This is a genomic window from Pseudomonas sp. P9_31 (assembly GCF_034008235.1).
Classification (GTDB): domain Bacteria; phylum Pseudomonadota; class Gammaproteobacteria; order Pseudomonadales; family Pseudomonadaceae; genus Aquipseudomonas.
Window position 1 is genome coordinate 6,247,215 of record NZ_CP125375.1, and the last position, 115,343, is coordinate 6,362,557.

Genomic DNA, 115,343 nt, shown 5'->3' on the forward strand with positions numbered 1-115,343 from the left:
AGGTCACACGTTCGCCGCACACGCGGCGTCACACGGGCATTATGCCGAATGTGCATAGGCTAGTGTTTAACAGCATTGGCTCAAAATTCTCCACACGCCTAGCATTTGCCGTGTTCCGGCACAGACCGGGTCCATATCGAGATGATTTCTATCATGTCCTCCGCTGCATCTTTCCGCACAGAAAAAGACCTGCTTGGCGTACTCGAAGTACCTGCTCAAGCGTATTACGGCATCCAGACCCTGCGAGCGGTGAACAACTTCCGTCTCTCCGGTGTTCCGATTTCGCATTACCCGAAACTGGTTGTTGGTCTGGCGATGGTCAAGCAGGCCGCCGCTGACGCCAACCGCGAGCTGGGTCACCTGAGCGAAGCCAAGCACGCTGCCATCAGCGAAGCCTGTGCCCGATTGATCCGCGGCGATTTCCACGAAGAATTCGTGGTGGACATGATTCAAGGCGGCGCTGGCACTTCGACCAACATGAATGCCAACGAAGTCATCGCCAACATCGCGCTGGAGGCCATGGGCCACAGCAAGGGCGAATACAAGTACCTGCACCCGAACAACGACGTGAACATGGCGCAGTCGACCAACGACGCCTACCCGACCGCGATCCGTCTGGGTCTGCTACTGGGTCACGACGCTCTGCTGGCCAGCCTCGACAGCCTGATCCAGTCGTTTGCCGCCAAAGGTGAAGAATTCAGCCACGTTCTGAAGATGGGTCGTACCCAGCTGCAAGACGCCGTGCCGATGACCCTGGGCCAGGAATTCCGCGCCTTCGCCACCACCCTGAGCGAAGACCTGGCGCGCCTGAAGACACTGGCGCCTGAGCTGCTGACCGAAGTGAACCTGGGCGGCACCGCGATCGGTACCGGCATCAACGCCGACCCGCGTTACCAGGCCCTGGCCGTTCAGCGTCTGGCCCTGATCAGCGGTCAACCGCTGGTGCCGGCTGCCGACCTGATCGAAGCCACCTCCGACATGGGCGCTTTCGTGCTGTTCTCCGGCATGCTCAAGCGCACCGCGGTCAAGCTGTCGAAGATCTGCAACGACCTGCGCCTGCTGTCCAGCGGCCCACGCACCGGCATCAACGAAATCAACCTGCCAGCGCGTCAGCCAGGCAGCTCGATCATGCCAGGCAAGGTCAACCCGGTAATTCCGGAAGCCGTTAACCAGGTAGCGTTCCAGATCATCGGCAACGACCTGGCCCTGACCATCGCGGCCGAAGGCGGCCAGCTGCAACTGAACGTGATGGAACCGCTGATCGCGTTCAAGATCTTCGACTCGATCCGCCTGCTGCAACGCGCCATGGACATGCTGCGCGAACACTGCATCGTCGGCATCACCGCCAACGAAGAGCGCTGCCGTGAACTGGTCGAGCACTCGATCGGCCTGGTCACCGCGCTGAACCCGTACATCGGCTATGAAAACGCCACCCGCATTGCCCGTGTCGCCCTCGAAAGCGGCCGCGGTGTGCTGGAACTGGTGCGCGAAGAACGCTTGCTCGACGAAGAAATGCTCGCCGACATCCTGCGCCCGGAAAACATGATTGCTCCGCGTCTGGTGCCTTTGAAGGCTTAACCGAACGCAGGCTCTTTTGAAGAGCACGCTCACCAGGTCGAGGGACTAGACACCTCTCACCTTTTGAGGGCTTGGGGATTTGTTCCCTCAAGCCCTTTTTTTTCAACACTTTTGCGGATTTTACGAACATGTTGAATGTTTCCGGTTCCGCCAAGATCGCAGCCTTCGACAGCTCCTACAGGGTCTGATATACCCCCGTAGAGGCTGTCGAAGGCTGCGATTTTTTGATCTTGCAGCCCTCTCGTTTCGTCGCTCGCACCACAACCGTGCAGACGGAAGGCACACTCCTATGTATAGTGCCGGCCCTCTTCGCTTGAGCGGTCGTCGGTAACGAGACCCAAACACATGCGAAACCCGAACTAATAAAACCCGCGATATGGAACGGGGACGAACCTTCGACCCACCTGGTGTGCCACGCACAATCGGGTGTAAAGCGATGTGTCGGACCATCCAGCATTCGCACACACAAAAAATAGCGAGGAATAATCCATGCTCGAAGTCATCAACGACTTCCTCTCAGGGAAAGTACTGATCGTGCTCATTGTCGGGCTCGGTAGCTACTTCACGATCCGCTCGCGTTTCGTTCAGTTCCGTCATTTCTTTCATATGTTCGCGGTGTTCCGTGACAGCCTGCGCAGCAGCGCCGGTCAGCTCAGCTCGTTCCAGGCCCTGATGCTCAGCCTTGCCGGCCGCGTCGGTGCGGGCAACATTGCTGGCGTCGGCATCGCTGTGACCCTCGGTGGCCCTGGTGCGGTGTTCTGGATGTGGGTGACCGCGCTGGTCGGCATGTCCAGCAGCTTCTTCGAATGCTCCCTCGGCCAGCTCTACAAGCGCTGCGACTCCGAAGGCCAGTTCCGTGGCGGCCCGTCCTTTTACATTCAGCACGGCCTGCAGAAACGCTGGCTGGGCATGATCATGGCCTTCCTGCTGCTGATCACCTTCGGCTTCGCCTTCAACGGCCTGCAAGCCCATGCCGTGACCCACTCGCTGAACAATGCCTTCGGCCTCGACACCACGTACACCGGGCTGGGCCTGGCGGTATTGCTGGGTCTGGTGTTCATCGGCGGTATCAAGCGGATTGCCAAGGTCGCTGACCTGCTGGTGCCGGTGAAAACCCTGGTGTACATCGGCGTGACCATCTACGTGATCGTGCTGCAGTTCGACCACGTTCCGGGCATGTTGATGACCATCGTCAAAAGCGCTTTCGGTCTGGACCAGGCGTTCGGTGGTCTGATCGGCAGCGCCATCGTCATGGGCGTGAAGCGCGGCGTGTTCGCCAACGAAGCGGGCCTGGGCAGTGCGCCGAACGTGGCCGCTGTGGCCTCGGTCGAGCACCCGGTCTCGCAAGGCGTGGTTCAGGCGTTCAGCGTGTTCCTCGACACCTTCGTGATCTGCACCTGCACCGCGTTGCTGATCCTGCTGTCGGGCTTCTACACCCCAGGCTTCGAAGGCGACGGCATTGCCCTGACTCAGAACTCCCTGGCCGCCGTGGTCGGTGACTGGGGCCGGATGTTCATCTCCGTGGCCTTGGCATTGTTCGTGTTCACCTCGATCCTCTACAACTACTACCTGGGCGAGAGCAACCTGCGTTTCATGATCGGCGAAAACCGCAAGGTGCTGATCGGCTACCGCGCACTGGTACTGGTATTGATCTTCTGGGGTGCCATCGAGAACCTGAGCACGGTGTTCGCGTTCGCCGACATCACCATGACCCTGCTGGCGTTCGTGAACCTGATCGCGCTGTTCCTGCTGTTCAAGGTTGGCATGCGCATCCTGCGTGACTACGACGACCAGCGTGCCGCCGGTATCAAGACCCCGGTGTTCGATTCGAGCAAATTCCCGGATCTGGACCTGGACCTGAAAGCCTGGCCAGCCAATCCGCCAGCTGCTGCGCCTCAGGCACAGCCTCAGCCGGAAGGCGTGACCGCAGCGCAACGCTGATCGGTAAAAACCGGGCGTATCCCCTGCGCCCGGCGTGACACAGCGTTCGGTCGGCGTCATGCTCGACCCTACGCTGTGGCAGCTAGATGAGGCTGCCGTTCAGGGTTCAAGCCTGCAAGACCGCATCGCGGCCATTCGCGAGCAAGCCCGCTCCCACAGTTTTCGGAGACCCCCATGAATTCCTCGACTTTTCCTGCTGCCCAGCACGTCATGGTGCTCTACACCGGTGGCACCATCGGTATGCAAGCCAGTGCCCACGGCCTGGCTCCGGCGTCCGGTTTCGAAGCGCGGATGCGCGACTACCTGCACGGCCAGCCTGAGCTGGTGGTGCCGCAGTGGCGCTTTCGCGAGATGTCGCCGCTGATCGACAGCGCCAACATGACACCGGCGTACTGGCAGCAACTGCGTGAAGCGGTGGTCGACGCCGTCGATGTCCAGGGCTGCGACAGCGTGTTGATCCTGCATGGCACCGACACCCTGGCCTACAGCGCCGCGGCCATGAGCTTTCAATTGCTCGGCCTGCATGCCCGCGTGGTGTTCACCGGCTCGATGTTACCGGCCGGTGTGACCGACAGCGATGCCTGGGAAAACCTCAGCGGTGCGTTGGTTGCCCTTGGTCAAGGCCTGGCGCCGGGGGTTCATCTGTACTTCCACGGCGAGCTGCTCGACCCGACTCGTTGCGCGAAGGTTCGCAGTTTCGGTCGTCATCCGTTCAAGCGGCTGGAGCGCCAGGGCGGCGGTGTGAAGGCGACTTCCGTGCCGGCGCAGCTGAACTACAACCAACCCAATCAACTGGCGAAAGTCGCGGTACTGCCACTGTTCCCCGGCATCGGCGCCGAGCAGCTCGATGGCCTGCTCAACAGCGGTATTCAGGGTCTGGTGCTGGAATGTTATGGCAGCGGTACCGGGCCAAGCGACAACCCCGAGTTTCTCGCCAGCCTGGAACGGGCGCGAGACAAAGGTGTGGTGGTGGTCGCGGTCACGCAATGCCATGAAGGTGGAGTGCATCTCGACGTGTACGAGGCCGGTAGCCGCTTGCGTGATGCCGGTGTGTTGTCCGGTGGCGGCATGACCCGCGAGGCGGCGCTCGGCAAGTTGCGTGCGCTGCTGGGTGCGGGGCTTGAAACTGCTGAAGTTCGGCGGCTGGCTGAACTCGACCTGTGCGGCGAACTGAGCTGACACAAAGCGGCCCTGTGGGAGCGAGCCTGCTCGCGATAGCGATTGATTATTCAACATTGATATCGACTAGCTTGCCGCCATCGCGAGCAGGCTCGCTCCCACAAGGTGATTGCGCTCGGCACATAACTTGCTCCCGTTCCAGCATCTCGACGCTGGAACACTCCATGCTCCACTCCCATCTCACCACCCTCAACGCCGTTTCCCTGGTGCTTAACACCTTCAAGGCCGAAGGCCTATCCAGCGAGGCGTTATTGGCCGGCAGCGGCATCAGCGCGGCGGATCTGAGCCGGGCGGACACGCGAATCACCACCAATCAAGAGATGCTGGTTTGCGCCAACGCCGTCGCGTCGCCGCTCAGGCACTCCTCGATCAAGGCCACAAAAAGGTCGCGATCCTCGATGTCGATTACCACCACGGCAACGGCACCCAATCGATTTTCTACGAGCGCAGCGATGTGCTGTTCACCTCGATCCATGGCCATCCGGAAGCCGAGTTTCCGTTCTTCCTCGGCTACGAAGACGAACACGGTGAAGGCGCAGGCGAAGGGTTCAACTTCAACTACCCTTTGCCCGCCGGTTCAGGCTGGGACCGTTGGAGCGGCCCGAACCTGTACCCGACGGAAACGGCGATGAGCACGCTTTACACCCTGCAACCGCTGCCTCGCGATGCCGAACGGGCGCGGACCCGGGCCTGGACCAAGATCAAGTCCGGGACCTGATGCGCACGCCGTCGCTCACGCCGGGCTCCAGACCTCTTTGAGCCTCGCCAGTGCCGATTCGATCGCCGCCTCCGGCACTGCGGCGAACCCCAGGACCAGCCCCGCTCGCTGGTCCTCGGGAAGCGTCGTGTCTGGCAGCCAATAACTGCTCAGTCCATTGACCTCCACCCCGACGCTGGTGGCTTGTTCGATCAATTCGCGCTCACGGGCCACGCTGTCGACACGTACCGTCAGGTGCAAACCGGCCGCCACACTGGGCAGCTTACCGACGCCCGGGATATCCACAGGCCAACCATTGAGCAAGACGTTACGCCGACTCAACGCAGCACGGCGCATACGCCGGATGTGTCGCTGGAAATGCCCGGCCGCCATGAACTCAGCCATTACCGCTTGAGTGCTGACTTCCGAATGCCGCACGTCCACCGCACGACGCTGGGAGAAAGCCTCAACCAACCCGGGCGGCAACACCAGATAACCCAGTCTTAACGCCGGGAATGCGACCTTTCCGAAGGTTCCGACATACAGCACTCGCCCCTGCCGATCCAGTGCAGCCAACGGCGCCAGCGGTGCGCCGCTGTAACGGTATTCGCCATCGTAGTCATCCTCGACGATCCAGCCTTGGGTGCGTTCGGCCCAGGCCAATAATTCAAGGCGTCGCGCCAGACTCATGACCACTCCGGTCGGGTACTGATGCGACGGCGTGACGTAAGCCAATCGACAATCGCTGAGTCCCGCCAATTCGGTGCAGTCAATGCCCTCACTGTCCACCGCTACCCCGTGCAATCGCGCGCCAGCTACAGCGAACGCATGACCCGCCGCTCGATACCCCGGATTTTCAATGCCCACCCCGTCGCCAGGCTCCACCAGCAACTGTGCACAAAGGCTAATCCCCTGTTGTGCGCCACTGGTGATCACTATTTGCTCAGCCGAGCACTGCATGCCGCGCGAACTGCGCAAATAAGCAGCAATCAGCCCGCGCAAGCGCTCATCGCCTGCCGGATCGCCATAACACAGTTGCTGTAAATCCGGCTTACGCCAGAAAGCCGCGCTCAGCTTGGCCCAGACCTCGAAAGGAAACAGATCGAACGCCGGCACACCGACCCTGAATGCGCGCGGTGGACCACCCGGCGGCACGGCCAAATGATTCTTTTCAACGCGCCCCAAAGCGCCGCTGTGGATAACTTTACTGGATGAAACCACAGGCAAATCCAGCCAATTTGTGGATAAGGCTGTGGGTAAGCCTGTTGAAAACCCTGTGGATACTTTTGTGGATAATTTTTTCACCGGCCACGCGGCTTGAGGCAATTGCGCGACGTAAGTCCCGTCGCCCACACGCCCTTCGATGAAGCCTTCAGCGTAAAGCTGATCGTAGGCCCGGACCACGCTGTTGCGGGAGATCGATAACGCCGCCGCCAGATCGCGACTGGCTGGCAGACGTGTGCCGCTGGCCAATCGTCCGTCGAGCACGCGTACCCGCAGCGCTTGATAGAGCTGACGGCTCAGGCCCTGACGGCGATCGAGTTCGATACCGGCCGGGTTGAACGACGAGGGAAGCGGCGTATTCGACATGAAAATGGACCTATGAAATTGGTCATTAATGGCTCTTACAACAGACCATTAGCCTGCCTAGGATGAAGGCATTCGCCAAGGAAATTTTTCCTGTACCTGCCACTTTGACGCGTTAAGGAATGAACATGAGTCAGATCGACATCCGCCAGGTCACCGCCGACGATCACGCTGCCTGGCTGCCGTTGTGGCAAGCCTACTTGCGGTTCTACAACACCGAATTGCCCGACGCAGTCACCCAGAGCACCTGGCAGCGCCTGCTCGACTCGAGCGAACCGACCCACGGGGCGCTGGCCTGGGCCGATGGCAAAGCGGTGGGCATGGTGCATTTCATCTACCACCGCTCGAACTGGAGCATCGAAAACTCCTGCTACCTGCAAGACTTGCTGGTGACGCCCGAAACCCGCGGCACCGGTGTCGGTCGGCAACTGATTGAATTCGTCTACACCATGGCCAAGGCCGACGGGTGCTGCGAGGTCCATTGGCTGACCCATGAAACCAACGCCACCGCGATCCAGCTCTATGAGCGCATCGCCGAACGGCCTGGCTTCATCCAGTTTTGCAAAGCCCTTTAAGGTTCAAGGAGAGCAGCATGTCGACTTCACTCGCGGACTGGAAAGGTGTTCCGCCACCCTCGGTTCAACTGATCGAAGGGCGTTTCATCCGCCTGGAAAAACTTGACCCGGCGCGTCACGCCGACGGTTTGTGGAAAGCCCTCGAAGGCCCGGGCTCAGATCCGAAACTCTGGGACTATTTGCCCTATGGTCCTTTCCCGGAGCGTAGCGCGTTCAACGATTGGCTGAACAACCACGCGGCCAACAGTGACCCGTATTTCTTCACGGTGATCGACCGCGCCAGCGGCGACGTGCAAGGCATCCTCAGCCTGATGTCGATTGTCCCTTCCCAGGGCCGCATCGAAATCGGCCATGTGACCTTCGGCGCGCCGATGCAACGTTCACCAAAAAGTACCGAGGCGGTTTACCTACTGGCCAGGGAATCCTTTGCCTTGGGTTATCGGCGCCTGGAATGGAAGTGCAACAACGGCAACGCTCGCTCCAAGTATGCGGCGGAGCGGTTGGGGTTCAGTTTTGAAGGGGTGTTCCGTCAGCACATGGTGGTCAAGGGGCAGAACCGTGATACGGCGTGGTATTCGATTCTGGATTCGGAATGGCCAGCGATTGGCGCGGGGTTCGAGCGGTGGCTGTCCGATGAGAACCAGACGGAATCGGGGCAGGTGAAAACTCTGGTTGAGTGCCGCCAGTAATCTTCGGCGCCCGGACGGACGCTATCGCGAGCAGGCTCGCTCCCACATCGGATCGTTGTCGAGCACAATATACGTGTTCACTGAAGATCTATTGTGGGAGCGAGCCTGCTCGCGATTGGTGTCACGCCAATTTCTGGGCGAGCACCGCAATATGCTCCGGCCCGATCCCGCAGCACCCGCCCAAATGGCTGGCCCCGCGCTTGCGCCAGTCGGCTGCCCACTGCAGATAACCCGGCGGGTCGAGATCCTCGCGCAACGGGTCCAGGCCGTCATTGGCCGTGGCCTCTTTTGGCTGCGGCGGGAAGGCATTGGCGTACGCGCCGATGTGAATCTTCACCCCCAAGCGTTCGAAGGTTTCCCGCGCCGCATCAATCGCCGCGCCGATCACCTCTGGCTGGCTGCAGTTGAACAGCAAGGTCTCGACACCCAACTCAGCCGCCACCACGGCGGCCTCAGCCACGGGTTCACCGGAACGCAATCGCGGCACTTCGTCGGTGTCTTCATCCTTCAAGGTAAACGACAACCAGAACGGCTTGCCGTCCTTCGGCAGACCCGCATGGATCGCCCGCGCCTCGATGATCGAACTCTGGGTTTCGGCCAGCCACAGGTCGACATGAGGCGCCAGTCCATTGACCAGGGGCGCCAGCAATTCAGTTACGCGAGCAGCGTCGAACAGGTCCGGACGATAGGAGCCGAACAAGGGTGGCAATGAACCGGCCACACGCACCGGTTTACCCGCCGCATCGACCGCACGACGGGCCAGTTCACCGGCCAACGCCGCAAGCGCCTGCCCCTCAGCGGCAAAACGCTCTTCGCCAATATGGAACGGCACCACTGCGTAACTGTTGCTGGTGATCACGTTGGCACCGCTTTCAATATAAGCCGCGTGCACCGCCTCTACGGCTTGCGGCGCCTCGCTCAGGGCCAGTGCCGACCACTCGGGCTGCTTGAACGGCGCCCCTCGGCGTTGCAGCTCCCGACCCATGCCGCCATCCAGAATTACCGTGCTGCCTGCGCCCATATGCTTTTCACTCATAAGCTTATGAAAATAACTCACTATCGGAGTCGTTCTTATAACTATTTAATACGCACCATCAGGTTAATAACAACCTCTTTTTTCAGGGATCAACTGTGAAATTTCAACCGCTGCTGGCCCTGGGCCTGACGATTCTAGCTGCCTCCACCCAAGCCTTGGCGGGTGTCACCCTGGATCGCATCGAGCAAAAGAAAGAATTGGTGGGTGTGTTGATGGAAAGCTATCCGCCCTTCTCGTTTCTCAACGACAAAAACCAGCTCGACGGTTTCGACGTCGACGTGGCCAAGGCCGTGGCGGACAAGCTGGGGGTCAAGCTGCGCCTTGAAACGCCGTCCTGGGATGTGATCGCCGCCGGTCGCTGGAGCGGGCGTTATGACATCTGCATCTGCTCCATGACCCCGAGCAAGGCTCGCGCCGAAGTCTTCGATTTTCCGGTCGAGTACTACGCTTCCCCTGCCGTGATCGTGGTCAATGCCAAAGACGACAGCATCCACAGCGCCAAGGACCTGAGCGGCAAAAAAGTCGGCCTCACCAGCGCCTCCAGCTATGAAAGCTACCTGAACAAAAACCTGGTGATCGAAGGCGCTGAAGATACCCAATTGCAGTACCCCTTCGAGAACGTGCAAATCGCCCCGTATGACACCGACAACGTGGCATTCCAGGATTTGGGCCTGGGCGCCGGCGTGCGTCTGGACGCTATTCTCACCAATCTGGTGACCGCGCAACCGCGCCTGAACGAAGACAAACGCTTCAAGCTCGCCGGTGAGCCGTTATACTCGGAGCCAAACTCGGTGGCCATCGAAAAGGGCGACGCCCAGTGGGACGCCAAAGTACGTGATGTGTTTGCCCAGTTGAAACAGGACGGCACCTTGAGCAAGCTATCGCAAAAATGGATCGGCGCCGACATCAGTAAATGACTTCTTTCCCCAAACCACCTCAGCCACCGCAACCGGTGGCTGAGTCGTTGTTGCAACGGATTTTCGGTTTCCGCACGCGGTTGTACCTGACCTGGGCGGCGATGTTCGGCTTGTTCGCGAGTTTCTTCCTGAGCTTCGACCTGAAGTTCTCGATCATTCTCGACAAACTGCCAAACCTGATCGGCTTGCACCTGGCGCCCAACGGCTTTCTGCAAGGCGCGGCGCTGACGTTGTTCTTGTGCCTGTGCTCGATTGTGGCGTCGTCGCTGCTGGGCTTCATCACCGCCCTGGCCCGACTGTCGAAAAGTGCCGTAGCGTTCGGCATCGCAAGCTTCTATGCCTCGTTCTTTCGCGGCACACCGCTGCTGATCCAGATTCTGCTGATCTACCTCGGCCTGCCGCAACTCGGCGTCGTGCCGGGCGCCATCGCCGCCGGCATCATCGCTCTGTCGCTGAACTACGGCGCCTACCTGAGCGAAATCTTCCGCGCCGGCATCCTCGGCGTCCCCCACGGCCAACGCGAAGCGTCGCTGGCCCTGGGCATGCGCGAAACCGTGATCTTCTGGCGCGTCACCCTGCCCCAGGCCATGCGCACCATCATCCCGCCCACCACCAACCAGTTCATCTCCATGCTCAAGGACTCGTCACTGATCTCGGTGATGGGGGTTTGGGAAGTGATGTTCCTGGCGCAGTCGTATGGGCGCTCGAGCTATCGCTATATCGAAATGCTGACAACGGCGGCGATTATTTATTGGCTGATGTCGATTGGCTTGGAGCTGATTCAGGCGCGGATGGAGCGGCATTACGGGAAGGCGTATTTGAGCCGTAGCCAGGTTTAAAGCAAAAAGATCGCAGCCTTCGGCAGCTCCTACTTCGGGTCGACGTACACCCAAGGAGCTGCCGAGGGCTGCGATCTTTTGTTCTTTCACGTGCGGTAGATGCGCTTTGTTACGGCACGATAGCCCCCATGTCTTGATTCGCTGTAAGAAAAAGCGTCCAGCACGAATGGCTAAAAACAGCCGCCCTCCAGCGGCCGGCAATTTTCGACACATCCTTCTGACACCCCCCGCAAGCCCGCCGGAAGCGACTGACATCGGCACCTATAGCCTCCCTTTTAGAGTTTGGCCTCCTGTCAAAAGAGGCTGTACTCGATGCCCGTTCAACAAAAATACCGACCACAACACCTTGTCCTGGCCATTGCACTTGCCGTTGGTTGTGCAGAGTTCTCCCTGGCCCAGCAACTGGAGCCTCAAGTCGATGCCGACGCAAAGCCCACCAAAACCCGAAAAAAAACCGCCAAGCCTGTAGCCCCCACTGGCAGTGTGCTTGAAGAGGCCACCAGCGATCTGGCATTCATGACGCCGCAGGCTTCCTATAGTGACACTCAAGTGGCGCTGACCCGCAACGACGTGCCGCTCGAGACGGTTGCCACCTCTGACAGCGGGCAGGCCCTGGCCCGCAGTGTGGACACCCCCAAAACCGTGATCGCCAACCCCGCCGTCAGCGCGCTGGTGGTCAGCGACAAGGCCAATGCCTCCGTCGCCATTGAACAATTGGCCGCCGGTAGCAACGCCAACCTCGCAAAAGCCACTTTAAGCAGTGTCAGCCCCGTCAGTGCCAGCATGCTCTCAGCCATGCGCCAGCTGACTAACGGCACGGGCACTTTCTCCGACAAAACTCCACGCCTTGCCGCTGACAGTGAGAGCCGCAGCCGCGTCTGGCTTCAGGCATTGGGCAATGGCGGCAAAGTCGAGAGTGATTTCGCCAGCACTCTGAAACATTCCACCCAAGGCCTCGTTCTGGGCGCCGACTGGCGGCTCGACGAGCAATGGCAAGTCGGGGTGATAGGCGGAAAATCACAGACGAAACTCGATGCCCGGCAATTCGACGGCGATCTCGACAGTTGGCACCTGGGGGCTTATGCGATGCGCCAGGACGGCCCATTGGCGCTGCGTCTCGGTGCTACCTACGCCAGCCATGAAGGCAGCAGCAAACGTCGGGTCGCATTCAACGGATTCAACGACCGCCTCAAAGGCAGCTATGACGCCAACACCCAGCAGGCCTTCGCCGAAGCGGGCTTCAATCTGGGCCGCAACAAGGTGATGGTCGAGCCATTCGCCAGCGTCGGTTATCAACGCTACCAGCGTAACAACCACACCGAAAAAGGTGGGGATGCTGCGCTGAAAGTCTATGGGCAGACCCAGGACAACTTCAGCAGCACCTTCGGCCTGCGCGCGGCAAAGCTGAACACATTGGACAACGGCATGCGACTGACACCGCGATTCAGCGCCGGCTGGAAACACATCTACGGCGAGCTCGACAGCGAAACGCGCCAACAGCTGGCCAAGGGCGGGAAACGTTTCGACATCGCCGGGGCAGCGTTTGATCGCGACAGCCTGTCGCTTGATGCCGGGCTCGACCTGGGGCTCTCGGCCAACCACACGCTGGGTGTGGGCGTCACTGGGGAGATTGGCACTGACAGCCGCAGTCATGGCGTGATGGGACAATGGCGGATAGCGTTCTGATGAACTCGCCTCCCCCTCACTGATTCAGCACAGCACCTTGTGGGAGCGGGCTTGCTCGCGAATGCGGAGTGTCAGTCAATATGGATGCTGAACGTCACACCGTTTTCGCGAGCAAGCCCGCTCCCACATTGGATCTGCGGAGCCTCACCAAAGTGGCCGGGCGAAAAAAAAGGGGAGCACATGCCCCCCCGAGGTTTAAAGCGGTATATCGAGGCTGTTAACTCAGCCTTCGATCTCGATCAGGATCTCGCCCGGGTTCACCCGGTCGCCCTTGACCACGTGAATAGCGGTGACTTTGCCGGCGATGGCCGATTGGACTTCGGTTTCCATCTTCATCGCTTCGGTGATCAGCACGGCTTGGCCGGCTTTCACGGTGTCGCCTTCCTTGACCAGCACATCGACGATGTTGCCTGGCATGGTGGTGCTGACGTGGCCCGGTGCAGTGGCTTGCTTGCGCTTGCTGCTGCCGCCGCTGACGAATTCGTTGAGCGGTTCGAACACCACTTCTTCCGGCATGCCGTCGATGGACAGGTAGAAGTGGCGCTTGCCTTCCGCTTTGACGCCCACACCGGTGATGTCGACGCGGTAGGTTTCACCGTGAACGTCGATGACGAACTCGGTCGGCACGCCTTCGCCACCCGCCGAAGTCACGCCGCCGGCTTCCGGAATCGGTAGCAGCACTTCTGGGGCCAGGGTGCCGGCAGCACGTTCTTCGAGGAACTTGCGGCCGATGTCCGGGAACATGGCGTAGGTCAGCACGTCTTCTTCAGACTTGGCCACGGCGCCGATTTCGGCACGCAGCTTGGTCATTTCCGGTTTGAGCAGATCGGCTGGACGGACGTCGATCACCTCTTCGCTGCCAATGGCTTGGCGACGCAGCTTTTCATTCACCGTACCCGGCGCCTTGCCGTAGCCGCCTTGCAGGTAGAGCTTCACCTCGTTGGTGATGGTCTTGTAGCGCTCGCCAGCCAGCACATTGAAGAACGCCTGGGTGCCGACGATTTGCGAGGTCGGGGTCACCAGCGGCGGGAAGCCGAGGTCTTCACGAACGCGAGGGATCTCCGCCAGCACTTCGCTCATGCGGTTCAGGGCGCCCTGCTCTTTCAACTGGTTGGCCAGGTTGGAAATCATCCCGCCCGGAACCTGGTTGACTTGAACGCGAGTGTCGACGGCAGTGAATTCGCTTTCGAACTGGTGGTACTTCTTGCGCACGGCGTAGAAGTACAGGCCGATCTCTTGCAGCAGCTCCAGGTTCAAACCCGTGTCGAACTCGCTGCCTTTAAGGGCGGCGACCATCGATTCGGTGCCCGGGTGGCTGGTGCCCCAGGCGAAGCTGGAGATCGCGGTGTCGATATGGTCGGCGCCGTTTTCGATGGCCTTGAGTTGGCACATTGCAGCCAGGCCAGCGGTGTCATGGGAATGGATGAACACCGGCAGCGATTGCTCGGCTTTCAGCGCCTTGACCAGCTCGCCAGTGGCGTATGGGGTCAGCAGGCCAGCCATGTCCTTGATCGCCACCGAGTCGCAACCCATGGCTTCCATTTGCTTGGCTTGCGCCACGAAAGCCTCGATGGTGTGTACCGGGCTGGTGGTGTAAGCGATGGTGCCTTGGGCGTGTTTACCGGCAGCTTTCACCGCTTCGATGGCCACCCGCAGGTTACGCACGTCGTTCATCGCATCGAAAATGCGGAACACGTCGATGCCGTTGACCGCAGCCTTGGCGACGAAGGCTTTGACCACGTCGTCGCTGTAGTGGCGGTAGCCCAGCAGGTTCTGGCCACGCAGGAGCATTTGCAGACGCGTGTTAGGCAAAGCCGCGCGCAGTTGGCGCAGACGCTCCCACGGGTCTTCTTTCAGGAAGCGTACGCAGGCGTCGAAGGTCGCGCCGCCCCAGCATTCCAGCGACCAGTAGCCGACTTTGTCGAGCTTGTCGCAGATCGGCAGCATGTCTTCGGTGCGCATGCGGGTGGCGAGCAGCGATTGGTGGGCGTCGCGCAGGATTGTGTCGGTAACGTGGATTTGCTTGCTCATTGTTCTTTTCCTCACAGGCCTGCGTGGGCGGCGATGGCGGCGGCGATGGCCAGGGCCAGCTCTTCGGGTTTGCGCTTGATCGAGTAGTTGGTCAGTTCAGGGTGGCTTTCAACGAAGCTGGTGTTGAACTGGCCGCTACGAAATTCCGGATTACGCAGGATTTCCTGGTAGTACGCGGCGGTGGTCTTGACCCCTTGCAGACGCATGTCGTCCAGAGCTCGCAAGCCACGGTCCATCGCCTCTTCCCAGGTCAGCGCCCAGACCACCAGTTTCAGGCACATGGAATCGTAGAACGGTGGAATGGTGTAACCGGTATAGATCGCCGTATCGGTGCGCACACCAGGACCACCGGGTGCGTAGTAACGGGTGATCTTGCCGAAGCTCGGCAGGAAGTTGTTTTTCGGGTCTTCGGCGTTGATCCGGAATTGCAACGCGAAACCGCGGTGCTGGATGTCTTCCTGTTTCACCGAGAGCGGCAGGCCGGAGGCGATGCGGATCTGCTCGCGCACGATGTCGATGCCGGTGATTTCTTCGGTGATGGTGTGTTCCACCTGCACCCGGGTGTTCATCTCCATGAAGTACACCTCGCCCTCGGCGAGCAGGAACTCCACGGTGCCGGCGTTCTCGTAACCCACGGCCTTGGCCGCACGCACCGACAGGTCGCCGATGTAGGCACGCTGCTCCGGGGTCAGTTGCGGGCTCGGAGCAATCTCGATCAGCTTCTGGTTGCGACGCTGGATCGAGCAGTCACGCTCGAACAGGTGCACGACGTTACCGAAGCTGTCACCGAGGATCTGCGCTTCGATGTGTTTCGGATTGACGATGCATTTTTCCAGGAACACTTCCGCCGAACCGAACGCCTTGGTGGCTTCGGAAATCACTCGCGGAAAGGCTTGTTCGAGTTCTTCGCGGCTGTTGCAACGACGAATACCGCGGCCGCCGCCACCGGACGTGGCCTTGAGCATCACCGGGTAACCGATGCGGTCGCCTTCGCTCAGGGCTTCTTCGATGCCCGACACGTTGCCTTCGGTACCTGGGGTGACCGGTACGCCAGCCTTGATCATGCTGCGGCGCGCTTCGGTCTTGTCGCCCATGCGGCGAATCACTTCAGCCGATGGACCAATGAATTTGATCCCGCGTTCAGCACAGATGTCCGCCAGCTCGGCATTTTCCGAAAGGAAGCCGTAGCCGGGGTGCAACGCATCGCAACCGGTTTCCACGGCCAGGTTCACCAGCTTGCGCGGGTTCAGGTAACCGGCCAGTGGCTCGGCACCGATGCTGTGGGCCTCGTCCGCACGCTTCACATGCAAGGCATGACGGTCGGCGTCGGAATAGATCGCGACCGAGCGGATGCCCATCTCGGCGCAAGCGCGCACGATTCGTACGGCAATCTCACCACGGTTGGCGATCAGGATTTTTTTTATCACTTGGAGGTTCCCTTGAGCCGGTGGTACCCACGACCTGTCAAACCAGGTCGACGCGTGACCAAATGTTTCAATTCAGTCGCAGCTCCACACTAGCCTTCGCAAGGGATTAACAAAAATGAATAATTATTGGGTCATGCATAAGCAAAGACTTATAGTTGAGGCATCAGCCTTCGCTCAGGATTTATAGAAAATGCGTAAGTCATTGATGCGTATGACATTGCGTCAATTGCAAATCTTCAATGAGGTGTGCGACCTAAGGTCCTACAGCCGCGCAGCTGATGAAATGTCTCTCACACAACCTGCCGTGAGCCTACAGATTCGTCAGCTCGAAGAGCTGATCGGCCAACCCTTGTTCGATTACGTCGGCAAAAAACTCTACATGACCGAGGCGGCCGAAGCACTCCAGCGCGCCAGCCGGGACATTTTCGGGCGCCTGGAAAACCTCGATATGCAGCTGTCGGACATGCAAGGCTCATTGCAGGGCCAACTGAAACTGGCGGTGGAATCCAGCGCCAAGTATTTCGTACCGCACCTGTTTGCGGCCTTCAAGCGCCAGCACCCGGAGGTGAATCTGCAACTGACGGTGGTCAACCGTGGGCAAGTGATCCGGCGCCTCTCCGACAACCGCGACGACCTGGTGATCATGTCCATGGTGCCGCAGGACATGGGGCTGGAGTTCTTGCCATTTCTCAACAACCCGATTGTCGCCGTAGCACCGCCGGATCATCCGCTGTGCCACATGGGCCCACTGCGCTTGCAGGATCTGGAGCCCTACACGCTGCTATTACGCGAATCCGGCTCCGGTACGCGACTGGCCTGCGAAGAGTATTTCAAAGAAAAGCGCGTGCACTTCAACCAGACCCAGGAGGTCTCATCGGCCGAAGCCCAGCGTGAATGTGTGCTCGCGGGTCTGGGCTTGGCGCTGTTGACGCGCCATGCCCTGAACCTTGAGTTGGCAACGGGCGGACTGATCGAGTTGCCGGTAGAAGAACTGCCGCTGTTCCGTAGCTGGTGCCTGGTGCAAGCCAAAGCCAAACGGCTGTCACCCGTGGCGCACGCATTCCTTGCGTTTATCCGCAGCGAGCGTATGCAAATCAGCGCCCTGGTTGAGCGTTTCGACGGGAAGTTGCGGGAGCTGCCTGCCAGTAATTGAGTTCCAGACCGTCAGGAAATTCGCCGATTTCGGCCAGAAGCTGGCGGCGTTCGCAGCGATCTTCGATCGCGCGACGAAATTCCATGCGGCGCTGGTCTTCTTGCTGACGACGGGTTTTGACAGCGCTGTTGCGTTCTTCGTAGGGCTGGGCCATTTCGAGTCTCCCAAGGCGAGTACGGGAGTTTCAAGATAGGCGCGAGGGATGACGGTTTGGCGGCGGGAGGGTTACAGAGGTGTGAACATTGGCAGATGACAGGGGTGTTTTTGAGGGCGCCTTCCGGGTAAGCCCTCTCCCACAGGGGCCGGAGGTGTTCGCTCATTCTGTGCAACACAGCCGATCCTTGTGGGAGCGGGCTTGCCCGCGAAAAGGTCGGAACGACCTTCCGACTATTTCACGCCAAACGACGAATCAATCGTCGAGGGCTTTTACTGACTTGGGCGACAGTCGCAAGCTGCGAAGGCTGCGCTTGACGCTTTTCAGGTGATTGACCAGGCTCGGACCGCGGGCCATGGCGACGCCCATCGCCAGCACATCGATCACCACCAGATGGGCGATACGCGACGTCAGCGGCGTGTAGATTTCGGTGTCTTCGTGCACATCGATCGCCAGGTTGACGGTCGACAACTCGGCCAACGGTGTCTGGCTCGGGCACAGGGTGATCAGCGAGGCACCGCTTTCGCGCACCAGGTTGGCCGTGATCAACAGATCTTTGGAACGCCCCGACTGAGAAATACAGATCGCCACGTCGGTTGGCTTCAGGGTGACCGCCGACATCGCCTGCATGTGCGGGTCGGAATACGCCGCGGCGGTCAGCAGCAAACGGAAGAACTTGTGCTGGGCATCCGCCGCTACCGCACCGGAGGCACCGAAGCCGTAGAACTCGACACGCTGGGCCTGGGACATCGCCGTCACGGCTTTCTGCAACGCCACCGGATCGAGTTTCTCGCGAACCTCCATCAGCGTATGCAGGGTGGTGTCGAAGATTTTCAGGCTGTAATCGGCAACCGAATCGTCTTCATGGATCGCGAACTGCCCGAAACTCGCGCCGGCCGCCAGGCTCTGCGCCAGTTTCAGTTTCAAATCCTGAAACCCGGAGCAACCGATGGCGCGGCAAAACCGCACGATGGTCGGCTCGCTGATGCCCACACTGTGGGCCAGGTCGGCCATGGAACTGTGCATCACCGCCGCAGGGTCAAGCAGCACGTGGTCGGCGACCTTGAGCTCCGACTTGCGTAACAGGTGGCGTGACTGGGCGATGTGTTGCAGCAGATTCAAAGGGGCGGACTCTTTGTTATTGGCAGGTGCCGGGGATGTAGCACGCTTGTAGTTATACTACATGAATTGGCTTTTTGCCTGCTCAATGCGTAACAAGATCCCGCCAATTCAGACACGCGCGCTGCATGTAGCCCTACGGCCGAGGTCTGCGCGAACCCGTGTCGTGGAAGCTGCTGACAAGCCCGCACCTCTCCCCCTCCCTCTCTCCCTCTCTCCCGAGCCCCCGAGCCCAATGCTGGCCAGGCACGCGACGCACAATTTTACAAATGCAATATATATGTACCGTATTTAACGCCACTTTAGGCACGAGAATCCAAGAGATTAAACATAACAAACACTCCATAAGGATTTTCAATGCCATCAAAGTTTCTAGCATCATATACGTCGCTGCTCCTCTTTACTTTATCTCTCGAAACTTTAGCAGAGGAATACTATTGGCATATTCAACCCGAGGCCTATGATTGGGCAGAACCTCAGAAGAAGCATTCCTCCCCAGAACTGGCATGCCGGTCGCTTCATAAAGATACTGAATATGGAGAGTATGAGTATAACACTGCGACACCAACCTCCCTTGAAAACCAATGGACATGTAATTTTCTTTATGGCCCTGATCCAGATGAAGACATAATCCCACTTTCCATTCATAGATACGGAAACTCATGCGCACAAAATAAAATATTCAATCCTCTGAATGGACAATGCGAAACACAAGGCACTGACAAAAACATCTGCGTCTCACAAACAGTTGGAAATCCGATCAACTTTACGACCGGGTATAAAATCCAATCAGAACAAGACCTCCCCCCTTCGACAACAGCAGCCAAAAACAAATTAAATTTTATAAAACACTATAACAGCGCCAGTGGACTTTGGACCCATTCCTATTCCGACAGAATATTTATTGATGACAACAAAATAACATTAGCCCATGCAAACGGCGAAAGATCTTTTTTTGACAAAAAAGAAGCTACTTATGTAGCTAGATATCCTGCAACAGGGACAATATCGAAAAACTCAAGTATTTGGATTTTCTTATCAGGCGATAACAGCACGGCTAAATTTGACTCAACGGGAAGATTGCTTGAGTTCGAAAATCGCGACATAAAGTACTCAATCATCTACACCGACAACCACATCAAAATTACCGATAGAAATGGAAATATCCTGGAACTTACCGAGGACATAAAAAAACAACCACTAAAGGTTATAACGAAAAACACAGAGATCATTTACTACTACAACAAATACAAACAATTAATCTCAATGACTAGCGTATTCCAAGGAAGCTCTCAAACCAAAAAATATCTATATGAGGACAATAATGACAGCAGACTTCTGACAGGAATTATCGATGAGCGAGGAATACGCTACGCCACCTGGAAATATGACCCTCATGGCCGCGCCATCTCAAGCGAGCACGCACAAGGTGCTGAGAAAACGACTATCCAATACCATTCTGACGATACAACCACTGTATCCAATGCGTTGGGCAAAAGCACAACCTATAAGTTTGGCTACTTTCAAGGCATCAAACACATCACTTCGATTATCGGCGAGCCGACCGCTAATTGTCCAAAAAGTAATTCGACACTTACTTACGACGAGCGCGGTTTTCTGGCCTCGCAAACTGATAACAAAGGAATTACCACGCTTTACACCCATAATGATCGTGGCCTAGAAACTTCACGCATTGACGCAAGTGGAACGGCTGAATCAAGAACCATTACTACAGAGTGGCACACCACACTGCCACTTCCCTTGCGTATCACACAACCAAACCGGTCAATTCAATACACCTATGACGCTGAAGGACGAAAACTCAGCCAGACAATTAAAACACATTGATTCAGAAGGATCTGAGCATGAATACACTGTTATTAAGAGTAGGCCTTCTGGCGTTTGCAATCGGCGGCACTCTCATTACCGTCCCACTCTGGCAAGCCCCAGAGCGCGGATGGTCATTCACTTACAATGCCACTGGTTTTCTCGAATCTTCGGATGGGCCAAGAACCGATGTAAGCGATATCACCCGCTACGAATATGATTCAAATAGCAACCTGATGCGTATTATTAACGCACTTGGGCATACCATCGAGATGTCAAACTACGATTACATAGGGAATCCTCAGACGATTGTTGATCCCAATGGCGTTGTAACCTCACTGACTTATATGCCTCAAGGATGGTTATCGTCTGTCAGCGTAGGAGACAGCACAACACAATTCGATTACAACGCTACCGGGGACATAACCAGACTGACCCAAGGCGATGGTAGCTGGCTTGCTTACACTTGGGACGACGCAAGACGATTAGTTCGAATTACGAACAACCTAACGGAGCAAGCGGAACTTGAACTCGATCCAATGGGTAACCAAACAGTAGTACGCTTGAAGGATAATGCGGGAGAGCTAACGAAACAGCATCGATGGGTGTATGACGAACTGGGGCGGTTACTTGATTCGGTAGGAGCTAGTGGCCAAGCGAGTCATCTGCAATACGACCTTAATGGCAATCCCATAACTACCGTCACCCCTCGCGACTCTAGCTATAGCAGCGCCTACGACCCGCTCAATCGTTTGATAAAGAGCACCGATCCATTAAACGGCACCTCTCAGTTTGAGTACGACGCTCAGGACAACCTCACCCACGTCCGCGACGCACGCGGAGTGAGTACCCAATACCACTTCGATGGCTTGGGTAACCTGACTCAGCTAGACAGTCCCGATAGCGGCACCAGCAAATACAAATACGACGCAGCCGGCAACATCACAGAAAAAACGGATGCTCGAGGGGTAGTCACCTCCTTTGCGTACGATGCTCTCAATCGATTGATTAGTCGTCGCTATCCGGCAAACCCAACGCTTGATGTTCGTTTCTACTACGACTCGATTACCAAGGGCAACAAAGGTATCGGCCGACTGACAGCAGTGGAAGACATAAATGGCGTCCTGAGTTACACCTACGACGCGCAAGGCAACCGCACAGACCAACTGCATACACCGAGAACGGATGGAGCAACCCAGCTGGAAAAACTGGGTTTTGGATACGATGGAGCAAATCGACTCAGTCGGATCGACTACCCGACCGGGTTCAGCATTCACTACCTCCGCAACTCCGCTGGGCAGGTCAGCCAAGTGCAAATCCGGCGTGACGCAGGTGAACCGACTACTTTCGTCCGCGACATTGCCTATCTACCTTTCGGTCCACTCAAAAGCCTGGCCTGGAACAATGGGACTACGCTTCAACGTACCTACGATCTGGACTATCGGCTAACTGCACAAACCGTCGCTGGCTGGAGTAATACCTATGCCTACGATGCCATCGGAAACATCACCAAAGTACAAAGCAACTCGGTCGGTGAATTGAATTACAGCTATGACCCGCTCGATCGCCTGACAGAAGAAGCAAATGCCACCCGACACCAAACCTTCACTTATGACGCGGTGGGTAACCGCACCAACAAAACTCTCACTCCTCAGGTCGACGGCAAGGTGCAAGACAGTGCAGTCACGACCTACCAGTATGGCGCCAGTAACAATCGCTTGATCCAGATTGACGACCATTTGGTGAGCACCGATGCGGCAGGCAATCTAATCAAAGACCGCGTCAATCGCCAATTCTCATACGACCAACAGAATCGCCTGAGCAGCGTGAAGATTGATGGGATGATCCGGGCTCAGTTTCGCTACAACGCTCTAGGTCAACGCACCCAGAAAATTACCCCACAAGGCGTTACAAAATTTCTCTATGGACCTGATGGTCAACTGCTAGGCGAAACGATGTTCAATAGCGAAGGCAAGAAGCTCGAAAGTCAATACTATTTCTGGCTTGATGGCCTGCCATTGGGCGGTGTGAGTATTAATTATGATTCGGCAGGTGCATTGACTAATAGCAATCCATTCTACATTCATAGCGACCACCTCAACACACCCCGCATCGTAACGAACGCCGTTCAGGAAATTGTATGGGAATGGAAATCTGACGCTTTTGGTTTGGAGAAAACCAGTGGTTATTTGACTCTAAACCTCCGTTTCCCCGGTCAGTACTACGATGCTGAAACTGGGTTGCACTACAATTACTTCAGAAATTATGACCCGGAGATAGGACGCTATTTGGAGAGCGACCCAACTGGGCTAAAGGGCGGAATGAATACATATGGGTATGTGAACGGTAATCCGTTGAAATTTGTTGATCCGTTTGGATTGGAATCTGTGTTTGAATGGTCTTCAAAAGCCGAGAACATCGCGAAAAGAAGCGAGCTACCGGGAGAATATAACGGACCTCAGGACGCTTACAGACACTGTGTCGCATCGTGCATGATTGCAGCATCAAACTGGGGAGAATCAACAAGCAGACTTGCCGGGTGGGCACATGAAGTATCGAATTTCGGACAAAACAAATACGAAAGGGCTATGGATGACTGGAACAACCAAGCTGGATTATGTGCAGCCAAAGATAGCAAAAGTCCTGATGACTGCCCAAAAAGCTGTATGACTCTTCTTGAGAACAATGCCCTGATTATGGAGGCAACGTCGCATGGCGCATATTATTAAACATATAAATTCAAAACTAACAACCACCTCAACAATCTTATTTTTGGTCTGTTTCTTCGCTGTCATAGCAGCAAAATATTACTATCCCGCAGACGTGGACCAAATTTGCCAAAAAGAATCGCCATTGCTAGTAAACAATATTCACAGTTGCAGCCTCACTCAACAGATAGTGAGCAACCTTGAGATTGAAGGTTACACTCCCGTTCTCTTAGAGAACTCCAAGCAAAGCAGAGGCCCATTTAAAGCAAGATTTGACTATCAAATATTTGAAATAAATAACTATAAAATCAGTGGAGATCCTAGCGGTGGGATCGCTCAGTTTCGATTCATTAACGGCCGTTTATCTTCAATAGTTTACACACCTAAAAAGCCAGAATCCGTATTCGAGCTATATCCGGAAAATAGAACGAACGCAATAAGCATCCAGCACTCACCTAATTACCAAGGACTGAAGTACATATCATGGTCAAACAACCAGCTTGAATCATACATTTCATGGTGGATTAGACGATTTGCTTAGCAAATCCTCTCCTGCTGAGTCAGCACTCTATCTGCTGACTCAGCAAAGCTCTCATTCAGCATCTTGCTCACGTAATAACCAGCCTAAGCCGTCTGCATCAACCGGCCGACTGATCAGATAGCCCTGCACCTCATCGCAACCTTCGGCGCGCAGAAACTCCAGTTGCTCCTGACGTTCGACGCCTTCGGCCACCACTTTCAACGACAAGCCATGCGCCATGGCGATGATTGCGCGGGTGATCGCCGCGTCTTCACTGCTCTCCCCCAGACCACGGATAAACGCCTGATCGATCTTCACGTAGTCCACGGGAATGCGTTTGAGGTAGCTCAGAGACGAATAACCGGTACCAAAGTCGTCGATCGCCAGTTTTACCCCTAGGTCACGCAACTGCTGGAAGGTCGCAATGATGTGCTCGACACTATCCAGCAACTGGCTTTCAGTGAGTTCCAGCTCGAGGTAGTGCGGCGCCAGACCTGTTTCCTCCAGCACCTGGCGCACCAGACTGACCAGTTTTCCCTGACGCAGCTGATGCACCGACAGGTTGACCGACACCCGAATCGGCTCCAGCCCCTGACGCTGCCACTCGCACGCTTGCCAACAGGCTTGACGCAAAACGAACTCACCGATGGCGCCGATCAGCCCGGTTTCCTCGGCCAGACCGATGAAATCCCCCGGTGGCACCTGGCCCAGGGTCGGGTGATTCCAGCGTACCAACGCCTCGGCGGCATTCAGCCGGCCGGTGGCGAGGCAGAGTTTGGGTTGATAAAACACCTTAAGCTGCTTTTCTTCGATGGCTTTGCGCAGCTGGTTCTCGAGCTGCAAACGCTCGAGCGTGCTGGCTTGCAAGCTATCGGTATAGAACTGGAAATTATTGCCGCCCAAGTGTTTGGCATGCTGCATGGCCATGTTCGACTGACTGACCAGCGCGGAAATCTCCCGTGCGGTGTCCGGCAACAGGCTGATGCCCATCGACACGCTCACCACCAATTCATGACCCTCGACGGTGATTGGCAATCGCAGCTTGGTCGACAAGCGGGTCGCCACCCGTGCCAGGCTCGACAGGCTGCCGTAGGCATCGAACAGCACTGCAAATTCATCGCCGGACAATCGGGCAATGGTGTCTGCTTCTGGCAGCGCATTGACCAACCGTCGGGCCATTTTCTGTAACAACTCATCGGCAATTTCATGGCCGAGGCTATCGTTGAGCAGCTTGAAACGGTCCAGATTGATGTGCAGTAACGCCAGACTGCGACGACCGCCCTGGCGCCCCCGTTGATGAGCCTCGTGCAGCCGTTCGCGGAATAACGAACGGTTGGCCAGCCCCGTGAGTTCATCGTAATGGGCGAGGTAGCGCATACGTTCTTCTGACTCACGCCGAGCGGACAGATCGGCGAAGAAACCGACGATATGACTCACATTTCCCCGCGTATCGCGCACGGCATTCAGTTGCAGCCATTGCGGATACAATTCGCCATTCTTGCGGGTTTCGACCAGCTCGCCCTGCCAGCTGCCCTGCTGTTCCAGCGCCTGACGAATTGCCGCGTAATGCCTCCGAGCGTCGCGACTGCACGGCAACTCGACCACGTTGCGCCCGAGCATGTCTTCGATGTCGTAACCCGTCACCCGACTGAAGGCCTGATTGACGGCAATCAACGCGTAATTCGGGTCCAAAATCACAATGCCTTCGCTGGCGGCCTCGAACACCGTCGCCGCCAGTTGGCGCTGTTCTTCCAGGCCCTTGCTGGCGCTGATATCGCGGCGGGTGCCGACCATGCGGATCACTCGGCCGTTTTCGCTTCGCTCGACCGCTCGACCCCGGTCCTCGATCCAGACCCAATGGCCATCGCCATGTCGCACCCGGTACTCGATCTGATAATCCTCGGTGCGGCCCTTCAAATGCTCGACCAGCGCCCGCCTCAGCGATGGCAAGTCGTCGGGGTGCAGCCTCGGTTTGAGGTGGCGGAGCATCGCCGTCACGTATTCCGGTTCCAGCCCGAACAACTCCTGGAGCTGGGTGTGATGGACTTCGTCAGTCTGCAGGTTCCAGTCCCACAACCCGAGTTCGCTCGCCTTCAACGCTAGCGCCAGCCGTGCCTCGCTCTTGCTCAAGGCCTGGTTGGCCGCGTCCAGCTCCAGGCTGCGTTGGGCGACTCGGTTTTCGAGGTCGACCTGGGTTTCGCGCAATTCGTCTTCGGCACGGCGGCGCTGGTCGATTTCCTTGGCCAGCTCGTGGTTGAGCTGGTCGCTGCGACTTTGGGCCTGCTGCAAGTGCTCGATCAGTGCCTGATTTTGAAAGCGTCGCAGCAACCCCTGATCGATCAGGCGATTGACCTGCCAGGCGACCACGCTCAATGAGCCCAGCAAAATCAGCCCGAACCAGCCCCAGCCCTGCTCCTGTTCATCGCCGCCCCAGAACAGATAGCCGATGGCCGGCAACAGACAGGGCAAGGTAAAGGACAGAAAAGCCGGCAGGCTGACGGCATAAGCGACACTGGCCGAGAGGGCTGCGGCGCCGATCAGGCCGAACACCCAGGCCTGCTGCATGAAATTATCAACGGGCACCAACGCGATGCCGGCACCGGCCAGGGTCAGGCCGGTCATGGCCGAACCGAGCAGGAACATACGACGCCAGATCGGATGGGCCTGACGGTTGGGAATCGCCGAATCGAAGGCCGCGACCTGAATCACTCGCAATGCCACCAGCGACAACAACCAGATCAGCCAGACGCTGACCACGAAGTAACGCTGCGGGCTCCAGAGCAACCCGGCACACACCAGACCGTTGATCAGCATGAACAGCGTCGGCAATAGCGAGCCCTGGTACAGCAGACGCGTGCGTTCGACCGCCATCTCCATGGCGTATTGTTTGCGGATAACCCGGGGCTCCACAGAGGGGCCCGACAGGTCGGAGCTGAGGGTCATAGGCAATGTTCTTGTTCTTATAGTGAGCATGTGAGCTCGAGTTGTGAACGGAGCATACACAAGCAAATGCCCGGACCAAACTGGTCCAGGTCATAAATATAGACAAAAATATCGGCCGCCCACGCCTGCAGCCAGTGACCGACCGGTCGTCATCGGTGCTTCTTTCATCGGCTAATGCAAAGCTCGGTTTGCCCGGTGTGACGGCGCACCCTAGAATGCCCCGATGCGCGATGATCTCTCCCTTCTGCTGAACTCCCTCAACGATGCCCAACGCCAGGCCGTAGCTGCCTCCGTGGGTCGTCAGTTGGTCCTGGCCGGTGCTGGCTCCGGTAAAACCCGAGTGCTGGTGCACCGTATCGCCTGGTTAATCCAGGTCGAGAACGCCTCGCCCCACTCCATTCTGTCGGTGACCTTCACCAACAAGGCCGCTGCCGAGATGCGTCATCGCATCGAGCAGCTGATGGGTATCAACCCGGCCGGCATGTGGGTCGGCACCTTCCACGGCCTAGCGCACCGCTTGCTGCGGGCGCACTGGCAGGAAGCCGGGCTGAGCCAGACCTTCCAGATTCTCGACAGCGACGACCAGCAACGGCTGGTCAAGCGGGTGATCCGCGAACTGGGCCTGGACGAGCAACGCTGGCCGGCCCGTCAGGCCCAGTGGTTCATCAACGGGCAGAAAGACGAAGGTCTGCGTCCGCAACATATTCAAGCCAGCGGCGATCTGTTCCTGGCGACCATGCGCAGCATTTATGAAGCCTACGAGGCCGCGTGCCTGCGCGCCGGCGTCATCGACTTCTCCGAACTGCTGCTACGCGCCCTCGATCTGTGGCGCGACCACCCGGGCCTGCTCGCCCATTATCAGAAGCGCTTCCGGCACATTCTGGTGGACGAGTTCCAGGACACCAACGCCGTGCAGTACGCCTGGTTGCGTCTGCTGGCCAAGGGCGGCGACAGCCTGATGGTGGTCGGTGACGACGATCAGTCGATCTACGGCTGGCGCGGCGCGAAAATCGAGAACATTTATCAGTATTCCGACGACTTCCCGGATGCCCAGATCATTCGTCTGGAGCAGAACTACCGCTCCACCGCCGGGATTCTCAAGGCCGCCAACGCCCTGATCGCCAACAACACCGGGCGCATGGGCAAAGAGTTGTGGACCGATGGCGGCGAAGGCGAAGCAATCAATCTATACGCCGCGTTCAACGAACACGATGAAGCACGCTACGTGGTTGAAACCATTGAAAGCGCGCTGAAAACCGGCTTGGCCCGCAGCGATATCGCGATTTTGTACCGCTCCAACGCCCAATCACGCGTTTTGGAAGAAGCCTTGCTGCGCGAGCGCATTCCGTACCGCATCTATGGCGGTCAGCGCTTCTTCGAACGGGCAGAAATCAAGAACGCCATGGCGTACCTGCGATTGCTGGAAGGCCGTGGCAACGATGCGGCCCTGGAGCGGGTGATCAACGTTCCGGCCCGTGGCATCGGCGAGAAAACCGTCGAAGCCATCCGCGATCATGCGCGCCACAGCGAGGTGTCGATGTGGGAAGCCATGCGTCAGCTGGTGGCCAATAAAGGCCTGACTGGCCGCGCTGCCGGCGCTCTTGGGGCGTTTATGGAGCTGATCGAGAACCTTGCCGCCAAGTGCCTGGAAATGCCGCTGCACCTGATGACCCAGACCGTCATCGAGCAGTCGGGACTGATCGCCTACCACCAGGCGGAAAAAGGCGAGAAAGGCCAGGCCCGTGTAGAAAACCTTGAGGAGCTGGTCAGCGCCGCGCGCAACTTCGAAAACCCGGAAGAGGACGAAGAGCAGTCGCCATTGGCGGCGTTCCTCGGTCACGCCTCCCTGGAGGCCGGAGATACCCAGGCCGACGAGCACGAAGACAGCATCCAGTTGATGACCCTGCACAGCGCCAAGGGCCTGGAATTCCCTTACGTGTTCCTGGTGGGCATGGAAGAAGGCCTGTTTCCGCACAAGATGAGCCTGGAAGAACCCGGCCGTCTTGAAGAGGAACGCCGCCTGGCCTACGTCGGTATCACCCGGGCGATGCAGAATCTGGTGCTGACTTATGCTGAAACCAGACGCCTGTATGGCAGCGAGACCTACAACAAGGTGTCGCGTTTCGTACGTGAAGTGCCGAAAGGCCTGATCCAGGAAGTGCGGCTGTCCAACAGCGTCAGTCGTCCGTTCGGTGGCGGCCAGCAGCAGAGCTCCAGCAGCCTGTTCGGCGGCAGCGAGATCCCGGACACCGGGTTCAGCCTCGGCCAGACGGTGCGGCACTCGGTGTTCGGCGACGGTGTGATCCTGAATTTCGAAGGCGCCGGCGCTCAGGCGCGGGTGCAGGTGAACTTCAGCGAAGGCAGCAAGTGGTTGATGCTGGGTTACGCCAAGCTGGAAGCCGTTTAAAGGCGACCGTCAGGGCGCATTTCTGTGGGAGCGAGCCTGCTCGCGATGAACGATGACGCGGTGTTTCTGTTGTTCCGCGGTGCGACTATCGCGAGCAGGCTCGCTCCCACGGTTTGATCGCGTAGTGGCGCTGGTCGCTTTTCCTACAGAACTCATCCACTCGTCCTACAGACCAAAGTTAACAGGCCTCATTGCGCTGACTGAACCTGAACACAACCTGTCAGGCAAAAGCCCGAAACACTCTGCCGCTAGCCAGTAACACTTCAGCTGTGCAACATGGCGCGCGTGCCATCCACAAATGGGAATTCCCTTTATGAAACGTTTTCTTAGCATCGCCATGGCGTTGTGCATCGGCCTGACGATGAGCCTGGACGCCAACGCCAAGCGCTTTGGTGGCGGCAAGAGCTCCGGCGCTGCGCCGACTCACCAGACCAGCCAAATGGCCCCTTCTTCTCCTGGCGTGGGCGGTGCAGCCGCCACTGCCGGTGCTGCTGGCGCTGCCGCCAAAGCCGGCGGTGCTTCGCGCTGGCTCGGCCCTCTGGCCGGTATCGCAGCCGGTGGCCTGCTGGCCTCCATGTTCATGGGCGGCGGCTTCCAGGGCATGCAGATCTTCGACATCCTGATCATGGCGGTCATCGCCTTCCTGGTCTTCCGCTTTATCGCCGCTCGTCGTCGCAAGCAGCAGGAGCACCTGGCTCCGGCCGGCGCGCCGATGCAACGTGAAGTGTTCGAGCAGAAACCAGCCATGGGGTCGATCTTCGGCGGTTCGGCTGCACCTGCTGCCGCGCGCCCTGCGATCAATGCGCCAGCCTGGTTCAACGAAGAGCGCTTCGTCGAAGCCGCCCGCAACCACTTCCAGTCCCTGCAGCAGCACTGGGACGCCAACGAAATGGACAAGATCGCCGAGTTCGTGACCCCGCAACTGCTGGAGTTCCTCAAGCGTGAACGTGCCGATCTGGGCGACGGTTTCCAGTCGACTTACATCGATAACCTTCAGGTACAACTGGACGGCGTTGATGACCGTGCGGACAAGACCATCGCCACCCTGACCTTCAGCGGCGTGTCGAAAACCTCGCGTTTCGACCAGGGCGAAGTGTTCAGCGAAAGCTGGAACATGGAACGTCCACAGGGCGAAAACCAGCCTTGGCTGGTGGCCGGTATCCGCCAGAACGGCTGATCACTTCCCGCGTTTCAACTGTTGTAATAAAACCCCGGCCTCGGCCGGGGTTTTCTATTTCGCGGTTGCATCTATAGCGAGCTACTGTATAAACCGCCCCAACTAAACCGCGCCATCAAGCAAGAGGATCCCGGACGTGGAAGAAATCATCGAACAACTGCGTGAAGCCAACGAACCGGTACCGGTCCCCTTGGAGTTGCCAGACGAAGATCAGATTGTGGAAATCGAAGAGCAACTGTTCATCGACATCCCGTTTGTCTTCAGAGAGTTCCTGCTGACCGTCAGCGACGTGGTCTACGGCAGCCTGGAGCCGGTGACCGTCACCGACCCGCAATCCCACACCTACCTGCCGGACGTTGCCGCCAACGCCTGGGATGCTGGCGTCGATCGCAGCATGATTCCGATCTGCCAGGACGGTGACAATTACTACCTGGTCGAAGAAGATGGCACCGTGGTGCTGTGGTTGGCCGAAGAAGAGCTGATCGCCGAAGAAACCTGGGAATCGGTGTGGCACTGGGCGCGGGACGTCTGGCTGGAAAGCTGATCCGCCCTAACCCCGACTTTGTAGCAGCTGGCGCAGCCTGCGTTCGGCTGCGAAGCAGTCGTAAACCCTGACACTCGGTTAACCTGAATCACCTCAGCGCCTGACTTGCGGCTGCTACGCAGCCGAACGCAGCCTTCGGCAGCAGCTACAGACGCGCAACGTCAGTGGCCTGATGCATCCTTGTGATTGTCCAGGGTTTCCAGCAAGGCCACCTGCATCCGTGTATGCACACGGATGAACCAACGCCAGAGCAGTGCCACCACGGCGGCCGCGACTACGACGATCAGCACCAGCAACTTGTTGGTCGGCAGAATACTGGCCGACAAGGCTGCCAGCAGCAGGAAAATCACCAATAGCGAGAGGATCGGGATCACTTCGGCGATCACCCGACGCACTCGCTGAGTGTGGCGGCCGGCCATCTCGGGCTTCACCCCCATCTCTGCCAGCAGCATCGACAGCGCCTTGAGTTTGCGATAGGCGGCGATCAGGAACGGCAATGACAGCAGCAACGCCCCACCCCAGATCAACGCCTTCTGCCAGCTCGGATCGCTGATCCAGCCCTGCAGGTAAACGGACATGCGCTCGGCGAAGAAGGCGCCCGATAAAAAGATCGCAACCACCAGCGCCAGATTGACCCCTACCTGCAACAGAATCCGTCGAATCATCGATGCCAACAGCGCGCCCTCACCTTGAGGCTGGATGCTGCGCAGCCATTCGCCATACATCCCCAGCACACGGCCCAGACGCTGCGGCATCACCACGGCAAGCTTGAGCGACAGCGGATCGGCTGCGCGGATCAGATACGGCGTCAGCAGCGTGGTGATCACCGAGACGGCCACAGCCACCGGATAGAGAAAGTTGCTGGTGACCTGCAGCGTCATGCCCAACGCCGCGATGATGAAAGAAAATTCGCCAATCTGGGAAAGCCCCATCCCCACGCGCAGTGAGGTGCGTCCGTCATTGCCGGCGATAAACGCGCCAAGACCGCAGGACAGCATCTTGCCCAACACCACGGCCACAGTGATTACCGCAATCGGCCAGGCGTATTGCAGCAGGATCATTGGGTCGAGCATCAGGCCGATGGCGACGAAGAAGATGGCACTGAACAGGTCGCGAACCGGCTCGATCAACTGCTCGATTTTCAGCAGTTGCCGCGATTCGGCCATGATCGCGCCGATCAGGAACGCGCCGAGGACCATGCTGTATTCAAGTCTGACCACCAGCAGGCAAAAGCCGAAACACAGGCCCAGCACGGTGATCAGCAACATCTCGTTGCTTTCGAATTTCGCCACATAGGCCAGTAGTCGCGGCACCAGCAGAATACCGATGACCAGTGCGACAATCATGAACAGTGAAAGCTTGCCGACCGTGGAAAAGACCTCGCCGGAACTGACTGTGCCGCTGACCGCGATGCTCGACAGCAAGGCGATGATGCCGATGCCAAGGATGTCTTCGACGATCAGTACGCCGAAGATCAGCTGTGCAAAACGCTCGTTCTTCATCTTCAGGTCGTTGAGCGCCTTGACGATGATGGTGGTCGAGGAAATCGCCAGGATCGCGCCGAGGAACAGCGAGTCCATGGTACTCCAGTCGAACCAGCGGCCGATTTCGTAGCCGATCCAGATCATCAGCACGATTTCCAGAAAGGCCGCGATAAACGCCGTGGCGCCGACCTTGAACAGCTTTCGCAGGCTGAACTCCAGCCCCAGGCAGAACATCAGGAAAATCACCCCGAGCTCGGCGAGGGTCTTGATGGTTTCTTCGTCGTGGATCAGGCCGAAGGGCGGCGTGTGCGGGCCGATGATGAAACCGGCGACGATATAACCGAGCACCACCGGTTGTTTGAGACGATGAAAGAGCACGGTCACCACACCCGCGATCAACATGATCACTGCCAGATCCTGAATGAAACTGATGGCATGCACGGTGTGGGGCTCCTTGGGGTGGGCTTTTGAAGGGTAACACCGCGACTTCCGGCGGGAAGACGGTGCAATATATGGAAACAGATCGATTCGGGCGTGACGGCGGCGGCCCGCCCGGCGTCCCGATAACGTTGGTTTGAAAAACACCGACCAGGCACCCGCAGAGGTGTAACCCCGAAACCCTGCCTTGAACCCGTGAGTACGTTATGGAACCCGGAAACGCCCAGCTGTCGATGACGGTATTGATGACCCCCGACATGGCCAACTTCTCTGGCAATGTCCACGGCGGCACCTTGCTCAAATACCTCGATGAAGTGGCCTACGCCTGCGCCAGCCGGTATGCCGGCCGCTACGTGGTGACCCTGTCGGTGGATCAGGTGATCTTCCGCGAACCGATTCACGTCGGCGAACTGGTGACCTTTCTGGCCTCGGTCAACTACACCGGCAATACCTCGATGGAGGTCGGCATCAAGGTCGTGACCGAGAACATCCGCGAGCGCTCGGTGCGCCACACCAACAGCTGCTTCTTCACCATGGTCGCGGTGGATGACCAGCGCAAACCGGCCGCCGTCCCGCCGCTGCAACCGCAGCACAGCGAAGACAAGCGTCGGTACATGCAGGCCCAGCAGCGTCGGCAGATTCGTCAGGAACTGGAAAAGCGCTATCAGGAAATCAAGGGCGACGCCTGAGCTATTCCGTCAGTTTGATGGTGTTCATGAGATCGTCTTCGCGAGCAAGCCCGCTCCCACTCTGGTTCTCTGTCGTACACAAAATATGTGTGCACTGAAGATTTATTTTGGGAGCGGGCTTGCTCGCGAATGGGGCCAACGCGGATCAGAGGCTGATCGCAGTCGCCTCGAACCGCACCCGGGGATGGGCGATCCGGTCCTGCGCCCGCACCAGTTCCAGCTCATAGCTGGCGCAAGCCTGGGTTTCCAGCAGCACTTCATGCACCGCCGCTGCGGTGAATTCAAAGGCACTCACCAGACTGTCACCCAGCAGCACGCGCGCCAGGAACAGCCCGGAAGTCAGATCCCCAACGCCCACCGGCTGACGCGGAAACGCCAGCAGCGGCCGACGCAAGTGCCAGCTGCCTTCAGCGGTCACCAGTAACATCTCGAAGCCATCCGCCAGTTTGCCGGGATAGTCGAGATGCTTGACCAGCACCGCCTTCGGACCGCGCGCCAATAGCGCCCGCGCCATGGCCAGGCAATCGAACAACGACTGCGCCTTGCGCCCCGAGAAGCTGTTCAGCTCCAGCTGGTTCGGGCACATGAAGTCGGCCATCGCCGCCGCCTCTTCCAGCAGAAAATCGCTGACTTCGGCTGGAACGCTGCACCCCTTCTCTGGATGGCCCATCACCGGATCGCAGAGGTATAAGGCTTGGGGATTGATCGATTTGATTCGCTCCACCCCCACCAGAATCGCCCGGCCCTGGGCCGCGCTGCCGAGGTAGCCGGACAACACGGCGTCGCAGTTGCCCAATTCGCCAATCGCCGCAATCCCTTCCACCAGTTCCGGAATCTGATGCGGGGACAACACTTCCCCGGCCCACTGGCCATATTGCGTGTGGTTGGAGAACTGCACGGTATTGAGCGGCCAGACGTTCACCCCGACCCGCTGCATCGGGAAAACCGCGGCGCTGTTGCCAGCGTGGCCGAACACCACGTGGGACTGGATGGCGAGCAGATGGGGCGTACGTTTCATGCGGTGAGTTTTCCGTAAACCGATTGAAATTCGAGCCGCGCAGTATGCGACTAAACGCAGCCTGTACGACAGACCAGAGACGCAGTTAAGCTGGCACTATATTGTTGGAGCACCCTGTTGATGCTGACCCTCGGAAATATCTTCGTGCTGATGCTGCTCGCCACCGGTGGCGCGTGGCTGTGGCACAACCACGGCTTGCGCGAACGCGCCCTGGAGCGGGTTCAGCAGCATTGCGCCAAGCTACGGATCGAGTTGCTGGACGGCAACGTAGCCTTGAAAAAGATCGCATTCATTAAAGATGCCAACGGCCGTCGGCGCCTGGCCCGTGTGTATGACTTTGAGTTCACCGTGACCGGCGAAACCCGCCACACCGGCACCATCACCCAGTTCGGCGCCCATAGCGCACAGATCGAGCTCGCGCCCTACCCGATGCCGTTCGACGATACACCGCCGGTGGTCGATGTCGCGAAGCCCAGAGCCGAGGTAATTGAACTGAGCCAGTGGCGGCAAGAACACACCAAGTGGCGTCCATAAATCAAAAGATCGCAGCCTTCGGCAGCTCCTACATTGAGTTTGCGTACACCCTGCAGGAGCTGCCGAAGGCTGCGATCTTTTGATCTTCAACCCGACCGGCAGGCGGCCAGATCTCTTTGCAGCACTTCAACAACCTGCTGCTCACTGAAAATCAGCTCTATACGCGAATCCTGTCGCCATTCGCTGGGCTGCCAATCCAGTAACGAGTTATCCAACGCATTCGCCGACACCCAACCCTCGGCGCTGTGGATAACCAGCTTCGCCCGCCGCCATTCAAGGCGCTCAAGCCACTTTCCGATCAGTACCGCATCGAATGTCTGACTCGGATGCCAACGCCAACCAACGCTCCAGCCACCCTCCTGCGCCTGGCTCAAGCAAATCGGCAGCGCAGGGTCAGTCCAGATGGCCGGCATCTGCGCCAATCCCCTGGGCACGATAAAGTTATCCACAGCTGCAATCGCCTGAGCCTCCAGCCCCGGTAACTCGCTTAACGGCAGGACAGCTTGCTGCGTCCAGTACAAAGGACGCGCCGGCAACTGCTCGGAGATTCGCTGGCGATCACCCTCATTGAGGTGTTCTGCCTTGTTCAGCAACAGCAACCCGGCACTGTCCAGCGCTTGCTGTTGCGCCGCAGGTAGCTGTTTGCCGGCCGCGAGCGCCTGGGCGTCCAACACCAACACGCAAGGCTGAACAGCCAGGACGCCTTGCCACGGCGCCTCACTCAATTGCCGGAGCAACTGTGCCGGATGCCCCAGCCCGGAGGGCTCAATGAACAGTCGATCCGGTCGCGCCTTGCGCAGCAACCGCCCGAGGCCGATCTGAAACGGTGCACCATTGACGCAACACAAACAGCCCCCGGCCACTTCCCCCAGTGCGATACCATCGGCGTCCTGAGTCAACAGCGCGGCGTCCAGACCGATCTGGCCGAACTCGTTGATCAACACCGCCCAGCGCTCACCCGCGGGCCGCTGCGCCAACAGGTGCTTGATCAGGCTGGTCTTGCCGGCACCCAGCGGGCCGGCAATGACGTGGGTCGGAATGTTCTGCAACATGGTCGAGGTTTTCTGAGGAGGTAAAGGATGCGGTTGATGGGATGGTCGTTGCTTCTGGCGCTCACATCGGGCGAAGCGCTGGCCCAGGCCTGCGTGGTGCACAGTACGGCTGAGCGGCTCGACGTGAAGGTTTGCCAGCAAAACCGTAACATCCCGGAAAAACTGTTCGCCGACGGATTCTGCAAGCCGAACCTTCCCGGACAGAAAGTCGAGGTGCAGTACGTCGACCAATGCCCCACGGGCGCATTCGGGGTGTGCAACAACGCTCAAGTCGACAATATGCCTTACCGGCAGGATATTCACTATTACGGCGTGGCTACCGACGCGGCGTATTTGAAGCCGTTTTGCGAAGCCCAGAGCCAGGGAACCTGGCTCAAACCTTGAGCGGTTAGTTCAACCAGTCGAGGGTCAGGATCAAACGGCGCTCGCCCGGTGGCGGCTGCGGTGAGCGGTGGATCAGACCGAAGCCTTCGTTGCCGTGCCACTTCTCTCCTTTGAGCAGCGCCACTTCGCCACTGGCGATCTGCTGGATCAGCGAATCGTCCTGCGGTTCGGCGTCAGGTTTGCCTAATTGCCGGCGATCCATCGCCCCTTCTTTCAGCCACTGGCTGCCAATACCTGCGTAGGTGGTAATCAACCGCACCGGCACATGATCGACGTGGAAACGCGGGCACATGGCTTTGTCCAGAACCCGCAGGCGCAGGCCGATGTGCTGGGCGCCCAATAGGCAGGCGAAAGCGCTGACCAGCCAGGAAACATCGGCGATGAAGCCCTCATAGCCTTCGAGGTCGCTGAAACCTGAGGCTAAACCGTGGAGATTGGGTTCGGCGTCATCACTGAGTAATTCCAGGGACAGCGACTCGGCCAGCGGTTCGTTCAGGGACAACAGCAAGCGACCGAAATCGGCAATGTGTGCCGGCAGTTGGCGTTGCCAGAGGGCGAGGTTTACGCCGTCGTCCAGAATCCCGGTCAGCGCTTTGGGCGTATCACCTTGAACCTGACGAATGACCGATCGCCGCTTCAGACTGGGCGCCAACATCAGGCAGCCGCCTCTTCATGCCAAGGGCCGAACGGATCAGGCAGCAACCGCCAGCCCTCGACACCCAAGGCCATTTCAGCATCCGTCAGCAGACAGTTATCGAGTTCAGCGGTGAGTTGCGCAAAGTCGATGTTCTGGCCGATAAACACCAGTTCCTGACGGCAATCGCCGGTGGCGGCCGTCCAGTTTTCCATGATCCCGGCGGTGCTTTCTTCGTCTTGCGGCCACTGGTTTTTCGGCACGAAACGCCACCAGCGCCCGGCAAAGCCGTGGCGCATCAAGCCGCCGGCCTGGGACCAGCTGCCGGCATCCATGTGTTTGCTGGCCAGCCAGAAAAAGCCCTTGGAACGCAGCAGTTTGCCGTTCACCCACGGACGGTCAATGAAGCTGAAGAAGCGCTGCGGATGAAACGGTCGCCGCGCCCGATAAGCCGTGGAGGCGATACCGTATTCCTCGGTTTCCGGCACGTATTCACCGCGCAATGCCTGTAACCATCCTGGCGCCTGAGCGGCCTTTTCGAAGTCGAAGCGGCCGGTGTTGAGGATTTTCCTGAGCGGCACTTCGCCCATGACCATCGGAATGATTTCCGCTTGGGCATTGAGCCGTTCAAGGATCGCGATCAACTCCTGGCGTTCGCTGCTGCTGATCAAATCGATCTTGCTGATCAGGATCACGTCGGCGAACTCGATTTGCTCGATCAACAGATCGGTGATCGAGCGATCGTCCTCCTCGCCCAGGGTTTCGCCACGGGAAGCGAGGCTTTCGGCGGCCTGATAGTCGAGCAGGAAGTTCATGCCGTCGACCACGGTGACCATGGTGTCGAGCCGCGCAATGTCGGCCAGGCTCTGCCCTGCTTCATCGCGAAACGTGAAGGTTTCCGCCACGGGAAGCGGCTCTGAGATGCCCGTGGATTCGATCAAGAGGTAATCGAAACGACCGTCCTTGGCGAGTTTGCTGACCTCTTCGAGCAAATCTTCCCTCAAGGTGCAGCAAATGCAGCCATTGCTCATTTCCACGAGTTTTTCTTCGGCACGGTTCAGACTGACATCACGCTGAACTTCACTGCCATCGATATTGATCTCGCTCATGTCGTTGACGATCACCGCGACCCGCAAATTATCGCGATTACGTAGTACGTAATTAAGCAGTGTACTTTTTCCGGCGCCGAGAAAGCCCGAAAGGACGGTCACGGGGAGACGATTGGGCATCGGGTATTCCTCACAGGGATGCCCGGTCGCAATGCCGAGCTTAATTTATGTTATAGTATAACAGTGTAATCTAGCCACTCCCCTCTTGCTCACCAAGACAGAGGGCACGATGCTTTAACCCGTCCGCCCCTTGAGAAATGCCATGGGAAACGCCCTGAGACTCTCGCTGTTGAGCCTTTCGCTACTGATCGCGGTCGATGCCTGGGGACAAATCCCCAGCCTGGCCAAATGCACCCGCAGCGCCAATCTGCTGGCCTGCGTGGATGCCGACGGCAATGCCTACAGCGTTAACACCTTCGGTAGCACGATCTACTTGCGCGGCTTTGAAGTGGCCGGTAAACGCTATTGGGCGCAAACCAATAGCCGTTACGGGCAACTGACGTTCTTTACCGGCATCGCGTCCGATGGCGAAGCGTGGGTCGGCTACAACCGCCGGGTTGGCTGGACAACCATCAATCGGTTCTCCAGCTCCGGCGGCAGCAGTGGCAAGTTCACGTGTAGCCGGATGACCGGCTGCTAGGCCTGCGTTTTTTTCTGTTCCTGCTGCCAGGCGATGTAGCTGTTCATCGGTGGGTTCTTCTGAAAATAGCGCTGCAAACCTTCGAACAAACCATCTGCCACGGCTTGCTGATGGCGGGCAGTCACCAGTCGCTGACTGTCGCGGGCGTTTGAGATGAAGCCGGTCTCCACCAGAATCGACGGCACATCCGGCGACTTCAATACAGCGAATCCCGCTTGTTCCACGCGCTTCTGATGCAGCGTGGTGATGCCCTCCAGGCTGCCAAGCACCGTGCTGCCCAACTGCAAACTGGCGGCGATGGTGGCGTTCATCGACATGTCGAGAATCACCCCGGCGAGCATCGGATCCTTGTCCTTGAGATTGAGCAAGCTGGTGGCGCCCAACAGGTCCGCACCGTTCTCCCGTTGCGCCATGAAGCGCGCCGTGGCCGAGGTCGCGCCGCCTTCGGACAGGCAGTACACCGACGCACCTGAAGCGGTGAGACGCGGCGCCGCGTCCGCATGAACCGAGATGAACATGTCGGCATTGTGCTTGCGGGCGATCTCCACCCGTTTGCGTAGCGGGACGAAGAAGTCGTCGTTGCGCACCAGTTTCACGTCGAAGCCCTTCTCGCGCTTCAGCCGCTTGGCCAGCAATTGGGCGATCGAGAGCACCACGTCTTTTTCCCGCTCACCTTTGGCACCGACCGCGCCCGGGTCTTTGCCGCCATGACCAGGGTCGACCACCACGACGATGTCGCGCTTGGGGTGAGCCTTGTCGGTGACGGGTTCGCGTTTCTCCGCTGGCGCCGCTGCGATCTGTAGCGGCGTAGCAGTCTTCAGATCGAGCACCAATCGATGCCCCTGCCCATCCTGTGGCGGCAGCAGGAAACTGTTGAGTTGCACCGGGCCGCTGAGGTCGAGGACGATCCGCGTATCGCCCTGGCCGAAATGTCCGGAACGGATCGCGCGAATCACCGTGTTGCTGAGCACCAACTGACTGAAGTCGCCACTTAGGTTGGCGCCACTCAGATCGATGATCAGCCGCTCTGGAGCACTCAGGGAAAACGTCTTGTACTGCACCGGCCCGCTCAGATCGAACACCAGTCGCAGCTTGTCGTCGGAACGCCACAGTCGGGCATTGCGAATTTGCGTGGCCGACGCACCAAAGGGTAAAGCGAAGGCCGCGCTGGCCAGAATCAGGTTGAGCAAGTGACGTCTATGCATGATGAAAGCTCGTTCACGAAAAAGGCATCGTCGATTTTATTGTTATAATATAACATGCCAAATCAACTCCCACGATGGACCTGCTCATGAATGCGCTGACTCTGCCGGATATCGCCGCGCAGGCCTCACGCCAAGCCCTGCCACTCGATTGGGTGGGCATGTGCGGCATTGCTCTTCCTGTTTTATTCGATGGCCAGCGACTGAGCGCAAAGGCCGACGCCGGCGTTAGCCTCGACGATGGAGAGGCGCGCGGCATCCATATGTCGCGGCTTTATCTGGCGCTGGAAGTGCTTGAGCAGGAACACCTTTCACCCGCGTTGTTGCGGCGAGTCTTGCAGAATTTTCTCGAGAGCCATGAAGGACTTTCCCGCAACGCTTACCTGAAAATTCACACCGAACTATTGCTCAAAAGACCCGCGCTCATCAGTCCGCTAGCCGGTTGGAAGACTTATCCGGTGAGCATCGAAGCCAGTTTGAAAAACGCGATGTTCCACGTGGAACTAAAAATCGACGTTCCTTATTCCTCAACCTGCCCGTGCTCAGCAGCACTTTCGAGGCAGTTGATTCAGCAGCAATTCGTTGATGACTTCGCCAATCAACCATTGCAACACGCTGACGTTCTGGCTTGGCTCGGCTCCACGAAAGGCATCGTCGCGACGCCGCATAGCCAACGCAGCAACGCGCAATTGCAGCTGCGTCTGCACGACTATCTGGATGACCTGCCGCTGATCGCCGCGATCAACGACGCGGAAGCGGCCCTCGGCACCGCTGTGCAAACCGCCGTGAAACGCGCCGACGAACAAGCTTTCGCCCTCGCCAACGGTCAGAACCTGATGTTCTGCGAAGACGCCGCCCGACGCTTGAATCTGGCCCTGAAACGCTCCCCGGGCATCAACGCCTTTCATGTGCGAGTCGTTCACGCCGAAAGTCTTCATGCCCACGATGCTGTCGCTGAAAGTCGCTGGAATTGGGAGGCCGCATGATCCGATGCCAAGCCTTGCGCTGGGGCGCACCCGGTCAACCGCTCACTCCACCGGTGGATATCGAATTACCCAAGGGCAGCCTGACCGCTGTCATCGGTGCCAACGGCTCGGGTAAAAGCAGCCTGCTGAAAGTCATCGCCGGGCTGCAAAAACCACTGACCGGAAAAGTCATCATTGATGTTCCACGCAAAGGCGGCCTTTCGTTTCTGCCTCAGCAACAACACCTGGACCGGCAATTCCCCATCAGTCTGCAAGAGTTGGTGGCTGCAGGTTTCTGGGGCTGCAAACAAGCTCCGGAGATTCGCAGCCAGCGCCTCAAATCCGCGCTGGAAGACTGGTGTCTGACAGGCCTGGAACATCGCCCATTGATGGCCCTCTCCGGAGGCGAATTGCAGCGCGCCCTGCTCGCCCGGCTAAGCCTCGCCGAAGCGCCCTTGCTGCTGCTCGACGAACCCCACGCCGCCCTCGACGAGCTTGGTCAGGCGCTGCTCTGGAAACACATCCACGGCTGGCATGCCGACGGCCGAACCCTGGTCGTGGTGTGTCATGACCTGGCCGCCGTGCGCCAACACATCCCACAAGCCCTATCGATCAAAAGCAGCGGCTGCGTCCTCGGCCCCAGCACCGATCTGATTCGCCAACAACACCAGACGCAGGTGGCCTGATGATCGCTGCCGCTCAACTTTGGCAACCGTTCCACGAGTTCGTGTTCATGCGCCGGGCACTGCTCGGTGGCCTTGTTCTGGCCTGCAGCACCGCCCCGCTTGGGGTGTTTCTGATCCTGCGGCGCATGAGCCTGATCGGCGACGCGGTGGCTCACGGCATCTTGCCAGGTGCCGCATTGGGCTTCTGGCTCGCCGGATTGAGCCTGCCCGCGCTGACCATCGGCGGCCTCGGCGCCGGCCTGAGCATGGCCGGACTGGCCGCCTGGATCACCCGCCGTACTGGCCTGCGGGAAGACGCCAGCCTGGCCGCGATCTACCCGATATCGCTGGCTAGCGGCGTGTTGATCCTCGGCATCGCCGGCAAGCGGCTGGACCTGTTGCACCTGCTGTTTGGCTCGGCGCTGGCGGTAGATGGTCCGACGTTGACCGGCATGCTTTGGGTCTCGGGTTTCAGCCTGATCGCCATGCTCCTCATCTACAAACCATTGTTGCTGGACACCCTCGACCCGCTCTTTCTACAAACCGTCAGCCGCCTCGGGCCACTGGCTCACGGGGTATTTCTGACCCTGGTGGTGCTGAACCTGGTGATTGGCTTCCAGGCCATCGGCGCGCTGATGGTGGTCGGCTTGATGATGTTGCCGGCCGCCGCTTCTCGCTTCTGGAGTCGCCGCTTGCCGGTACTGATGGGCATCGCTGCGCTGCTCGGCTGTCTCTCGGTCTGGTTCGGATTATTGCTGTCGTTCTACTACTCGCTGCCCAGCGGCCCGGCGATCGTGCTGGTGGCTGGTGGTTTGTATCTGCTGTCCGTGGTGTTCGGTCCGGTGCACGGTTTGCTGCGCCGCCCGCCTTTGCTCACATCCCAATGAGGTGTTACCCGATGCGCGCTTTACTCGTGCTGTTCAGTTTGATGCTGTCGATGTCGTTGTCTGCCGCGGAAAAACTCCAGGTAGTCACCAGCTTCAGCATCCTCGCCGACATGACTCATCAGGTTGGCGGCGATCATATTCAGATCACCAACATGGTCGGCCCGGACGCCGATGCCCACACCTACGAGCCGACTCCAGACGATGCAAAGGCATTGCTCAAGGCCAGACTGATCATCAAGAACGGACTGGGTTTCGAGCCATGGCTGGACCGTCTGGTGACCAGCACCGAGACCAAAGCTCCGGTAATCAGCGCCAGCCATGGTGTTATTCCGCGCTCGCTGGATGAAGATGGCGAAACCATCCCGGACCCACACGCCTGGCACAACCTGGCGAACACCGAGTTGTACATCAGCAACATCACCAAAGCACTGATCGCCGCCGACCCTGCCAATAAAGCCGACTACGAACACAACAGCCAGGTCTACCTGAAAAAGATCTACGCCCTGCTCGCCGAGGCCAAAGCCAAGCTGGGTTCGCTGCCGCCGGGTAATCGCAAAATCGTGACCTCCCATGACGCCTTCGGCTATCTCGGTCAGGCTTACGGCATCGACTTCATGGCGCCTCAAGGCTTGTCCACAGAACGCGAACCTTCGGCCGCCGAGGTCGCTGCGCTGATCACTCAGATCCGTCAGGCCAAGGTCAAAGCGGTGTTCATGGAGAACATCAAAGACGCACGCCTGCTCAAGCAAATCGCGGATGAAAGCGGCGCGCATATCGGCGGCACGTTGTACTCCGATGCCCTCGCAGCAACCGGCCCGGCCAGCACCTTCACCGGGCTGTTCGAATACAACCTCAACACCTTGTACGACGCGTTGAGCAAGCCATGATCCGCAAGAATCCCTCAGGCGATCTGCCGTTGATTGCGGAGTCCGCGTATGTAGATAAAACCGCAATCATCTGCGGCAAAGTGGTGATTGGCGAGAACGTCTTCGTCGGCCCCTACGCGGTGATTCGCGCCGACGAAGTGGATGACTCGGGCGAGATGGAGCCGATCGCCATCGGCGCCAATTCGAACATCCAGGATGGCGTGGTGATCCATTCCAAGTCTGGCGCGGCGGTGACCATCGGCGAGTACAGCTCCATCGCCCACCGCTCCATCGTCCATGGCCCCTGCACCGTCGGCAATCGCGTGTTCATCGGTTTCAACAGCGTGCTGTTCAACTGCGCGGTAGGTGACGGCTGCGTGGTGCGGCACAACTCTGTGGTCGATGGTCGCGACTTGCCTGAAGCCTTCTACGTGCCCTCCACCACGCGCATCGGTCCCAACACTGACCTGTCGCAGTTCCCACCGGTGAGCGTCAGCGCCTCGGAGTTTTCCGAAGACGTGGCACGCACCAACGTTGATTTAGTCCGTGGCTACAAAGCTCTTCAGAACGAGTTCTGACCATGAGCAGCGTGCTGATTCGCAACGCCCGGCTGGTGAACGAAGGTCGAGAATTCGATGGCGATTTATTGGTGAACCACGGACGTATCGTCAAGATCGCCAGCAGCATCGAAGGTGAAACGGCCGCCGTGGAAATCGACGCCGCTGGCCAATGGCTGCTGCCGGGCATGATCGATGACCAAGTGCATTTCCGTGACCCCGGAGCACCGGACAAGGGCAGCTTTCATAGCGAATCTCGAGCGGCGGTGGCCGGCGGCATCACCAGTTTCATGGACATGCCCAACACCTCCCCGGCCACCCTGACCCTCGCCGCACTGGCCGACAAGAAGCGCCGAGGTTTGTCTGCACCACGATCGTATCGGGGCAAATTGCCTGGCACGCCAATCGTCTATATGACAGCTGTCAGGGATTACCCCTGCGGTTCATGCGCTAACGCACGTTTAGATACCGTATCTGTTGGTGGTGGGGAAGAAGGAAAAAGACGGGGGGGTTGTCAGTATGCGCAGCTGCAGTGGAGAGGATTTTGGGGCGCAAGGAATTGAGGCGGTGTGTGAATTGTTGAATCCGCCAAAGACTGAAAGTGCCTGAGCGGACACCTTCGCGGGCAAGCCTCGTTCCTACGGGTCATCAACATTCCGAAGGAACGGAGGCTTGCCCGCGAAGCCTTTAGGCCCTTGGCTTCACAGTCCCGCAATCCTGACCCAACCACACAGCACGAGTATCGAGGCTACCCTTCTGCTGAATGCCGGTGGCGTTGAAGGTGCCGTTGACCTTGGTGGTGAACTCACGATCGCTGAGGAACGTGGCGACACCCGCACCTTGCGCTTTCGGACAACTGAAACGGAATTTCCACTGGTTGCCGGTACGCTCGGTGATTTCCTGCTTGCAGCCCGATTGTGGGTCCGTCAATGGAATGTTGTCGCTCTTCACCTGCTCAGGAGTCAGGCAGGACCGAATCCCTTTGCCGCCCATGGTGATGCCCTGCTTCTCCAGCTGCGCGCGCTGTTCAGGGGTCATCTGACTCTGTATCTGGCCGAGAATCAGTTGAAGATCGGGCAGGTTCTGGTCATCGACCTTCATGTTGCTTGAGGTCAATTCCCATAAACCCGGTTGCAGCATTTGCGCCTGAGCGGCCACAGGAAGTGCCAAACCAAGCGCCATGGCCAAACCCAGCAGACGAACGTTCATCGAGTAACTCCTGATCATTAGTGGCCGTTAGACGTCAGCCACGGGCTTCGGTTCATGGGCCAATTAAATAGCGACATTCTGCCCGGAACATGGTCTGTTAAGCATTGAATCTTCAGGAGCAAGGCTGCCCCATGGATTATTTCGGACCGCATGTTTTCGGTTATCTGATCGCACTGTTGCACACACTGGGCTTGATCGCCGCCATCCATGCCGTATTGACCGTTCGGACCGCCCAAGGCTCGATCGCCTGGGCTCTGTCACTGCTGTTCATTCCCTACCTCACGCTTATCCCTTATCTGGTCTTCGGCCGCAGTACCTTCGATGGCTATATCAAGGCGCGGCGGCAAGCCAACGAGGAAATGCGCAAGGCCATCTCCGAACTGAACTGGCGCCCCTGGGTAGAAGAGGCACTGGCTGCTCGCGCCTCCAGCGCTTACGCGTCTTTGCGGGCGATGCCTAAGCTGGGGCGCATGCCGTGTCTGGCGAATAATGACGTGCGCTTGCTGATCGATGGCCAAGCCACCTTCGATGCGATTTTCGACGCCATCAGCAACGCCAGGGAAGCGGTGCTGATCCAGTTTTTCATCATCCACGACGACCGACTCGGCCAACGCCTGCACACCCTGCTGACAAAGAAAGCAGCCGAGGGCGTGGCGATTTACCTGCTCTACGATCGCATTGGCAGCCACTCCCTGCCCCACAGTTACGTGCAAACGTTGCGCGATGCCGGCATCGAGGTCAAAGCCTTCGCCACCCGCAGCGGCTGGCTCAACCGCTTTCAGGTCAATTTCCGCAACCACCGCAAAATCGTGGTGGTCGACGGGATTGTCGGTTTTGTTGGCGGGCTCAACGTCGGCGACGAATACATGGGCGAGAAACCGCCTCTGGCACCGTGGCGAGATACTCACGTGCAAGTGCGTGGGCCGGTGGTGGCCAGCATGCAGGAGTCCTTTGCCGAAGACTGGTTCTGGGCAGCCCGCTCGCTCCCCCCGCTGATCCTGCCAGACGTTTACCCGGACGACGGCGTGCTCTGCCAGTTGCTGGCCAGCGGTCCGGCGGATTCCTACGAAACCTGTTCGCTGTTCTTCGTCGAAGCCATCCATGCGGCGACAGAGCGAGTGTGGATCACCAGCCCTTACTTCATCCCCGACGAAGCCGTATTCGCTGCGTTGCGGCTGGCAGTGTTACGCGGTGTGGATGTACGGATCCTGTTGCCGTCGCGACCGGATCACCGGATCGTCTACGCCGCTTCCAGTCTGTACGCCTTCGAAGCGGTGCGTGCCGGAGTGCGCGTGTTCCGTTACCAACCCGGCTTCCTGCATCAGAAAGTGGTGCTGATCGACGACGAGATCAGCGCCATCGGCAGCGCCAACATGGACAACCGTTCGTTCCGGTTGAATTTCGAAGTGATGTTACTGACAGTCGACAGCGGGTTTGCCGCCGAAGTGGAACAGATGCTCAACAACGACTTCGCCCAGGCTCACGAAATCGCCAAAGAAGAAGGCCGGGAAACCCGCCGCCTGCAACAGGTCGGCATGCGAATCGCCCGGCTTATATCACCGATTCTCTAGTTGTAGATGTCGTCGCGAGTCCACGGCAGTTCATGGCTGCCATCGGGATGGGGTTTCACCGCGAGGATTTGATGCAGGTTGATCCAGCCTCTGGCGAAGGCATAGGCGCACCCTGCCAGGTACAACCGCCAGATCCGTAGCGCCTGCTCCGGCACCAGTTTGCCGGCCGCTTCCAGATTGTCCTCCAGGCGTTCGCTCCAGTGGTCCAGGGTCCGCGCGTAATGCAGGCGCAAACTCTCGACGTCGACGATCTCCAGCCCCGCGTCGCTGATCTCGGCCGAGATCATCGACAGGTGCGGCAGCTCGCCGTTGGGGAACACGTACTTCTCGATGAACTCACCGGCACCGCGCCCAACCGGACGACCGTCGATGTGTTTGGCGGTGATCCCGTGGTTCATCACCAGGCCGCCCTCTTTCACCGCGCCGAACAAGGTTTTGCAGTACTCGGCCAGGTTCGCGTGGCCGACGTGTTCGAACATGCCGACGCTGACCACCTTGTCGAAGCGCCCGTCCTGAGGCAGGTCGCGGTAATCGAGCAGTTGCAGTTCGATCTGATCCTCCAGGCCTTCGGCTTTCACCCGCTCACGAGCCAAATCCAATTGCTCTTTACTGAGCGTGATCCCGAACACCTTCGCGCCGAACTCCCGAGCCGCATACCGCGCCAACCCGCCCCAGCCGCAACCGATATCCAGCAGGTATTCGCCTGGCTGTAACCGCAGCTTGCGGCACAGGTGGCGAAACTTGGCTTGTTGAGCTTGCTCAAGGGTTTCACTGCCGGTCTCGAAGTAAGCGCAGGAATACGCCATGTCGCTGTCGAGCCACAGCTGATAAAACGCGTTGGAGAGGTCGTAGTGGTAGGAGATGGCTTTGGCGTCGGTTTCCTTGTCGTGAACCGAGCGCACCGGTTGCTCATCGTCGTCCTCGTTGATCAGCGCCTGACTCCATTCATCGCAGACACGAATCACCTCGCTGATGGAGCCTTCCAGCTCCAGTTTGCCTTCGACAAACGCCGCCCCCAGTGCGTCGAGGCTCGGATGGGTGAACTGGGTAACCATATGCGGGTCCTTGACCACAATGGTGACGCTGGGCGTCGGCCCCAGATTGAACTCATGGCCGTCCCAGAGCCGCAAGCGAAGCGGTAATTGCAGATTCTGTAAGGCCGGTGGAAGTTGCGCGAGCATGAAAAGTCCCCCTTGTTTCAGACGTCAAATCTGAGGGTAGACCATCCTTGAAAAATAGCAGGCTATCGAATTAACAGCCTTTTTCTATTCCCGATGTTGCCTGCAACACTGAAACCATCCCACGGGCGATCATTGAAAATGACCGCCTTACCCTAGATGACTACAAATCCGGCACACAGTCCTGAACAGTTGTAGATGCTCACACCTCATCCTTAAGCTTGAGTAGGGGTTCCTGAAAGCGTAGCAAACGCCCGGCATTACCGAGCACTAATAGCGTGCTCAAGTTATGCAACAGGGCAGCAATCATCGCCCCTGCCGCGCCGAGCCAGCCAAATGCGGCGAACGCGACGATGGCCAGCGTCCAGCCCAGACCGATAATCACGTTCACCTGCAAGGTTTGCCGACATTGGCGACTCAAGCGCACACAGGTTCCGAGCCGGCGCAAGTCGCTGCCGATCAGTACGATATCGGCCGAGGCCAGCGCAATGTCCGCGCCGCCCGCGCCCATGGCCACGCCAACGACACCGGCCTTGAGCGCCAGGGAATCGTTGATGCCGTCTCCCACCACCATCGGCCGGAAACCGTTGCCGATCTCTTTCAGCACGCGATTGAGTTTGTCCTCGGGCAAGGCCTGGGCTTCGACATCGCTGATGCCCACATCCCGGGCCAGCGTGTGCGCCACGCTTTGCCGATCCCCGGTGAGCAACAACTGACGACCCAGGCCCAGTTCTCGCAACTCGCTCAGGGCAAACCGCGCCTCGGGTTTGACGCTGTCGGCGAGCAACAGCCAGGCGAGAAATTCGCCGTCGAGTGCCAGCCCGGCAATCGGGCCATCGTGTTCGGGAACAGTTGAAGTGGCGATGCCCAATTGCGCGAACAGCTCCGGACGACCGAGGGCCGCCTCGCCCTGCTCGGTCATCGCCACGACGCCCAGCCCCTGACGCTCATGAATGTCGGAGAGCAGCAGAAAGTGTTCCTGCGTGACCAACCCGGCCAACGCGCGGCTGACCGGGTGGCTACTGGCGGAACCAAGGCTGGCGGCGAGTTTCAGTACGTGACTGCGATCCTCCAGCGGACTGTCGATCGATTGCAGGCGCAAGGTGCCGAAGGTCAGGGTTCCGGTCTTGTCGACCACCAACGACGTCAGGTCAGCCAACTCTTCGAGGAACGCCGAGCTGCGAATCAGAATCCCGTGCCGGGCCGCCACCGCCACCCCGGCAATGGCCGTGGCCGGCGCCGATAACACCAGCGCGCAAGGACAAGCGGCCACCAACACCGCGAGCATCGCCTGGGCATCGTTGGTGACGAACCAGGTCACGGCAGCCAGCAGCAACACCAGCACCATGTAGCTGCCGGCATAGCGTTCGAGCAAACGTGTGATGGGTGGCTTGGAACGTTCGGCACTTTGCATCAGCGCGATGACTTTACCCAGCGTCGATTCGTGCCCCGTGCGGGTCACTTCAATGCGTAGCAGGCCATCGAGGTTGATCGCCCCGCCGAACACCGGCATGCCCACAACGGCCTCTATTGGCACCGACTCACCGGTGATCGATGCGGTGTCGAGGCTCGCCTGGCCGGACAATACCCGGCCATCGGCCGGCACGCGATCACCGGCACGCACCTCTACGAGGTCGCCGGCCTTGAGTATGTCGTTGTCGACTTCGACGACGGAGCCGTCAGCCTGAATCTTGCGCGCATGGCTGCGCGTCAGTTTGCCGAGGGCATGAATCGCTTCCTGGGAACCGATCACACTGCGCTCCTCCAGCACATGGCCGAAGATCATGATGATCGGCAGCAGCGCCGCGGTGAGCAGATCGCCTGTGGCCCAGGCGCCGAGCATGGCCAGGGCGATCAACTGATCGGTGATCCCGTGCAGGCTCGGATAACGCAGGCTGTACCACGCCGAGCGCATGACCGGCACGGCCACCAGCAAGGAGGCAAAACCCAGCAGCAATTGGCTGACACCGGTCTGCTCCGGCGACAACCAGCGCCAGATCAAGCCAAGTGCCAGCAAGCCCAGTGCAAGCATGGCCAGGGTCAACTGGCGCGCGGCGCTACGTTGTTCAGCCGAGGACAACATGCTCGGCGCGGCGGCGGTTTGGGCAGTCATTGCGCAGCTCCCTGAATGATCAGGCGGGAATCGTCTTTCGGATCGACCGTGGTTACCGAACCGGCCTGCCCGAGAATCTTCGGCATCCGCTCACGGTAAATACGCAGCAGCATCTGCGGGTCGGTGCCCTGCTGTTGCGCCTTGGCCAAACTCAGTACCGTGGCGGTGTCGGCAGAGGCTTTTGCCAATCGTTCGCTGGCCTGGGCATGAGCCACTTGCAGCGTGCGGTCGGCTTGTTCGTTGGCACTCTGAGTCAGTTTCTCGGCTTCCGTGCGCGCGTTGGCCACGGCTTTGTCGGCCTGCTGGCTGGCGGTTAACACGGCGTTGAAAGCGCTCACCGCCGGGCCGGGCAAACTCGACTGCACATCGACCCGCGCCACTTCGATACCCAAGCCCTGCCCGGTCGCCGTCAGTTCGGCCAGGCGTTGATTGATGCCTCGCACCAGGTCGCCACGTAGGCGTTCGCGACGTTCGGCGGCCTGATTGTCGTTGCCGATCAGTTCTGGTCGAGCCACCAGAATGGTGTCCAGATCGCGCGCAGCGGTGAGCGCCACGGCACTGCGCGTGACCAGCCGATCCAGCGCCGGCAGCACATGTTCGCCCTGAAGAACAAAGGCATAAGGCTCGGTGACTTTGTAGAACACCCGCACATCCAGTTGCACCACGCCCGCATCCCCGGTCAGCAGATAACCGGAGCCGGCAAGCGCATCGCTGATGGGCGTGGCGAAACTCGCCACTCGATCAGCCTGCAACGCGGCATCGGTGCGTAGCAAATTTTCCACTCGACGCTCGATCACCCGATCCGCCGCCGGCAACAAAATCACCTGCTCAAACGGGCGCGGCCACGCCAACAGCAAACCGGCATTTTGAATGCGATCCAGTGCGCCGAAGTGCAGCACCACGGCACGATTCTGCGGGTCGATCTGCCGCACATTGGAAAATACCCATGCCAACGCAGCCAGCACAGTCACGGCGTAAAGCGCCAGAAAAGCCAAGCGCCCGGCCTGAATCCAGGGGCTGCTCAACTCATTTGTTCCACGTGGAACCAAACTCATGGCTGCGACCCGGACTTGTTATCGAGCGTCGGAGGGCCGTCAACCAACACCCGGAATGGCGCGGCATCGGTGCGCAAAATCAGCTTGGTGCCCGGCGTGACGATGGTGCCCAAGGTGTCGAGGGACCGCAGCAAATTGTAGAGCTGCGGTGAACCGGCGTAGGCCCGGCCGTAAATCTGCGCGGCTTCGACGCGGGATTGGGCTTCGATGTCCGCGGCTTTCACCGTCGCATCGGCTTGCACGATTCGCGCATCACGCTCGGCCGCGGAGCGAATTTGCGCGGCTTCCCGTTTACCAATGGCCGTGCGTTCAGTGGCGATTGTTTCACGCTCGGCGCGCATACGATCGACAGTCGCGGTGAGCGTCACCGACGGCAACGTCAGACGTTCGATGCCGACTTGCAACACTCGCACGCCATAGGTGGTGAGCAACTGCTGATCGATCTGCTGACGCAGCTGTGCTTCGAAGTCGGCGATGTGCACTTGGTTGGCGTCGGTGTTCACCAGATTGGCCAGATCGAAACTGCTGGCGGTAGTTTCCAGCGCCGAGCCGACAAAGGTGCGAATCTGCCGCGCTGCTTCATCCGGCTGGTTCTGTACCGCGCGCATGAAGCGTTGCACGTTGTCTGGATCACCCTGCACCTGCCACGCCACATAGGCTTGCACGATGATGCGCAGACCATCGCGCGTGCCCACATCCTGCAAACCGCTGGAGGTGGTACGCAGTCGCAGATCCACCGGGATCGCCGCCTCGAACGGTGCTGGCCAGCGCCAGCCAAGACCCGGCTCCAGCAACACCCGCGATGGATTGCCGAAGCGCGTAATCACCGTGGCCTCTCCCGAGCGCACTTGCACCAGGCTCGCCGCCGCAATGGCAAACGCCACCAGCAGCGCTGCCCAGCCCATCCGCCGCCACGGGAATGGGCCAGCTTCGTGTGGATCACCGTGGTGGTGGTGATGACCGTGGTGATGCCCGCCATGGCCGTGATCGTGGCCGGCGTGGTCATCGTGATCGTGAGTAGGCGTCGACTGGCTCAATGGGCGGCTCCTGGCTGAGCGGTATTACGCGGCGGCGCAAGGTCAGCCGGCAGCGTGAATGTACGTAGGTCGATGGTCGGCGCATTGCTGCTGCCACCCAGACGATGATCGAGAACCAGCAGCTTGGCGTTGGCCAAACCCTGGGTCAGTTGGCTGAGGTATTGCTCCAGCACGAAGGCTTGGCCGGCGCTGGAATAAGCCTTTCGCTCGGCGGCAAATTTCAGGTCGGCGGCCTGAGCGGCCGAGTTGATTTCATGAGCACTGGCCGTGGCTTGATCACGAGCGATACTGGCCTGTAATTGCGCCTGGTTGGTCGCCTCCGCCGCTGCACCGCGCTCGCGGGAGATCAATGCCTGGGCGCCAATTTGCGCCGCTTGCACGCCGTGATAAGCGTTAGCCGCCCCCGCTGGCGGGTGAATGGCCTCGACCACCGTGGCGAGAATTTCCACGCCGCTGTCGAGTTTTTGCAGGTCCGCCTGCACGGCGCGACCGATCTCTTCGGCGAGCCCTACCCTGTCCTCGCCGAGCAAACCGTCGAGGGTTCTTGAGGCGAAGTCATGAACCAGAATTCGGCTGGCGGTGCTGCGGATCAGCGTCGGCACGTCGGCGCTGTTATACGTCGCGGCCAGCGCCGCCTGATCGCTCAGACCAATGCGATAGACGAAGCGCACGTCCATGTTGACGATCTGGAAGCTCTGTTTGTCGGCACGGCTGCTGGCAATGACCTGGGATTTGTCATTCACATGGCTGGCGTCCCACAAGCGATTGGCAATCGCCGGTGCCGGGCCGTCGGCAGGTTCGGCCTCGACCGGGGCCGACGTTTCGCCCACGCTGGTGGCCAACTCGTGGACCACACCGTTTTCGACGCTCAGCACCCGGCCCAGCGGCCACGGCAAACCGGTGTGCAAACCAGGGCCGAACACTTCCACCGGTTTGCCGAAACGTTCGTAGATGCCCCGCCCTTGTAGCGGTATTTCATGAATACCGGTGAGCGACCAACCGACGGTCGCCACCACCGCAAGCACCGGCAAAAAAGCGCGGCGCATGTAGGTGAAGGCCCAGATCTGCCGCAGATCGATACCGAAGCGATTGTGTATTTCGTGCTGCAATGCGAGCAGGGGTTGCGGCGGCCAGCGCAGCATGTCGGCGACAAAGCTTCGCGCCAGCAAGGCCGGTTCCAGTTGTTCACGACGGGGGCTGAACAGCGACAACACGGCGCGCAGCAACAGCTCGACGGCGACCAGCCCCGGCAACAAGCCGATCAGCACCGCCAGACGCACTGGCCAGACTGACGTTTCACTGCCGAACAATAAACACAGGGCGCTGAGCACCAGGCCAATAATTGCAACCCGCGTCAGCTGCGCCAACGACCCGGCCTCGGGCCATTGGGCGACGTTTTCCTGGGCCAGTTGCCGCTCCAGCACCAACAAACCGAACGCCAGCAGCAACGACAGCGCGGCGCCGACACTAGCCGCGCTTCCCAACATAGCGGGCGGCAGGGCCAGGCTCCAGACTTGCTCGATGCTGTACAACGTCAACAACGCCCAGCCGCCAAGCCAGAGCGTCGGTGCACCGATCTGCCCCAGCAAGCGCAGCCAACGCTGACTGATGCGCTCCAGCAACCGCTCGTACCAGCCTTCGGCGGCAACGACTTCCTCGGCCACAGCCACCGGCACCAACACCGCTGGATTCATCGCCCGTGCACGCCACTGCGTCACCCACCAGGCCGATTGCAAACCGGCGACCAGCACCAGCAAACCGGCGCTCTGATTGACCAATAACGCTGGCCAGAGCGACAGCGGTGCAAACAGGCCGACAAAAAACGCCAACACCAGCCCTGCCGCCGCCAAGGCACCCAAACCGATTGCCCATTGGCGCAATCGACGTCCTTGAACGACCGCCTGCTGAAAGCGCGGCAGCCCTGCTATCTGTGCTCCATCGCCATCAAGATCGACTTGCATACCACCCCAGTCATTGCTCACATCACAATTCGTTACGATATAACGAAAATGGTGAAATTTTCGTCCTGAATCGTTCTATCTAAAAGTGCTGAACCTGTCGCCAAGCTGAAGCCTTGACCGAAATGGTTCAAAACGCACATATTACGTACATAATTTTTTCGAAGACTACTTTTATCGATCCTGCACCCTTTCACCAGGAGTACCACTATGAGCACCTATGACGTCGTGATTCTGGGCGCAGGCCCCGGCGGTTATAACGCAGCGATCCGCGCCGGCCAGCTGGGTTTGAAAGCCGCGTGCGTGGAAGGCCGCGCCACCCTCGGCGGGACCTGCCTGAATGTCGGCTGCATGCCATCCAAGGCGCTGCTGCATGCCTCCGAACTCTACGACGCGGCCATGGGGGCGGAATTCGCCAACCTCGGGATTGAGGTCAAACCTGTGCTCAACCTGGCTCAGATGATGAAACAGAAGGGTGAAAGCGTCACCGGGCTGACCAAGGGCATCGAGTTTCTGTTTCGCAAAAACAAGGTCGACTGGATCAAGGGGTGGGGCCACATCGACGGGCCGGGCAAGGTCACGGTGACCGACAGCCAGGGTGGCAAGACCCAGCTGAGTGCCAAAGACATCATCATCGCCACCGGTTCCGAACCCACTCCCCTGCCGGGCGTCGACATCGACAACAAACGCATCCTCGACTCCACGGGCGCGTTGTCGTTGGCCGAAGTGCCGAAGCATCTGGTAGTGATCGGTGCCGGGGTGATCGGTCTGGAGCTGGGCTCGGTATGGCGGCGCCTGGGCGCTCAGGTGACGGTGGTCGAATTTCTCGATCGGATCTGCCCCGGGGTGGATGGCGAGGCGGGCAAGACCCTTCAGCGTTCATTGAGCAAGCAAGGCATCAACTTCAAGTTGAGTTCGAAAGTCACCCGCGCCACCCCCTCGGCGAGTGGTGTTCAACTCAGCGTCGAACCAGCCGCAGGTGGCACCGCCGAGGTGCTTGAAGCCGATTACGTGCTGGTGGCTATTGGTCGTCGTCCTTATACCCAAGGCCTGGGACTGGAAAACGTCGGTCTCGCCACGGATAAACGCGGCATGCTCACCAATAAGGGCCACCGCACGGAAGCCGCGGGCGTCTGGGTGATCGGTGACGTCACGTCGGGGCCGATGCTCGCCCACAAGGCCGAAGACGAAGCCATGGCCTGCATCGAGCAGATCGTCGGCAAGGCCGGCGAGGTCAATTACGACTTGATTCCCAGCGTGATCTACACCAAGCCGGAGCTGGCCAGCGTCGGCAAGACCGAAGAACAACTCAAGGCCGAAGGTCGCGCCTACAAAGTCGGCAAGTTCCCCTTCACCGCCAACAGCCGGGCGAAGATCAACCACGAGACTGAAGGCTTCGCCAAGGTACTGGCCGATGAGCGCACCGACGAAGTCCTCGGCGTGCACCTTGTGGGCCCGAGCGTCAGCGAAATGATTGGCGAATATTGCGTGGCCATGGAATTCAGCGCCTCGGCCGAAGACATCGCCCTGACCTACCATCCACACCCGACCCGCTCCGAGGCCTTGCGCCAGGCGGCGATGGATGTGGAGGGGATGGCGACGCAGATGTAAGCCTGGAGGTCGATGGAGACTGAACTACCGCTATCGCGAGCAGGCTCGCTCCCACATTTGATCTGTGGCGTTCACAAAACCAATGTGGGAGCGAGCCTGCTCGCGATGCAGTCGACTCGGTCTAAAGCGGCAAATGCTCAAGCGGCAGCGCCCCCGGCGTCTTCACCGTGTGAATCGCAAAGTTGCTGCGAATGTCGCTCACACCCGGCAATTTCAGCAGTCGCCCGGTGAGAAACCGGTCATAGGCGCGTAAATCCGGCACCACCACTTGCAACAGAAAATCAGACTCCCCTGACACCAGGAACGCCGAAATCACCTCAGGCAATGTCGTCACGGCCAGGCGAAAGGCTTCGGCCTGTTCATCGTTATGCCGTTCGACCTTGACTCCGACAAACACCGTCAGCCCAAGGCCCACTTCATCCCGATCCAGATTGGCCTGATAGCCGCGAATCACGCCCGCCTCTTCCAGCATCCGTACTCGACGCAAACAGGGCGAGGCGGACAGGCCGATCTCGTCGGCCAATTGCACGTTGCTCAGGCGTCCGTCCCGTTGCAGTGCCGCGAGAATCTTGCGGTCGTAGGCGTCCAGTTTCATGGTTTGGCAGATCCTGACTGTTCGATCATCACAAAGTGGCAGGTTATGCCAAATATTGAAGCTTTAGAAGCTGACTACGCAACCACCTGCCCTGCCCCTCGGCCGTAGACTGACCTCACCAAATCGACAACGAACGGGGTGCAACGTGGCAGAACTCTGGCTGTTTTTCGTGGCGTTGACAGTGGTTTACCTGTTGCCGGGCCCGGATATGATTCTGCTGTTGCAGACCGGCGTGCGTCAGGGCAAAGGGGCGGCGCTGGCCACGGCGTTGGGGCTGGGCGTGGCACGCGGATGTCATGTGGCCTTGGCGGCGTTGGGTTTGGCGGCGTTGTTCAAGACGGCCCCCTGGACTTTTGATGTGGTGCGCCTGGCCGGGGCCGCGTACCTGCTGTGGATCGGCATTCAGTGCCTGCGCACCACGATGCTGCCGAGCTTGAACGGTGCAGGCGCCACGACTGAAAAACCGCATTGGCGCGAGGCGATCCAACGCGGTTTGCTAACCAACCTGCTCAACCCCAAGGCACTGTTGTTCTGCTCGGTGCTGCTGCCGCAGTTCATTGAGCCTCACGCCGGACCAGTGCTCGGGCAATTTGCAACGCTGGGCATGATGCTGGTCGGCGTCGGGTTGTTGTTCGACAGTGCTTATGCGCTGGTCGGCGCCGCACTGGGCCGTTGGCTGCAACGCAGTCCATCGGCCCAGCGGGTACAGCAGTGGTTGTTCGGCAGCCTGCTGATCGGCTTCGCGGTGCGGCTGACCTTTGTGCAACAGGCTTGAGCGTTACCGCGCTTTACGACGACGGCGACTGATCAGCAGCAACGCCGCCGCCGTGATCGCCACAATAGCGCCTACCTGCACCGGCGTCTTGTAAGGCCGCAACATCGAACGCGTAGCATCGGTGGCCTGGGTTACATAACGTTTGCTGGCGTTCTGAAAGTCGGGATAAGGGCATTGGTGACCGAAGTTCACCGCCCAATCCACGTACGGCCCTTCTTTTACATACCGTTGATAGAAGGCACTTTCCTCTTCAAGGCTGGTGTTCCACCCCGCCGCCGCACACAACACTGCCGCAAAAGCCTGGCTGGTATGAGGCAGATTATCGGCAGCACGACTGGCCAAAGCCGTTGCGACATAACGATAGTGATAGCGCTGCTCGGGTTGAGCGGCGCTGGCTTGCTGACGCTGGACTTCATCTTCAGCCACTAACGGACCGACCTCGAGCTCGCGGCTCTCAAGGCTGTAATTACCACCCAATGTGGCGTAATCCGGCGCCATTTCGTAGCCGAGAATCTCCATTCCCCATTGGCGTGCCGTCGAAGCCGCATTGAACAACGCCGCGGCACGTTTGGTCGGCCACCAGGCAGCGTCCGCCTCCTGACGCAACTGTCCATACGCCTTGGCCTTGTTCTGCAGATCGACGTTGTCGAAGTAAACCGGTGCTTCGTCATAACGCCCTTCACGCAACAGGCGCCGCCCCAGCAGATTGCGCAGGCTCGCGGCCACTGGCAACGGCACATAATTGTCACGATCCTGCTGACTGAGCGGCGGCGGTGCCGGTACCTGGGTGTCGACGTACTGCTTGAGTTCATCGAGGGTCAGCACCCGCTCGGCAACGGTGGCCGCGTCGTACCAGTAAATGTTTCGGCTGCGATAAAGCTGATTGAAGGCTTGCAGGTAATCCCCGCGTTGCAGGGCGAGGATCGCGCTTTCCCCGTTGACCCGGCACTTGGGCTGCACCGTTTCGTAATCCCAGTCCGGAGTCCTTCGTTCGCCCCAGGACTCGTTCTGCGGGAAGGCCTGGGCTGCCTTGGCATAGGCCGCGGCGGCAGCGCCTTTGTCGCCCTCACGCAACGCCAGTTTCGCCCGCAGCCACCACGCGAGGCCGCCGTCACCGGCCTGTTCGAGGAAGGCTTTGGCGCTGGTGTAATCGCCCTGTTGATAATTCATTGCCGCCAGGCGATCTGCGTTATCGAGACTGCCACGGGTGCTGGTTTGCAGCAGTTTGATCAGTTTCTGTTCGTTCGGCGGTTGATCACCGAATGACCAGCCCAGTCTACTGATCAACGACGCCGTCACCAGTTGCTGCACCGCTTTGCCCTTGAGCACCTCGGCCAGTTGATCGTCAGGCATCGCCGCCAGATCGGCCATCAACAGCTTCAGCGAGGTGTAACCCACCGCCGAACCGTGGAGGTTTTGCGTGGCGTAGAGTTCGATGGCGTTGTTCCAGTCGCCAGCGGTGCGGGCCACTCGCGCTTCTTCGCCGAGGCTGGCGACACCCAGTTCCAACGGGTCGCTGAAGCCGTCAATGCTCAACTGACGAGTCTGCTTGAAGGCCTTTCGAGATTGAGCCAGCAGGTCCGGGCCGGCACCCGCTTCTGAACTCATGGCGAACAGTGCCCGCCCCAACGAATAAGCCGCCCAGGTGCTGCGCAACGGGCGTTGATCCGCCGGCAGCGCCAGCACTTTCTGAAAGTATTCGGCGGCCAAACCATGGTCACCGGCGTTAAACGCCACCGCGCCAGCCAGATAGAACGTGAACTCGGTCGGCAGATTCGCACCTTGCTCTTCTACCTGACGGGCATCAGTCAGGCTGCGCAGCTGTTTCACCCGCGCTTGTTGCTCGGGCGTCAAACCGGCCTGTTCGGCGGTGTCGCGCTGACCGGTGTAATCGGGCGCATCGCCATAACCGTCCCCGGGAATGTTGGTGGCTGCGGTGACATTTTTCAGTCCCGCGATGGCATGCCCGAGGCGGTTGATCTCAAGGTTGAAGTTGCCTTCCGGCAGTTCCGCCAGCGACTGGTCACGGTTGTCCAGCAGGCGCATGGGGAAGTCCGGCCCGCAGGCCAGCACCGAACCCAACGGCAGGCTGAGGCTCAGGCAAAGCACATGGCGGGGCCAGTTACGGGTGAACATTCGAACCTCCTTGATCAATATTTGCGCAGCGTGCCCAACCGATGGCGCGCTGCCCGCCGGCCGGGATTCGACCCTCGCGCAGGCGGGTGAAGGTAAGCAGATCCGGGCGCTGTTGCAATGCATAACCGGCCAATGCATCGGCGCCATCGCAGCCCTGCACCGCCAGTGTCAGGCGTTCGGGCCAGGCGCTGTCGAGGTTGCCTTGGTTGCTGACGCTGATGTCGTAGAGACCGTCCTGCGCCGAGAGTTTCAGCCCCACACGACTGTCGAGCGTATCGCCACGCGCCACGGCGATTAGCGTCGTCAGGCTCCAGGCCCTGCGATCATTGGCCAGCGGCAGACGAAACCAGATCAGTCCGGCCAGATGAGCCGGGGGATCGGCGCGCAACTCGGCGCCGAGCTTGCTCAGTTGCTGCGGGTCTGCCAGCAATTCCCGGCGTTTGCCGCCCCGCTCGATGGGCACTTCGCTTTCCACAACCGGCGCACCACTGGCCCCTGGCAACAGCGCCACGCCATAAGCCGGCAGCGCCAGATAAAACGGTTTCGAGGTGATACCGCTCCAGGCCTTGGCCCACTGCCGGGCCTGATCCGGGTCGAACAGCCCACGCCGTGGATCGCTCACCGCATGCACCTGCAAGACGCTGCTGTCGACCGTCGCCAGCAGCGCCGGCAACTCAGGGCTGTCGAGCCAGGCCGGCAACGCGGTGATGCTCAGCGGCAAGGAAGCCGGCAGGTCGGCGCGCAAATGTGTGAGAAATTCGCGGTAGGCCGGTAGCCGGGCGTTACCCGCATCGTGGTCGATTTCCACACCGGAGAGGACCAGCCCCTGCCCTTGCCAATCACTGAACACTTGCTGGATTTGCGCCGTGACCTCGTCCTGATCCAGCCCCTTGAGCTGGCCATCCAGACGAATCACCGCAATCAGCGGTCGACCATCACGCTTGAGCCGCGCCGGATCGATCCGCGCCCGGCTCCAACCGGCCTGCGGAAACGCCTGCAAGGCCAGCACGCGCAAGGTCGAGAAATCGGTGCGGCTGTCGCGCAGCGCGACGTCATGGGCTGGCGTCCATTGCCGTTGCCAGACATAGAGTTGTTGATCGAGCGGTGGCGCGTCCGGTCGCTCGCAACCGCTGAGCAACAGCAATGCGGCAAGCAAGGCCGACAGACGAATGAAAAACACAATGAACCCTCATCCTCTGTGGCGAGGGAGCTTGCTCCCGCTCGGCTGCGCAGCAGTCGAAAATGCAGCCAATGTGGTGTGTCTGATGAAATGAGGGGCTGCTTCGCAGCCCAGCGGGAGCAAGCTCCCTCGCCACAATTGATCTATTACGAATTCCCGGCAGCCTACTCAGCCATTGGCTTGCGGGCAATGATCACCTGACTTTTCGCCACGACCGCGTCCAGCGCCTGTTTGATCTGCGCGCCCCGTGGCGAGGACAGAACGGCCTGCCAGGTGTCGGCCCAATGGTTGAGCAACGGGTGGTCGGCGTTGCTGAAATCGACCTTGGCTTCCCAGAACAACAGCATCCACATCGACCAATAGAACCCGTACTGGCTGTGACTGATGACTTCCAGGCCGGCGTCGCTGACCATCGACTTGAACTGCTCTTCGCTGATGATGCGAATGTGGTTGGGCTTCTGGAAATACTCAGGCGCGGCGATGTCTTTTTGCAGGTCTTCGGAACTCGGGTGCGGAACACTGAGCAAATACAGCGCCCCGGGCTTGCCGACCCGCACCAGTTCGGCGAGGAACTGCGCCGGATCGTCGACGTGCTCGATCACTTCCGTGGACACCACCCGGGTCGCGGTCGCGTCGGCAATCGGCAGCGGGTTGCAGTCCGTGACGTGGCACTCGACGCCTCGCGCCGGCGTGTCGCTCAGGCGCTGACGAGTTGCTTCGACCTTGGCCGCGTCAATGTCGGCGATGATGATCTTCGCGCCGCGCATGCCGCAAAAATGCACGTTGCCCCCGTCGCCGCAGCCCACGTCCAACAGCGTGTCCTCGGGGCTGACCGGGAAACCTGTGAACAGCTCGCCGGTTTGCTGGTTGAACCAGCCACTGAGCATCGCGTCGTGCAGACCGAGCATGTACGGGTCGACCTTGTCGGATACCGATGGTGCTGGCGTCAGCGGCTGCGCGGCAGCGGGCGTGCCCGCCGTGAGTTTCTTCAAAAGGCTCAGCATGAGGTGGCTCCAGAGGATGGAAGGGCTGATCGGGACGCACGCAAGCGTTGCACCAGACGGGCACCCCGGTTGCGCATGGGTAGCTCGATGAATCGGTAGTTGAGTTCGCTCAGCAGCACGATCAGGGGCAGGGCGCAAAACAGCGCCAGTGCCGGCTGCGTCGCCACGTCCTGCGAACCGCCAGGCGCGAAACGAAACAAGCCTTCGCGCACGGCAAAAAACGCCGGGATGTGAATCAGGTAGATGCCATAGGACCGGGCGCCCAACCACACCAGTAGTTGTTTGAGCTTGCCCTTGGGCAGCAGGTAATCGCGATTGTAGGAAGCGATCCACACCAGCACCGCGCACAGCAAGGCAAGTGCTCCCGTCCGGTAACTCGCCAGATTGAACGGTGGACTCGCCATCACGCTCAACACCGCCGCCACACCGATCAGCATCAACGGGCCTGCCCAACGGCGGCTCAACAACCGCGGCTCCCAAACCAGATAACTCGGCCTTGAGCTCCACATTGCCAGCAACACGCCCAGTGCCAGGGCGTCGGTCCTGATGCTCATCAACAAGGCCGAGCGCCAGGTAAACAGCTGCACGGCAACCAAGGCCAGCAACACCCATATCAAGCGCTTGCGGCAAGCGAGGATCAGTAACGGCAGCAGCAGGTAGAACTGCTCTTCAAGGGACAGGCTCCAGTAAACGAAGCTGGCGCCGTATTCGAAATTCATGAAACTTTCGGCAAACCGAAAATTGGCAAACTGCAGAAAGCCCGCCAGCGTCGCCTGCAGATTGGCCTGCACCGTGCCAAAGGCGCCCGACTGGTTGAACAACAGCGCACCCGACAACATCAGCAGCAACCACAACCAGGCGGATGGCAACAGACGAAAGGCCCGGCGAACCCAGAAATCGCGGGTTTCCTGCCAAAAGGCCTGCGGTGTCCGGCATCCACGCAGCAGCGGAATCAGGCCACGGGCAATCACAAACCCCGAGATGACGAAAAACAGATCCACGCCCCACCAGAGTTGCCCGTAGTCCATGCCCGACTCGAAGCCCGGCAGCCCCCCCGGAAACGGCACGCTTTGCAGGTGATGCACCACCACGCCAAGCACGGCGATCCCGCGCAACAACTCGATATCGAGGATCCGTCGACTGCTCATGGCAGCGTCCCGGCTTTTGAGCCGCTCGTCATGGGTTTGCGCGCAATGATCACCTGGCTCTTGGGCATGAACTGATCGAGCATCTGCTTGATCGCCAGGCCATCAGGTTGCGCCAGCAGGTCTTGCCAGGTTTTCGCCCAGCTCTCCATCAGCGGCGGATACGGCGCCTGAATCCGATCCCGCACCGCGCCGCCCAGGTCACGTCCGGCTGCGCGCTCGCTGGCCCAGAAGAAGATCATGCCCATCACCCAGAAAAACCCGGTGGCCTGGCGATGTTCGATCACCAGACCGGCGCCCTCCACCAGCGCGGCGAAGCGTTCCGGGGTAAAAATCTGTACGTGATTGGGTGACTGGAAATAGCTGGCCGGCGCGATACCCTGCTGCAAGTGCTCGCCCACCGGTGCCGGCACGCTGAGCAGATACTGCGCACCGGGACGACCCATGCGCACCAGCTCGGCCATGAACGGCTCGGGCCGGTCGATGTGTTCGAGCACTTCCATGCACACCACTTTGCTCGCGCAACCATCGGCCAGCGGCAACGGCAGGCTATTGCTGACCAGCCCCAGTCCTGGCTTGTCCGTCTGCACTTCCACTTGCCGGGCCAGGTCACGGACCTTGTCGTGTTCACTGTCGGTAAAAATCACCGACGCGCCCTGACGCACCGCAAACAACGTCGCAACGCCTTCGCCGCAACCGACATCCAGCAAGGTGTCGTTCGCGGTGATGGCAAAACCCTTGAGCAGTTCACCGCTGTCGCCCGAAAACCAGCCGTCGAGCATGGCGTCGTGCAAGCCGACATCTCGCGGCGACACGCTGCCTTGCGCCACCGGTGCCGGCACAGGCACCGGTTCGGGTTTTGTCGCCGGACGCAGCCAACTCATCAATGCGCGGATCATGCCTCGGGGGTTTCCACGGCGGACGCAGTGCGGGGTTCGAACAGCCGGGCCAAAAATCCTTTCAGTCGCTGTTCAGCGGTTGCCTGGCTGCAGAAGTTCTGCAGGCTGGCCACCGCGTGGGTGGACATCCTTGCATAGCGTTGCGGGTCGTCCCGGGCCACGTCATAGCTGGCCCGATAGGCCGTGCATAACGAGGCCCAACTGGTGATGTAACGCAGGGTGCGAAACGCCTTGCGCGGGTCATGGGGCCAGGCCGTCAGCTCATCCGTGGAGTCGATGAGGAAAGCATTGTCGGCGTCCAGGTAATCGATCATCGCCGTGGTGCGCGGTGCCACCGCCGGTTTGCCGCACGACATGAATTCCATCAGTGGCAGGCACTGGCCCTCGCCGTAGGACGTGTTCACCACGTAGCTGGTTGCTTGCACCAGACGCTCGTAGTCCGCATCCGCGAGGTAGCCGTAAATCAGCACGATGCGGCAGCGATAGGACTGGTTTTTGTACAAATGGTGAAGGATATCGGTCAGCGCTTCTTCGGCATCGTGGTGAGTCAGTTTGAGCACCAGTGTGGCGTCTTCGACCTCGCGGAAGGTCACGCAGAAGGCACTGAGCATGTCTTCCCAATTCTTGCGCCCGTCGCCGGGGTTGAACACCGACGTGTAGATCACACCGTCGAGCACCAGCTCTTGTTCACGGACGGGCGCCTGAAAGTCGATGCCCTTGCCGGCACGCAAATGCGCAGGCCCAAAGGCTCGCAGATCAAGTTGACGACTGTCGGCCAGCAAACCTTTGATCTTCAAGCGCACCTGGCGGGCCAATGGCTGACGCTGCAACTGCGCACCACGTTCGGCAAAGCGATCCCACACCGGCGCCGGTACCGCGACGATCGGATAGTCGGCGCCCATGGCTTCGCGCACGGCATTGACGGTGTAGCTGGAATGGGTGATTGCCGCACCGCACGCACGCAACACCGTGCGCCAGTCATTACGCGGCTCGCCGGCGAACGGTTCGTTGGGAATGGTGCTGAATTCCCAGGCAAACACTGCCAGGGTCGGACAGGCGAAATGCACAGGCGTGCGATGGGGCGGCGAGAACGACAGGAACACGCAATCTTCGCCACGGGCCAGGCAGTCGAGGTACAGGGCATCGACTTCGGTTTGCGGGTCGCTGACTTCCACCACCCGACCCAGTCGCTCCAGCACCGGCCGATACTCCTTGAGCACGAAGTAGTAGCTGTACTCCGAACGGCCCAGGTTCTGGGCAATGGTGCGCTGGTTGGTTTCCGAATGAATGATGATCAGCATGAGGCGTTATCCGTCACGGCCGTTGCCGGCAGCACGTGCGGCGCCAGCCCGAAAAAGTCCGCCAGGCGCTGTTGCACCGGGGCGAAGGCGCAGTAATCGTGCATGCGCCCGACCGCGGCGTGAGACATGCGCTGGTACTCCAGCGGCTGTTCCCTGGCGATCCGGTAGCTGTTTTCGTAGGCCGTTTTCAACGACCCCCAGTCCGGTCGATAACGCAGGGTACGGTAGATGATGCGGGTGTCCTGGGGCCAGACGGTCAGCTCTTCGCTGGACTTGACCACAAACGCCACGCGCTCATCGATGTAATCCTCCATGGCCGTGTGGTCCGGGGCGATCACCGGTTTGCCGCTGGCCATGAACTCCATCAGCGGCAGGCACAGGCCCTCGCAGCGCGAGGCGTTGACGTAATAACTCGCCGCCTCATAGAGCCGGGCATATTGCGGATCGTCCAGGTAACCGTGCATCACCACCACCCGACAGGCGAACGGCGACAGCTGCGCCAGCAAGGTCATCAGCTCGGCGTAGTAGGACGACAGATCGCTCTGGGTAATCTTCAGCACCAGCGTGGCGTCCTCGGTTTCCCGGAATGCCCAGCAAAATGCGCTGATCAGTTGATGCCAGTTCTTGCGTCCGTCCCGGGGGTTGAACACGGTGACGTAGACCACGCCATCGACCTGTGTTTGAACCTGTTCCGTCGTGTCCGGCAGGTCCACCGGTGCCGGTACATGGGCCGGCACCGACTGCGGACCGGCAATGGCCGGGAGGTATTTTGCGAGCCTGGAGTGAGCCGGAGCGGACAGCAGATCGCGAATCCCTTCCCAGTACCACTGACTCAGAAAATGTGTGCGATGGACCGGTACCTGTTGCGCCTTGCCCAGGTCCAGCACCCACAGGCGCAGGTAGTGCCTGGCGATGACGAAGCGGCGTCTCAGGGTCAGCGGCGGCGGCCGCAAGGCATCGAGTTCGGCCTGCTGCTCCGGGGTCAACGGCGGTGGAATCAGCGAGTCGGCGGACAGTTCGAGCGTGCGGGTATCGAAGATGCAGCCCTTGATGTCGAGGGTCGAACCGGCATTGACCGGTACACTGGTATGTCGGCTACGGATGGCCGCGAAGTTTTCCCACAACGGAGTCGGCAAGACCAACACCGGAAAGTCTTCGCCCATGGCCCGACGGATCGCCCGGGCGGTATGACTGGAGAGCGTGATCACCCGGCCCTGGCGCGCCAGCATGTGGGTCCAGTCCTGCCGGGGATCGTTGTCCCACTGCTCATCGGGAATCGAATCGAACTCCCAGGCCACCACGCAGATCGTCGGGCATTCAAGGTCGTTCGGGGTTTTCTGCGGCGGGGTGAAGGACAGGAACAGGCTGTCTTCGCCGGCGGCAAGCAGTTGCCTGTAGAGGGGGTCGACCTCGGCGGTGGAGGACACCACATGCACCCGCCCCAGGCTTTCGAGCACCGGGCGATAAGCCTTGAGCACGAAGTAATAACTGTATTCGGGACGACCGAGGCTCTGGCTGATGGAGCTGTCGTTGACGTCCGAGTAAAGAATGAAATTCATGGCATTCCACGATGAGGCCGCCATCCCGGCAGCCTCACTCTATGACGGCGAAACCACGGATCGAGTCGGCGTTTGCCCGCCCTCGTCCATCGTCTTCGTGCCCGTCTACGTTCTTGTTTTAGTGGTCAGGTTTCGCGGAGTTTCAGACAACCCTGCCGAACCCCGGGCGATCGTGACGAGGGGCATTCTAAACACATCCATTAAGGGTTCGTGAACCGTCCGGCGAGAATAAATAGGACGGCAAAAACGAGAACTGACCGGTCACGCTGAGAGCTGTTGAAATTGCTGCACAATTGGCACAGATTGGCGACCAAACAACCACAACAACGAATTTCGCCTGTCTTTCGACCCAGTAATCCACCCGGTCTGTCAGGCATTTCCGTCAAGCTTGTAGGGAATGGCGAAGTTTTATGATCAAGGAGTTTCGTTGCTTGAAAAAGCGTCTGTTCGTGACGGGTCTGAGTGGATTCGTGGGGCAACACATCCAATCTCGTCTGAAGACTGACGCCTCGGAATGGGACCTGCTGCCTGCCCCTTCCCGGTACGATCTCGCACAGCCAGAAAGCCTTGAAGGCCTGTGGCCGGAGATGCCCGATGCGGTCATTCACCTGGCCGGCCAGACCTTCGTTCCCGAAGCCTTCCGTGATCCGGCGCGCACGCTGAACATCAACCTGCTGGGCACCCTCAACCTGCTTCAAGCCCTCAAGGCCCGCGGCTTCAACGGTACCTTCCTGTATGTCAGCTCCGGTGATGTCTATGGCCAGGTCAACGAAACAGATTTGCCCATCACCGAACTCCAACCGCCCTGCCCGCGCAATCCTTATGCGGTGAGCAAACTGTCGGCGGAGTTCTTGAGCCTGCAATGGGGTTTGAGCGAAAGCTGGCCGGTGCTGGTCGCCCGCCCGTTCAACCACATCGGTACCGGGCAGAAGGACAGCTTCGTCATCGCCAGCGCCGCGCGGCAGATCAGCCGGATCAAGCAAGGCCTGCAAGCACCACAACTGGAAGTCGGCGACATCGATGTCACCCGCGACTTCCTCGATGTGGGCGACGTGGTGTCGGCCTACCTGGCGTTACTGGAAAAAGGCACGCCGGGGCAGGTCTACAACATTTGCTCGGGGCGCGAGCAGAGCATTCGCAGTTTGATCGAACAACTGGGGGACCTCGCTCAGGTCGATATGCAACTGATTCAGGATCCGGCGCGTCTTCGTCGCGCGGATCAGCGTCGCGTTTGTGGCAGCCATGCCAAGCTCGCCCAGACCACAGGATGGACGCCTGACATCACAACACAACAATCCCTGCGGGCGATCCTGTCCGACTGGGAGACGCGAGTACGACAAGAATGACAAAAAGTGCACTGATCACAGGGATCACCGGCCAGGACGGCGCGTATCTGGCAAAACTGTTGCTCGATAAGGGTTACAAGGTCCACGGTCTGGTGGCGCGGCGCAGCAGCGATTCGCGTTGGCGGCTGCGCGAGACGGGGATCGAGGGCGATATCGTCTATCTGGACGGCGACATGGCCGATGCCTGCTCGGTGCAGCGCGCGGTGATCAAGTCGGCGCCGGACGAGGTCTATAACCTGGCCGCGCAAAGCTTTGTCGCCGCCTCCTGGGATCAACCGGTGAGCACCGGCATCGTCGACGGCCTGGGCGTGACTCACCTGCTCGAAGCGATCCGCCAGTTCAGTCCGCACACCCGTTTCTATCAAGCGTCCACCAGCGAAATGTTCGGCTTGATTCAGGCCGAGCAGCAGGATGAAAACACACCGTTCTACCCGCGCAGCCCTTACGGTGTGGCCAAGCTCTACGGTCACTGGATCACCGTGAACTACCGCGAAAGCTTCAACCTGCACGCCAGCAGCGGAATCCTGTTCAACCACGAATCACCGCTACGCGGCATCGAGTTCGTGACCCGCAAAGTCACCGACGCCGCCGCCCGCATCAAGCAGGGCAAACAGCAGGAACTGCGCTTGGGCAACATCGACACGAAACGTGATTGGGGGTTCGCCGGCGACTACGTCGAAGCCATGTGGCTGATGCTGCAACAGGACAAGCCTGACGATTACGTGGTCGCCACCGGCGTGACCACCACGGTGCGCGAAATGTGTCGCATCGCCTTTGATCACATCGGCCTCAATTACCGCGATTACGTGAAGATTGACCCGGCCTTCTTCCGCCCGGCCGAAGTCGACGTCCTGCTCGGCAACCCGGCCAAGGCCCGACGTGTACTGGGCTGGAAACCAAAAACCGACCTGGACACCTTGATCCGCATGATGATGGATGCGGACATGAAACGGGTTGCCAAGGAGTAGGTCATGCTGATCCCCGTGATTCTTTCCGGTGGTGCCGGGACCCGTTTGTGGCCGGTGTCTCGTGAAGGCCATCCCAAGCCGTTCATGGTTCTGCCCGATGGTCAGTCGCTGCTGGGCAAAACCTATCGACGTGCGGCCGGTTTACTCGATGGCTGGGGCGATATCGTCACGGTGACCAACCGCGACTACTACTTCCAGAGCAAGGATCACTATCAGGACGCACGCCTGGAGCGCCATCGCGGGCATTTTCTGCTCGAACCGACGGGTCGCAATACGGCCCCGGCCATCGCGGCGGCGGCCCTTTCGCTACAAGCCCTGCACGGCGACGAAGCGATCATGGTGGTGATGCCTGCCGACCATCTGATCCTCAACGAAGACGCGTTGAAGAGCGCGGTCGAGCACGCCGTGACGCTGGCCAAGGCCGGTCATCTGGTGACGTTCGGCGTCGTGCCGACAGCCCCGGAAACCGGCTTCGGCTACATCGAAACCGGTGTCCCGCTGGACGACAAAGGCGCCGCCAAGGTGCAGCGCTTCGTCGAAAAACCCGACCTGCAAACCGCCACGCATTATCTGGAAAGCGGCAATTTCCTGTGGAATTCGGGGATGTTCTGTTTCTCGATCGCCACGCTGCTGGCCGAGTTGCACCTTCATGCGCCCGAGCTGCTTGAACAGGCTCGGGCCTGCATGGCGGCCAGCGCGCCGCTGGAAACCGCTGGTTGCCTGCAACAGGAGCTTTCGCCGACCCATTTCGCCAGGATCACCGACATCTCCATCGACTACGCCCTGATGGAGCGCTCCGACAAAGTGGTTGTGGTGCCGGCCGGGTTCGACTGGAGCGACATCGGATCCTGGGGCGCGGTGGCGGCATTGGTGCCGGCCGATACACAGAACAATCGCGCCAGCGGCGATGCGATCTTCATCGACAGCCGTGACAACTTCGTCCAGAGCGAAGACCGGTTGGTAGCCGCAGTGGGTGTGGATAACCTGATCATCATCGACACCGCCGACGCGGTGCTGGTGGCCCACGTCGACCGCGCCCAGGACGTGCGCCGGGTAGCCCGGCAACTCAAGGACAAAAAGCACGAAGCCTATCGCCTGCATCGCACGGTCAGCCGCCCCTGGGGCACCTACACCGTGCTCGAGGAAGGCCCGCGCTTCAAGATCAAACGTATCGTGGTCAAACCCGGCGCCAAGTTGTCGCTGCAAATGCACCATCACCGCAACGAACACTGGGTGGTGGTCGAAGGCATGGCCAAGGTCACCAACAACGGTGCCGGTTCGCACCTGGTGGCCAAGAACGAGTCGACGTTCATTGCCGCCGGGCACAGGCACCGCCTGGAAAACCCCGGGGTGATCGACCTGGTAATCATTGAAGTGCAAAGCGGCGAATACCTGGGGGAGGACGATATCGTTCGCTTCGAAGACCAATACGGCAGGACGGTTTGAATGCTGCTTTCCCTGTATCGCTCACTGTGGAGCTACCGGGGTTTCATCCTCGGTAGCGTCAAGCGAGAGTTTCAAGCGCGTTATCGCAATTCGCTGTTCGGTGCCCTGTGGACCGTGCTCAACCCGCTGTCGATGATCGTCGTCTATACCGTGATTTTTTCCCACATCATGCGCGCCCGCTTGCCGGGGATGGATGACGGCATGGCCTACAGCGTCTACCTCTGCGCCGGTCTGCTGACCTGGGGCCTGTTCTCGGAAATCACCCTGCGCAGCCAGAACATGTTTCTGGACAACGCCAACCTGCTGAAGAAAATCAGCTTCCCGAGAATCTGCCTGCCGGTGATCGTGCTGTTCAACGCCGGCATCAACTTCGCGATCATCATCGGACTGTTCCTGGGCTTTCTGCTGATCAGCGGCCGCCTGCCGGGCATGGCCCTGCTGGCGTTGCTGCCGCTGATGGCGTTGCAAGTCATCTTCTGCGCCGGGCTGGGGATGATCCTCGGCGTGCTGAACGTGTTCTTTCGTGATGTCGGGCAATTCTTCGGCATCTGTCTGCAATTCTGGTTCTGGCTGACACCGATCGTGTACCCGCTGAACATCCTGCCCGAATGGGTGCAGCGGTTGTTGCAACTCAACCCGATGACCAACCTGATTGGCAGCTACCAAAACCTGTTCCTCTACGGCCAATGGCCGGTCTGGAGTTCGCTGCTGCCGATCTTCGTGACGGGTGTGTTGTTCTGCGTGATCGGGCTGCGGCTGTTTCGTCAGCGGGTCGGCGAAATGGTGGATGAACTCTAATGGGGCACATACGCGTGACCGGCCTGGGCAAGGCCTACAAGCAATACCCCACGCGCTGGAGCCGACTGGCCGAGTGGCTGATCCCGTTTTCGCCCATCCGTCATCGCCAGCACTGGGTGTTGCAAGACGTGGCGTTCGAGATCGCTCCCGGTGAAGCGGTGGGCATTGTCGGGGTCAACGGCGCCGGCAAAAGTACCTTGCTGAAGATGATCACCGGCACCACCCAACCCACCTGTGGGCAGATCCAGCTCGAAGGCCGCGTCGCCGCCCTGCTGGAACTGGGCATGGGCTTTCATCCGGATTTTACCGGCCGACAGAACGCGGTCATGGCCGGGCAACTACTCGGTATGCAGGTTGAAGAAATCGAAACCCTGATGCCGCAAATCGAACACTTCGCGGAAATCGGCGAAGCCATCGATCATCCGGTACGTACCTACTCCAGTGGCATGCAGATGCGCCTGGCGTTCAGCGTGGCCACCGCCCGGCGCCCGGACATCCTGATCGTCGACGAAGCGCTGTCGGTGGGTGACGCCTACTTCCAGCACAAGAGCTTCGACCGCATCCGCAGCTTCCGCAAGGCCGGCACCACGTTACTGATCGTGTCCCACGACCGCTCGGCGATCCAGTCGATCTGCGACTCGGCGATCCTCCTGGAAAACGGCCGCATGGCCATGCACGGCAAGCCCGAAGCCGTCATGGATTACTACAATGCCCTGCTCGCCGAGCGCGAGGGCCAGACGGTGCGCCAGGAAATGCTCGCGGGCGGCCAGGTGCAAACCGTTTCCGGCACGGGTGAAGCCGCAATCCTCAGCGTGCGTCTGCTGGATGAGCGCGAGCGCGCCATCAACGCTGCCGAAGTCGGCCAATCGGTAGTCCTTGAGGTACAGGTCGAAGTCCGCCAGGACATCGAACGACTGGTGCTGGGTTTCATGATCAAGGATCGCCTGGGCCAGGCCATGTACGGTATCAACACCCATCGTCAGGACCTCGCCCTCACTGACCTGCAGGCCGGCGAGCAGGTGACCTACCGCTTTGCTTTCGTCATGGGCCTGGGCAAAGGCAACTATTCCGTGGCCCTGAGCCTGTCGCGGCTGGACTCGCACCTGGACCGCAATTTCGAGTGGCGTGACTATGGTCTGGTGTTCCACGTGATCAACAACCGACACGAAGACTTCATCGGCTGCTCGTGGCTGGGGGCGAAAACCAGCATCACTCGCACAGCCGAATCGATTGTCTCGGAAAACACCCCATGACGCGTCTTCTGGTGGAATGCACCCACGTGTTCCTGCACCCCAAGGTCAATTCGGGCATTCAGCGGGTGGTGCGTAACGTCGTCAATCAGTTGCCTGAAAGCGTCGAGGGCGTTGAGTGCATCCCAGTGGTGATGCTCAAGGGCAAGCTCTACCGGGTATTGAGCCTGGCCCCTTTGGACACACCGCTTTTCAATGGGCTGATGGAATTCGGTGGGCGTCTAGAACGTTTGGCCCATCGTTTCTGGCAACTGCACCAGCGCCTCGACAAGCGCTGCACATCGCGATGGACCCGACGAGCGCTGTACGCGGCCTACCGCCTCACAACGCTGGCGGGCTTCAGCGTGCCGCGGCGCCTGATCGATTGGATCAACCAATATCAGCTGCCCAACCGTTGCTCGCCGTTGCAGCATCAACCGGGCGATCAGTTAGTGCTGCTGGATTCGTCTTGGCACGCCGACGCCTTCCCATTGATTGAACAACTCAAACGCGAAGGTGTAGGCATTGTCTCGGTGATCTACGACCTGATTCCCCTGACCCACCCGCAGTTCTACGACACGCGACTGGTGCAGATTTTCAACGAATGGTTCGACTGGATCACCCAAACCGCCGACGGCTACGTGGCGATTTCCGCCACCGTACGCGATCAGGTGCGCGAGGAATTGCGTCGTCGAATCGGTCCTGCCAAAGCCGATACAGTGTGGTTCGACTACTTCCACCTGGGCTCTGAGCTGGACCTGCACGAAGAAGCTGCCGCCGTCGAAGCACGCCTGACACGGCTGTTCGATACCCCGGAACCGGTGTTCCTGATGGTCAGCACCATCGAGCCGCGCAAAAACCACGACTACTTGCTGGACGCCTTCGAACTCGCCTGGGCCGCGGGCTCCACCGCCCGTCTGTGCATCGCCGGGCGCATTGGCTGGAAGTGCGATGCCCTGCTCACCCGGGTGCGCAGTCACCCGCAGCTGAACACCCGACTGTTCATGTTTAACGACCTGAGCGACACCAGCCTCGAACATGCCTACTCCCACGCCAGTGCGCTGGTGTTTCCGTCCTACGTCGAAGGCTTCGGCCTGCCTCTGGTGGAAGCCATGCAACGCGGCTTGCCGGCCATGGGCAGCGACATTCCAGTCTTCCGCGAAATAGGCGGCGAGTTCATGGCGTACTTTGATCTGGCCGAGCCACAAAGCCTGGCCGATCTCGTCGCTCGATTCGAGAGCAGCAGGCAATTCCCGGCAGCCCGCAACGTGACGGACTGGCACTGGATCGGCTGGCGTGAAGCGAGTGCGCAAATGGCCGAACGAACCCTGCGCAACCTTGTGCAAACACCTGTGGTGCAAGAGAGGCAACATGCGAATTGCCCTTAACGCCCGAATCCTCCAGGCCCCGCGTACCGGCATCGGCCATTACGTTGCCGAATTGGTGAGCGCCCTGGCCAGCGAGCCGGATGTCGAGTTGTCGCTGTTCCATGGCTGGGGCTGGAGTTCTTCACTACCTGATGCGGCCATGCCGGGTTACTCAAGACTGACGCCGTTGCTACGGCAGATACCCGGTGCGTATCAGGCGCGACGCTGGCTGGCGCAGAAACGTTTCGATCAAGGCTGTTCCCGGGCAATCGACCTTTATCACGAACCCAGCCTGTGGCCGCTGTCGTTCGACGGCCCGACAGTCATCACCCTGCATGACCTGACGCACCTGCACTATCCCGAGACGCAACCACCGGCACGCCTGCGAGAAATCGAGCGGCGACTGGCCGATGGCGTGCAACAGGCGCGGCTGATTCTCACCGACTCGCAGTACATCGCCGACGAAGCCCAGGCCTGTTTCGCCCTGCCGGCCGAGCGTTTTGTGGTCGCACCGCTGGGCGTGGCGACACGTTTCCACCCGCGCGAACCCGAGGCCATCGACGCCGTGCTCAAGGCCCATGGGGTCGAGGCGCGGGAATACTTCCTCTGCGTCGGCACCCTGGAACCACGCAAGAACCTCACGCTGGCCCTGCGCGCCCATGCCCAACTACCGGAAGCGTTGCGTCAGCACTTTCCGCTGCTGATCGTCGGCATGGCTGGCTGGCAGCGCGAGCAATTCAGCGATGAGCTGCACCAGGCATTGGCCAGCGGTCACGTGTGCTTGCTCGGTTATCTGCCTGACGAGCAGGTTGCACAGCTGTTGGCCGGCGCACGGGCGCTGATTTTTCCGTCGCTCTACGAAGGCTTCGGCCTACCCGTGTTGGAGGCCATGGCCAGCGGCACGCCGGTGATCCTGACCCGACGCTCGGCCATGCCCGAGGTCGCAGGCAACGCGGGCAACTACATTGAACCTGACGATCCAGACGGCTTGCGTGATGCCATGCGTCGACTGATCGACGATCACGCACATTGGCAAGCATGCACGGACGCCGGGTTGCAGCAGGCAAGGCTTTTTTCCTGGGAACGTTGCGCGAAGGTCACCGCCCGCGCCTACCGCCAGGCTATGGGAGGTTGAATGCGAGTGCTTCATTTCTTCAAGACGTACCTGCCTGACTCGGTCGGCGGGATCGAACAAGTGATCTTCCAGTTGTGCGAAAGCGGCGCCCAGCATGGCATTGAAGGTCAGGTGCTGACCCTCAGTGCCGATCCAACACCGCCCGTGGTGCAGCTTGGGCAACACGAAGTCCATCGGGCCAAACTCGACATTCAGTTCGCCTCCACGGGTTTTTCCTACAGTGTCTTCAAACAGTTTCGTGAAATGGCCGCCGAGGCGGACGTGGTCAATTACCACTTCCCCTGGCCGTTCATGGACCTGGTGCATTTCCTCAACGGCATGAACAAACCCAGCGTGGTGACCTACCACTCGGACATCATTCGCCAGAAACACTTGCTCAAACTTTACCGGCCCCTGATGAACCGCTTTCTCGCCAGCGCCGACCGGATCGTCGCCGCGTCCCCCAACTATCTGCACACCAGTGATGTGTTGCAGCAGTTTCAGGACAAAACCCGAGTCATTCCCTATGGCCTTAATAAGGCAGGTTATCCACAGCCCGACAACGAACGCATTAGCCATTGGCGGCAAACGCTTGGGGATAAGTTTTTCCTGTTTGTGGGCGTGATGCGCTATTACAAAGGCCTGCACATCCTGCTCGATGCCTTGAAAGGCGTGGATTACCCGGTGGTGATCCTCGGCGCCGGGCCGCTGGAAGCCGAACTGCACGCCCAGGCGGCGGCATTGGGTTTGCGCAATATCCACTTCCTCGGGCGTCTGGGGGATGAAGACAAAGTCGCGCTGCTGCAACTGAGTTACGCCATCGTGTTTCCATCGCACCTGCGCTCCGAGGCGTTCGGCATCTCGTTGCTCGAAGGCGCGATGTACGGCAAACCGATGATCTCCAGCGAAATCGGCACCGGCACCAGTTTCATCAACATTCACAACGAAACCGGGCTGGTGGTGCCGCCAAGTCATCCACAAGCATTCCGTGAAGCCATGCGCACCCTGTGGGACAACCCGACGCTTGCGGCGCAAATGGGCGTGAAGGCTGAAGCCCGTTATCGGCAGTTGTTCACCGCCGACGAAATGGGCCGCAAGTGGACGGCCTTGTATCAGGACCTATTGGAAGAGAAATCCCTGTCCTACGCATAACTGATTTTTTGTGGGAGCGGGCTTGCCCGCGATGGCTGAGTGTCAGCCAACATCAATGTTGAATGTTAATCCGCCATCGCGGGCAAGCCCGGCTCCCACAGGGATCAGCTGTGTGGCGCAGGTTTTAGTACGCCCACGTTATCCAGCATCCGGTTCACCGCCAGTTCCGCCAGCATGACGATCTGCTGAATCGCCATCGCCGTATGCCGGTGCGGCCCTTCCAGATACCCCGCAAAATCACTCGCCATCACACTGGCCTGGGCCAACGACTCGCAGGTGTGGGCCAGCAGGTCTTCGTCTTTGATATCCGGCGCAACCATAAACATCGTGCTCGGCTTGCGGGCCACGGGGGATTTGAGGGCGGATGGGTTGAGGTAGTGATCGAGCGCGCGTTCGGCGGCTTCGTTGAGCTTTTTTGAATTGAGGGATTCGTAAGGGGAAGTGCTGTCCGCTTCGGGCGGATTTGGTGTCGGCTTGAACATGGCAAAGATCCTTAAAGAGATGGAGCTGCCATTTTTCGTTTTCCAGACGAAAGGGGTGGCAGCTGTACGCGGACTGGAAAAACCGGTAAAGGATCAAACCCGGCAGACCCGAAGGTCTCCCACGCACAGCCGCCATAACTGCAGAGCTGAAAAAGCGCCGCATTATGTCATCTGCTGTGATCCTATACTTCGGGTTTTCCAGGCCCGATCGCTGAATTGCCAGCGACCCCCAAAGCCTATCCACTCCACTTCCCACCCGACAACCGTCAAAACTTGTCGGAAACATCCCCCCAAAATCATCGTCTGTAGGACTGCCTGCGATCTTTTTCTAAACCTGAGCTCGCAGACGAGCATTCGCCTGCGCCCAAGTACCGGTCAGCAAACTTTTGGGTGACACACCGTCAAAGCGCCAACGCAAGGCCAGCGCCGCGGGCCGCCGCACCACGCGCTCCACCTCTAAGGTCCACAGCCGCTCGGCCCCTTGAAAAGCTTCGACCTGCGAGCCTTCGAGAATGACTCGGGTGCGACCACTGAGGTGCAGCAGGTCGCCCGAATCGAAATCGATGAACAGCAAACCGGCTCGTGGATTGATCAGCAGGTTGCCCAAGGTATTGAAGAACAGGTTGCCGGCGAAGTCCGGGATGGTCAGGCGATTGCCCTCTACCTGGACGAAACCGGCCTGGCCACCCCGATGAGAAACGTCCACCGAGCGTTGGCCATCGACGTCCACATAACTGGCGACAAAGAAAGTATCAGCGCCCGCGATCATGGCTTTGGCTGCGTCATCCAGCCCGTTTAGGTGCTGTGCGATACGCGTCGCCGGATCCGCCAAGGGCACCGAGCGAAACTGGCGCAATTGAATGTATTGCGGGCAATTGCCGAAAGACTGCTCCACCTTCACCTCGAAGCCGCCCGCCGTCACAGCGCCAACTCGGCCATTGAGGCGGTTGCGACGTCGGGTGTGCAGTTCGATACCGAGCAGACCGATCGCCGCCCCCTCTTGCAGTTGTGCAGGGTCGTCGCGGTCAGGCAGGCTGCCGAACTGCAACAGCGTAGGCTCGGGAGAATGGGCAAAGCCCGGTGCCCCTTCAAGAATGCTGGCCCAAGGGTTGCCGTCAGCATCCACCGCGCCGTACAGCATGAACGGTAGCTGCTGATAGAACGTGCGGTGCTGATCCGGCATCTCGCTGCGAATCACCCTACGACCTAATGTGTCCATTCGCTCGGCGACACCCACGTGAGCCTGCAACTGTTTCTCGCCTGCGTGCCAAGGTGAACGTTCCATAACGGCTTCTCCCCTGCGCTCCTCGCGCAACAAGAACGCGCCCGACTGAGTCGGGCCGTGAACATCAGGCAGTTTTTTGCAAACCGGCGACGGCGCGCGGCATGCCGACAAACCCTGGCAAGGCTTCAATCCGCGCCAGCCAGACCTGGATATTGGCGTAGTCGTCCAGCGACACATTGCCTTCGGGTGCATGGGCGATGTAGCTGTACGCGGCGATGTCGGCGATGGTCGGTTCGCTACCGACCAGATAGGGCGTTGTGCCCAATTCCTGATCGATCGCTTTGAGCCATGTGTGGGAATAAGCGATCACCTCTTGTGCGTTGTAAGGCGCACCAAACACGGTGATTAGCCTTGCCCTGGCGGGGCCGAAGGCTATCGGCCCGGCGGCGACCGACAACCAGCGCTGAACCTTGGCCGCACCGACCGGATCGGTTGGCAGCCAGTAGCCGTTACCGTATTTCAGCGCAAGGTAGACCAGGATCGCGTTGGAGTCGGCCAGCACCACGCCTTGATCATCAATCACTGGAACCTGACCAAACGGGTTGAGCGCCAGGAAGTCCGGTTGCTTATGAGCGCCTTTGGCCAAATCGACGAAGATCAGCTCGGTCGGCAATTGCAGCAGGGACAGCATCAGTTCCACACGGTGTGAATGGCCGGAACGAGGGAAGTTGTAGAGTTTGATGGCTTGCATGGTCGACTCCGCTGGGTGGTGGCGCCGTTCAGGAAAGATCAGCGCCGATGGAGGGCTATCTTCCATCCATAACCAAAGCAACAGAATAACCAGAAAATGCAATCCATTATTTCATCCCGTGCAATAATCCTTCAGCGGTTCAGGGCAGGGTGTTCGCGCAGCACCTTCACCGCGAAGTCGACAAAACTACGGACCCGCACCGGGGCCTTGCGCCCACCCTGGTAGACCACATGAATGGGCAATGGCGGCAGCTCGAAGTCAGCCAGAACGATTTCCAGCTCACCGGCGGCGACCTTGCTCGCCACTTGATACGACAGGACCCGGGTCAGTCCCAGGCCCATGGCGGCGGCCGTGATAGCCGCCTGATTGGCGGTGACCACAAGACGCGGTTCCGGACGAACGCTGATCGGCTCTCCCGCGTCAAGGAACGGCCAGTTTCTGAGCTGCCCAATGGACGAGGTGGCGATGATCGGGGCTGCGCTCAAATCTGCTGGATGCTGCGGCCGACCATGGTCAGCCAGGAATCCAGGAGAAGCGCAGATCACCCGCCGCACTTCGCCCACTCGAATTGCATGCTGATTGCTGTCAGGCAACTCACCGATGCGCACAGCCACATCGATGCCCTCCTCGACCATGCTCACCACCCGGTCGACCAGTACAGCGTTGATGCTGACTTCAGGGAATTGAGTCAGGTAGCCAACCATGACCGGCGTGACGAACAAATCGCCGAACAATACCGGCGCCGTGATCGTCAGTTGCCCACGGGGTTGGACGTGGCTTCCGGCTGCCGAATCCTCGGCTTCCTGCACCTCGGCGAGAATTCTCCGACAGTCCTCCAGATAACGCTGACCCGCCTCGCTCAAATGCACGCTGCGGGTGGTACGTGTCAGCAATTGGGTGCCAATGCGCTTCTCAAGCGCCGCCACTGCCCGGGTGACACTGGCCGCCGACATCCCCAAACGTCGCGCCGCCGCCGAGAAGCCTTGTTCTTGAGCAACTACGGCGAAGACCTGCATTTCCTGGAATCGGTCCATCGGGCATGTCCTTCATTCGGATAAAAAAAATCGCAACCGTAGGCTGCGATTTTTAGTGTTTAGTGCCAAAAATTATATTTTGACACCAACAACTCAATAAATACGGGGGTTAAGCAGCTTACAGGGCCATACGCCTAAATAAATATTTTGACACTTAGAAGGTGAGCGCCCCAGATCCAGCATCGATGTTTGACAAAATATTATGACAACACAAGCTCAAACTAAGTTTGAGCTTGGTTCAGCTCACTCTATGATTTGATCGACACCGAATTCACGACTATCGAAGCCTAACCTGAGGCGCTGCAAGACGTCGTCCTCGACGCTAAATTATCTAGGAATACTGACCAACTGGCTGGGCTGAAACGGAGCGACCACTGTACTTCTGGATGGCATTCAGCAACGGCGAGGTGATCAGCGTTGAAACCAGGGCCATGATGACCAAGATGGAAAACAGCTGGGGCGGCATCAAGCCAAGGCTGTGGGCGATATTCAGCACCACTAACTCCATAAGGGCACGCGTATTCAACAACGTGCCGATTCTCAAGGAGTCAGTCATTGAGAATCCCGCCAGCCTGGCGGCCAGGGTGCAACTCAGCCCTTTGCTTAGGCAGGCGCATAAGACCCACGCAAGGCACAAAAGAATGTCCTGAGCAGTCACCATGGATCCAAGTTCAACTTTCATACCTGTATAGAAGAAGAAAACCGGTACCAAAACGATGTTAACGAAAGGGCGCATCCGCAGGTTCCATTGCTCAAGCAAGGCTTTGCATTGATACAACGCGGTGCCCACCAGAAAGCCACCAACAATGGCGAACACACCCAACCACGCGGTGATGACCGCGGTCACGAACACCCCGCCGATGATCGCGCCAAAATGCGCATCGCTCAGTACGGCAGCATGCTGAGTATCAGCTTGCAAGCGTTTGACCAGCCAAGGACGCACACAGCGGAAGAACACCACCAAGAACAGCGCAATAGCCGCCAGTTTCAGCAGCGTTTGCGCCGCGCCTTGACCGCTGGTGAACACCACCACTGCGCCCAGGGCAATCCAGCCAATCAGGTCGTTGATCCCAGCGGCGGCAATCGCGGTCACCCCGGTCTCGCTGTTTTCCATGTTCCGTTCCAGGAGGATTCGACCAAGGATGGGCAGCGCGGTGATGGAGAACGAGATACCGCAGACCAGCATCAGCCCGAGCAGATCAGGAACCGGGTAGTAGCGGGCATAAATGAAGGCGCAGAACATCCCGGTCAGGTAAGGGATCGGAATGCCCAGCAAGGTAATCCAGCCCAGGGCACGCTTGAGACGACGCTCGCGCAGCAGTCCGAAATCGAACTCCATGCCGATCTGGAACATCATCAGCACGATGCCCAACTGGGACATGACCGTCAGCACCTGTCCGGCGTTAGCATGCAGATACGCACCGCCCTGCGGCCACAGGCCACCTAGGAGCGCACCGAGAACAATGCCACCAGTGATTTCACCCACCGCGATGGGTTGCCCAAAACGCTGAGCGATTTTACCGGCAACCTGGCTGCAAAGGATGATGACGACCAAAGCTGCCAACACAATGACTAATAAATTTTCGTGGGGATTGTTCATTACAAAATCCTAGGGAGTGGCGAGAAGCTAAGTTCGTGCAACAGCCCGTCAAGGGCCTGCTTGAACCGTTCCACGTCCAGCGTGGAGGTTTGATAGTTACTGATGGCAACGCGGATATAACGCTCGCCTTTCCATTCCAGCACGCTGGGGTAAGCTAGGTTTCGCTGCTGACAGAGCGCGACCAGACGAGTCACACACTCGGCACTGGCGGTCACAGGCCGAAAGGCAACCACCGGCATGATCTGCTGATCGGGTATCAAGCGATAAGCCGGATCGGCGCTCAGCAGCGCCCGCAAGTGCGCCGTCGCGCCGGTCATATTTCTCAGCAGTTGCCGATAGCCCTCCAGCCCCAGATGCTGCAGCAGGCACCACACGCCCAGCGAACGAAATTGGCGAGTGCCATAGAGGTTCATCTTGAAGGTGTCGAGTTCACCGCGCTCTTCCCAGTAAGGTCCACCAGCCCAGAAACTGCTGCCAAGCACCTCGCCGTTGCGCACCAGCAGGCAACCGACACCGAAGGAGGCGAACATCCACTTGCAGGGGTCGAAGGTGATGGAGTCGGCGTCGCTCAACCCCTGCATGTGACGCCGGGCCTCGGGCAACGCCGCCAGCGCCAGCCCGGCAGCACCGTCAATGTGGAACCAGGCGTTGTAACGGCGAGCTAGCTCGCCGATGCGCCGCAACGGATCAATCGCCCCGGTTGCGGTGGTGCCCAGTACGCCGATCAGGCACATCGGCGTGTAGCCGAGCGCAACGTCGTGCGCCAGTCGCTGCTCCAGTTGCTCCGGAAGCAAGGCGCCCTGCTCATCGGTGTCGATCTCCACCAGCGCATCCGCGGCAAAACCTAGCACGTCCAGGGCCTTGGCGATGGAAAAGTGCCCCTCTCGGGACATGTAAATCCGTGGCCCCAAGCCGCCGGCCCGAAGCATTTCCGGATGCTGGCGGTGCAGCTGCTCGCGGGCCAGCTTGAGCCCGATCAGGTTGGCCAGCGTACCGCCCCCGGTGAATACCCCGCCGGGCAAACGCCCGACAACCGGGTCGAGACCAAACAGCGAACGCAGGGCGTGCAGCACCTCGACCTCGACCATGGTCGCCGATGGCCCCGCACGCCAGGCACCGGGGGTCTGATTCAGCGCACTGCCGAGGAAGTCACCCAGCACCGCAGCAGGGTGAGGCCGCGGCGAAATATAGCCGAAGTACAACGGGTGGCTGACGTTGCACAGGCCCTGCTGCATCAACTCCACGGCCTGGGCCAGGGTATCGTCCAACGACTGACCGTGTTCGGGCATCGAGGCTGGGTCCTGGGTTCGGGCGGCGATCGAATCGCTCGCGTACCACAGGGGGAATTGCTCGGGCGTGCCCTGGACGCTGGCAAACAACTCCAACACCCGCTGGCCCGCGGCGAGGATCTGCGGGTTGGCGCCCCACTCGCGCGGCTCAGCAATCATGAGTCACCTCCTGCACCGCAACCTGCAACCGAACCTGCTGCTGAATACCTTGGTGAATCTCCAGCAATGTCTCACGACTCTCCCCCGTCAGAAGGTAATAACAGTAATGGGGCTGAGCAGAGTCGGGCATGGCCTGCACCCAATCACCGGGACGGGCGAGCACTACCAGCTCGCGCAACTCCGCCAGTTGCTCAAAGACCTGCATGCCTTCGACAGCGAGCAAGGTCCCGCTGGTTTCGATCACCACACCGCCAAACAGCACCGCACCACACTCGCCCACCGCCGTGGGCAACGGCACCTGTTCCAGAAGTAGGCGGACCTGAGCGGCATACACGTCAACCCCGCTCAACAGCTCGATGGTCTGCGCGGTGAAGCCGCCCCCAGGACGCAACCCCGCTTCAAGTACCCGGGGCACGCCATGCTGATAGCGGATTTCGACGTGTGCGGCGCCCTGGGTCAGACCTAGCGCCCGCGCAGCGCGCAGCGCAAGCTGACCAATCGAATGCTCCTGTTCGGCCCCCAGCGAGGTGGGCCAGACAGAAGCCGATTCAGCAAAGTAAGGCCCTTGCCCGCCTTCTTTCTCCAGCACCGCCAGGACCTGATCCGTGCCGTCGGGCCGCAGCAACAGATCGACGCTGACCTCCCGCCCTTCGCAAAAGCTCTGGGCAATCAATTGAAGGCTGCTGTGACCGTAGGCAAAGCGATTGCGGTCCTTGAGGGGATCGACATCGGTGGTCTGCTGGATCAGCTCATGCAGTGCCGCAAGGGCTTGCCGGTACTGATATGCATCACTGACCGCAATCACTCCCTGGCTGTTCATCGAGTCGCTAAGCTTGACCACCACCCGTGACCCTAACCGCTGGCAGACCTGCTCCCACGGGGTTTCCAGGGTCAACGGCAGCGTCGCCGGCACCGGTACGCCCTGTGCTTCCCACAACAGTGTGGCCAAGTACTTATTGCGACTGCAGGCAGCAGTGGCCACCGACATGCCCGGCAGGCCCAGACATTCGGACAACTGCGCGGTTGCCACTACCGCGCCCTCATTGACAGGCAGCAGGGCACTGAAAGGATGCGCCGCGTGGTACTCGGCCACGGCACTAAACAGAGCATCAGTCGGCCACAGGGGCACCTGCAGTACGGCCTCGACCGCTGGGTGCTCAGCCAGAGACCGTCCGTTGCCGATCAACACCACCCGATAACCCGCGGCGCCCAGACAATCCAGCAGTCTCCGGCTGGGATAGGCATGAATAACGCCAATACGATGTGCTGACATAATATCCCTCCTTAGAATGAGCCCGTCCGAGCACCCGGCTTGTGCTCCAGTACCGTCAGCACCTGCCCGCCAACCTGCCGCTGGGTGGCTTCGAACAAGTCGGTGGTCATGTTGTTGGTCCACAGACGACCACGTTGGGACACCTCGAACGCATCCTCGGTCTCCGAGAGCAGGCCATGTTCGATCCAGCTGGCGATAAGCTCGGGATTGACCGTGGCCAACGCACGCTCGCTGGACTTGTCCAGGCGTAGGAACTTGGGAAACATCACCGCACCACGGTTCTCCGGACGGTCCAGCGCCACCGAGCTTTTCTCGATGCTCGGCAGCCCCTGTTCGATGGCGTCCATATACTTGTTGACGTTGCTGTGCTTCATGTAGCTGAAGCCGTCCACATAACCTCGAGCCGAGGAGCCTACGGCCAGTGTTTCGGCACGATGCTCACCATTGCCACCGCCCCAGAGCAGGCGGAAGTACTCACAGACCTTCGCCTTACGGGTGTAAATCTGATCGGCGACATTGGCATAGCCAGCCTCGGCCAAGCGGTGGCGCAACTGCTCGAACAGCGCGAGCATAATTTTCTCCGAAGGCTTGGCTGGAATGCTGCCCTCGTCCATCTGGCGCTTGAACTTCGGCGGGAACGCGAAGTAGTGCAGATTGTAGTAATCGACGCTGTCAAAACCGTCGTCGATCAGCCGTGTCAGGTCACGGTCTAGGGAGGCCAAGGTCTGGCCCGGCAGGTTGTACATCATGTCGACATTGATTTCGTCGAAGCCGAAACGCCGTCCCTGCTCGCGGACATTGGCCACATCGTCTAGGGTGGCGGCGATGTTGAAGTGCTTGCGCAACATCGGATCGTAAGTCTGCAGGCCGAAGCTGATGCGCTGCACGCCTTCGTTCTTGAGTACCTCGAGCCGGTAGGGATCGCCCAAGGTCTTGGGCTCGCCTTCAAAGGAAATCTCGGCATCGGCGCTGAGGCTGAAACACTCTCTGATAGTGTTGAAAATTCGCTGCAGTTGCTCGGGCGACAGCACCGAAGGCGAGCCGCCACCGAAATACACAGCCCGCAGTTCGCTGGAGCGGCCACGCACGCTGGCCGCCTCAGTGCGGATGTCCTGGCACAGGGCGTTGGTGTAGCGCTCATAGACAGCGGTGTCCTTGTCGACCCGCACATGAAACGGGCAGAACCTGCACATGTCCTGGCAGTACGGAATATGCACATAGAGCAGGGTTTCCACCCCTGCGGCCACCGGACGCTCGAAGACCTGGGGCAGACGCTGATGTACAGCGTCCCCCAGCAGTGGGTAGAAGTAATAGGTCAGCGGATAATAGGCCTCGTACATGGAGTTCCCCTTATCCGGCCAACACTTGATTGGCGTTTCCACTGAGCACCGCTTGCAGTAGTTCGCGATCAAGGCCGGCGCCGAGAATCTTCTGGCACACCGCCGAGTAGCTACCGCACACCGGCAGATCGGAGCCGAAAAGTACTTTGCTGTGCACCGCCGGACGCTCGTGCAGCCAGTCCACCAGCACCTCAGGCGGGACCAGGGCGGTATCCAGGTACACCCCCGGATAACGACAGGCCATCTCAAGCGCCTCGTCGTACCAGGTCGGCTTGCCGCCGTGTGCAAAGATCACCTTGAGCCGTGGGAAGGTTTCCACCAGGCGGCGAAAATCCCCAGGCCGGATGAACTTCTGCTCGGTGTCGCGCTGCGCAGTCAGGCCGGTGTGGAACATGATGGGCTGGCCGACTTCAGCACACATTTCATAGACCGCCATCATCGAGTCGAGGTACGGATCAAACCCATGGTCGGCGGGGTAGAACTTGTAGCCCTTGATCCCCCGCTCGAAATCCTTGTGCCACTCTTGGAGTGGATCAGCGTGGTGCAGCGGATTGATATTGCCGAACGGTACAAAGAAAGGATCGCTGCCGCAGAAGTCCAGAATCAACTGGCTGTCGATGGAAAAGTTGGTCCCCGGCCCGCACTCTGCGAGGATCACCGCACGTGCCACCCCGCGCTCTTGAAGATAAGCCTTCAACGCCAATGGATTGGAAAATATCTCACGAACATCGACCCCTTCCTCAAAAGGAAATTTGGTCAATAGCCCTTGAATGTCGTCACGCAGCAGCGAGAATCTTCCAGCATGAATATGAAAGTCTACGAAGTTCATTATTAAATCCTTTTAAAATGTCGAAATCACGTTCCACAGTTTCGGAGCTTCAAAAACTGGAGCGATTTGCTCTACTAGCAATTGCTGCCGCAGGAACTCCGATAGTGGTTCGATGTGTTCCGCTTCGCGCCACTCAGCGGCCAAGTCTTCAATAATGTGATGCTCCGCCAGCAACTCTCCGCCGTGGTAATGCCGGATAATCGGGTGTAGAAAGTTTGAATCTTCGGCGCGTTTGACGTTCTCTCTGGCAATACGCGAAACATTGAAAGGGTTGTCAAACTTGCGCTGACCAAACTCCAAGGTCAGTGTCATGTACTCATCAGCGGCAAAGCGTTGTGCGACGTAGTCCTGGGGCAATTCAAGATGCCATTTCAAGCGCTGTTGTTGCCGGTCTATCAGCATCACATCTTGCAGGAAGCCTGGTTGCTGCCAGAGGGCCGAGGACTGATTGACCCGCTCGATGATGCGCTCGCATGCCGGCGCCACCTGCAACTCATGGGTAGCCTGCGGCAGGGCGACTCCGTCGTAGCGCTCCAACAGCAACTGGCACAGAGTGCGCACGTTGTAACGGAAACCGTGAATGAACCCCGACATGTACTTCTTGTAGTCGAGGTACTGCATCAAGGTGCCGGCAAAGTAAAGGTCTGGAATATTCTTTGACTGCCAATCCACCTGCTGCGCGGGCAATCGGCCCATGGAGCACAGCTCAGGGCGGCAAGACTCGTCGAACATCGAATCATCAAAGCGAAAGCCGGTACAGGCAATAACGCGATCGTATTCGATGACTTCCTGCTCACCCTCGGCGTGCTCGTAACTGAAGTAGGCCTTGAACTTGTCACCCTCACGCTCGATGCGATGCAGTTTAGCGTCGAGAATCGCGTTCTGCGATTTAAGCTGGTACGTGTCGAGCAGGTTGTTGTTGACCGCCCGCACATGCCCGACGTAGTGAGTCGACCAGGCCATACGCAATGGATTTGGACTCGCCACATGGATCATCGCCGCATGCTCGATCAGTGCGTCGGCGGTCTCGAAGCCCGAGTTGCCCTTGCCTAGGATCAGCACTTTCTTGTTGGTCAACGGCACCGGGTCGATGTCCATATCGACATAGTGCTCGACGTGCTCGATCCCCTCGATGTCCGGCAGCCAAGGCAGTTGCACGCCGGTGGCGACGATCAGCACACGGGCCCGCAGCTCCTCGCCCGTGGACAAGGTGACGATAAAGTCCTGGTCACGACGTACGTTCACTACTGAGCTATCGGTACGCACATTAAGCTGATGCTCTTTGGCAAAACCGTCCAAATAACGCGGCATGTCATCGGCATCGGGAAAATAGCGCTGGCTGTAGTCGGTGAACCGTGCCGCGGTGCTTTCGCTGCTTAACAGCGAGTTCCAATCCCAACGCAAGTTAATTTCAGGATCAGAATAACCGGTATGGACTTTATTGATTGAGATCAACTTTCTATGCCGCGGAAATCGTTCAAATGATGTGCCCGCGCGACCACCGCTCTCAACAATCAGATAATCACGCCCTTGTTGTTGTAAGCAATAACCGGCCTGCAGCCCTCCCGGGCCAGCGCCAACAACCAAGTATCCATACGTCTTCTCAGCGGACATTTGAAGCTCTCCTTATGTTTCACTTATTGACCAGAACAGCGCGCACGTAGACGTCCACGCTGTTACAGTGCGGAATTAATGAGTTGGGCAGATCAACAGTAAAACTGGCCTGATAGCCACAGACTTACATCAAAGTTAAACCGGCTTGGAGTTATAGATATCCAATAACCGCATGTTTCTCACCGTTGGATCTGATCACTTGGGTGCGAGTAAAACCAGCTTCATGCAACAGCGCCTGAAACTGAGCCGCCGTGCGATGTTGCCCGCCGGTTTCCAGGAGCATCGCCAGGTCCTGCATGACCGCGGCAAACGGCTCGGCGCCTGACGCTTCCAACAAGCGATCGAGTACCAGAACTCGCCCTCCGGGATTCAGCGTCTGGCGAACCCGGCGCAGCAGCTGCAGAGATTGCTCGTCATTCCAGTCAGAGAGAATGAACCCCAGTGAGTAGGCATCCGCGTGGGGCAGCTCACCGGACCAGAAGTCACCCGGCGCAAAGCTGACCCTTGAGGCCAGCCCCACCCCGCTGATCCGCGCCAGGCAATGGGGCTCCACGGCAGGCAGGTCGAACACCACCGCCCTGAGCTCGGCATGCTGTTGTGCGGCGGCGATGGCGAAGGTACCTATGCCGCCCCCCAAGTCGACCAGGCTCGACGCGTCGCCCAGCACCCCCAGCTTCACCAACTCTGCTGAAGGCTCGCGGCTGAGGTTCCACATCGCATCATGGAACGCCGCGCCACGGTCCTCGGCCAGCAGGTAATCGAAGGGTGCCGACGCGTCTTGCGCCAGTTTCGACCATTGCGCCTGGCCGCTGCCCACGGCATCGCCAAGGTGGCGAAACAGCGGCAGAGTGTTGCTGTCGAAGTGTTCGAGCAAAGGCCCCAGATACTGCGACGACTGAGGATCCAGCGCGCCACGGGCGGACGCCGACAGTCGATAGCCACCCGCTTGTTCCTCGACCAGCCCCCAAGCAATAGCGCCGCGCAAAAACCGCTCCAATGTGGAGCCATCCAGCGCCAGGGTTTGTGCCAGAGCGTCTGCCCCGGAGCCCACGTCAGCGCTGGCAAGGGCCTGGAAAACCCCTAGTCGATGCCCCTGCAGTAGAATTGCGCTGCCCATGAAGCCATAGAGCGCCAGACTCACGGGATCCAGGACCTTCCCGGCCATTGGTGGTACTGCCATATCAACCTCCCTGTCCAACTGATGTAGTGATTAAACGCCCAGCTCGAAAGAGCCTTGGGCCACGACTTGCCCGTTGATGATCAGATGCACCTCGTGTGCGCCAGGGTAGTAACTTCTCAGCGAACTGCTTTCGATACTGTGATCGCGCTGCAGCTTCACCGAACCCTTGACCAGCTTCTGGCGCTTGCTCCACTTGAACACCCGGCGGTTGATCTGGCCTCGGGCACCCGGTGCGAGAATCGCGTAGTCGACCATCAGCCCATGCTCGCTGGTGCTGTCGATCTGGATATCGCAATCCAGGGAAATACGCTCCCCTGGCTTGATCTGCGAAGGTCCGACCTGGAAGCGCTTGACCTGCACCGGCGCGGCCATGGAATACCCAAGCAGCTCCAGCGCACGGCTGTCACCGCGCCGCGCCAGGGTACGCAGCGAATGGCGGATGACCCAATCGGTGTGCGGCCCACGCTCCTCGACCTGCCAACGCTCCAGCACATCGAGCACGGCGCTGGGATGGTCCTTGCTGATGTCATTGAGGTTGTTGGCCACCGAGCGGCGTACATACTCGCTGCGATCATTGCGCAGACGCTCCAGTAGGGCCAGGACCGGTGCTGGGTCAACCAACAGGCTCGGGACCCGGGAGGCCCACGGCAGGCGCGGACGCGTGCCCTCGGAAACCAGCCTGCGCACGTCGGGGCTGTCATCGCTGACCCAGCCGGCCAGCACCTGCAATGTAGGCTCCAGGTAGGCATCCAGATAAGGCCGGATGGCGAACTCGCCGGTGAAGTGCTGAGTCACCTTCTTGATCGCCTGCATGGCGGGCTCAAAGTGCTCAAGACCGCGGGTTTCGAAAATATCGGCGATCACCCACACCGGGAACCCGGTCATGCGACCAAAGCGGGTCCCGGGGATCGGGTCAAGCATGCGAACCAGTACCTGGGCCGCCGGCACAAACTCCAGGCCCAAACCATCCCAGAGGGCGTTGGCCATGGCCTTGACCCGGGCCTTCATCTCCAGCGGTCGCAGGTCCGTAGGCAATGACGCGCTGTAGCGCTGCTGATCGAAGCTCGTTAGCAGCGCGGCAGCGCGACCGCCCAACTCGACGCCGAGCGGATGGTCGAAATAATCCTTGAAGTCCATGACATCTCCCTTGAATCAACGCTGAGCGTCGAGGCTGCTCTTATCAAATGTCAGCTCGTTGTAGCCATTGCCAAAGCGGTAGTTGCTCCAGCGCATCCATGTCTGCTTGCCGGTCTGGTGGTTGACCATTCGCATCTCGCTGGCCCGCCAGTAGCGGTCCAGGTAAACACCATAACCGCTGTAGGTCTGGGTTTTGAGCAGCGCATTCTTGCGGTCGTAGTATTCGACCTTGAGCGGCCGGTAATACTGTTTGTCGAGCCAGGTGACCTGACGGGTGTAGCCGGAGCGCGGGTAAGCTGGGGTCATTTCCAGCTTGTACGCGTCCAACCCATCGACTACCTCGTCCCCCAGATACTGGTACTGATACTTATCGAGTTCCCAACTGGCCATGTCCTCGTAGGCGAACTCACTGCCCATAAATGGGCCTGACTTGTTCTCCGAAGCAATCCGTTTGACCCGACGCAGCGACGGGAAAAACTGCCACTGATCATCCGAGGTCAGACTATGGGCGTGGGTCAGTAAGGTGGTGCCACGCACGTCCGCCGGACTCAGAAAACGCACCAGGCTCTTGTCGCCATCGGCATGCACTTCAAAAAACTGCACCGCCAACTCACGGGTACTTACCGCGCCGTAGGCATTACGCAATTCCATTTGCAGATCCGCCGACATGTCCTTCCAGCCGATGTTGTGCTGGTCCGCCTGCCTGGCGATCTCCTGACCTTTCTCATCCGCCACGGCCACGCTCATCTCAACGAGGCAGAACAGCATCGCCAGGTACTTCACGCTCTTCAGTCCTTTCACGCTTCTTCTCCAATGTCAGTTCAAGCAACCCTGGCAGCAGGAAAAAATCCGCCAGCAGAGCAATCACTAATGTCAGGGCGGTCATCAGCCCCATTTCCTGGTTCAAGGCGAACTCGGATGTTGCCTGGACCAGGAACCCGGCCGTCAAGGTCAGCGAGGTCACCAACAAGGCCGGTGCCGTGCTGGCGAAAGCCTCGCCAACCGCTTCACCCACCGTCTGGCCGTGGGACTTGACCCGCTGCAACACCGCGTACATAAAGTGGATGGTGTCATCGACCACCACCCCCAGGGTCATGGAGGCGACGATGGCCACCGAGAACCCAACCTGCCCAACGCAGAGCCACCAGATACCCAGGGCCATGGCTGCCGGAATTACGTTCGGCACCATGGACAGCAGGCCCAGTTTCCAGGAGCGGAACAGCAGCATCAGCAAGAACGCAACCACCGCCGCCGAGGCGATGATCCCCCACATCATGCTCTCGATATTGCGCTGGCCGATGTGGGCGAAGATCAATGTGGTGCTGGCGGCCTTGGCTTCGATTCCCGGCGCGTTGCTGGCCAGCCACGACATCGAGCGACGCTCGAAGTCGAGCATCTGCCGGGTACTCAGTTCGTGCAGGGCCACCACGCTCCGGGTGACCGTACGGCTGACATCGATCTGGTTGTTCAGGTCAAGGCCATAAGGTAAGGACTGCTCGTACAGCAGCAGGCTCTGCGCCGCCACTTCGGTGCTTTCCGGCAGCCGATAAGCTTCCTCGGTGCCAGTGGTCAGGCTACGGTTGACTCGCTTGACCACGTCCGAGAGCGAACTGACATGGGCGACTTCCGACTGTTGGCGCAACCAGGTGGTATAGGCTTCCACCTGAGCCAGAAAGACCGGGTCATTCACGCCGCTGCTTGATTTGGACTTGAGCGCATACTCGATGGTGTAAAGACCGGTGAGGTTCTGCTCGGTGTAGTCATTGGCCTGCCGGAAAGCAGTCTCCGGGCTGAACCAGCGCAGATACTGGTCATTGAGCTCATTGCGCCCGGCCAACGAGGCCAGCACCACTACTACAGGGATGCTTAGCCACATCAACATCCGCGAGCGTGATTGTACCCAAGTGCCGAAGCGGGTCATTGCATGTTCAAGCGGATCACCTTTGGCGCTGGGCTTGAGTGGCAGCAGCGCAACCAGGCCCGGCAGCAGAAACAGGGTGAACAACCAGGCCAGGGCGATGCCGATCGAGACGATGTTGCCCAGGTCACGGAAAGGCGGGATCTCGCTGAAGTTCAGGGACAGGAAAGCCACCGCGGTGGTCAGACTGGTCACGGTGACCGGCACAAGGGTTTCGTGCAGCGCTTCACGCAATGCATCCAACCGGGTAGCACCCTTGCGCAGATGCATCAGGGTGACCGACAGCACATGTACCGAGTCCGCCACGGCGATCATCAGAATCACCAGCGGCGCAGACGCCGAGAGCGACGTCAGGCTCATGCCCAGCCAGCCCGCGATGCCCTCGGCGCTGGTCATGGCCAGATACACCACCGCCACCGCTGCCACTGTGGCCAGCACGCTGCGCAGCATGATCAGCGCGGCGATCAGGATCACCAGATAGACCCAAGGGGTCAGGTTGGCGGCGTCACCCAAGGCGGCTTCTAGGAAGGCGTTGTTGTACATCGCCATGCCCGTCAGGTGCACTTTGATCCCGGGAAACTTGGCTTGCGCCTCCTCAGCCAGCTGACGGGCGAAGCTCACCACCTCGCTATTCTCATAAGGAGAAACCCCGGCCAGGTGATACACCACATTGACCGCGGCGACGCTGCCGGCTTTGGACACCAAGCGGCCCACCAGCTGCGGCTCTGACAAGGCGATGGTGCGGACCCGCTGACGCTGCTGCTCGTTCAGGGCAGCGGCATCACGCACCAGATCGGCGACCTGGATGTTGTCCGCGTCGGCGTCGATATTCTGGAAGTTACTGAGGGAATCCACCCGCACCGAATAAGGTGTCTGCCAGGCGCGCTGGGTGATCCATTGCAGCGCTTCAAGGGACGACTGGCTGAACACGTCGCCCGACTCCGGCGCCACCACAATGAACAGGTTGTCCGACCGGTCAAAGGTCGCCTGCATCTGCTCCTGCGCCATCAGCTCCGGGTTGTCCGGGGCAAGATACACCCGGTAATCGGTACTGAAGCCGAGTCGGCTCTGCCCCAGGCTGGCCAGATATGCCAGCCCTAGAAACAGCAGCAGGAACCCCCATCGCAAGCGCACTACACCTGACACTATCGTTCTCATCATTTTGACATCCGTTCCAAAAGGGCCATGTGATCGACGGTGCGCAAGCTATAGAACAACATCTTTTACGTCAACAGTTGACGTGCAAACATTTAGCTTGTAGTTTTTTTACGTCAAATATGACGTCATATAAAGGAGCAAGACATGAAGCTGAACGTAATCAGCGAAGCAAATCAGCCCACCGCGGCATCGGCTGTAGTGCTGGACGGTCGGGTTTCCCAACCGATGTTTGGGGAACTGGAAGTGCGTCGCCTGCAACTTTCCCCTGCGGCGGACGGGCAACCGGGGGTTCACGTGACAGGCGTCAAACAGGATCTCGCGCGCTGGGCCGAAGTCCAGGGCCCCACCATGCTGGTGGCCTTTCAGTTCCAGGCACCTAATGCCTCAGACAACGCCGATGCCCTGGCCAAGTATGTCGCCGACCGCGAACCAGCCCTGACCCGCCACGGTGGGCACGTGGTGATCAGCGCTGTCACAGAGCGTGGTGAGCAGTGGTCCTTCGACGGCTTCGAGATCATCGAATTCCCGTCGGCGGACGCCGTGGGCCAACTGATGCAAGACCCCGACTACCGCAATCGGACTGCGGCTTCCAGCGCGGTATTCGGTGGCGCCTTCGCCATGGCACCGATCCAAGCCGCCTAAAGCTGCAATCAAGGACGATAGGATGAACGCTTTTGCGCTAGGCCCTCGCGGGCATATGCTTTTCGGCTGCTCTGAGCGGTTTCGTAACGAACCGCTGGCACTCTTGAACGAGTGTCGGCAGCGCTACGGTACCCTCGTACGATTGCCCGTCGGTTTTGGGGCTTCCTTCTGCCTGGCCTTCGACCCGGCCGATCTCGATACCATTTTCCAGGGCGAAAACTTCGGTCGCAGCGATATCGCCGCGGCCTTCGGCCCCCTGGCGGGTGGCAGCATGATCATCGCCGACGGCCAGAAGTGGAAGGAGCAGCGCAAGGCGGTCATCCCGTCGTTTGCCCTGCCGCGCCTGCGTGAGCTCGCGCTGAATGTCGACGCCCTGGCTCACGAACGCGTGGCCGACTGGTCCAATCGCGTGGACCACAACGGCGACATCGACCTGCAACACGAAATGGTCGAGTACGCCATGGACGTGCTGACCCAGTTTCTCTTCGGACACCGCATCGGCGCCCAGGCTATTGCGCGCATCTCGCACGGCTGGACCCTGAGCCTGCGCTACATGAATATCCGTCTGTCCTCGCCGGTTCCGCTTCCCGATTGGTTGCCGACGCCGAACAACCGCCGGCTGCACAACGCCGCCGGGCAGATCGCCACGGTCCTGCTGGAAATCATTGCCCAGCATCGCAGCAGTACCGACGCAGCCGCTGGCGGTTTCCTTGGCGACTTGATCGACTACCGCGATGAACAAGGCCAGGCCCTCGATGATCAGCTCATCCTGCGGGAAATCATGGGCGTGTTCCTGGCCGGCTTCGATACCGTCGCCTCAGCCATGATGTGGACCTTGGGCGATCTTGCCAAATACCCGAGCTGGCAGCAGGCGGTACGCGATGAATTGAATTCAGTCGCCACCAGCAGCCGGCTCGACCTGAAAGACACGCCCGTGCTGGAACAATGCTTTAACGAATCCATGCGCCTGTCGCCACCGCTGTGGCTAATCGATCGCAAAGCCGCCCAACCATGCGTACTCGGTGGCCAACGGGTGCCGGGAGGCACCAACATCATCATGAGTCCTTGGGTGACTCACCGTGACCCATCCTTCTGGGAGCGGCCTCTGGACTACCATCCCGAGCATTTTGCGGCGACGGCGCCCAGCCGTCCCAAGTACGCCTTCTTTCCCTTTGGCGGCGGACGGATGAAGTGCATTGGCATCGGCTTGGCACACTTGCAATTGAAGGCGCTGCTCCGGCAGGTGCTGACAAACTACGAGCTCAATGTGCGCCCGGAACACTTGCCTGAAATTGAACCGGCATTCGTTCTACGGACTCGCAATGGCCTGAAGACTTCTCTGACCAGGCGCGTAGCTCATGGCGTATCCACTGTCGCGATTTAGCCGAGGACTGCTGCTGGCTTGCCTGACAATCACCTTGAGCCCCTGCGCAAGCAGCACAGAGGAGCAGTACAAGCTGACATTCCAGGGCAATGGCTACGAGCCGGCGCGCACGTCTTTTGCAGGTCTGCAGTTCAAGTGGGATCGCCATGAACCACTGCTCGAGCAGATGTCGTTGGACATGGAGGTGGAATTACAGTGGGCGGGGCTGGACCGATACGACGCCGCGGACCTGCGCGAGTTTTCGTTGTCCTACCGACCGGGGCCCTGGCAACTGGGGGTCGGACTAAGCCGGGTGTTTTGGGGGGTCACCGAGTCCCGGCATCTGGTCGACGTGGTGAATCAGGTTGACCTCAGGTTCGACCCAGATGGAGACGCTCGCCTCTCACAACCTATGGCCTCGGTGGGCTATCGCGGCCTGGGGCAAAACATGACGTTGTATGTCCTACCCTGCTATCGCGAGCGTCCGGACGCGCTGATCTTCGGTGAACATGGCGCGCAGGACCCTGCCTATGAGCAGGACCTCTTCACGCCACTGCGCTGCTCCGGGCAGACCGACTTTGCCGTGCGCGCCACCCAGGTAGCCGGCCCTGCGGATATTGGCCTCAGTTACTTTCGGGGTCACAGCCGCGACCCCTACGCGGGGCACTCACCTTCCAGCTTCGACCCGGCGTACCCTGAGGTGGACAGGCTCGCCGTCGACACCCAAGTCACCCTGGGCGCCTGGCTGTTGAAGCTTGAAGCGTTGCTTCAGGACAGTGAGTACGGGGTTGATCGGGCCAGTGTCTCGGGCTTCGAATATACCTGGGTGTCGGCCTTCAATGGTGCCAGTGACCTATCCCTGCTGTACGAGCACCTGACCGACACCCGATGCGACAGCATCATTGCGTCATGCGGCGAGATGCTGGGAGTCCGATGGATTGCCAACGACGTCGCGGACACCAACCTGCTGGTATCCACCGTGAGGGATCGCCAAAGTGGCTTATGGGGTCTGAAAGTTCAGGGCAGCCGGCGCCTTGATGAGCAACTGAGTCTGCTGCTCAACAGCGGTGGTATGTACCGAGCAAGGTACCTGTCCGTTGGGCTATCCTATGCGTTTTGATCATATTGGCAGCCCGTTTTTAGCTCTGCCCTGCTTTACGCGTGGCAACAACAAACTACAGGATGGTTTTCAGGGCATGAGGCCATCTTGAACGCGTTTTGCTCGATCGCCCACTGCATTCAGAGGTACGAATAGTGGCACGTAACAGCAATGCTGAACCCGTACTACGCAACCTGTTTTGCTTCAACTTCTATCGTGGATGGCGAGGCATTTCTGAGTTCTACAGAAAGTACCTGCCTGAAGGTATATCCGCACAGCAGAGCTACCTTCTGGAGCTTTGCCAAACGGATAAGGGCATTCTGGTGGGAGATATTGCGCATCAGCTTGAAATAGACATCTCGGCAGTGTCCGGGCTGCTAAAGCGCATGGAGGGCAGCAGCCTGATCAGACGAGAAGTCCTACCGTCGAACCGACGTCAAACCTTAGTGTTCCTTACTCTTCAGGGGGAAGAGCTACGTAAGGAAGTCCATCAGTCGATGATGATTGCTGATCGTTTGTTATCTGAAGCTATCCGAAAAGAGGACAAGCTTTCGCTGATCAGAGTGGTCGATCAGATCAGACACCTCATAGACGCCGAGTGAGCATTAAAATTCTGCTGAATCGGCCCTAGTTTCTAGACACCTCCATGTAAGCGTACGCCGAACTCACCCTGCGTGGATTAGGCAGAAATGTGCCAATTGGTCGTTGGACTTGCCCCTACCAAACCGGACACCAACTCCCCGTTAAATTGATGCTGCCGCCAAGCGCCTGAATTCCCTCGGTGAACGATAGTTCAAGGCGCTGTGCGGATGCTGCTCGTTGTAATGCTCGAAGGCAATGGTCAGGTTGCGCAGCGCCGTTTCGCGATCCGGCTTGGGCATGTGCACCACGTAATCACGCTTGATCGTCTTCACGAAGCTCTCGGCCATGCCGTTGCTCTGTGGGCTGCGTACTGGGGTGGTCACCGGTTGCAAGCCGATCTGTCGAGCAAACAGGCGTGTCTGTTCGGCGGTGTACGCCGAGCCGTTGTCGCTTAGCCATTGAACTGGCGTGGTGGGTAGTTGATCACCAAAACGCTTCTCCACGCTTTCCAGCATCAAGTCGCGGATATCATCGCCGCTGTACCCGGTCGGGCTTGCCACCCAGCCTATGGCTTCGCGATCACAGCAATCGAGGGCGAAGGTCACGCTCAGTTTCGCGCCGTCCTCGCAGCGGAACTCAAAGCCGTCCGAGCACCAACGCGTATCGCTGTTTTCCACGGCAATACGGCCTTCGTGCCGACGGGGCACGCCGGGCTGTTTGATCCGGCGTTCAAGCAAAAGGTTGTGGTCACGCATCACCCGGTAAACCCGTTTCACGTTGACCGCCGGCAGCGACCGTTTTTCACGTGCACGACGCAGCAGTCCCCAGACGCGACGGTATCCATAGCTGGGCAGTTCGCTGACCTCTTGCTGGATTTCAGCGACCAGCTCTACATCGTTCACAGGCCTGCTTCGCCGTGTCTTGGGCGATACCGATTGCTTGATTCGAACCGTTAATTGCGAGCGCGCCACACCGAGACATTCGCTGACCAACTTCACTGGTCGTCCCCCGGCAACAAGGGTGAGTGCGCAATCCACTTTCGCGACCGGGCGATCTCCACGGCCTCTTTGAGGATTTCCGCTTCCATCGTTTTCTTGCCCAGCATCCGTTGCAGCTCACGGATTTGCTTGAGCGCATCGCTCAGCTCGGAGGCAGGCACCACGGCTTCGCCTGCACTGACCGCCGACAGGCTGCCGTCCTGGTAAAGCTTGCGCCACAGGAACAACTGGTTGGCATTGATGCCGTTACGCCGAGCCACCACCGAAACGCTTTGCCCTGGCTCAAGACTCTCGCGAACCATGGTCAGTTTTTGCTCTGGGCTCCAGCGGCGCCGCCGCTCCTGGCCCAAAAGCTCCCCACTCTTATCGTTGCTGTTAGTCATAAACATAACCGTTTGCCTATCCCTTATCGTAAGGGGGAAACGGTGTCCTGTCTTTCATGGCAGGCAAGTGATCGAAAACATCGATAATCAGTCTGCATATCGCCTACTCGAAATGCAGACTGTTAGTCGCACCAAGTGGCAATAGAGCCAAGCATGAAATCGGATGGATCAGCTGACCACTGCGCCTTTCGGGCCGCTTGCAATTAGCGCGGCACCGCAGGCGGTTTTCATGCCGTCCAGAGCGATGGGCGTACCATCAACGGTGTAGGTGCTGCTGCCTTCAGCAATAGGGAAGACACCTTTGCAAACTGGGCAGCTGACCTTGTGACCGACGCCAGCAATGGCCTTGCCGTTGAGGTCAGTATGGGAGAATGCTTCGAGCACCTTGCCACCATGAGTGGTGGAGTCGCCCAAGCGGATAACGTCTTTCATGTTGTCACTCCATTGACTTGGGAGCTGGATGCAGCTATTCAGACGTCTTAATACCCTTCGGTGTCGATAATGAATTTCGCACCTGTGGGCAGGCACAGATAACTCAGCACCAGCGCCAGCATTTCGTTCAAATGGTGAGCATGAACGTGCGTGTAGAAAACAACCGCCGCTGAATACTCACCGCAGTGTATGAACCAGCTAACAGTCCCTCCTTCAGGCAGTCAACTCTGCTGCCATAAACCGGGGACTGGCCTACAGTCTGCAAGGCGACGGCAACCATTTCCTCAGGAGCATGCACCACCAGTTCGTCCTTCTCACAAATATTTATCTGAGACTGACTGGGATGCAACTCCGCACTTTCCTTCACAGCAGCTCCCGAAAAATTCACTACCCCTATCTTGCTGGTTCTACTGGCGAAAATAATCCACATTCTTATTCCAGTCATTCCCTCTAACTATCCAACCACCAATTGAGCAGCGTTTCGTCTTCTGCATCATCGATATTTTTGTAGATGTTCGCGTAGTACCACTGAACCCCGGTCTGTTCATGGAAGGCGTTAAAAAATTTCGCAATTCTATCCATTCCATTTTCCGCAGGAATTGCTAATGACAAATTCCCCCTATATACGCCGTCCAAGGTACCGTTGAGCTCGTTTGCAACATCCGCCTCAAGCACCTCCAGCCGCTCTGGCGAAATGTGTTTGGAGTAGATGTGGATACAAAAATTGCCCCCCCTCTTCAAAACCTCGGCGTGTGTCTGAGGATTTTCTAACGAAATTATATCTCCTCGTGCCAGATTCAAAGCCAGCCCCGGGGAAGACAGAAGCTCATATGTATGTTCGTCAATTTTGCGAGCCGGCAGCTGTTCAAATACCGGACCTTTTGAGTTTTTTCCGGCATACACACGGATAAGTTCTGCTGATTGATCATCGACCATAGGGTGCTCCACAGCTTCCACGTTCAACACACGACATGCCTTCTTTGACATAACCACTACTACCAGCACTCAGATTACACGAAGCGCCTTCAAGAGCGATGTTAACCCTCGCAAGGTTACCACCCTTGGAGGTCGGGACATTGGTGTGCCCCAAATGCATATCTTTAGGGTTTTTCGAACTACCGCCACATCGCCAACATACATAGTCATCCGAGCCGCTTTCCTCCAATAGTTCCTCTCGGCATGCTTCTTGGCCCCGGCGATGGCCTCCATCAATTTTACTGGCTGCGATATCAGCAGCGCTCGCCCCTTCACCATCCCGCTTGGCAAACTTGGAGGGAGCCTTTCTCGCCAACCCAAGTGGATCGATCCACTCAGTAGGATTCGGTGCGTACTGATGAAGATTGGTTCCGCCCGCAAATCCTATCGGGTCTTTGCTGAGGAACCTTCCTACCGCAGGATCATAATATCGATATCGGTTGTAATGCAGTCCAGTCTCATGATCGTGGTACTGCCCCTGAAACCTTATCGGGTTCGTCACGTCATACTGCCGCGCCCAATCCGAGCGCTGCTCCGTCACCTGCCCCCATGCCTTGTACTGCGCGGTCCACGCCATGTTGCCTTGTGAATCGGTCAGTTCCTGTGGCGTGCCGAGGTGATCGCACTGATACCAGGCCAACGCATCAAACGGTAATGCCGTGGCCTTGTGATTCCACAACGGATCGTCTTCGAGGCTGTATTCACCGCTGTAATCCGGTTGGCCCATCAGGTTGATTGGTGCGTGACGCACGGCCTGCGCGACGGGCACGAAGGTACCGGGTTCAAAGACGTAATGAACCGTGCGACCCGGCGCGCCATCGCTCTGCGCCGGGCTGCTTTCCCAGGCGAGGTTGTCGCCGTCCCATCCGTACAAGGTAAAGCCGCAGCCCAGTTCGCGTTGTTTGCGGGCGTGCTCGTTTCTGTTCCAGAGCGAACCTGCCTCCGGGCGCTGTTTGTAGTGCGCGCGGGAGTTTTTGTGCAGGCGTCTTCCCAATGCGTCGTAGGCGAAATCCACGCTCAGGCGCGAGTCTTCGAAATGCACCAGTCGATCAAACAGGTCCCAACGCAGATCGCTGCGTTGGCCGTTGTGCCATCGCTGGATCTGGTTGCCGCGTTCGTCGTAGTCGTAATGCGTACCGGCGTATTCGCGCAGCAGGTTGTCGACCAGTTTGCTGCGCGGAGGCGTCAGGTCCAGTGGGCGGCAAATTTCCGTCGCTTTGTCGTCCAGCAGGTTGCCGGCCGGGTCGAAGGCGAAGGTTTCCACGCCTTGACGCGTGGTGGCGCTGAGCAGTCGGCCGACAGGATCATAACGATAAGAAAGCGGGCCGCGACGGCTGTCATTGATGTCGGTCAGTTGGCCGGCGGCGTCGTATTTGTACTCGCGTTTGAGCAATGTGGATTTGTCGTCGCTGCGCCCCAGCAGTTGTTCTTGCAAGCGACCGGCCGGATCCCATCTCTGGGTCTGTAGCAGGTGATTGCCTTGATGGCGGGCGACTTCGCGATGCAGGTCATCGCGCTCGTAGCCGATCAGTTCGTGTTCATCCAAGCGAATACCCAGCAAGTGGCCGCTGCCGTAAGTGAGCCAACTGACGCGGTGACCGTCTGGACGGGTCGTGGCGATACACTGGTTAAGGACGTCGTATTCGTGCTGCCAAACTGCGACTATCGGACTTTCCAAACCTAGATAGTGTTGATGCTCACGCAGAATATTTCCTGCCGGATCATAAAACCATTGCAGGCGGCTGTCGGCGTTGCTGGCCAGCACCATATTGCCGTTGCCGTCGTAGGCGAAGGTTTCGCTTTGCGACCGATCGCCCAGAGTCGCGCGGCGTTCCGTCAGTTGGCCCATCGGGTCGAAGCTCACCGAGATCACGCGCTTGCCAATGATGGACTGGGCGAGGCGACCAGTTAGAGGGTCGTACTGATAGCGTGTGCTGCGCCCGTCAAATCCGCTCTCTTCCAGCAATCGACCGACCGGGTCGTAGTGGAAGTACGTGCGTTGTTCGTTTTCGTTTTCTAGGGCTGTTAATCGCCCGAGACGATCCCAGCGATAACGCAAGGTTTGCTCGGCGGCGTCCACGCGTTCGGAGATCAAACCGGCGGCTGTGTAACTCCAGGTGGTGCAGCGGTCGAGGCCATCAACATGCGCCAACAACCGACCTTCGGCGTCGCGCTCAAAGCGTTCCTCGGTCTTGTCCGGGTGCTTGATCAGCGCCAACTGCCCGGCTTTGTATTCGTATTCGGTGGCGTTGCCGGCGGCGTCGGTGAAGCAGATCATCTGCCCCAGTTCGTTGTATTCCCAGGCGCTGGTTTTGCCTGAGCAGTCGACGTATTCCACCAGTTGGCCGGCGTCGTTGTAGTCCAGGGCCTTTTCGTTGCCGTTGGCGTCCTTGATCGCGGTGGGCTGGCCGGCCTTGTTGTAGGCGTATTCGGTTTTGTTGCCCAGCGGATCGAGCGCTTCGACCAGATTGCCTTGATCGTCATAAGCGCGTTGCCATTGGCCGCCCTCGGCGTCGCTGATCTTGATGAGCAGGTCCTGATCGTCGTAGGCGTAATGCATCACCGTGTGATCGGCGCGGATGTGCTCAAGCAGGTTGCTGCGCTCATCGTAGCTATAACGATCCGTGCTGCCGTCGGCATTTACGCGACGTACGATGTTTTTCGCGTCGTCGCGGAAGAACCATTCCGAACGCTCATCGGCGTAGCGAATGCGGTAGGTGTAGCCAAGGATGTCGTAGTAGTGCCAGGTCTCGTTGCCGAGAGCATCCGTGACGTAAGTCAGACGGATGTTTTCGTCCCACTCCAGACGCGTGTCGAAGCTGCCGTCGTCCGCCCATTCGCGCACGGCTTTGGCTTTGGCACCCTGGCCGTCCCACTCCAGATTCATGCCACGACCGGTACGGTCGGTATAACGGGTGATCAGGTGATGTTGGTACTGATACGACCAGACTGCGCCGTTCTCGTCCTGCGCCTGAATCAGGTCGCCATAGGCGTCGTACTGGTAGGCACAGAGTTGTCGCAGTGGGGCACCGTCAACGATTTGCCAGAGGCCGATCAGCCGGCCGTGATCGTCGATCATCGTGCCGAGGTGCAGGTGGACTTTGCTGATGTCGTTTTCTTGATAGGTGATCAGGTCCGAGAGCACCGACTGTTCGCCGTGACGATGCTCGTAATGCAGCATGATTCCGGCGCCGTTGCGCAGAGAAATATTGGTCAGCACAAAGCGCTGGCCATGGCGGACGTAGGTTTCCTTACGTTCGAAGCCACGGCACAACAGCAACTGGTCTTCGCCACTGCGAACCAGTGTGATGTTTTCGATGGCGTCGTAGTGAAACAGACCGAGTTTGGGCAGCGGATAGCTGTGGTCGCGACCATCGGAGCCGTAGAACTTCAAGCCGTCGTCCACGCAGTCGAAACGTGTGGTGAATTCACTGATCCAGCGAGCGCCGAGTTCGCTCTGATCGTAGGCGTCGAGGCGTGAGTTGTAAGTGCGTGTCCATTCGATCGGGAATGGCCCTGGTAATCTGAAATCGGTATGACTGAGTCTTTCCGAACCCAAGGCAAAACTGATGCTGTGGCACGTGCCGGTGCAAGGCCCGTCTTTCTTCGGATCGGGCTCGCGATTCGCCGGAGCCTGTTTGCCGTTGGACCCCAATTGACCATCGGACGCCGTGTGCCTTGCCTGACCGGTCTTGTCCGGGTGCACCCCGGCGCTCTGGCCGTGGGCATTACGCTTGCGCCACAACGTTACGGCGCTGGACAGGATCAGCAGCAACCAGCCAATGGAGTTCTGCACCGATTCATCGTCGAGCTTGCTCAACTGAGTGCGCAGCTCCGGCCCCATCGCGCGCAGTTTTTTGATTTCGTGGGAAACGGTTTTTTTGAAGTCATCGGGCACCAGATTCTGCGCCACGCTGTTGGCCAGGCCCTTGCCAGCCGCTTTATAAACACCTGCGGCAGCCCCGAAAACATTGCTGAATGACCCCAGCGGATCATTCTTGAATTGATCGGCTGCTGCGCTTGCCTGTGCGCTGGCCGCATTCAGATCACCTTTGGCATCCAGATTGCCGAAAGCCACCGCTTCGATGCCTTTGGCAATCTCGTTGATGACTTCTTCGCCGAGCTTGCCAGCGTCCGCCAGGATGCCGGGCAATTTGCCTTTGGCCTGTTCAACAAAATCATCCAGCGTGCCGACAATCGAGGCGTTCAGGTGCCCGACCAACACCTCGATCACGGATGCACTGAGCAACATCTTGCTGCTGGCCTTCATCTCCTGACGCACCAGAAACAGCGTCGGGCGCAGGGTCATGCGCGCAGCGGCCATCGCTGGCGGCAACGGCAAGACACCGATAAGGTTGATGCCAAGGCTGGCCCAGGCGAGCAAGTCGCGTTGCTTCGCGTTCGACAGGGTGACAATGTCACCCAGCGCATCGACCAGCGCCATGATGTTGCCCACCACCGGCAAGAAGCCGGCGTAGTTCTTGATTCGATCAAGAGTGACCACGCCATCGGTGGCAGATTGCAGCCAGGCATCGAAAGTGGCCGCACTGCTGGCGACGTCCTGAATGTCGATGGCATTCAGTGGAACGATGGCAACCTGGGGTTCACGTTTTACAACAGCAGTTTCAGTCGTCATGACAGCATCTCACCCGCCAGCAGGCCCGGGGTTTTCAAGGAAGGTTTTGGAAGCGTCGGTGCCGGCAGAGTCGGCAACTTGCCCGCCTTGCTCGCAGCCCCGAGAAGTCCGGAAGCACTCGGCATTGCCGCACTCGCCAGTTTCGGCAACCCGGCCACCCCGCCCTGCACCACGCCTTTCACTTGCTGTGCTGTTTGCATCGCACCTTTTGCGGTCTGCATCGCACTCATCCCTGTTTGCGCCAAGTCCTTGCCCTTCTCCAAAACATCCCAGTTCTTACTCGGCAACACTTGCGCGACCATCGCCTGCACCTGACTCGGCACGTCTTCCGCCCCCGGTGGATTTAACGGCCATTCCGGTTTGCCGATGTAGCTGCCATCGCTCCAGGTGTCCGCCGGATCCTTGCCAAACAGCACGCGAGCCGGCCCTGGCGCAGCACCGGCGACGCTGGCGAAACCTTTGCCGTCGAGCTTGCCCTTGATGCTTTTGCCCAAGGCGTCGATGACTTCGTAATCGCCTTCCTTGATGCCTTGGCGCCCGGCGTACTGGTTGAACAGTTCCAGATTGCCCTTGCCCGGTTTCGGCGGTTCCGGAAATACACCGGCCAGACTTTTCGCGCCGGTGTAGGCGAAGTTCGCCGCGTGCGCGGTGTACGGGCCGCTGGTGGCGTGGGTGATGCCGCCAGCGTTGTAGGTGGTGGCGCTGCCGCCACCCTGGATCACCAGTTCGGTCTTGGCGGTGACGGTGATGCGGTCGGCGTTGGCGGTGATGTTGAGTTTGGCCAGCAGGTTGATGCTGTCCTTCAGCGCCCGTACGTCGATGTCGCCGGAGGCCGCGACCAGACGCCAGCCCATGCTTTGCACGAACAGGCGCATGCCGCGACTGGCACTGGCCAGCAGGCGTTTGCCGATCGACAGACTGGTGTGGCCGGTGCTGCTCAGCGCCAGGTGTTCGCCGGTGGCGATGTGGCTGGAGCGCGGCGTGGTCAGGGCGATGCCGGCCGGGCTGGCGAGCACCAGATGCGGTTCGGTGAATTCCGGAAATTCGTTGGCCGCCATGTTCGCCGGGCCCGAGCCGAGCACGCCTTGATACTGGGCGTGCAGCGCCTTGGCCACGTCGTCCTGATCGCCCGCTTCCTGCGCTTGCAGTTCTTTGGCTTGCACCGCAAAGCCGTCCTGCTGATCGCTCGCGGTGGCGAGGCGTTCGGCGGTTTCCGGCAGATCCTTGTGATGCTTGGATTCGTTTGGACGCGGTTCGGTGGTGATCAGCAAACCGGCGGCGGCGCGCACCGCGCCGTGACGGTCGGTGCGCAACTCGAAACCTTCGCCACGCGGCTGACCGCCGCTCGGACGCGGATGGGTCAGGTAGCCGAGGTTGATCGCACTCGCGCCATGATCACTGCGCAGCGCGATGCTGATCTCGCTGGTGGTGTCGTCGATGCGCAGTTCGTTGGCGCGACTGCCCTTGTATTCCTTGCTCTTGACCGTCGCCAGGGTCTTGAAGTCCGGCAGTTTGTACGGCGGCAGATTCGCGCCGTGGTACAGGCAACCGGTGATCAGCGGCTGGTCGGGATCACCTTCCAGAAAGCTGATCAGCACTTCCATGCCGACCCGTGGAATGTTGATCGAACCGAAGGTCTGCGCTGCCCAGTTCGAGGCCACGCGCATCCAGCAGGTGGTCATGTCGTCGTGCTTGCCTTCGCGATCCCAGAAGAACTGCACCTTCACCCGGCCATACTGGTCGCAATAAATCTCTTCGCCTTCGGGGCCGGTGACCACCGCACTTTGCGCGCCGAGCACTTTCGGTTTCGGGTGATCCAGCGGCGGACGGTACGGCACGTCCCACGGGATCGCGTTGAAGCGGTTGCGATAGCCTTGGTGAAAATCGTCTTTCAGCTCGGTGGTATCGCTGGTCACCGACTCTTCCAGCACCTGCGGCTGCTTGCCTTCATGGAAGATTTCAGTGAGCAGCCACAGGTCGTTCCAAGTCGGGTTGGCGTGCTCGGTCAAGGCGAGGAAATGCCCGGTGACCAGGATAGGCTGGTCGCTGTTGCCCTCGGCCAGACGATAGTCGCTGCGGTGGCGTTCCAGCGCACGATTGGCCAGATGCCGGCCACGGTCGCGATCAACGAACCGGCCCGGGTAGTCGTAGTCTTCCAGATCCGGCTGAGCCGAGCTTTTTGCATCGCTTTCCAGCTCGATCTTCGGCTTGATGAAGTCGTAATCGCGCCGTGTGGTACGGCTGGTGCGGGTGGCCAGACGCAGACCGAAACGCTTGACCACCGGTTTGTCGGCGACCAGTCCGGAGTCCTGCTGATAAGCCACTGGCGCGAGTTTCGGGAACACCGTCTGGTCATCGCCGAAGGTCAGTTTGTGGCCGCTGGCGGTGTGCTGGAAGTGGTAGTGAATCCCCTCCTCTTCGCACAGGCGCTGGACGAAATGCAGGTCACTCTCGTCGTACTGCGTGCAGTAGATGCGCTCGGGATAGATCGCGCTCAGCTGGAAGTGGTAATCGCTGGCGAGGATGCCGTGTTCTTCCAGCACCTTGCTGATGATCTGCTGCACCGTCATCTGCTGGAAAATGCGCTGATTGAAGCGGTGCGCCAGGTAAGCCAGTTGCGGGCGCAGGGAGATCTTGTAGCGGGTCAGGCGTTTGCCTGCCTCGCCCTGGGCAATGCTGTAGACCAGCCCGTGAATGCCCGTTCCGCTCGGCGACAGCTGAAGGAACGCTAGTTTGTGCAGCACGCTTTCGAGGTTGATCGAGGCCTTTTCGCTAACCAGTTCCAGCTCGAACTCGAAGGGCGTGTTGAGTGCCTCTCGACCGGTGAACGACAGCACCTGGAAGTCGCTGTCGATGCCATCGACAGTGAGATTGAAATGAGGCTGGTTGGCCGGTGAGAACATCCCTTGTTCCTCGCGCAATGCTGCGACGCGCACCAGCCCGCTGTTCGGCTGGTCGCGAAAAATTCTTTAAGTAGTGAGTGTGCCTCGACCGGCGAAACCGGCCGAGGCGGTAAAACCATCAGCCGTAATTAAACGACCGGAACACGCCAGTCATCGGAACCCGAAGTACCGGATACTTCGTGGGTCCAGGTGATTTTGCGGTAGGTGAATTGCACTTCTTCCAGGTGGGTGAAGTGCGAATTGCCTGGATCCTGGCAGTTGTGCATTTTGTTGTTGATGGCGACGATGATCGCGTCTTCCAGTTTGGTGGTGTAGTAGTGCTCTTGGGTACCTTGAGCCGAAGTACGGAACCACTGGATAACGATTTCGCTCATGCGCTCGCCGGAAGTCAGAGCGGCTTGCAGCAGTGGCGAAGCCTTGTCGTAGACCTTGGTGATCACAACTGGTTTGTGAACGCGCTGACCGGTTGGCTGACCGGATTGCGGGTCACGCGGGATGATCACGTCGTGGCTGAACGCCTGAACCATGACCTGGTCTTCGTGACCTTCCTGGTAGGTGTTGCCAACGGAGTCAGCGGTGAAAGCGCCGGCAGTGATCAGGCCTTGTTTTTCGCCAGTAACGGACATGTACGCTGGTGTTGCCATGGGTGTGTGCTCCTTGCTGAAAATTAGAAGTGCCCGGAGGCGAAATCGCTCGGTGGGTGGCTTACTGCCATCAAGGAGCGCGCCAAGTTTGGCGAGGGGCCCGGGATGCGGGGTCTTGGCCGCTCCAGCGGGCGAAATTGATCGAATTTTGATCAGCGATCAAGCCAAAAGTGCGCAAGAAGTTGCGCAGTACTGCGCAACTTCTTGCGCACTTGGCTACAGGCCACGCCACGTAAGGCCTACAGAGCTTCAGAGGGGTGTTTTATTATGGGGTACTGCGCAACTTCTTGCGCACAATGGCGAAATGGTGGCTCTTCATAATGGAGTACTTCGATCATTCAGGCTATTGAGGATGAACAGGCGGCGCGTTGGCTCAGCCAGGACAACAGTCACAGCGGTGCATAGAGGATAGTGATCCCGATTCCTAACACCCGGTTCTGCGCCGATGGACGGTCGAAGCAGAAGCTTGTGAAAACCTTTATTGTTTTGTGACAACCTTTTATGTTCGTAAACAGGTCATTCCGCCGTCTGAAGGGGTGACCGACACGCATACGAAACAGTTCAAGGCAGCATCATAATTCTCGTAGCGTACTTTACTTCGAAAACCTATTGCTGCCTGTATATACCCGGCGGCGCATTTCCAACATGTCCGGGTCGAGGTTGAGGACCTTTCCTCTTTGGTCGCTCAAAGTTACAGCAGGGATAATACACGGGCCGCCAATCCCAAATCCCGCGATTTTCCTTAGCCGGGAAAGGACAACACCAAACCCCCACACCATGTTCATAGTTCTCTTGAACGAAATGTGTTGATTCCTGGTGCCCTGCGATATAAGTCGACCACAATGATTCTATCGGGCGAATTTCGTCCCCGTATGCTATTACATCACTAACGAAGTCAATAAATTTATCATAGACTTCGACTATAGCTTGGATAATATAATCAGTGGACTCTCTGTGTGGGAGCCTGTTTACAGACCTCGCTTTTTTGACAATTCCCAGCCGCCATTTTATTTTATCTCCCAACTGCATGTTAGATCCTGAATTACAGGTTCTACACTTGAGGTTATTATTTTTTGGACTTTATCATTCAAGGCTGCGAGAACTGCCTCCTCCGAAAGGTGATGGGTGAATGAAATAATGTCTGTAAAAATCTGAGCTTTCTTTAGCTCAAATGGATCTGTATTCAACGTCACAGGGCAGTCTTTTAGATGCAGTCCCTCACAGGTAGTCCACATCACCGCCAGATCATGACCTCAATGGCAAAACTGCTTGTCACAGGAGGGGCAGCGTTTAACTAGCTCTACATTGTGCTCAGCGCAGACTTTTAGCTCACAACAGTGAGCACGCCGCCAGAACGAAAATCCCAAGCGTTCAATATCTTCTAAAACACAAACCGGACAAAACCCTGATGGCTCTCTATTTGAGTCGAAGCACCTTGAATAACTTATGTACTCACTTCCGGAGTACGAGATATCTTGAATATTCTTAAAAGCCTCCGTTAACGGATTGTTAGTATGCCTATGTAGCATTTTATTCAAGCCGTAGCAGCCAACCCATCCCAGCATTTCGGCGATTATCAAAATATTCGCTCTTGAAGGACAGTTTTTTGGAAACTTCCGGAAAATTTCCTCCGATGAATATTTTCCTTTAATAAATAGAGTTCTTTCCACAAAGGAACGTACAGTTTCCTCAGGCTGAATCACTAATATCATTTTGGTCGTTAAAACCTTGAGCTGCGCCCTGAGCAGGGCGCGGAGGGAAGCGTCGCTGGCTACTCAACCAGATGGGGCAGAGGCGCCAGCGACAGACTTTATTTGGTTCCGACAGACTTTATTTTGTAGTTTCAGTGTTTCGATCACCTGTGGATAACTTATTCCACCGTCACCGACTTTGCCAGATTTCGCGGCTGATCAACGTCAGTGCCTTTCAACACGGCCACGTAATACGAGAGCAACTGCAACGGAATGGTGTAGAGGATCGGCGACAGGATGTCGTGGATGTGCGGCATCTGGACAACATGAGTACCTTCGCCATTGGTCATGCCGGCCTGCTCGTCGGCAAAGACGACCAGCTGACCGCCACGGGCGCGGACTTCCTGGAGGTTGGACTTCAGCTTCTCCAGCAACTCGTTGTTCGGCGCCACGGTGACCACCGGCATGTCGTTATCCACAAGCGCCAGCGGGCCATGTTTCAGCTCGCCCGCCGGGTAGGCTTCGGCGTGGATGTAGGAGATTTCCTTGAGCTTGAGAGCCCCTTCCATCGCCACCGGGAATTGCGCGCCGCGACCGAGGAACAGCGTGTGGTTCTTCTCGGCGAACAGTTCGGCGATTTTCTCCACGGTGCTGTCCATGGCCAGGGCTTCGCCCAAACGGGTCGGCAAGCGACGCAGTTCTTCGACCAGTGTGGCTTCGACGCCTTCAGCCAACGTGCCGCGAACCTGACCCAGGGCCAGGGTCAGCAACAGCAGGCCAACCAATTGAGTGGTGAAGGCTTTGGTCGAGGCCACGCCGATTTCGCGACCGGCCTGGGTCAGCAGCGTCAGGTCCGACTCACGCACCAGGGAACTGATGCCGACGTTGCAGATCGCCAGGCTGGAAAGGAAGCCCAGTTCTTTGGCATTGCGCAGGGCGGCCAGGGTGTCGGCAGTTTCACCAGACTGGGAGATGCTCACGAACAGGGTGTCGGGCTGCACGACCACTTTGCGGTAACGGAATTCGCTGGCGACTTCGACCTGACACGGGATACCGGCCAGTTCTTCGAGCCAATACCGAGCAACCATGCCGGCGTGATAGCTGGTGCCGCAGGCGACGATCTGTACATTGCGCACCTTGGCGAACAGCTCGGCAGCTTGGGGACCAAATGCCTCGACCAGCACCTGGCTCTGACTCAGACGACCTTCAAGAGTACGTTGCACCACAGCCGGCTGCTCGTGAATCTCCTTGAGCATGTAATGCCGGAATTCGCCCTTATCAGCGGCTTCGGCCCCGTCACGGTACTGAACGCTTTCACGCTCGACGAGCGCGCCGTTGATGTCCCAGATCTGCACGCTGTCGCGGCGAATTTCGGCGATGTCGCCTTCTTCCAGGTACATGAAACGGTCAGTGACCTGACGCAGGGCCAACTGGTCGGAAGCCAGGAAGTTTTCACCCAGGCCCAGACCGATCACCAGCGGGCTGCCACTGCGGGCCGCCACCAGGCGATCCGGTTGCCGGGCGCTGATCACCGCCAGACCGTAAGCACCGTGCAGTTCTTTGACGGTCGCTTTCAGGGCCGCGGTCAGATCGGGCTGTTCATTGAGTTTTTCGTTGAGCAAATGCGCGATGACTTCAGTGTCAGTGTCCGACGTGAATACGTGGCCCAGCGCCTTGAGTTGCTCACGCAGGGCTTCGTGGTTCTCGATGATGCCGTTGTGCACCACCGCCAGATCGCCTGAAAAATGCGGGTGAGCGTTGCGCTCGCACGGCGCGCCATGGGTCGCCCAGCGGGTATGGGCGATGCCCAGACGGCCAATCAGAGGCTCTTCGACCAGCGCCTGTTCCAGTTCGCTGACCTTGCCCGGACGACGCACGCGCAAGAGTTTTTCATCGTTGGTGTACACCGCCACGCCGGCGCTGTCATAACCACGGTATTCCAGACGCTTGAGACCTTCGAGCAGGATGGCGGTAATGTTCCGTTCTGCGACTGCACCAACAATTCCACACATGCTAGTTCTCCTGACTGACAGCGGCGCAAATCACATTGATGCCGCGGGCCTGAATCTGATCGCGTGCCGCAAGCGGCAGGCGATCATCGGTAATGAGGGTATGGACGCTGCTCCAAGGCAGCTCCAGATTGGGAATTTTGCGGCCGATCTTGTCGGCTTCGACCATCACGATCACTTCGCGGGCGACCTCGGCCATGACACGGCTCAGGCCCAGCAACTCATTGAAGGTGGTGGTCCCGCGCACCAGATCGATGCCATCGGCGCCAATAAATAACTGATCGAAGTCATATGAGCGTAGTACCTGCTCTGCCACCTGGCCCTGGAAGGACTCGGAATGCGGATCCCAGGTACCACCGGTCATCAACAGCACTGGCTCGTGCTCAAGTTCAGTCAAGGCGTTGGCGACATGCAGAGAGTTGGTCATCACCACCAGACCCGGTTGTTGGCCGAGCTCCGGGATCATCGCGGCGGTGGTACTGCCGCTGTCGATGATGATGCGCGCATGCTCGCGAATCCGCGTGACGGCGGCGCGGGCAATGGCCTGCTTGTATTTGGAAACCGGTTGGCCGATGTCGGCGACCAGCTCCTGAGGCATGGTGACTGCTCCGCCATAACGACGCAGCAACAGACCGTTGCTTTCGAGCGCCGCCAGATCCTTGCGAATCGTAACTTCCGAGGTTTCGAAGCGCTTGGCCAGTTCGTCCACGCTGACTTCCCCCTGCTCGTTGAGCATGGCGAGGATATTGTGGCGGCGTTGGGGCGTGTTGCGTTTCGACATGATTAGGTAAGTTTCGATTCGAAAGATAACGTAAGCAATAAAAACCTATCGGCGAAACTTCGTCAAGCCAGCATCAGAAAAAAAGGATGTGTGGATAACCCATAAAAAGATCGCAGCCTGCGGCAGCTCCTACAGGGAATTCGTGTTCACTCTGTAGGAGATGCCGCAGGCTGCGATCTTTTGATCTTTCAATCTGTGGATAACTTAACTCTTCTTGATCTTCTCCGGCCGCTTCCAGCCGTCAATGTTCTTCTGCCGCGCCCGGCCAACAGCCAACTGGGCTTTATCCACATTCTGGGTAATGGTCGAACCGGCCGCCGTGGTCGCACCCGCAGAGATATCCACAGGCGCCACCAACGAGTTGTTGGAGCCGATGAACACATCTTCACCTAGCACGGTTTTCCACTTGTTGGCGCCATCGTAATTGCAAGTGATGGTGCCTGCGCCGATGTTGGTACGCGCACCGATCTCGGCATCGCCCAGGTACGTCAAGTGACCGGCCTTGGCGCCTTCACCCAGGTGAGCGTTCTTCAGCTCGACAAAGTTACCCACATGCGCGCGAGCTTCCAGCACTGTGCCGGGACGCAAACGAGCGAACGGGCCGGCATCGCTGCCTTCGCCGAGAATCGCGCCTTCAATATGGCTGTTAGCCTTGATCACCACGCCTTTGCGCAGGGTGCTGTCCTTGATCACGCAGTTCGGGCCGATCACTACGTCGTCCTCGATGACCACTTTGCCTTCGAGGATCACGTTGATGTCGATCAGCACATCGCGGCCGACGATCACTTCGCCGCGCACATCGAAACGTGCCGGGTCGCGCAGGGTCACGCCTTGAGCCATCAAACGCCGAGCAGCGCGCAGTTGGTAGTGACGCTCCAGCTCGGCAAGCTGCCTGCGATCGTTGGCACCCTGCACTTCCATGGCGTCATGGGGTTGTTCGGTGGCCACCACCAGACCATCGCTGACCGCCATGGCGATCACGTCAGTCAGGTAATACTCGCCCTGAGCGTTGTTGTTGGAGAGGCGGCCCAGCCAATCGCCCAACCGTTGAAAAGGTACTGCCAGAATGCCGGTATTGCCTTCGGTGATCGCACGCTCGGCTTCGTTGGCGTCTTTCTGCTCGACGATGGCAGTCACATTGCCGGCGGCATCACGGACAATGCGACCATAACCGGTCGGGTCATTCAGTTCGACGGTGAGCAGGCCCAATTGCTTCGGTGCAGCCTGCTTGAGCAGACGTTGCAGGGTTTCGACTTCGATCAGCGGTACGTCACCGTAGAGAATCAGCACGGTGTCGGACTCGATGAACGGCACAGCCTGGGCCACCGCATGACCGGTACCCAGCTGTTTGTCCTGCAGGACAAAATTCAGGTCATCGGCGGCCAGACGCTCGCGCACCGCTTCGGCGCCGTGGCCGATCACTACATGGATGCGCTGTGGATCAAGTTGCCGGGCGCTGTGGATAACATGACCAAGCATTGAATTACCGGCAATCGGATGCAGGACTTTCGGCAAGGCCGAACGCATGCGAGTGCCTTGGCCGGCAGCGAGGATAACGATTTCAAGGGACATGACTGGCTACCAATCCTGGGTGGTCAGCAACTGCGACCAAGTGATGAAAGTCGGAAAAGAAAAAAGGGTAGCCGAGGCTACCCTTTTTAATCAATCGCACAACAAGTCGATGGCCGATTAGTGGCCGAACTTCTTGCGGATCTGCTGGACGGTGCGCAGCTGAGCTGCAGCCTCGGCCAGACGTGCGGCAGCAGAACCGTAATCGAATTCCGCGCCTCGCTCATGCAAGGCTTTTTCGGCAGCCTTAACGGCTTCCAAAGCTGCGGCTTCGTCCAGGTCGGCAGCACGTTGCACGGTGTCGGCAAGAACCTTGACCATGTTCGGCTGAACCTCGAGGAAACCACCGGAGATGTAATACACCTCCTCTTCCCCGCCCTGCTTGATCAGGCGGATCGGGCCCGGCTTGAGATTGGTGATCAGCGGCGCGTGACCCAGAGCGATACCAAGATCACCCAGTGCACCGTGCGCAACCACCATCTCGACCAGGCCGGAGAAGATTTCCCCTTCCGCGCTGACGATATCGCAATGGACTGTCATAGCCATCTGATTGCCTCAACCTAAATTAGCGCCCGTTGCCGGGCGCCGGGATTACAGTTTCTTGGCTTTCTCGATCGCTTCTTCGATGCCGCCGACCATGTAGAACGCTTGTTCTGGCAGGTGGTCGTAGTCACCGTTGAGGATGCCTTTGAAGCCAGCAATGGTGTCTTTCAGGGAAACGTATTTACCCGAAGCACCGGTGAAGACTTCAGCCACGAAGAACGGCTGCGACAGGAAGCGCTGGATCTTACGAGCACGGTTTACCAACTGTTTGTCGGCTTCCGACAGCTCGTCCATACCCAGGATCGCAATGATGTCCTTCAGTTCTTTGTAACGCTGCAGAACATACTGTACGCCGCGAGCGGTGTCGTAGTGGTCCTGGCCGATCACGTTCGGGTCCAGCTGACGCGAAGTCGAGTCCAGTGGATCGACCGCCGGGTAGATACCCAGGGAAGCGATGTCACGGGACAGAACGACGGTAGCGTCCAAGTGGGCGAAGGTGGTCGCTGGCGACGGGTCAGTCAAGTCGTCCGCCGGTACGTATACCGCCTGGATCGAGGTGATCGAACCGTTTTTGGTCGAAGTGATACGCTCTTGCAGAGTACCCATCTCTTCGGCCAGGGTCGGCTGGTAACCTACTGCGGAAGGCATACGGCCCAGCAGTGCGGATACTTCAGTACCGGCCAGGGTGTAACGATAGATGTTGTCGACGAACAGCAGAACGTCGTTACCTTCGTCACGGAACTTCTCGGCCATGGTCAGGCCGGTCAGTGCTACGCGCAGACGGTTTCCCGGCGGCTCGTTCATCTGACCGTAAACCAGTGCCACTTTGTCCAGAACGTTGGAGTCCTTCATCTCGTGGTAGAAGTCGTTACCCTCACGAGTACGCTCACCCACACCAGCGAACACGGAATAACCGCTGTGCTCGATGGCGATGTTACGGATCAGTTCCATCATGTTTACGGTTTTGCCTACACCGGCACCACCGAACAGACCAACTTTACCACCCTTGGCGAACGGGCAAACCAGGTCGATAACCTTGATGCCGGTTTCCAGCAGGTCGTTGCCGCCCGCTTGTTCAGCGAAGGTTGGCGCAGGACGGTGAATGCCCCAGCGCTCTTCGGTGTCGATCGGGCCAGCTTCGTCGATCGGGTTGCCCAGTACGTCCATGATCCGGCCCAGAGTCGCTTTACCGACCGGTACGGAGATGGCAGCGCCAGAGTCGGTGACTTCCAGACCGCGCTTCAAGCCCTCGGTGGAACCCATCGCAATGGTACGAACCACGCCGTCGCCCAGCTGTTGCTGAACTTCCAGAGTGGTTTCGGCCGCGCTTTGTACTTTCAGCGCGTTGTAGATGCTCGGTACGCTGTCGCGTGGAAATTCCACGTCGATAACGGCGCCGATGATTTGAACGATACGTCCGCTACTCATAGCTGGATCCTCTGAATATTTGAACCGTTAAACCGCGGCAGCGCCGCCGACGATTTCCGAGATCTCTTGGGT

The 115,343-nt window shown here is 59.1% G+C and carries 92 protein-coding genes and 4 pseudogenes (1 of these 96 only partly in view); 41 read left to right on the plus strand and 55 right to left on the minus strand.

What is annotated here, in order from left to right:
- Positions 1 to 153 precede the first annotated feature (153 nt).
- The 5 genes and pseudogenes from aspA to QMK51_RS28355 all read left to right on the plus strand — a co-directional run.
- Positions 154 to 1,578, plus strand: a complete 1,425-nt coding sequence (gene aspA, locus QMK51_RS28335; protein WP_258698251.1) for an aspartate ammonia-lyase — start codon at positions 154 to 156, stop codon at positions 1,576 to 1,578.
- A gap of 489 nt (positions 1,579 to 2,067) precedes the next feature.
- On the plus strand, positions 2,068 to 3,519 hold the full coding sequence (locus QMK51_RS28340; protein WP_320392735.1) for an alanine/glycine:cation symporter family protein: 1,452 nt from the start codon (positions 2,068 to 2,070) through the stop codon (positions 3,517 to 3,519).
- Positions 3,520 to 3,693: 174 nt separating this feature from the next.
- Complete coding sequence (locus QMK51_RS28345; RefSeq protein ID WP_320392736.1) at positions 3,694 to 4,698, plus strand: asparaginase; 1,005 nt, start codon at positions 3,694 to 3,696, stop codon at positions 4,696 to 4,698.
- A 164-nt stretch (positions 4,699 to 4,862) separates the two neighbouring features.
- A pseudogene (locus tag QMK51_RS28350) lies at positions 4,863 to 5,045 on the plus strand (AraC family transcriptional regulator); the annotation flags it as partial.
- Positions 5,045 to 5,296, plus strand: a pseudogene (locus QMK51_RS28355) (histone deacetylase family protein); the annotation flags it as partial. The pseudogenes QMK51_RS28350 and QMK51_RS28355, both read left to right, overlap by 1 nt.
- Before the next feature lie 135 nt (positions 5,297 to 5,431).
- Here QMK51_RS28355 and QMK51_RS28360 read toward each other — a convergent pair.
- Positions 5,432 to 6,985 carry a PLP-dependent aminotransferase family protein gene (locus QMK51_RS28360; protein WP_320392737.1) on the minus strand — a complete coding sequence of 518 codons (1,554 nt, stop codon included), beginning with the start codon at positions 6,983 to 6,985 and terminating at the stop codon, positions 5,432 to 5,434.
- 125 nt (positions 6,986 to 7,110) lie between these two features.
- On the opposite strand from QMK51_RS28360, the gene QMK51_RS28365 reads away from it, so the two are divergent.
- Complete coding sequence (locus QMK51_RS28365) at positions 7,111 to 7,557, plus strand: GNAT family N-acetyltransferase (protein ID WP_320392738.1); 447 nt, start codon at positions 7,111 to 7,113, stop codon at positions 7,555 to 7,557.
- Positions 7,558 to 7,574: 17 nt separating this feature from the next.
- A complete protein-coding gene (locus tag QMK51_RS28370; protein WP_052966078.1) occupies positions 7,575 to 8,246 on the plus strand; it encodes a GNAT family N-acetyltransferase in 672 nt (223 codons plus the stop codon).
- Positions 8,247 to 8,367: 121 nt separating this feature from the next.
- On the opposite strand, the gene QMK51_RS28375 is transcribed toward QMK51_RS28370, so the two are convergent.
- Positions 8,368 to 9,267, minus strand: coding sequence for a homocysteine S-methyltransferase family protein (locus QMK51_RS28375; RefSeq protein WP_258698257.1), 900 nt, complete (start codon positions 9,265 to 9,267; stop codon positions 8,368 to 8,370).
- Positions 9,268 to 9,377: 110 nt separating this feature from the next.
- Between QMK51_RS28375 and QMK51_RS28380 the strand changes: the two genes are divergently transcribed.
- From QMK51_RS28380 to QMK51_RS28390, 3 genes are all read left to right on the plus strand, one after another.
- On the plus strand, positions 9,378 to 10,199 hold the full coding sequence (locus tag QMK51_RS28380) for an ABC transporter substrate-binding protein (protein WP_258698258.1): 822 nt from the start codon (positions 9,378 to 9,380) through the stop codon (positions 10,197 to 10,199).
- Complete coding sequence (locus tag QMK51_RS28385; RefSeq protein ID WP_258698259.1) at positions 10,196 to 11,038, plus strand: amino acid ABC transporter permease; 843 nt, start codon at positions 10,196 to 10,198, stop codon at positions 11,036 to 11,038. The genes QMK51_RS28380 and QMK51_RS28385 overlap by 4 nt, the downstream gene beginning before the upstream one ends.
- 312 nt (positions 11,039 to 11,350) lie before the next feature.
- The gene (locus QMK51_RS28390) at positions 11,351 to 12,724 is read left to right on the plus strand and encodes an autotransporter domain-containing protein (RefSeq protein WP_413817508.1); all 1,374 of its coding nucleotides are present in this window, start codon (positions 11,351 to 11,353) and stop codon (positions 12,722 to 12,724) included.
- Positions 12,725 to 12,946: 222 nt separating this feature from the next.
- Here the strand turns inward: QMK51_RS28390 and oadA are convergent, their stop codons facing one another.
- Positions 12,947 to 14,755: a sodium-extruding oxaloacetate decarboxylase subunit alpha gene (gene oadA, locus QMK51_RS28395; RefSeq protein WP_258698260.1), complete on the minus strand. Its 1,809-nt coding sequence runs from the start codon at positions 14,753 to 14,755 to the stop codon at positions 12,947 to 12,949.
- A gap of 11 nt (positions 14,756 to 14,766) precedes the next feature.
- Entirely contained in the window at positions 14,767 to 16,182 is a 1,416-nt protein-coding gene (locus QMK51_RS28400; protein ID WP_258698261.1) for an acetyl-CoA carboxylase biotin carboxylase subunit, read from the minus strand.
- A 190-nt stretch (positions 16,183 to 16,372) separates the two neighbouring features.
- On the opposite strand from QMK51_RS28400, the gene QMK51_RS28405 reads away from it, so the two are divergent.
- A complete protein-coding gene (locus tag QMK51_RS28405) occupies positions 16,373 to 17,335 on the plus strand; it encodes a LysR family transcriptional regulator (protein WP_258698262.1) in 963 nt (320 codons plus the stop codon).
- Here the strand turns inward: QMK51_RS28405 and QMK51_RS28410 are convergent.
- On the minus strand, positions 17,277 to 17,489 hold the full coding sequence (locus QMK51_RS28410) for a PA3496 family putative envelope integrity protein (RefSeq protein ID WP_223489242.1): 213 nt from the start codon (positions 17,487 to 17,489) through the stop codon (positions 17,277 to 17,279). The two genes, QMK51_RS28405 and QMK51_RS28410, sit on opposite strands and share 59 nt — an antisense overlap.
- 255 nt (positions 17,490 to 17,744) lie before the next feature.
- Positions 17,745 to 18,611 carry a transcriptional regulator HexR gene (hexR, locus tag QMK51_RS28415; protein ID WP_003187110.1) on the minus strand — a complete coding sequence of 289 codons (867 nt, stop codon included), beginning with the start codon at positions 18,609 to 18,611 and terminating at the stop codon, positions 17,745 to 17,747.
- Between the two features lie 354 nt (positions 18,612 to 18,965).
- Between hexR and QMK51_RS28420 the strand changes: the two genes are divergently transcribed.
- Positions 18,966 to 20,456, plus strand: a complete 1,491-nt coding sequence (locus QMK51_RS28420) for a DUF6531 domain-containing protein (RefSeq protein ID WP_320392739.1) — start codon at positions 18,966 to 18,968, stop codon at positions 20,454 to 20,456.
- Between the two features lie 17 nt (positions 20,457 to 20,473).
- Positions 20,474 to 23,164 carry an RHS repeat-associated core domain-containing protein gene (locus tag QMK51_RS28425; RefSeq protein WP_320392740.1) on the plus strand — a complete coding sequence of 897 codons (2,691 nt, stop codon included), beginning with the start codon at positions 20,474 to 20,476 and terminating at the stop codon, positions 23,162 to 23,164.
- Positions 23,165 to 23,735: 571 nt separating this feature from the next.
- Here the strand turns inward: QMK51_RS28425 and QMK51_RS28430 are convergent.
- A complete protein-coding gene (locus QMK51_RS28430; protein WP_320392741.1) occupies positions 23,736 to 26,606 on the minus strand; it encodes an EAL domain-containing protein in 2,871 nt (956 codons plus the stop codon).
- Positions 26,607 to 26,829: 223 nt separating this feature from the next.
- On the opposite strand from QMK51_RS28430, the gene uvrD reads away from it, so the two are divergent.
- The 3 genes from uvrD (at position 26,830) to QMK51_RS28445 (ending at position 30,734) form a co-directional block, all read left to right on the plus strand.
- Positions 26,830 to 29,013, plus strand: a complete 2,184-nt coding sequence (gene uvrD, locus QMK51_RS28435) for a DNA helicase II (RefSeq protein WP_320392742.1) — start codon at positions 26,830 to 26,832, stop codon at positions 29,011 to 29,013.
- 313 nt (positions 29,014 to 29,326) lie between these two features.
- Positions 29,327 to 30,190 carry a Tim44 domain-containing protein gene (locus QMK51_RS28440; protein WP_320392743.1) on the plus strand — a complete coding sequence of 288 codons (864 nt, stop codon included), beginning with the start codon at positions 29,327 to 29,329 and terminating at the stop codon, positions 30,188 to 30,190.
- A 136-nt stretch (positions 30,191 to 30,326) separates the two neighbouring features.
- Positions 30,327 to 30,734, plus strand: coding sequence for an SMI1/KNR4 family protein (locus QMK51_RS28445; protein WP_008007803.1), 408 nt, complete (start codon positions 30,327 to 30,329; stop codon positions 30,732 to 30,734).
- A 161-nt stretch (positions 30,735 to 30,895) separates the two neighbouring features.
- Here QMK51_RS28445 and QMK51_RS28450 read toward each other — a convergent pair whose 3' ends face one another.
- Positions 30,896 to 32,659 carry a cation:proton antiporter gene (locus QMK51_RS28450; RefSeq protein WP_320392744.1) on the minus strand — a complete coding sequence of 588 codons (1,764 nt, stop codon included), beginning with the start codon at positions 32,657 to 32,659 and terminating at the stop codon, positions 30,896 to 30,898.
- Positions 32,660 to 32,862: 203 nt separating this feature from the next.
- Between QMK51_RS28450 and QMK51_RS28455 the strand changes: the two genes are divergently transcribed.
- A complete protein-coding gene (locus tag QMK51_RS28455) occupies positions 32,863 to 33,345 on the plus strand; it encodes an acyl-CoA thioesterase (RefSeq protein WP_253417501.1) in 483 nt (160 codons plus the stop codon).
- A 145-nt stretch (positions 33,346 to 33,490) separates the two neighbouring features.
- Here QMK51_RS28455 and pdxY read toward each other — a convergent pair whose 3' ends face one another.
- Positions 33,491 to 34,363, minus strand: a complete 873-nt coding sequence (pdxY, locus tag QMK51_RS28460) for a pyridoxal kinase PdxY (RefSeq protein ID WP_320392745.1) — start codon at positions 34,361 to 34,363, stop codon at positions 33,491 to 33,493.
- 120 nt (positions 34,364 to 34,483) lie between these two features.
- Between pdxY and QMK51_RS28465 the strand changes: the two genes are divergently transcribed.
- Complete coding sequence (locus QMK51_RS28465; RefSeq protein ID WP_320392746.1) at positions 34,484 to 34,897, plus strand: DUF3301 domain-containing protein; 414 nt, start codon at positions 34,484 to 34,486, stop codon at positions 34,895 to 34,897.
- Positions 34,898 to 34,983: 86 nt separating this feature from the next.
- Here QMK51_RS28465 and QMK51_RS28470 read toward each other — a convergent pair whose 3' ends face one another.
- Positions 34,984 to 35,949 (minus strand): CobW family GTP-binding protein, encoded by a 966-nt coding sequence (locus QMK51_RS28470; RefSeq protein ID WP_320392747.1) that lies wholly within the window; start codon positions 35,947 to 35,949, stop codon positions 34,984 to 34,986.
- A gap of 27 nt (positions 35,950 to 35,976) precedes the next feature.
- Between QMK51_RS28470 and QMK51_RS28475 the strand changes: the two genes are divergently transcribed.
- Positions 35,977 to 36,333 carry an NADH:ubiquinone oxidoreductase gene (locus QMK51_RS28475; protein ID WP_320392748.1) on the plus strand — a complete coding sequence of 119 codons (357 nt, stop codon included), beginning with the start codon at positions 35,977 to 35,979 and terminating at the stop codon, positions 36,331 to 36,333.
- 4 nt (positions 36,334 to 36,337) lie between these two features.
- On the opposite strand, the gene QMK51_RS28480 is transcribed toward QMK51_RS28475, so the two are convergent.
- Positions 36,338 to 36,988, minus strand: a complete 651-nt coding sequence (locus tag QMK51_RS28480; RefSeq protein ID WP_320392749.1) for a DUF1826 domain-containing protein — start codon at positions 36,986 to 36,988, stop codon at positions 36,338 to 36,340.
- Complete coding sequence (gene zigA, locus QMK51_RS28485) at positions 36,988 to 38,196, minus strand: zinc metallochaperone GTPase ZigA (RefSeq protein ID WP_320392750.1); 1,209 nt, start codon at positions 38,194 to 38,196, stop codon at positions 36,988 to 36,990. Before zigA ends, QMK51_RS28480 begins: the two co-directional genes overlap by 1 nt.
- A gap of 142 nt (positions 38,197 to 38,338) precedes the next feature.
- Here zigA and QMK51_RS28490 point away from each other — a divergent pair, with 142 nt between their 5' ends.
- On the plus strand, positions 38,339 to 38,716 hold the full coding sequence (locus QMK51_RS28490) for a glutamine synthetase (RefSeq protein WP_320392751.1): 378 nt from the start codon (positions 38,339 to 38,341) through the stop codon (positions 38,714 to 38,716).
- On the opposite strand, the gene QMK51_RS28495 is transcribed toward QMK51_RS28490, so the two are convergent.
- On the minus strand, positions 38,713 to 39,921 hold the full coding sequence (locus QMK51_RS28495; protein WP_320392752.1) for an N-acetylmuramoyl-L-alanine amidase: 1,209 nt from the start codon (positions 39,919 to 39,921) through the stop codon (positions 38,713 to 38,715). The genes QMK51_RS28490 and QMK51_RS28495 overlap by 4 nt on opposite strands.
- An 86-nt stretch (positions 39,922 to 40,007) precedes the next feature.
- Here QMK51_RS28495 and folE2 point away from each other — a divergent pair, with 86 nt between their 5' ends.
- The 6 genes and pseudogenes from folE2 to QMK51_RS28525 all read left to right on the plus strand — a co-directional run.
- Entirely contained in the window at positions 40,008 to 40,904 is an 897-nt protein-coding gene (gene folE2 / locus QMK51_RS28500) for a GTP cyclohydrolase FolE2 (protein WP_320392753.1), read from the plus strand.
- Positions 40,901 to 41,569, plus strand: coding sequence for a metal ABC transporter ATP-binding protein (locus tag QMK51_RS28505; protein ID WP_320392754.1), 669 nt, complete (start codon positions 40,901 to 40,903; stop codon positions 41,567 to 41,569). The genes folE2 and QMK51_RS28505 overlap by 4 nt, the downstream gene beginning before the upstream one ends.
- Positions 41,569 to 42,435, plus strand: coding sequence for a metal ABC transporter permease (locus QMK51_RS28510; protein ID WP_320392755.1), 867 nt, complete (start codon positions 41,569 to 41,571; stop codon positions 42,433 to 42,435). The genes QMK51_RS28505 and QMK51_RS28510 overlap by 1 nt, the downstream gene beginning before the upstream one ends.
- An 11-nt stretch (positions 42,436 to 42,446) precedes the next feature.
- Positions 42,447 to 43,322 carry a metal ABC transporter substrate-binding protein gene (locus QMK51_RS28515; protein WP_320392756.1) on the plus strand — a complete coding sequence of 292 codons (876 nt, stop codon included), beginning with the start codon at positions 42,447 to 42,449 and terminating at the stop codon, positions 43,320 to 43,322.
- Positions 43,319 to 43,879 carry a DapH/DapD/GlmU-related protein gene (locus QMK51_RS28520; RefSeq protein WP_320392757.1) on the plus strand — a complete coding sequence of 187 codons (561 nt, stop codon included), beginning with the start codon at positions 43,319 to 43,321 and terminating at the stop codon, positions 43,877 to 43,879. Before QMK51_RS28515 ends, QMK51_RS28520 begins: the two co-directional genes overlap by 4 nt.
- 2 nt (positions 43,880 to 43,881) lie before the next feature.
- A pseudogene (locus QMK51_RS28525) lies at positions 43,882 to 44,214 on the plus strand (dihydroorotase); the annotation flags it as partial.
- A 331-nt stretch (positions 44,215 to 44,545) separates the two neighbouring features.
- Here the strand turns inward: QMK51_RS28525 and QMK51_RS28530 are convergent.
- Complete coding sequence (locus QMK51_RS28530) at positions 44,546 to 45,067, minus strand: DUF3617 domain-containing protein (RefSeq protein ID WP_258698280.1); 522 nt, start codon at positions 45,065 to 45,067, stop codon at positions 44,546 to 44,548.
- A 131-nt stretch (positions 45,068 to 45,198) separates the two neighbouring features.
- Here QMK51_RS28530 and cls point away from each other — a divergent pair, with 131 nt between their 5' ends.
- Complete coding sequence (gene cls / locus QMK51_RS28535; protein ID WP_320392758.1) at positions 45,199 to 46,638, plus strand: cardiolipin synthase; 1,440 nt, start codon at positions 45,199 to 45,201, stop codon at positions 46,636 to 46,638.
- Here cls and cfaB read toward each other — a convergent pair.
- From cfaB to QMK51_RS28560, 5 genes are all read right to left on the minus strand, one after another.
- The gene (cfaB, locus tag QMK51_RS28540; protein ID WP_320392759.1) at positions 46,635 to 47,819 is read right to left on the minus strand and encodes a C17 cyclopropane fatty acid synthase CfaB; all 1,185 of its coding nucleotides are present in this window, start codon (positions 47,817 to 47,819) and stop codon (positions 46,635 to 46,637) included. The genes cls and cfaB overlap by 4 nt on opposite strands.
- 199 nt (positions 47,820 to 48,018) lie before the next feature.
- Positions 48,019 to 49,929, minus strand: coding sequence for a heavy metal translocating P-type ATPase (locus QMK51_RS28545; RefSeq protein WP_320392760.1), 1,911 nt, complete (start codon positions 49,927 to 49,929; stop codon positions 48,019 to 48,021).
- Positions 49,926 to 50,984, minus strand: coding sequence for a protease modulator HflK (locus QMK51_RS28550; protein WP_320392761.1), 1,059 nt, complete (start codon positions 50,982 to 50,984; stop codon positions 49,926 to 49,928). The genes QMK51_RS28545 and QMK51_RS28550 overlap by 4 nt, the downstream gene beginning before the upstream one ends.
- The gene (locus tag QMK51_RS28555) at positions 50,981 to 52,021 is read right to left on the minus strand and encodes a protease modulator HflC (protein ID WP_320392762.1); all 1,041 of its coding nucleotides are present in this window, start codon (positions 52,019 to 52,021) and stop codon (positions 50,981 to 50,983) included. Before QMK51_RS28555 ends, QMK51_RS28550 begins: the two co-directional genes overlap by 4 nt.
- The gene (locus tag QMK51_RS28560; protein WP_320394579.1) at positions 52,018 to 53,982 is read right to left on the minus strand and encodes a protease modulator HflK; all 1,965 of its coding nucleotides are present in this window, start codon (positions 53,980 to 53,982) and stop codon (positions 52,018 to 52,020) included. The genes QMK51_RS28555 and QMK51_RS28560 overlap by 4 nt, the downstream gene beginning before the upstream one ends.
- 207 nt (positions 53,983 to 54,189) lie before the next feature.
- On the opposite strand from QMK51_RS28560, the gene lpdA reads away from it, so the two are divergent.
- On the plus strand, positions 54,190 to 55,590 hold the full coding sequence (lpdA, locus tag QMK51_RS28565; RefSeq protein WP_320392763.1) for a dihydrolipoyl dehydrogenase: 1,401 nt from the start codon (positions 54,190 to 54,192) through the stop codon (positions 55,588 to 55,590).
- Between the two features lie 121 nt (positions 55,591 to 55,711).
- Here the strand turns inward: lpdA and QMK51_RS28570 are convergent, their stop codons facing one another.
- On the minus strand, positions 55,712 to 56,185 hold the full coding sequence (locus QMK51_RS28570; protein ID WP_258698287.1) for an Lrp/AsnC family transcriptional regulator: 474 nt from the start codon (positions 56,183 to 56,185) through the stop codon (positions 55,712 to 55,714).
- 145 nt (positions 56,186 to 56,330) lie between these two features.
- Here QMK51_RS28570 and QMK51_RS28575 point away from each other — a divergent pair, with 145 nt between their 5' ends.
- On the plus strand, positions 56,331 to 56,960 hold the full coding sequence (locus QMK51_RS28575; protein ID WP_320392764.1) for a LysE family translocator: 630 nt from the start codon (positions 56,331 to 56,333) through the stop codon (positions 56,958 to 56,960).
- Positions 56,961 to 56,963: 3 nt separating this feature from the next.
- On the opposite strand, the gene QMK51_RS28580 is transcribed toward QMK51_RS28575, so the two are convergent.
- The 7 genes from QMK51_RS28580 to QMK51_RS28610 form a co-directional block, all read right to left on the minus strand.
- Positions 56,964 to 59,096, minus strand: coding sequence for a hypothetical protein (locus QMK51_RS28580; RefSeq protein WP_320392765.1), 2,133 nt, complete (start codon positions 59,094 to 59,096; stop codon positions 56,964 to 56,966).
- Positions 59,083 to 60,279: a DUF3142 domain-containing protein gene (locus tag QMK51_RS28585; protein ID WP_320394581.1), complete on the minus strand. Its 1,197-nt coding sequence runs from the start codon at positions 60,277 to 60,279 to the stop codon at positions 59,083 to 59,085. The genes QMK51_RS28580 and QMK51_RS28585 overlap by 14 nt, the downstream gene beginning before the upstream one ends.
- Before the next feature lie 161 nt (positions 60,280 to 60,440).
- A complete protein-coding gene (locus QMK51_RS28590) occupies positions 60,441 to 61,280 on the minus strand; it encodes a class I SAM-dependent methyltransferase (protein ID WP_320392766.1) in 840 nt (279 codons plus the stop codon).
- Complete coding sequence (locus QMK51_RS28595) at positions 61,274 to 62,428, minus strand: acyltransferase family protein (RefSeq protein WP_258698291.1); 1,155 nt, start codon at positions 62,426 to 62,428, stop codon at positions 61,274 to 61,276. The genes QMK51_RS28590 and QMK51_RS28595 overlap by 7 nt, the downstream gene beginning before the upstream one ends.
- Positions 62,425 to 63,324, minus strand: coding sequence for a class I SAM-dependent methyltransferase (locus QMK51_RS28600; protein ID WP_320392767.1), 900 nt, complete (start codon positions 63,322 to 63,324; stop codon positions 62,425 to 62,427). Before QMK51_RS28600 ends, QMK51_RS28595 begins: the two co-directional genes overlap by 4 nt.
- A complete protein-coding gene (locus QMK51_RS28605; protein ID WP_320392768.1) occupies positions 63,321 to 64,625 on the minus strand; it encodes a glycosyltransferase in 1,305 nt (434 codons plus the stop codon). The genes QMK51_RS28600 and QMK51_RS28605 overlap by 4 nt, the downstream gene beginning before the upstream one ends.
- Positions 64,619 to 66,184, minus strand: a complete 1,566-nt coding sequence (locus tag QMK51_RS28610; RefSeq protein ID WP_320392769.1) for a glycosyltransferase — start codon at positions 66,182 to 66,184, stop codon at positions 64,619 to 64,621. The genes QMK51_RS28605 and QMK51_RS28610 overlap by 7 nt, the downstream gene beginning before the upstream one ends.
- 431 nt (positions 66,185 to 66,615) lie before the next feature.
- On the opposite strand from QMK51_RS28610, the gene QMK51_RS28615 reads away from it, so the two are divergent.
- The 8 genes from QMK51_RS28615 to QMK51_RS28650 are packed head-to-tail and all read left to right on the plus strand — an operon-like array spanning position 66,616 to position 75,604.
- Complete coding sequence (locus QMK51_RS28615) at positions 66,616 to 67,530, plus strand: GDP-mannose 4,6-dehydratase (RefSeq protein ID WP_258698295.1); 915 nt, start codon at positions 66,616 to 66,618, stop codon at positions 67,528 to 67,530.
- On the plus strand, positions 67,527 to 68,498 hold the full coding sequence (gmd, locus tag QMK51_RS28620) for a GDP-mannose 4,6-dehydratase (protein ID WP_258698296.1): 972 nt from the start codon (positions 67,527 to 67,529) through the stop codon (positions 68,496 to 68,498). Before QMK51_RS28615 ends, gmd begins: the two co-directional genes overlap by 4 nt.
- 3 nt (positions 68,499 to 68,501) lie before the next feature.
- On the plus strand, positions 68,502 to 69,944 hold the full coding sequence (locus QMK51_RS28625) for a mannose-1-phosphate guanylyltransferase/mannose-6-phosphate isomerase (protein WP_320392770.1): 1,443 nt from the start codon (positions 68,502 to 68,504) through the stop codon (positions 69,942 to 69,944).
- Positions 69,945 to 70,742: an ABC transporter permease gene (locus tag QMK51_RS28630; protein WP_320392771.1), complete on the plus strand. Its 798-nt coding sequence runs from the start codon at positions 69,945 to 69,947 to the stop codon at positions 70,740 to 70,742. It begins immediately after the preceding gene.
- Entirely contained in the window at positions 70,742 to 71,995 is a 1,254-nt protein-coding gene (locus QMK51_RS28635) for an ABC transporter ATP-binding protein (protein WP_320392772.1), read from the plus strand. Before QMK51_RS28630 ends, QMK51_RS28635 begins: the two co-directional genes overlap by 1 nt.
- Positions 71,992 to 73,359: a glycosyltransferase family 1 protein gene (locus tag QMK51_RS28640; protein WP_320392773.1), complete on the plus strand. Its 1,368-nt coding sequence runs from the start codon at positions 71,992 to 71,994 to the stop codon at positions 73,357 to 73,359. Before QMK51_RS28635 ends, QMK51_RS28640 begins: the two co-directional genes overlap by 4 nt.
- On the plus strand, positions 73,343 to 74,473 hold the full coding sequence (locus QMK51_RS28645) for a glycosyltransferase family 1 protein (protein ID WP_320392774.1): 1,131 nt from the start codon (positions 73,343 to 73,345) through the stop codon (positions 74,471 to 74,473). The genes QMK51_RS28640 and QMK51_RS28645 overlap by 17 nt, the downstream gene beginning before the upstream one ends.
- Positions 74,474 to 75,604 carry a glycosyltransferase family 4 protein gene (locus QMK51_RS28650; protein WP_320392775.1) on the plus strand — a complete coding sequence of 377 codons (1,131 nt, stop codon included), beginning with the start codon at positions 74,474 to 74,476 and terminating at the stop codon, positions 75,602 to 75,604. It abuts the gene before it with no gap.
- A 104-nt stretch (positions 75,605 to 75,708) separates the two neighbouring features.
- Here QMK51_RS28650 and QMK51_RS28655 read toward each other — a convergent pair whose 3' ends face one another.
- The 14 genes and pseudogenes from QMK51_RS28655 to QMK51_RS28720 form a co-directional block, all read right to left on the minus strand.
- Entirely contained in the window at positions 75,709 to 76,086 is a 378-nt protein-coding gene (locus QMK51_RS28655; RefSeq protein WP_320392776.1) for a DUF6124 family protein, read from the minus strand.
- A 334-nt stretch (positions 76,087 to 76,420) separates the two neighbouring features.
- Positions 76,421 to 77,371, minus strand: a pseudogene (locus tag QMK51_RS28660) (pyridoxamine 5'-phosphate oxidase family protein); the annotation flags it as partial.
- Between the two features lie 64 nt (positions 77,372 to 77,435).
- Positions 77,436 to 78,062 carry a glutathione S-transferase gene (locus QMK51_RS28665; protein WP_320392777.1) on the minus strand — a complete coding sequence of 209 codons (627 nt, stop codon included), beginning with the start codon at positions 78,060 to 78,062 and terminating at the stop codon, positions 77,436 to 77,438.
- A 131-nt stretch (positions 78,063 to 78,193) separates the two neighbouring features.
- Positions 78,194 to 79,096 (minus strand): LysR family transcriptional regulator, encoded by a 903-nt coding sequence (locus tag QMK51_RS28670; RefSeq protein ID WP_320392778.1) that lies wholly within the window; start codon positions 79,094 to 79,096, stop codon positions 78,194 to 78,196.
- A gap of 331 nt (positions 79,097 to 79,427) precedes the next feature.
- Complete coding sequence (locus QMK51_RS28675) at positions 79,428 to 80,696, minus strand: cation:proton antiporter (RefSeq protein ID WP_320392779.1); 1,269 nt, start codon at positions 80,694 to 80,696, stop codon at positions 79,428 to 79,430.
- Positions 80,696 to 82,144, minus strand: coding sequence for a pyridoxal phosphate-dependent decarboxylase family protein (locus QMK51_RS28680; RefSeq protein ID WP_258698307.1), 1,449 nt, complete (start codon positions 82,142 to 82,144; stop codon positions 80,696 to 80,698). Before QMK51_RS28680 ends, QMK51_RS28675 begins: the two co-directional genes overlap by 1 nt.
- Complete coding sequence (locus QMK51_RS28685) at positions 82,134 to 83,417, minus strand: ATP-grasp domain-containing protein (RefSeq protein WP_320392780.1); 1,284 nt, start codon at positions 83,415 to 83,417, stop codon at positions 82,134 to 82,136. The genes QMK51_RS28680 and QMK51_RS28685 overlap by 11 nt, the downstream gene beginning before the upstream one ends.
- Positions 83,418 to 83,428: 11 nt before the next feature.
- The gene (locus QMK51_RS28690; RefSeq protein WP_320392781.1) at positions 83,429 to 84,757 is read right to left on the minus strand and encodes a coproporphyrinogen-III oxidase family protein; all 1,329 of its coding nucleotides are present in this window, start codon (positions 84,755 to 84,757) and stop codon (positions 83,429 to 83,431) included.
- Positions 84,758 to 84,767: 10 nt separating this feature from the next.
- Complete coding sequence (locus QMK51_RS28695; protein WP_320392782.1) at positions 84,768 to 85,586, minus strand: amidohydrolase family protein; 819 nt, start codon at positions 85,584 to 85,586, stop codon at positions 84,768 to 84,770.
- 12 nt (positions 85,587 to 85,598) lie between these two features.
- Positions 85,599 to 87,200, minus strand: coding sequence for an NAD(P)-binding domain-containing protein (locus QMK51_RS28700; protein ID WP_258698311.1), 1,602 nt, complete (start codon positions 87,198 to 87,200; stop codon positions 85,599 to 85,601).
- Between the two features lie 151 nt (positions 87,201 to 87,351).
- Complete coding sequence (locus QMK51_RS28705; protein WP_320392783.1) at positions 87,352 to 88,380, minus strand: methyltransferase; 1,029 nt, start codon at positions 88,378 to 88,380, stop codon at positions 87,352 to 87,354.
- Positions 88,381 to 88,410: 30 nt separating this feature from the next.
- Positions 88,411 to 89,517 (minus strand): hypothetical protein, encoded by a 1,107-nt coding sequence (locus QMK51_RS28710; RefSeq protein ID WP_320392784.1) that lies wholly within the window; start codon positions 89,515 to 89,517, stop codon positions 88,411 to 88,413.
- Positions 89,518 to 89,532: 15 nt separating this feature from the next.
- Entirely contained in the window at positions 89,533 to 90,318 is a 786-nt protein-coding gene (locus QMK51_RS28715; RefSeq protein WP_207238837.1) for an outer membrane lipoprotein-sorting protein, read from the minus strand.
- Entirely contained in the window at positions 90,266 to 92,596 is a 2,331-nt protein-coding gene (locus QMK51_RS28720; RefSeq protein WP_258698314.1) for an efflux RND transporter permease subunit, read from the minus strand. Before QMK51_RS28720 ends, QMK51_RS28715 begins: the two co-directional genes overlap by 53 nt.
- A gap of 141 nt (positions 92,597 to 92,737) precedes the next feature.
- On the opposite strand from QMK51_RS28720, the gene QMK51_RS28725 reads away from it, so the two are divergent.
- From QMK51_RS28725 to QMK51_RS28740, 4 genes are all read left to right on the plus strand, one after another.
- Entirely contained in the window at positions 92,738 to 93,235 is a 498-nt protein-coding gene (locus QMK51_RS28725; protein ID WP_086945965.1) for a DUF1330 domain-containing protein, read from the plus strand.
- A 22-nt stretch (positions 93,236 to 93,257) separates the two neighbouring features.
- A complete protein-coding gene (locus QMK51_RS28730; protein ID WP_320392785.1) occupies positions 93,258 to 94,619 on the plus strand; it encodes a cytochrome P450 in 1,362 nt (453 codons plus the stop codon).
- On the plus strand, positions 94,594 to 95,718 hold the full coding sequence (locus QMK51_RS28735; protein ID WP_320392786.1) for a hypothetical protein: 1,125 nt from the start codon (positions 94,594 to 94,596) through the stop codon (positions 95,716 to 95,718). Before QMK51_RS28730 ends, QMK51_RS28735 begins: the two co-directional genes overlap by 26 nt.
- 134 nt (positions 95,719 to 95,852) lie before the next feature.
- Positions 95,853 to 96,299, plus strand: a complete 447-nt coding sequence (locus tag QMK51_RS28740) for a MarR family winged helix-turn-helix transcriptional regulator (protein WP_320392787.1) — start codon at positions 95,853 to 95,855, stop codon at positions 96,297 to 96,299.
- A gap of 141 nt (positions 96,300 to 96,440) precedes the next feature.
- Here QMK51_RS28740 and QMK51_RS28745 read toward each other — a convergent pair.
- The 14 genes from QMK51_RS28745 to atpG all read right to left on the minus strand — a co-directional run.
- Positions 96,441 to 97,660, minus strand: a protein-coding gene (locus QMK51_RS28745) for an IS3 family transposase (protein ID WP_413817509.1) whose coding sequence is annotated in 2 segments (ribosomal slippage) — positions 96,441 to 97,321 and positions 97,321 to 97,660 — 1,221 coding nt in all. Because the reading frame shifts where the segments join, the coding sequence is not laid out codon by codon here.
- Between the two features lie 168 nt (positions 97,661 to 97,828).
- The gene (locus QMK51_RS28750; protein ID WP_320392789.1) at positions 97,829 to 98,092 is read right to left on the minus strand and encodes a PAAR domain-containing protein; all 264 of its coding nucleotides are present in this window, start codon (positions 98,090 to 98,092) and stop codon (positions 97,829 to 97,831) included.
- Positions 98,093 to 98,219: 127 nt separating this feature from the next.
- Entirely contained in the window at positions 98,220 to 98,522 is a 303-nt protein-coding gene (locus QMK51_RS28755) for a hypothetical protein (RefSeq protein ID WP_320392790.1), read from the minus strand.
- A gap of 20 nt (positions 98,523 to 98,542) precedes the next feature.
- Positions 98,543 to 99,028 carry a DUF4265 domain-containing protein gene (locus QMK51_RS28760; protein WP_320392791.1) on the minus strand — a complete coding sequence of 162 codons (486 nt, stop codon included), beginning with the start codon at positions 99,026 to 99,028 and terminating at the stop codon, positions 98,543 to 98,545.
- A complete protein-coding gene (locus QMK51_RS28765; RefSeq protein WP_320392792.1) occupies positions 99,018 to 103,703 on the minus strand; it encodes an RHS repeat-associated core domain-containing protein in 4,686 nt (1,561 codons plus the stop codon). The genes QMK51_RS28760 and QMK51_RS28765 overlap by 11 nt, the downstream gene beginning before the upstream one ends.
- Positions 103,700 to 106,606 carry a type VI secretion system tip protein VgrG gene (locus QMK51_RS28770; protein ID WP_320392793.1) on the minus strand — a complete coding sequence of 969 codons (2,907 nt, stop codon included), beginning with the start codon at positions 106,604 to 106,606 and terminating at the stop codon, positions 103,700 to 103,702. Before QMK51_RS28770 ends, QMK51_RS28765 begins: the two co-directional genes overlap by 4 nt.
- A gap of 128 nt (positions 106,607 to 106,734) precedes the next feature.
- Positions 106,735 to 107,250 carry an Hcp family type VI secretion system effector gene (locus QMK51_RS28775; protein WP_230139315.1) on the minus strand — a complete coding sequence of 172 codons (516 nt, stop codon included), beginning with the start codon at positions 107,248 to 107,250 and terminating at the stop codon, positions 106,735 to 106,737.
- A gap of 1,253 nt (positions 107,251 to 108,503) precedes the next feature.
- Positions 108,504 to 108,962 (minus strand): TniQ family protein, encoded by a 459-nt coding sequence (locus QMK51_RS29155; RefSeq protein WP_413817510.1) that lies wholly within the window; start codon positions 108,960 to 108,962, stop codon positions 108,504 to 108,506.
- Positions 108,963 to 109,120: 158 nt separating this feature from the next.
- Positions 109,121 to 110,953 (minus strand): glutamine--fructose-6-phosphate transaminase (isomerizing), encoded by a 1,833-nt coding sequence (glmS, locus tag QMK51_RS28780; RefSeq protein ID WP_320392794.1) that lies wholly within the window; start codon positions 110,951 to 110,953, stop codon positions 109,121 to 109,123.
- 1 nt (position 110,954) lies between these two features.
- Positions 110,955 to 111,734 (minus strand): DeoR/GlpR family DNA-binding transcription regulator, encoded by a 780-nt coding sequence (locus QMK51_RS28785; protein ID WP_320394582.1) that lies wholly within the window; start codon positions 111,732 to 111,734, stop codon positions 110,955 to 110,957.
- Positions 111,735 to 111,935: 201 nt separating this feature from the next.
- Positions 111,936 to 113,303 carry a bifunctional UDP-N-acetylglucosamine diphosphorylase/glucosamine-1-phosphate N-acetyltransferase GlmU gene (glmU, locus tag QMK51_RS28790; protein ID WP_320392795.1) on the minus strand — a complete coding sequence of 456 codons (1,368 nt, stop codon included), beginning with the start codon at positions 113,301 to 113,303 and terminating at the stop codon, positions 111,936 to 111,938.
- 117 nt (positions 113,304 to 113,420) lie between these two features.
- Entirely contained in the window at positions 113,421 to 113,846 is a 426-nt protein-coding gene (locus QMK51_RS28795) for a F0F1 ATP synthase subunit epsilon (protein ID WP_007934346.1), read from the minus strand.
- A 45-nt stretch (positions 113,847 to 113,891) separates the two neighbouring features.
- Positions 113,892 to 115,271, minus strand: a complete 1,380-nt coding sequence (gene atpD, locus QMK51_RS28800) for a F0F1 ATP synthase subunit beta (RefSeq protein ID WP_105342556.1) — start codon at positions 115,269 to 115,271, stop codon at positions 113,892 to 113,894.
- 27 nt (positions 115,272 to 115,298) lie between these two features.
- Positions 115,299 to 115,343: the 3' end of a F0F1 ATP synthase subunit gamma gene (gene atpG / locus QMK51_RS28805; RefSeq protein WP_007934344.1), read on the minus strand. It continues 816 nt past the right edge of the window; only the last 45 of its 861 coding nucleotides appear in the window; its start codon lies beyond the right edge, outside the window; it ends in the stop codon at positions 115,299 to 115,301.

What these genes read in the sequence shown, in the direction of transcription:
- aspA (WP_258698251.1), top strand. Translation starts at nt 154, where the DNA reads ATGTCCTCCGCTGCATCTTTCCGCACAGAAAAAGACCTGCTTGGCGTA.
- QMK51_RS28340 (WP_320392735.1), top strand. Translation starts at nt 2,068, where the DNA reads ATGCTCGAAGTCATCAACGACTTCCTCTCAGGGAAAGTACTGATCGTG.
- QMK51_RS28345 (WP_320392736.1), top strand. Translation starts at nt 3,694, where the DNA reads ATGAATTCCTCGACTTTTCCTGCTGCCCAGCACGTCATGGTGCTCTAC.
- QMK51_RS28360 (WP_320392737.1), bottom strand. Translation starts at nt 6,985, where the DNA reads ATGTCGAATACGCCGCTTCCCTCGTCGTTCAACCCGGCCGGTATCGAA.
- QMK51_RS28365 (WP_320392738.1), top strand. Translation starts at nt 7,111, where the DNA reads ATGAGTCAGATCGACATCCGCCAGGTCACCGCCGACGATCACGCTGCC.
- QMK51_RS28370 (WP_052966078.1), top strand. Translation starts at nt 7,575, where the DNA reads ATGTCGACTTCACTCGCGGACTGGAAAGGTGTTCCGCCACCCTCGGTT.
- QMK51_RS28375 (WP_258698257.1), bottom strand. Translation starts at nt 9,267, where the DNA reads ATGGGCGCAGGCAGCACGGTAATTCTGGATGGCGGCATGGGTCGGGAG.
- QMK51_RS28385 (WP_258698259.1), top strand. Translation starts at nt 10,196, where the DNA reads ATGACTTCTTTCCCCAAACCACCTCAGCCACCGCAACCGGTGGCTGAG.
- QMK51_RS28390 (WP_413817508.1), top strand. Translation starts at nt 11,351, where the DNA reads ATGCCCGTTCAACAAAAATACCGACCACAACACCTTGTCCTGGCCATT.
- oadA (WP_258698260.1), bottom strand. Translation starts at nt 14,755, where the DNA reads ATGAGCAAGCAAATCCACGTTACCGACACAATCCTGCGCGACGCCCAC.
- QMK51_RS28405 (WP_258698262.1), top strand. Translation starts at nt 16,373, where the DNA reads ATGCGTAAGTCATTGATGCGTATGACATTGCGTCAATTGCAAATCTTC.
- QMK51_RS28410 (WP_223489242.1), bottom strand. Translation starts at nt 17,489, where the DNA reads ATGGCCCAGCCCTACGAAGAACGCAACAGCGCTGTCAAAACCCGTCGT.
- QMK51_RS28420 (WP_320392739.1), top strand. Translation starts at nt 18,966, where the DNA reads ATGCCATCAAAGTTTCTAGCATCATATACGTCGCTGCTCCTCTTTACT.
- QMK51_RS28425 (WP_320392740.1), top strand. Translation starts at nt 20,474, where the DNA reads ATGAATACACTGTTATTAAGAGTAGGCCTTCTGGCGTTTGCAATCGGC.
- QMK51_RS28430 (WP_320392741.1), bottom strand. Translation starts at nt 26,606, where the DNA reads ATGACCCTCAGCTCCGACCTGTCGGGCCCCTCTGTGGAGCCCCGGGTT.
- uvrD (WP_320392742.1), top strand. Translation starts at nt 26,830, where the DNA reads ATGCGCGATGATCTCTCCCTTCTGCTGAACTCCCTCAACGATGCCCAA.
- QMK51_RS28440 (WP_320392743.1), top strand. Translation starts at nt 29,327, where the DNA reads ATGAAACGTTTTCTTAGCATCGCCATGGCGTTGTGCATCGGCCTGACG.
- QMK51_RS28455 (WP_253417501.1), top strand. Translation starts at nt 32,863, where the DNA reads ATGGAACCCGGAAACGCCCAGCTGTCGATGACGGTATTGATGACCCCC.
- pdxY (WP_320392745.1), bottom strand. Translation starts at nt 34,363, where the DNA reads ATGAAACGTACGCCCCATCTGCTCGCCATCCAGTCCCACGTGGTGTTC.
- QMK51_RS28465 (WP_320392746.1), top strand. Translation starts at nt 34,484, where the DNA reads ATGCTGACCCTCGGAAATATCTTCGTGCTGATGCTGCTCGCCACCGGT.
- QMK51_RS28470 (WP_320392747.1), bottom strand. Translation starts at nt 35,949, where the DNA reads ATGTTGCAGAACATTCCGACCCACGTCATTGCCGGCCCGCTGGGTGCC.
- QMK51_RS28475 (WP_320392748.1), top strand. Translation starts at nt 35,977, where the DNA reads ATGCGGTTGATGGGATGGTCGTTGCTTCTGGCGCTCACATCGGGCGAA.
- QMK51_RS28480 (WP_320392749.1), bottom strand. Translation starts at nt 36,988, where the DNA reads ATGTTGGCGCCCAGTCTGAAGCGGCGATCGGTCATTCGTCAGGTTCAA.
- zigA (WP_320392750.1), bottom strand. Translation starts at nt 38,196, where the DNA reads ATGCCCAATCGTCTCCCCGTGACCGTCCTTTCGGGCTTTCTCGGCGCC.
- QMK51_RS28490 (WP_320392751.1), top strand. Translation starts at nt 38,339, where the DNA reads ATGGGAAACGCCCTGAGACTCTCGCTGTTGAGCCTTTCGCTACTGATC.
- QMK51_RS28495 (WP_320392752.1), bottom strand. Translation starts at nt 39,921, where the DNA reads ATGCATAGACGTCACTTGCTCAACCTGATTCTGGCCAGCGCGGCCTTC.
- folE2 (WP_320392753.1), top strand. Translation starts at nt 40,008, where the DNA reads ATGAATGCGCTGACTCTGCCGGATATCGCCGCGCAGGCCTCACGCCAA.
- QMK51_RS28505 (WP_320392754.1), top strand. Translation starts at nt 40,901, where the DNA reads ATGATCCGATGCCAAGCCTTGCGCTGGGGCGCACCCGGTCAACCGCTC.
- QMK51_RS28510 (WP_320392755.1), top strand. Translation starts at nt 41,569, where the DNA reads ATGATCGCTGCCGCTCAACTTTGGCAACCGTTCCACGAGTTCGTGTTC.
- QMK51_RS28515 (WP_320392756.1), top strand. Translation starts at nt 42,447, where the DNA reads ATGCGCGCTTTACTCGTGCTGTTCAGTTTGATGCTGTCGATGTCGTTG.
- QMK51_RS28520 (WP_320392757.1), top strand. Translation starts at nt 43,319, where the DNA reads ATGATCCGCAAGAATCCCTCAGGCGATCTGCCGTTGATTGCGGAGTCC.
- QMK51_RS28530 (WP_258698280.1), bottom strand. Translation starts at nt 45,067, where the DNA reads ATGAACGTTCGTCTGCTGGGTTTGGCCATGGCGCTTGGTTTGGCACTT.
- cls (WP_320392758.1), top strand. Translation starts at nt 45,199, where the DNA reads ATGGATTATTTCGGACCGCATGTTTTCGGTTATCTGATCGCACTGTTG.
- cfaB (WP_320392759.1), bottom strand. Translation starts at nt 47,819, where the DNA reads ATGCTCGCGCAACTTCCACCGGCCTTACAGAATCTGCAATTACCGCTT.
- QMK51_RS28545 (WP_320392760.1), bottom strand. Translation starts at nt 49,929, where the DNA reads ATGACTGCCCAAACCGCCGCCGCGCCGAGCATGTTGTCCTCGGCTGAA.
- QMK51_RS28550 (WP_320392761.1), bottom strand. Translation starts at nt 50,984, where the DNA reads ATGAGTTTGGTTCCACGTGGAACAAATGAGTTGAGCAGCCCCTGGATT.
- QMK51_RS28560 (WP_320394579.1), bottom strand. Translation starts at nt 53,982, where the DNA reads ATGCAAGTCGATCTTGATGGCGATGGAGCACAGATAGCAGGGCTGCCG.
- lpdA (WP_320392763.1), top strand. Translation starts at nt 54,190, where the DNA reads ATGAGCACCTATGACGTCGTGATTCTGGGCGCAGGCCCCGGCGGTTAT.
- QMK51_RS28570 (WP_258698287.1), bottom strand. Translation starts at nt 56,185, where the DNA reads ATGAAACTGGACGCCTACGACCGCAAGATTCTCGCGGCACTGCAACGG.
- QMK51_RS28580 (WP_320392765.1), bottom strand. Translation starts at nt 59,096, where the DNA reads ATGTTCACCCGTAACTGGCCCCGCCATGTGCTTTGCCTGAGCCTCAGC.
- QMK51_RS28590 (WP_320392766.1), bottom strand. Translation starts at nt 61,280, where the DNA reads ATGCTGAGCCTTTTGAAGAAACTCACGGCGGGCACGCCCGCTGCCGCG.
- QMK51_RS28595 (WP_258698291.1), bottom strand. Translation starts at nt 62,428, where the DNA reads ATGAGCAGTCGACGGATCCTCGATATCGAGTTGTTGCGCGGGATCGCC.
- QMK51_RS28600 (WP_320392767.1), bottom strand. Translation starts at nt 63,324, where the DNA reads ATGATCCGCGCATTGATGAGTTGGCTGCGTCCGGCGACAAAACCCGAA.
- QMK51_RS28605 (WP_320392768.1), bottom strand. Translation starts at nt 64,625, where the DNA reads ATGCTGATCATCATTCATTCGGAAACCAACCAGCGCACCATTGCCCAG.
- QMK51_RS28610 (WP_320392769.1), bottom strand. Translation starts at nt 66,184, where the DNA reads ATGAATTTCATTCTTTACTCGGACGTCAACGACAGCTCCATCAGCCAG.
- gmd (WP_258698296.1), top strand. Translation starts at nt 67,527, where the DNA reads ATGACAAAAAGTGCACTGATCACAGGGATCACCGGCCAGGACGGCGCG.
- QMK51_RS28625 (WP_320392770.1), top strand. Translation starts at nt 68,502, where the DNA reads ATGCTGATCCCCGTGATTCTTTCCGGTGGTGCCGGGACCCGTTTGTGG.
- QMK51_RS28630 (WP_320392771.1), top strand. Translation starts at nt 69,945, where the DNA reads ATGCTGCTTTCCCTGTATCGCTCACTGTGGAGCTACCGGGGTTTCATC.
- QMK51_RS28635 (WP_320392772.1), top strand. Translation starts at nt 70,742, where the DNA reads ATGGGGCACATACGCGTGACCGGCCTGGGCAAGGCCTACAAGCAATAC.
- QMK51_RS28640 (WP_320392773.1), top strand. Translation starts at nt 71,992, where the DNA reads ATGACGCGTCTTCTGGTGGAATGCACCCACGTGTTCCTGCACCCCAAG.
- QMK51_RS28645 (WP_320392774.1), top strand. Translation starts at nt 73,343, where the DNA reads ATGCGAATTGCCCTTAACGCCCGAATCCTCCAGGCCCCGCGTACCGGC.
- QMK51_RS28650 (WP_320392775.1), top strand. Translation starts at nt 74,474, where the DNA reads ATGCGAGTGCTTCATTTCTTCAAGACGTACCTGCCTGACTCGGTCGGC.
- QMK51_RS28655 (WP_320392776.1), bottom strand. Translation starts at nt 76,086, where the DNA reads ATGTTCAAGCCGACACCAAATCCGCCCGAAGCGGACAGCACTTCCCCT.
- QMK51_RS28665 (WP_320392777.1), bottom strand. Translation starts at nt 78,062, where the DNA reads ATGCAAGCCATCAAACTCTACAACTTCCCTCGTTCCGGCCATTCACAC.
- QMK51_RS28670 (WP_320392778.1), bottom strand. Translation starts at nt 79,096, where the DNA reads ATGGACCGATTCCAGGAAATGCAGGTCTTCGCCGTAGTTGCTCAAGAA.
- QMK51_RS28675 (WP_320392779.1), bottom strand. Translation starts at nt 80,696, where the DNA reads ATGAACAATCCCCACGAAAATTTATTAGTCATTGTGTTGGCAGCTTTG.
- QMK51_RS28680 (WP_258698307.1), bottom strand. Translation starts at nt 82,144, where the DNA reads ATGATTGCTGAGCCGCGCGAGTGGGGCGCCAACCCGCAGATCCTCGCC.
- QMK51_RS28685 (WP_320392780.1), bottom strand. Translation starts at nt 83,417, where the DNA reads ATGTCAGCACATCGTATTGGCGTTATTCATGCCTATCCCAGCCGGAGA.
- QMK51_RS28690 (WP_320392781.1), bottom strand. Translation starts at nt 84,757, where the DNA reads ATGTACGAGGCCTATTATCCGCTGACCTATTACTTCTACCCACTGCTG.
- QMK51_RS28695 (WP_320392782.1), bottom strand. Translation starts at nt 85,586, where the DNA reads ATGAACTTCGTAGACTTTCATATTCATGCTGGAAGATTCTCGCTGCTG.
- QMK51_RS28700 (WP_258698311.1), bottom strand. Translation starts at nt 87,200, where the DNA reads ATGTCCGCTGAGAAGACGTATGGATACTTGGTTGTTGGCGCTGGCCCG.
- QMK51_RS28705 (WP_320392783.1), bottom strand. Translation starts at nt 88,380, where the DNA reads ATGGCAGTACCACCAATGGCCGGGAAGGTCCTGGATCCCGTGAGTCTG.
- QMK51_RS28710 (WP_320392784.1), bottom strand. Translation starts at nt 89,517, where the DNA reads ATGGACTTCAAGGATTATTTCGACCATCCGCTCGGCGTCGAGTTGGGC.
- QMK51_RS28720 (WP_258698314.1), bottom strand. Translation starts at nt 92,596, where the DNA reads ATGATGAGAACGATAGTGTCAGGTGTAGTGCGCTTGCGATGGGGGTTC.
- QMK51_RS28725 (WP_086945965.1), top strand. Translation starts at nt 92,738, where the DNA reads ATGAAGCTGAACGTAATCAGCGAAGCAAATCAGCCCACCGCGGCATCG.
- QMK51_RS28730 (WP_320392785.1), top strand. Translation starts at nt 93,258, where the DNA reads ATGAACGCTTTTGCGCTAGGCCCTCGCGGGCATATGCTTTTCGGCTGC.
- QMK51_RS28735 (WP_320392786.1), top strand. Translation starts at nt 94,594, where the DNA reads ATGGCGTATCCACTGTCGCGATTTAGCCGAGGACTGCTGCTGGCTTGC.
- QMK51_RS28750 (WP_320392789.1), bottom strand. Translation starts at nt 98,092, where the DNA reads ATGAAAGACGTTATCCGCTTGGGCGACTCCACCACTCATGGTGGCAAG.
- QMK51_RS28755 (WP_320392790.1), bottom strand. Translation starts at nt 98,522, where the DNA reads ATGTGGATTATTTTCGCCAGTAGAACCAGCAAGATAGGGGTAGTGAAT.
- QMK51_RS28760 (WP_320392791.1), bottom strand. Translation starts at nt 99,028, where the DNA reads ATGGTCGATGATCAATCAGCAGAACTTATCCGTGTGTATGCCGGAAAA.
- QMK51_RS28765 (WP_320392792.1), bottom strand. Translation starts at nt 103,703, where the DNA reads ATGACGACTGAAACTGCTGTTGTAAAACGTGAACCCCAGGTTGCCATC.
- QMK51_RS28770 (WP_320392793.1), bottom strand. Translation starts at nt 106,606, where the DNA reads ATGTTCTCACCGGCCAACCAGCCTCATTTCAATCTCACTGTCGATGGC.
- QMK51_RS28775 (WP_230139315.1), bottom strand. Translation starts at nt 107,250, where the DNA reads ATGGCAACACCAGCGTACATGTCCGTTACTGGCGAAAAACAAGGCCTG.
- QMK51_RS29155 (WP_413817510.1), bottom strand. Translation starts at nt 108,962, where the DNA reads ATGATATTAGTGATTCAGCCTGAGGAAACTGTACGTTCCTTTGTGGAA.
- glmS (WP_320392794.1), bottom strand. Translation starts at nt 110,953, where the DNA reads ATGTGTGGAATTGTTGGTGCAGTCGCAGAACGGAACATTACCGCCATC.
- glmU (WP_320392795.1), bottom strand. Translation starts at nt 113,303, where the DNA reads ATGTCCCTTGAAATCGTTATCCTCGCTGCCGGCCAAGGCACTCGCATG.
- QMK51_RS28795 (WP_007934346.1), bottom strand. Translation starts at nt 113,846, where the DNA reads ATGGCTATGACAGTCCATTGCGATATCGTCAGCGCGGAAGGGGAAATC.
- atpD (WP_105342556.1), bottom strand. Translation starts at nt 115,271, where the DNA reads ATGAGTAGCGGACGTATCGTTCAAATCATCGGCGCCGTTATCGACGTG.